This window comes from Streptomyces sp. NBC_00370 (assembly GCF_036084755.1).
GTDB lineage: Bacteria > Actinomycetota > Actinomycetes > Streptomycetales > Streptomycetaceae > Streptomyces.
The window spans coordinates 1436049-1551391 of the sequence record NZ_CP107968.1 but is presented as its reverse complement, the minus strand read 5'-3'; the positions used below and the strand labels follow the sequence as shown (position 1 = coordinate 1551391).

57 protein-coding genes and 1 pseudogene (2 of these 58 cut by a window edge) are annotated in these 115343 nt (G+C 70.5%); 37 read left to right on the top strand and 21 right to left on the bottom strand.

What is annotated here, in order from left to right; genetic code table 11:
* Both OHS57_RS06455 and OHS57_RS06450 read left to right on the top strand, forming a co-directional pair.
* A protein-coding gene (locus tag OHS57_RS06455) for a glycoside hydrolase family 31 protein (RefSeq protein WP_328581336.1) crosses the window boundary here: on the top strand, window positions 1-633 show its 3' portion. The gene continues 1389 nt to the left of window position 1, outside the view; 633 of the gene's 2022 nt are visible here — the last part of the coding sequence; its start codon lies beyond the left edge, outside the window; it ends in the stop codon at window positions 631-633.
* An 89-nt stretch (window positions 634-722) separates the two neighbouring features.
* The gene (locus OHS57_RS06450; RefSeq protein ID WP_328581335.1) at window positions 723-2120 is read left to right on the top strand and encodes a beta-xylosidase; all 1398 of its coding nucleotides are present in this window, start codon (window positions 723-725) and stop codon (window positions 2118-2120) included.
* Window positions 2121-2179: 59 nt separating this feature from the next.
* Here OHS57_RS06450 and OHS57_RS06445 read toward each other — a convergent pair whose 3' ends face one another.
* Together OHS57_RS06445 and OHS57_RS06440 are read right to left on the bottom strand one after the other, a co-directional pair.
* On the bottom strand, window positions 2180-3052 hold the full coding sequence (locus OHS57_RS06445; protein ID WP_328581334.1) for an alpha/beta fold hydrolase: 873 nt from the start codon (window positions 3050-3052) through the stop codon (window positions 2180-2182).
* 83 nt (window positions 3053-3135) lie between these two features.
* Window positions 3136-3360, bottom strand: a complete 225-nt coding sequence (locus OHS57_RS06440; protein ID WP_328581333.1) for a hypothetical protein — start codon at window positions 3358-3360, stop codon at window positions 3136-3138.
* Window positions 3361-3494: 134 nt separating this feature from the next.
* Between OHS57_RS06440 and OHS57_RS06435 the strand changes: the two genes are divergently transcribed.
* Together OHS57_RS06435 and OHS57_RS06430 are read left to right on the top strand one after the other, a co-directional pair.
* Window positions 3495-4355 (top strand): DUF427 domain-containing protein, encoded by an 861-nt coding sequence (locus tag OHS57_RS06435; RefSeq protein WP_328581332.1) that lies wholly within the window; start codon window positions 3495-3497, stop codon window positions 4353-4355.
* A 37-nt stretch (window positions 4356-4392) separates the two neighbouring features.
* On the top strand, window positions 4393-5109 hold the full coding sequence (locus tag OHS57_RS06430) for an SDR family oxidoreductase (RefSeq protein WP_328581331.1): 717 nt from the start codon (window positions 4393-4395) through the stop codon (window positions 5107-5109).
* 13 nt (window positions 5110-5122) lie between these two features.
* On the opposite strand, the gene OHS57_RS06425 is transcribed toward OHS57_RS06430, so the two are convergent.
* Window positions 5123-5647 carry a CGNR zinc finger domain-containing protein gene (locus OHS57_RS06425; protein ID WP_328581330.1) on the bottom strand — a complete coding sequence of 175 codons (525 nt, stop codon included), beginning with the start codon at window positions 5645-5647 and terminating at the stop codon, window positions 5123-5125.
* A gap of 61 nt (window positions 5648-5708) precedes the next feature.
* On the bottom strand, window positions 5709-6320 hold the full coding sequence (locus OHS57_RS06420; protein WP_328581329.1) for a CGNR zinc finger domain-containing protein: 612 nt from the start codon (window positions 6318-6320) through the stop codon (window positions 5709-5711).
* 324 nt (window positions 6321-6644) lie between these two features.
* Between OHS57_RS06420 and OHS57_RS06415 the strand changes: the two genes are divergently transcribed.
* From OHS57_RS06415 to OHS57_RS06360, 12 genes are all read left to right on the top strand, one after another.
* Window positions 6645-10727 carry a discoidin domain-containing protein gene (locus OHS57_RS06415; RefSeq protein WP_328581328.1) on the top strand — a complete coding sequence of 1361 codons (4083 nt, stop codon included), beginning with the start codon at window positions 6645-6647 and terminating at the stop codon, window positions 10725-10727.
* A gap of 390 nt (window positions 10728-11117) precedes the next feature.
* Entirely contained in the window at window positions 11118-13244 is a 2127-nt protein-coding gene (locus OHS57_RS06410; RefSeq protein ID WP_328585009.1) for a glycoside hydrolase family 27 protein, read from the top strand.
* Window positions 13245-13352: 108 nt separating this feature from the next.
* Window positions 13353-14645, top strand: a complete 1293-nt coding sequence (locus OHS57_RS06405) for an ABC transporter substrate-binding protein (RefSeq protein WP_041991883.1) — start codon at window positions 13353-13355, stop codon at window positions 14643-14645.
* A gap of 1 nt (window position 14646) precedes the next feature.
* Entirely contained in the window at window positions 14647-15555 is a 909-nt protein-coding gene (locus tag OHS57_RS06400; RefSeq protein ID WP_041991885.1) for a carbohydrate ABC transporter permease, read from the top strand.
* Complete coding sequence (locus tag OHS57_RS06395) at window positions 15555-16469, top strand: carbohydrate ABC transporter permease (RefSeq protein WP_328581327.1); 915 nt, start codon at window positions 15555-15557, stop codon at window positions 16467-16469. Before OHS57_RS06400 ends, OHS57_RS06395 begins: the two co-directional genes overlap by 1 nt.
* Complete coding sequence (locus OHS57_RS06390) at window positions 16466-18568, top strand: alpha-galactosidase (protein WP_328581326.1); 2103 nt, start codon at window positions 16466-16468, stop codon at window positions 18566-18568. The genes OHS57_RS06395 and OHS57_RS06390 overlap by 4 nt, the downstream gene beginning before the upstream one ends.
* A 91-nt stretch (window positions 18569-18659) precedes the next feature.
* The gene (locus OHS57_RS06385) at window positions 18660-19418 is read left to right on the top strand and encodes an SDR family NAD(P)-dependent oxidoreductase (protein WP_328581325.1); all 759 of its coding nucleotides are present in this window, start codon (window positions 18660-18662) and stop codon (window positions 19416-19418) included.
* A gap of 44 nt (window positions 19419-19462) precedes the next feature.
* A complete protein-coding gene (locus tag OHS57_RS06380) occupies window positions 19463-20206 on the top strand; it encodes a FadR/GntR family transcriptional regulator (protein WP_041991891.1) in 744 nt (247 codons plus the stop codon).
* A complete protein-coding gene (gene dgoD / locus OHS57_RS06375; RefSeq protein ID WP_041991893.1) occupies window positions 20203-21348 on the top strand; it encodes a galactonate dehydratase in 1146 nt (381 codons plus the stop codon). Before OHS57_RS06380 ends, dgoD begins: the two co-directional genes overlap by 4 nt.
* Window positions 21342-22157 carry a hypothetical protein gene (locus tag OHS57_RS06370; RefSeq protein WP_328581324.1) on the top strand — a complete coding sequence of 272 codons (816 nt, stop codon included), beginning with the start codon at window positions 21342-21344 and terminating at the stop codon, window positions 22155-22157. Before dgoD ends, OHS57_RS06370 begins: the two co-directional genes overlap by 7 nt.
* A gap of 13 nt (window positions 22158-22170) precedes the next feature.
* Window positions 22171-22821 carry a bifunctional 4-hydroxy-2-oxoglutarate aldolase/2-dehydro-3-deoxy-phosphogluconate aldolase gene (locus OHS57_RS06365; protein WP_328581323.1) on the top strand — a complete coding sequence of 217 codons (651 nt, stop codon included), beginning with the start codon at window positions 22171-22173 and terminating at the stop codon, window positions 22819-22821.
* Complete coding sequence (locus OHS57_RS06360; protein WP_328581322.1) at window positions 22818-23792, top strand: sugar kinase; 975 nt, start codon at window positions 22818-22820, stop codon at window positions 23790-23792. The genes OHS57_RS06365 and OHS57_RS06360 overlap by 4 nt, the downstream gene beginning before the upstream one ends.
* On the opposite strand, the gene OHS57_RS06355 is transcribed toward OHS57_RS06360, so the two are convergent.
* The 3 genes from OHS57_RS06355 to OHS57_RS06345 form a co-directional block, all read right to left on the bottom strand.
* On the bottom strand, window positions 23789-24586 hold the full coding sequence (locus OHS57_RS06355) for a family 1 encapsulin nanocompartment shell protein (RefSeq protein WP_328581321.1): 798 nt from the start codon (window positions 24584-24586) through the stop codon (window positions 23789-23791). The two genes, OHS57_RS06360 and OHS57_RS06355, sit on opposite strands and share 4 nt — an antisense overlap.
* Window positions 24583-25608, bottom strand: a complete 1026-nt coding sequence (locus OHS57_RS06350) for a Dyp-type peroxidase (RefSeq protein ID WP_328581320.1) — start codon at window positions 25606-25608, stop codon at window positions 24583-24585. The genes OHS57_RS06355 and OHS57_RS06350 overlap by 4 nt, the downstream gene beginning before the upstream one ends.
* 106 nt (window positions 25609-25714) lie before the next feature.
* Complete coding sequence (locus tag OHS57_RS06345) at window positions 25715-26518, bottom strand: SDR family NAD(P)-dependent oxidoreductase (protein ID WP_328581319.1); 804 nt, start codon at window positions 26516-26518, stop codon at window positions 25715-25717.
* 131 nt (window positions 26519-26649) lie between these two features.
* Here OHS57_RS06345 and OHS57_RS06340 point away from each other — a divergent pair, with 131 nt between their 5' ends.
* The 3 genes from OHS57_RS06340 to OHS57_RS06330 all read left to right on the top strand — a co-directional run bounded on the left by OHS57_RS06340 (window position 26650) and on the right by OHS57_RS06330 (window position 29524).
* Complete coding sequence (locus OHS57_RS06340) at window positions 26650-27558, top strand: LysR family transcriptional regulator (protein ID WP_328581318.1); 909 nt, start codon at window positions 26650-26652, stop codon at window positions 27556-27558.
* A gap of 267 nt (window positions 27559-27825) precedes the next feature.
* A complete protein-coding gene (locus OHS57_RS06335; protein ID WP_328581317.1) occupies window positions 27826-28506 on the top strand; it encodes a DUF1275 family protein in 681 nt (226 codons plus the stop codon).
* A gap of 238 nt (window positions 28507-28744) precedes the next feature.
* On the top strand, window positions 28745-29524 hold the full coding sequence (locus OHS57_RS06330) for an SDR family oxidoreductase (RefSeq protein WP_041991905.1): 780 nt from the start codon (window positions 28745-28747) through the stop codon (window positions 29522-29524).
* Between the two features lie 62 nt (window positions 29525-29586).
* On the opposite strand, the gene OHS57_RS06325 is transcribed toward OHS57_RS06330, so the two are convergent.
* The 3 genes from OHS57_RS06325 to OHS57_RS06315 form a co-directional block, all read right to left on the bottom strand.
* Window positions 29587-29958: a hypothetical protein gene (locus tag OHS57_RS06325; RefSeq protein WP_328581316.1), complete on the bottom strand. Its 372-nt coding sequence runs from the start codon at window positions 29956-29958 to the stop codon at window positions 29587-29589.
* A gap of 84 nt (window positions 29959-30042) precedes the next feature.
* Window positions 30043-30978, bottom strand: a complete 936-nt coding sequence (locus OHS57_RS06320; protein WP_328581315.1) for an alpha/beta hydrolase family protein — start codon at window positions 30976-30978, stop codon at window positions 30043-30045.
* A gap of 132 nt (window positions 30979-31110) precedes the next feature.
* Window positions 31111-32799, bottom strand: coding sequence for a nickel/cobalt transporter (locus OHS57_RS06315; protein ID WP_328581314.1), 1689 nt, complete (start codon window positions 32797-32799; stop codon window positions 31111-31113).
* A gap of 349 nt (window positions 32800-33148) precedes the next feature.
* Here OHS57_RS06315 and OHS57_RS06310 point away from each other — a divergent pair, with 349 nt between their 5' ends.
* The 5 genes from OHS57_RS06310 (at window position 33149) to OHS57_RS06290 (ending at window position 38882) form a co-directional block, all read left to right on the top strand.
* On the top strand, window positions 33149-34810 hold the full coding sequence (locus tag OHS57_RS06310; protein ID WP_328581313.1) for a DUF4331 domain-containing protein: 1662 nt from the start codon (window positions 33149-33151) through the stop codon (window positions 34808-34810).
* Window positions 34807-35499: a class F sortase gene (locus tag OHS57_RS06305; protein WP_328581312.1), complete on the top strand. Its 693-nt coding sequence runs from the start codon at window positions 34807-34809 to the stop codon at window positions 35497-35499. Before OHS57_RS06310 ends, OHS57_RS06305 begins: the two co-directional genes overlap by 4 nt.
* 35 nt (window positions 35500-35534) lie before the next feature.
* A complete protein-coding gene (locus OHS57_RS06300; RefSeq protein WP_328581311.1) occupies window positions 35535-36896 on the top strand; it encodes a tetratricopeptide repeat protein in 1362 nt (453 codons plus the stop codon).
* Window positions 36897-37189: 293 nt separating this feature from the next.
* Window positions 37190-37498, top strand: a complete 309-nt coding sequence (locus tag OHS57_RS06295; RefSeq protein ID WP_041991916.1) for a chaplin family protein — start codon at window positions 37190-37192, stop codon at window positions 37496-37498.
* Entirely contained in the window at window positions 37491-38882 is a 1392-nt protein-coding gene (locus OHS57_RS06290; protein WP_328581310.1) for a hypothetical protein, read from the top strand. Before OHS57_RS06295 ends, OHS57_RS06290 begins: the two co-directional genes overlap by 8 nt.
* On the opposite strand, the gene OHS57_RS06285 is transcribed toward OHS57_RS06290, so the two are convergent.
* The 3 genes from OHS57_RS06285 to OHS57_RS06275 are packed head-to-tail and all read right to left on the bottom strand — an operon-like array spanning window position 38779 to window position 40939.
* Complete coding sequence (locus OHS57_RS06285; protein WP_078863740.1) at window positions 38779-39099, bottom strand: hypothetical protein; 321 nt, start codon at window positions 39097-39099, stop codon at window positions 38779-38781. The two genes, OHS57_RS06290 and OHS57_RS06285, sit on opposite strands and share 104 nt — an antisense overlap.
* Window positions 39099-40490: a hypothetical protein gene (locus OHS57_RS06280; protein WP_328581309.1), complete on the bottom strand. Its 1392-nt coding sequence runs from the start codon at window positions 40488-40490 to the stop codon at window positions 39099-39101. Before OHS57_RS06280 ends, OHS57_RS06285 begins: the two co-directional genes overlap by 1 nt.
* Complete coding sequence (locus OHS57_RS06275) at window positions 40487-40939, bottom strand: hypothetical protein (RefSeq protein ID WP_328581308.1); 453 nt, start codon at window positions 40937-40939, stop codon at window positions 40487-40489. The genes OHS57_RS06280 and OHS57_RS06275 overlap by 4 nt, the downstream gene beginning before the upstream one ends.
* 158 nt (window positions 40940-41097) lie before the next feature.
* On the opposite strand from OHS57_RS06275, the gene OHS57_RS06270 reads away from it, so the two are divergent.
* On the top strand, window positions 41098-41748 hold the full coding sequence (locus OHS57_RS06270; RefSeq protein ID WP_241778658.1) for a TetR/AcrR family transcriptional regulator: 651 nt from the start codon (window positions 41098-41100) through the stop codon (window positions 41746-41748).
* Window positions 41749-41877: 129 nt separating this feature from the next.
* The gene (locus OHS57_RS06265) at window positions 41878-44490 is read left to right on the top strand and encodes a PA14 domain-containing protein (protein ID WP_328581307.1); all 2613 of its coding nucleotides are present in this window, start codon (window positions 41878-41880) and stop codon (window positions 44488-44490) included.
* Between the two features lie 543 nt (window positions 44491-45033).
* Here OHS57_RS06265 and OHS57_RS06260 read toward each other — a convergent pair.
* Both OHS57_RS06260 and OHS57_RS06255 read right to left on the bottom strand, forming a co-directional pair.
* A complete protein-coding gene (locus OHS57_RS06260; RefSeq protein WP_443042844.1) occupies window positions 45034-45846 on the bottom strand; it encodes a M15 family metallopeptidase in 813 nt (270 codons plus the stop codon).
* 49 nt (window positions 45847-45895) lie between these two features.
* On the bottom strand, window positions 45896-46462 hold the full coding sequence (locus OHS57_RS06255) for an SMI1/KNR4 family protein (protein WP_328581306.1): 567 nt from the start codon (window positions 46460-46462) through the stop codon (window positions 45896-45898).
* Here OHS57_RS06255 and OHS57_RS06250 point away from each other — a divergent pair.
* Window positions 46461-46880, top strand: a pseudogene (locus OHS57_RS06250) (glycoside hydrolase family 97 C-terminal domain-containing protein); the annotation flags it as partial. The gene OHS57_RS06255 and the pseudogene OHS57_RS06250 overlap by 2 nt on opposite strands.
* 584 nt (window positions 46881-47464) lie before the next feature.
* On the top strand, window positions 47465-49150 hold the full coding sequence (locus OHS57_RS06245; protein WP_328581305.1) for an MDR family MFS transporter: 1686 nt from the start codon (window positions 47465-47467) through the stop codon (window positions 49148-49150).
* 58 nt (window positions 49151-49208) lie between these two features.
* On the opposite strand, the gene OHS57_RS06240 is transcribed toward OHS57_RS06245, so the two are convergent.
* Entirely contained in the window at window positions 49209-50708 is a 1500-nt protein-coding gene (locus OHS57_RS06240) for a sensor histidine kinase (protein WP_328581304.1), read from the bottom strand.
* Window positions 50709-50725: 17 nt separating this feature from the next.
* Window positions 50726-51475, bottom strand: coding sequence for a response regulator transcription factor (locus tag OHS57_RS06235; RefSeq protein WP_328581303.1), 750 nt, complete (start codon window positions 51473-51475; stop codon window positions 50726-50728).
* A gap of 227 nt (window positions 51476-51702) precedes the next feature.
* On the opposite strand from OHS57_RS06235, the gene OHS57_RS06230 reads away from it, so the two are divergent.
* From OHS57_RS06230 to OHS57_RS06220, 3 genes are all read left to right on the top strand, one after another.
* Window positions 51703-52620 carry an ABC transporter ATP-binding protein gene (locus tag OHS57_RS06230; RefSeq protein ID WP_328581302.1) on the top strand — a complete coding sequence of 306 codons (918 nt, stop codon included), beginning with the start codon at window positions 51703-51705 and terminating at the stop codon, window positions 52618-52620.
* Window positions 52617-53462 (top strand): ABC transporter permease subunit, encoded by an 846-nt coding sequence (locus OHS57_RS06225; RefSeq protein WP_328581301.1) that lies wholly within the window; start codon window positions 52617-52619, stop codon window positions 53460-53462. Before OHS57_RS06230 ends, OHS57_RS06225 begins: the two co-directional genes overlap by 4 nt.
* Before the next feature lie 133 nt (window positions 53463-53595).
* On the top strand, window positions 53596-54453 hold the full coding sequence (locus OHS57_RS06220; RefSeq protein WP_328581300.1) for a hypothetical protein: 858 nt from the start codon (window positions 53596-53598) through the stop codon (window positions 54451-54453).
* A 59-nt stretch (window positions 54454-54512) separates the two neighbouring features.
* On the opposite strand, the gene OHS57_RS06215 is transcribed toward OHS57_RS06220, so the two are convergent.
* Window positions 54513-57251: an AAA family ATPase gene (locus OHS57_RS06215; protein ID WP_328581299.1), complete on the bottom strand. Its 2739-nt coding sequence runs from the start codon at window positions 57249-57251 to the stop codon at window positions 54513-54515.
* 679 nt (window positions 57252-57930) lie between these two features.
* Here OHS57_RS06215 and OHS57_RS06210 point away from each other — a divergent pair.
* The 6 genes from OHS57_RS06210 (at window position 57931) to OHS57_RS06190 (ending at window position 107402) form a co-directional block, all read left to right on the top strand.
* The gene (locus OHS57_RS06210; protein WP_328581298.1) at window positions 57931-58698 is read left to right on the top strand and encodes a thioesterase II family protein; all 768 of its coding nucleotides are present in this window, start codon (window positions 57931-57933) and stop codon (window positions 58696-58698) included.
* Window positions 58699-58818: 120 nt separating this feature from the next.
* Entirely contained in the window at window positions 58819-59088 is a 270-nt protein-coding gene (locus OHS57_RS37760) for a DUF5988 family protein (protein WP_443042843.1), read from the top strand.
* A gap of 133 nt (window positions 59089-59221) precedes the next feature.
* Entirely contained in the window at window positions 59222-85636 is a 26415-nt protein-coding gene (locus tag OHS57_RS06205) for an SDR family NAD(P)-dependent oxidoreductase (RefSeq protein ID WP_328581297.1), read from the top strand.
* A 31-nt stretch (window positions 85637-85667) separates the two neighbouring features.
* Window positions 85668-96851: a type I polyketide synthase gene (locus OHS57_RS06200; RefSeq protein WP_328581296.1), complete on the top strand. Its 11184-nt coding sequence runs from the start codon at window positions 85668-85670 to the stop codon at window positions 96849-96851.
* A gap of 68 nt (window positions 96852-96919) precedes the next feature.
* A complete protein-coding gene (locus tag OHS57_RS06195) occupies window positions 96920-106711 on the top strand; it encodes a type I polyketide synthase (RefSeq protein ID WP_443043058.1) in 9792 nt (3263 codons plus the stop codon).
* Between the two features lie 85 nt (window positions 106712-106796).
* A complete protein-coding gene (locus tag OHS57_RS06190; protein ID WP_041991943.1) occupies window positions 106797-107402 on the top strand; it encodes a response regulator transcription factor in 606 nt (201 codons plus the stop codon).
* A 401-nt stretch (window positions 107403-107803) separates the two neighbouring features.
* Here the strand turns inward: OHS57_RS06190 and OHS57_RS06185 are convergent, their stop codons facing one another.
* The 3 genes from OHS57_RS06185 to OHS57_RS06175 all read right to left on the bottom strand — a co-directional run.
* Window positions 107804-111088 (bottom strand): non-ribosomal peptide synthetase, encoded by a 3285-nt coding sequence (locus OHS57_RS06185; protein ID WP_328581294.1) that lies wholly within the window; start codon window positions 111086-111088, stop codon window positions 107804-107806.
* A gap of 2 nt (window positions 111089-111090) precedes the next feature.
* A complete protein-coding gene (locus OHS57_RS06180) occupies window positions 111091-111918 on the bottom strand; it encodes a hypothetical protein (RefSeq protein WP_328581293.1) in 828 nt (275 codons plus the stop codon).
* A 70-nt stretch (window positions 111919-111988) separates the two neighbouring features.
* Window positions 111989-115343, bottom strand: the final stretch of a protein-coding gene (locus tag OHS57_RS06175; protein ID WP_328581292.1) for an SDR family NAD(P)-dependent oxidoreductase. The gene runs 26438 nt beyond the window's last position; 3355 of the gene's 29793 nt are visible here — the last part of the coding sequence; its start codon lies off the right edge, out of view; its stop codon occupies window positions 111989-111991.

Here is a 115343-nt window from a genome sequence, read left to right as displayed (position 1 = left end):
TTCGACGCGCTCGCCGCCCAGATACGCGCGGGGCTCAGCGCCGGCCTCAGCGGCATCCCGTGGTGGACCACCGACATCGGCGGCTTCCACGGCGGCGACCCTGACGACGAGGACTACCGCGAACTGGTGCTGCGCTGGTTCCAGTTCGGGGTGTTCTGCCCGCTGCTCCGACTGCACGGACACCGTGAGCCGCGCGGCACCTTCGCCGCGGGGCACTCCGGAGGGCCCAACGAGCTGTGGTCGTACGGCGACAAGGCGTACGCCGTGCTGCGCGACCAACTCGCCCTGCGCGAACGTCTCCAGGACTACCTCCGCGTCCAGATGCGGCGTGCCGCCGACACCGGACTCCCGCCCATGCGGCCCCTGTTCGTCGACTTCCCGGACGACCCGCGGGCCTGGGACGTCGAGGACCAGTTCCTCTGCGGCCCCGACCTGCTGATCGCCCCGGTCACCCGGCTCGGGGAGCGTGAGCGCGAGGTCTACCTGCCGAGCGGCACCTCCTGGACCGACACCAGCACCGGAACGGTCCACGAAGGCGGCCGGACCGTACGGGCGGCCGCACCCGTCGAACGCATCCCCGTCTTCGCCCGCGGCGGCGCAAGCTTCCCCGAGCCGGCCGGAACCCGGGCCTGAACCCGGCTGTCCGGCGGACCGGCCGCCCCCGCAACACCCCCCACAGCGTGCCCGGCAAGGAAGCCGGGCGCCGACAGAAGGAGTACACCGTGCCGCACCTTCCCCCTGGACGGCCTGGACGGCAGCGACGGACCGTCCGCAGCGCCCTGCTGGCCGTCGTCTCCGTCGTGATGGCAGCCGGACTCTTCGCAGCGCCGCCGGCCGGCGCCGCCGACCCGCAGCCCCTCACCGTCGACCTCAACCACACCGTGGGAGCCGTCACCGGTGCGGGCTCCGGGTTCCTCTACGGCCTCACCGAGGACGGCAGCGGCCCCGACGACAGCCTGCTCGGCCCGCTCAAGCCGACCTCCGCGCGCGGCGGCGGCGCCCGGCTCGACGGCGGCGGCTGGGCGGGCGACGGCTACTCCGCGGGCAGCGGGTATCAACGGCGGCTGAACTCCGCCGTCAACCAGGCCCGCCGGATCACCGGCGCACCGTACAACGGCACGTACGACCTGCTCGTCAGCGACATCTGGGGTGCCGACACCACCCAGGCCGCCGACACGGTCTACCCCTGTGCGAACGACGACTGCGCCAACTGGCGCAGCTTCGTACGGCGGCTGGCCGACGACGTGGCGGCCTCCGGTGTCCGGGTGCGCTTCGACATCTGGAACGAACCCACCGGAGCGTTCTTCCCACCGGGCTTCAACACCCCGCAGTACTACGCCATGTGGGACAGCGCGGTCCAGGAACTGCGTGCGCACGACGGCAACAGCGCCATCGTCGGCCCGTCGCTCTGGGACTTCAGCCCCGGCAACATCTCGCCGTTCCTCGACCACACCAAAGCGGCGGGCACACTGCCCACCATCCTGAACTGGCACTTCAGCAACACACCTGTCGCCGACGCGCAGAGCATCCGCGATCTGCTCGCCGCCAAGGGCATCAGCGGGCTGAGCCTCACCATGAACGAATACCTGCACGCCGACGAACAGCACGCCGGATTCCAGGCGTGGTACCTGACCCAGCTCGCGAAGTCCGGCATCGCCTCCGCGTCGCGCGGCATCTGGGACGACTGCTGTGTCGCCGGCACCCTCGACGGCGTACTCGTGCGCGACGGCTCAGGTGCGCTGCGCCGTACCGGTCAGTGGTGGGTCTACCAGGCGTACGCCGACCTGACCGGCAGCCGCGTCAGCTCGGACACGACGGGTTCGGTGGACGCCGTCGCGGCCGTGGACGCCTCCCGGCGCCGGGCGGGTGTGCTCATCGGTGACTCGTCGGGCGGCAGCCCGGCGGTGGACCTGCGGGTGGACGGGCTGACCTCGGCCGCCGTGGCGGGACCCGGCGGTGTGCGCGTCACCGTCCAGCGCATCCCCGATCAGAACCCGCTGGACCAGCCGGTCACCGTCGACACGAGGACGGTGCCCGCGGGGACGACGAGCGTGCACATTCCCGTCACCTGGCAGTCCGCACAGGACGCGTTCCAGGTGACGGTCACGCCTGCGGCCTGACCGTAACGCAGCCCCGGGCTCCGCACGGAGCGTCCGCCGTGCGGGACCCGGGTGCCGCGTCAGGCCGGGAGACCGGCCTTGTCGAGGAAGGAGCCGATCAGCCGGCTCGTCTCGTGGAGGGCGCTTTCGAGGAGGAAGTGGCCGCCGTCGAGCAGATGGACCTGGGCGTCGGGGAGATCGTCGCGGAACGCCGCCGCCCCCGCAGGGCCGAAGATGGGGTCGTTCTTGCCCCAGACGGCCAGCAGTGGGGGCCGGTGCTCGCGGAAGTACGTGTGCACGGCGGGGTAGAGGGGCGAGTTGGTCGCGTAGTCGCGGAACAGCGCCAGCTGGATCTCGTCGTTGCCCGGGCGCGAGACCAGCTGGTGGTCGTGGTGCCAGGTGTCGGGGCTCACCACGCTCTCGTCGGGGACGCCCGTGACGTACTGCCACTTGATGGCGTCGAGTGTGAGCGCGGTACGGATCGCGGCCTCGGTCTCGGGGGTCTGCTCGCGCTGGTAGTCCCACACGGTCGTCCAGAAGCCCTCGACGAATCCGCTGTCGTAGGCGTTGCCGTTCTGGCTGATGACGGCGGTGACCGACGCGGGACTGCCGAGGGCCAGCCGCCAGCCGATGGGCGCACCGTAGTCCTGTACGTAGATCGCGAAGCGGTCGACACCGAGCTGGTCGAGCAGCCCCTTGGTGAGGTCGGTCAGCGCGTCGAACGTGTAGTCGAACCGGTCGGCGGCAGGCGCGTCCGAGAGGCCGAAGCCCAGGTGGTCGGGGGCGATGACGTGGTAACGCTCCGCCAGCTCGGGGACGAGATCGCGGAACATGAACGAACTGGTCGGGAAGCCGTGCAGCAGAACGACCGCCGGGGCATCCGCCGGGCCTGCCTCCCGGTAGAAGAGCCGCTGCCCGTCCACGGTCGCGTAGCGGTGGTGTACGACGCTCATGGCTAACCCCTTTGATTGCCTTTGATGGTTATAGCCAAGCACTCGCCATCTAACCCGTCAAATTCTTCGGATGGGTTAGATGGTCAGGTCAGGGGCTCCCCGCCGTCGACGCGCGGTGTCACCCCGGTCAGGAAGGGGTTCGTCATGGCGTACAGCACCGTGTCGGCGACGTCGTCGACCGTGCCGATGCGGCGGGCCGGGTTGCGGGTCCTGAGACTCTCGAAGTACGCGCGCTTGCCCTCCTCGCCCAGGGAGTCCCAGATCCCGGTGTCGATCACACCGGCTTCGGCCGGCGCTGCGTGGATCATGTCCGAGTAATGCTTAGATGCTGCAACTAACCATTGATGATCGATCGTTCCTGAGCTGTTGCCGACCCTGACCTAATGGTTCTACTGTTGCTTTATGAGTTAGTGAGAGACAGGCATGCGACGAAGGGATCGTCATGGGTCTGGCATGGCAACAAGGCCCCCTCGCGACAGGGGCGGTCGGGCGGTTCCTGACCCCCGAACCGCTGCCCGAGCGCCTGCTCTTCGCCGAACCGCTCCGCCGCAGGATGCGGGTGCGGTTCGGCGGTGAGTGGGTCGCGGACAGCGAGGACGTGGTCCTTCTGCACGAACCCGGCAGGTATCCGGTGGCGTACTTCCCGCTCGGCGACGTGGTTTCCGGTGTCCTGGAATCCGCCGGCCGGACGACGCGCCACGGCGAACTGGGCACCACCGAGTGGTACACGGTCCACGGCGGCGCGAAGGGCGCCGAGCGGGCTGCGTGGCAGCACACCGGACTTCCGCCGTACGCGCGGGAGTTGGCCGACCGGGTCGCCTTCGCCTGGCGCGCCATGGACGCGTTCTACGAGGAGGACGAACGCATCCTCGGCCACGCGGCGGACGCGTATCACCGAATCGACATCCGAGACACGTCACGCGAGTTGGTGGTGCGTGACGGCGAGCGCGTGGTGGCACACACCCAACACCCGTTCGTGCTCTACGAATCGGGCTTCGCCCCGCGCTGGTACGTCCCGCGCGCCGACATCGACGAGACCGCGCTGACGCCCGTCGAGGGACAGACCTTCTGTCCCTACAAGGGGCTGGCCGACTACTACTCGATCGGCGGCGCCAAGGGCGCGGCGTGGTGCTACCGCGACGCGTACGCGCAGGTGCGGCGCATCTCGGACCTGGTCTCCTTCGAGCCGGACGAGATCGCGGTCTTCCTCGACGGCGAACGCCAGACACCGGCACCCGGCCAGACGGTTTTCGCGCACGGAGCGGACCGCGGGCTCAACGCGGACGAAGGACGTACGAGGTAACCGCACAACCCATCAGCAGCGGAATGAGGAGATCGTCATGACAACGACACTGCAGGGCAAGACGGTGCTCGTGATCGGCCGGGGCAGCGGAATCGCCCGCGCCATCGCCTTGGCGGCGCGCGAGGCGGGCGCCGAGGTCGTCGTGGCGGGACGGGACCAGAAGAAGCTCTCGGCCGCCTACGGCGAATCCGGGATCAGTGCGGAGACGGTGGACGTCACCGACGAGCGGTCGATCGCGGCGCTTGCCGAACGGCTCGGCGAGGTCGACCACATCGTGTCGACGGCATCGGCCCGTGCGCGCGGTCTCGTCGGCGACCTCACCCCCGAGACCATCAGGCTGTCCTTCGACACCAAGGTGATCGGGCCGATCATCCTCGCCAAGCACTTCAAGAGCCGTATCCGCGAAGGCGGATCGCTGGTGCTGCTCTCCGGATCGACGGCGGTCAGGCCCGTTCCCGGCATGCTGGCCGTCGCCGCGACCAACGGCGCGGCGGATGTGGCGGCGAAGGCGCTGGCGATCGAACTGGCGCCGGTCCGGGTCAACGCCGTCTCGCCGGGGACCGTCGACACCGGTGCCTACGACGCGTTGGGCGACGAGAAGAAGGCCGCGCTGTTCGCCGAACGTTCGGCGCGCAACCCGGCCCGGCGCATCGGCAGTGCCGAGGACGTCGCCGCCGCCGCGCTGTTCGCCATGACCAACACCTTCGTGACCGGCGCGACGATCCCTGTCGACGGCGGCGAACCGCTGGTCTGACCGGTGCGACCGGTCAGCCGGCGTCGTCCGCGGTGGTGTCCCGCACGCGCGAGTAATGCCTTCGCGCCTTCATGCGGTTCCCGCAGACCGTCATCGAGCACCAGCGGGCCCGGTTCGCCTTGCTCCTGTCCAGCAGGAACAGCCGGCAGTCGGGATTGGCGCACGGGCGCAGCCGGCCGGGCTTCTCCTGCTGGACGTGGCCCCAGGCCAGCACCGCCAGCGCCGCCGTCCTGCGGTCGGCCGGGGCGTCCAGCCGCCAGGTGACACCGTCGTCCCCGACGACGGGCCGACGGCTGACACCGGAGACGAAGGCGGCGAGGGAGCCGGGCTCCGACTCGCCCCTGACCAGGTCCTGGAGCGCGTCGCGCACCGATCGTACGGCGCGCTGTTCCCTGACCGATCCGGTGCCACCGTGCTCCAGCAGCCACCGCCGGGCGGCTTCCGGGCTCGCCAGCAGGTCCTGCTGGACGCCGTCCACGACCGGCGTGGTGTTCAGCAGCGACAGCAGCGTGTCTTCCTGGGCCGTTCCGATCTCCACACGCGCCCTCCCGGCCTCTGACGATGCTCGCTCTTGCAACCTGTAAAAGTAATTGTACGGGTTAGATCTCGGTGGAGGTCCCGGCCGCGTGGCCGCGGGCGTAGTGCCGGGCCACCCGGACCCTGTTCCCGCAGACATTGCTGGAGCACCACTTGCGGCGCTTGTTCTCCGCCAGGAAGAGCATGGAGCAGGCGGGATTCGCGCAGCGGCGCAGCAGCGCCGACCGGGCGGGATCCGCGACGAGTTCGACCGCCTCGGCCGCCACGGCGGCCAGGGCCGCGTTGCCGCCGTACTCGGTGTGCCAGCGCGCCTCGCCCCGAGGGCCATCGCCGGTCATCACGAGCCTCGGGCTCACCGGGGCCGCCGCCGTCGCCGCGTTGATGTCGTCCACCGAAACGGCGGCGGCCGAGCGCTGCTCCAGGTGTGCGTCGAAGACGTCTCTGATCGCCGTGCGGAGCCGGCGTGTGGCGGCGGGCTCGGGCGGCGGGCCGGGCGGCAGCCGGCGAAGCTGTAGCCGCCACCACGTGTCGTGAGCGCCGGGGGCGGCGAGCAGGTCGACCGGTGGGGTGACGGCGGTCATCAGGGTGTCGACGAGGTCGAGGGCGACCGCCGGCTCGCCCCCCATGGGGAACCCCGCCGCCTGCATCTCGTCCACGCTCGGCCCAATGGTCATCTGAAAAGTATAACCATTAGCCGGAGGGTGGGACGGGCCTTCAGGAGCGCCTTGTCCGGGGTCCGAACGGCGACACTCGGCGTGGCGGCTAACGCCTGCACCGCATGGTCAGCAGTTAGCCAACGGGTCCCGGCGCGTACGGCGGCACGGCAGCCCGACGGCCGGCCTGGCCGGTGCTCGGGTGCCCGGCCGGCCGCTACGGGGCGTCATCGCGCCAACTCTTGACAGAAGCTTCGGCGGAATACAGCCTATGGCAACGTTGTCAGGCGGCTGGTGCAGGCCGTCTGTTTTCTTGAGGGCCGCCTGGAATGGATCACGTTGCACATGCCGAACCAGTCATCTCACCCTTCCCGCAGATCCGTTGTCGCAACGGGTTCGACCCTGCTGGCGAGCTTCGGGCTCGCGGCCGCCTTCCCCGGTACGAGCCAGGCCGCCGGGCCCGCGCCGGCCTCCGGTGCCGCGTCCCGAGCTGAACTCGCCGCCTACCGGCCGGTCGAGGTCTCGTCCGTCGACTACGCGCCCGCGCCCGCCGAGTTCGCGGTGGACAAGCTCACCTCCACCGGTGTCCGGGGCAGTGGGTGGCGGGCCGCCGCCGGCGATCCGCAGTGGATATCCGTCGACCTCCAGGCGCAGTGTCAGGTCGAGTCCGTACGGCTGACCTTCGAGGCGACCAAGGACGACCCGGTCTTCGTACCGTCGCCCAGCGGCAGTCCGCGGGACGGCACGACCGGCCAGGAGATCCTGTCCAGCTGCGCGGTGGCCTTCACGATCGAGACGTCGCCGGACCACCACAAGTGGACCACCGTGTACGAGACCACGTCCGGTGCGGGCGGGGTCGCCGAGATCAAGCTGGCCAAGCCCGCCACGGCGCGCTGGGTGCGGATGACCGTCACCAAGCGGTCGAACGCCAACCCGCTCGGCCTCAACGGCTTCGAGGTGTTCGGTACGGCGAAGGGCCACCGGCCCGCCGCCACCGGCTGGACCGACTGGGGCACGCACGACCACAAGGCACCCGCGCTGCAGGTCGCCGACGACGGCACCGTACCGCTGGAGTCCGGCTGGACCCTGACGATGGACGACTGGGCCGACGGCGGCGGCGCGGAGCTGTCTGCCGCCGACGTGGACACCAGCAGCTGGCTGCCCGCGACCGTGCCCGGCACGGTCCTCGGCTCGCTGGTCGACCAGGGCAAACTGCCCGACCCCGTCGCCGGCATGAACAACCTCCATGTCCCCGAGGCCCTTTCCCGGCACGCGTGGTGGTACCGCCGCGGCTTCCGGCTGCCGCGCGGTCTGCGCACCGGCTCAGGACGGCATGTCTGGCTGGAGTTCGACGGCGTCAACCACAAGGCCGACATCTGGCTCAACGGCAAGCAGGTGGGCGGGCTGACGTATCCCTTCGCCCGCTCGTCCCACGACGTGACGTCCCTGCTGGCCTCCGGTGACCGCGAACAGGCCCTCGCCGTACGCATCACGCCCATGCCGTTCCCCGGCAGTCCCACGGACAAGGGTGTGGAGGGGCTGTCGTTCGTGGACGCGGGCGCCAACATGATGAACCGCAACTCGCCCACATACCTGGCGGCTTCGGGCTGGGACTGGATGCCGGCCGTGCGTGACCGGGTCTCCGGCATCTGGAACCACGTACGGCTGCGCTCCACGGGCCACGCCGTCATCGGCGACCCGCGCGTGGACACCGCACTGCCCGGCCTGCCCGACACCGGCACGGCCGAGGTGACGATCGTGGTGCCGGTGCGCAACGCCGACTCCGCCGAGCGCCGGGTGACCGTCACCGCGTCCTTCGACGACGTACGCGTCTCGCGGACCGTCACCCTGCCGGGCGGCGGCAGCGCCGATGTGACCTTCGCGCCCGCCGACTTCGCCCGGCTCACGGTGCGCAAGCCCAAGCTGTGGTGGCCCAACGGGTACGGCGAGGCCGCCCTGCACGACCTCACGCTCGTCGCCACGGTCGGCGGCTCGGAGAGCGACCGGCGCACCACCCGCTTCGGCATCCGGCAGTTCGGCTACGAGTACGACATTCCGCTGCCGTTCGGCAACGGCACCGACGCGTACACGCAGTCGGTAGACCTCGGCGCCAGGAAGGCACGGTACGTACGGGTCAAGTGCCTGACGCGCGCCACCGGCTGGGGTTCGTCGCTGTGGAGCCTCTCGGTCTTCGACAGCGCGTCGCCCGGCACCGACCTGGCCCTGCACAGGACCGCGACCGCCTCGTCCGAGGACGAGACGGACCACGGCGCTGCCAACGTCACCGACGGTGACGCCAACACCCGGTGGGCGTCCGCCTTCGAGGACGACCAGTGGATCCAGGTCGACCTCGGCGCCTCCGCCTCCTTCGACCGGGTCGACCTGCTGTGGGAGCAGGCGTACGCGAAGACGTACGTGGTGCAGGTCTCCGACGACGGCGACAGCTGGACGGACGCCGCGTCCGTCGACAACTCGGCGGTGCCGCTGCCGTTCCAGAGCGCCGACGCGAGCCTGCAGAACCTCGACATCGGCGCCCGCAAGGCCCGTTACGTACGCATCGAGGGCGGGGCGCGCGCCACCAGCTGGGGCAACTCCCTGTGGAGCCTGTCGGTCGTCGACAGCGCCAAGGCCGGCACCGACCTCGCACTGCACAAGACCGCCACCGCCTCCACCGAGGACGGCGACAACAAGGCGGCCAACGCCACCGACGGCAGCTCCAGCACCCGTTGGTCCTCCGCGTACCAGGACGACCAGTGGATCCAGGTCGACCTCGGCGCCTCCGTCGACTTCGACCGGGTGGTCGTCGTGTGGGAGGCCGCCTACCCCAAGACGTTCGTCGTCCGGATCTCGGACGACGGACAGACCTGGACGGATGTGAAGTCCGTCGACAACACCCCGCAGCCGCTGAAGATCAGCGTCAACGGTGTGCGGGTCTTCTGCCGTGGCGGCAACTGGGGCTGGGACGAGCTGCTGCGCCGGATGCCCGCCGAGCGGATGGACACGGCGGTGCGGATGCACCGGGACATGAACTTCACCATGATCCGCAACTGGCTGGGCAGCAGCGACCGCGAGGAGTTCTTCGCCAGCTGTGACCGGTACGGCATCCTGGTGTGGAACGACTTCCCCAACGCCTGGGGCATGGACCCGCCGGACCACGACGCGTTCAACAGCCTGGCCAGGGACACCGTGCTGCGCTACCGCATCCACCCCAGTGTGGTGCTCTGGTGCGGTGCCAACGAGGGCAACCCGCCGGCGGCGATCGACAGCGGGATGCGCGAGGCGGTCCAGTCGCAGGCGCCGGGGATCTTCTACCAGAACAACTCGGCGGGCGGCATCATCACCGGCGGCGGCCCCTACGGCTGGGTCGACCCGGACAGCTACTTCTCCCCGTCCACCTACGGCTCGGGCTCGTTCGGCTTCCACACCGAGATCGGTATGCCCGTGGTGTCCACGGCGGAGAGCATGCGCAGCCTCGTCGGTGACGAGCCGGAGTGGCCGATCGGCGACGCCTGGTACTACCACGACTGGAGCACCCGGGGGAACCAGGCCCCGCAGAACTACCGCGCCGCCATCGAGGCCCGGCTGGACACCGCGAAGGACCTCGACGACTTCACCACCAAGGCCCAGTTCGTCAACTACGAGAACACCAGGGCCATGTTCGAGGCGTGGAACGCCAACCTGTGGAAGGACGCCAGCGGCTTGATGCTCTGGATGTCCCATCCGGCCTGGCACAGCACCGTATGGCAGACCTACGACTACGACTTCGACGTCAACGGCACCTACTACGGGGCGCGCAAGGCGTGCGAGGCCGTCCACGTGCAGGCCGACCCGGTGAAGTGGGCGGTGGAGGCGGTCAACCACACGGCCCAGGCGCTGAAGGGCGCGACGGTCACCGCCCGGCTGTACGACCTGTCGGGCCGTCAGCTCGGCTCGACGCGCCGGACGAAGCTCGACGTCGCGGCCTCGGGCAAGGGCGCTGCCTTCACCGTCGCCTTCGGGGCCGACCTGCCGGGACTGCACCTGCTGCGGCTGGGACTTGAGGACAGCAGGGGCAGGACGCTGTCGCAGAACACCTACTGGCGCTACCGCGACGCGGCCGACATGAAGGCGCTGAACACGACCAAGCCGGTCAAGGTCACCGCTGACCTCGGCCATGTCTCGCGGACGGAGTCGGGAGCGCGCCGCACCATGACGGTGACCTTGCGGAACCGGGGCTCCGCCGTCGCCTCCATGGTGCGGGTCTCGCTGCTCGACGCCGACAACGGCCGGCGGGTGCTGCCGACGCTGTACGGCGACAACTACCTGTGGCTGCTGCCCGGTGAGTCGCAGACCGTCACGGTGTCCTGGCCGGCCGACGCGCTGCGCTCCGGCCGCCCGGCGCTGCGTACGGAGGGATACAACAGCAAGGCGACCGTGACGCGCGCCTGAGTATGCGCTCCGGCGCCTGTCAGGTGGAGATGCCGGGGTACGGCATCTCCACGTGCGACAGGCGCCGGGCGTACCCCAGTTGGAAGCCGAGCGGCTCGGCGTGATCGCGTTCGAACATGCCGATGAACAGGGTCGGCGTGAGGAACGGGTAAGCGCCGAGTTCGAACAGCTCGCACGCCGCGCTCCGCGCCGCCGGACAACCCCTACACGTACACGGACTACGGGAGCGGCAGCACGCACCGTTTTTAAGTTAATTAGTAATTATCATTGACACGATGTGGAGCTGAGGTCACAGTCTTCGTCGTGGCGCCGCCGCCCCCGCTTCCGGGGTACGGCGGTGCCCGCGACCCCAACTCTCGGGAGACATCAGTGACTTCGCATCGTGCAGGGATGGTGCGTGCCCGGCGCGCCGCCGCGGCCGTGGTGGCGGCGGCACTCGCAGGCGTGGCGGCGCCGGCGGCGCACGCCACCGACCACCCGGCGGGACCTGGTCAGGACCAGGGAACACCCGCGTACTACGACAGCGGCCTCGCCCCCACGCCCTACATGGGCTGGAACACCTACTACGGCCTGGGCGCGCCCACCGAGGACCAGGTCAAGAGCGTCGCCGACAAGCTCGTCAGCAGCGGGCTCAAGGACAGCGGCTACAACATCGTCTGGCTGGACGGCGGTTGGCAGGCCGACACTCCGCGTGACGCCGACGGGCGGCTCGCGGCGAACGCGGAGCGGTTCCCCTCCGGCATTCCCGCCCTGGTCAGCTATCTGCACAAGAAGGGCCTCAAGGCCGGGATCTACACCGACGCCGGTACCTACGACGGCGGCAAGAGCTGCGGACTCGGCAGCCGGGGCCACTACGCCGAGGACGCGCGGCAGTTCGCCGGCTGGAAGATCGACGCGGTGAAGGTCGACTTCCTGTGCGGGATCTCGGAGAAGCTCGACCCGGGGCCCGCCTACAAGGAGTTCAGCGACGCCGTCGCGAAGTCCGGCCGGCCGATGCTGCTCAACTTCTGCAACCCGCTCACCGACGACTGGGGTCTGCCGCACACCCCCGCCCAGGACGCGCACAACGCCTACACGTACGGGCCCACGACGGCCGACTCCTGGCGCACCGGCACCGACATCGCGTACGGCACACCGACGGCGGGCGAATGGCCCAACGTCCTGCGCAACATGGACGCCAACGCCTGGCACCCGGAGGCCCAGGGCCCCGGGCACTACAACGACCCCGACTACCTCATCCCGATGCGGACGATGCCGGACGGCTCGTACGAACTCTCGCAGGAGGAGTCGACCACCCAGCTGGTGATGTGGGCGGAGATGGCCTCTCCGCTGATCATCGGTTCCGATCCGCGCACCCTGCCCAAGGCGATGATCGACACACTGACCAACCCGGAGATCGTCGCCGTCGACCAGGACCCGCTGGCCGTCCAGGGCGTCCGGGTCGCCACCGACGCGACAGGCGACGTGTACAGCAAGGTCCTCCAGGGATCGGGCAAGCGCGCCGTGGTCCTGCTCAACCGGTCCGACACCGCGAGCGCCCGCACCGTACGGTTCTCGGACGCCGGGCTGACCGGCCGGGTGTCCGTACGTGACCTGCGGGCCAGGAAGAGCGCGGGCGCCCACACCGGCTCGTACACCGTCACCGTGCCCGCGCACGGCACGGCCTTCCTCGGGCTGTCCGGCACGGACGACGCACCCGGCGTCGCGCTCGGTACGCGCTCAACGGCGACCCCGGCGCTGGTCCGTGACGGGGACAGGCTGAGCGTGTACTCCCGTTCCTCCGACGGATCCCTGCGGCAGCAGACCGGCCGCGACGGCCACTGGTCATCGGCCGGTACGAACCTCGGCGGCCCGACCCACGGCCGGATACTCGGCTCGCCCGCCGCCTACAGCCCGGCCCCCGGCCGTACGGACGTCTTCGTGCGCGGCACGGACGACGCCGCCTACCGGCTCGTCGTCACCGACGGACGTCCGGGCCGGTGGCAGAAGCTCGGCGGCACACTGGGCGACGCGCCGAGTGTCACCTTCCAGGACGAGGACCACTGGACGCTGTTCGCGCACGGCGCGGACGGCAGTGTCATCTCGCGCACCGCGCAGAGCGGTTGGACCTCCGTCGGAGCGCCGTCGGGGCTGACGGTGTACGGCGCGCCCTCGGCCGCCACCGACTCGGCGGGCCGGATCCATGTCGCCGTACGCACCAACGACGACGCCGTGTGGGAGCGGGTGCGGGACACCTCCGGCAGCTGGTCCGACTGGACCTCGCTGGGCGGGACGGTGAGCGGGAGCCCGACGCTCGTCGCCTCGGGGGACACCGTCCATCTGTACGCCCGCGCCGGTGACTACACCCTCTGGCAGCAGGCGTTCACGGTCGGCGGCTGGAGCGGCTGGTCGCAGCGGGCGGGCTTCGCGAGCGCCGTCTTCGACGGTTCCCTCGGCGCGGCGGCGGGAGCGGACGGCAGTGTGCTGACCGCGTTCCGCGGAGTCGCGGACCGTCTTCACCAAGCGGAAATAAATTAGTAATTAATCTTGACGCTGGCCCGATCCCGGGTCAGTCTGTATCCGCCGAACGAGAGCCCACCGTCAGGGGGTCGGGCTCCGTTCGGCGGGCGGATAGGGAGTTCTTCCATGATCAGCACACCAACCGGCCGTCGTGGCTTTCTCGCCGGGGCGGGCGCCGTCGGCGCCGCCGCACTGATGAGCGGCTGCGTCACCGCCAGTTCCTCCGGCGGCAAGAAGCAGTCCGGCAGCGGCCCGGTCACCCTGCAGTCCAACCTCTCCTCGCCGCTGGCCAAGTCCGCCATGCAGGACCTCGTCGCGGCGTTCAACAAGCGCGGGGGCACGAAGACCACCCTCAACACCGTCGCCTCCGAGACGTTCCGCACCCAGCTGCCGACGTATCTCACCTCGGCCAACCCGCCGGACCTGCTGACCTGGTACCCCGGCTCGGTCGCCGACTCGTACGCCAAGAAGGACCTGCTGCTCGACGTCAGCGACATATGGACCAAGCCGGAGTTCGCCGGCTACAGCGCGGCGCAGCAGAAGCTCTGCACCTCGTCCGCCGGCAAGAAGGTCTTCGTGCCGGCCACGTACTACTGGTGGGGCGTCTTCTACCGGAAGTCGAACTTCGCCAAGTGGGGCGTCCAGGAGCCCAAGACCTGGGACGAGTTCCTCGACCTGTGCGACAAGCTCAAGTCCAAGGGCGTCGCACCGATCGGGCTCGGCGCCGGCGGCAACACCGCCTGGGTGGCGTCCTCCTGGTTCGACTACCTCAACATCCGCATCAACGGCGCCCAGTACCACCGTGATCTGCTCGCCGGCAAGCACCGTTTCGACGACCCCGAGGTCCACAAGGTCTTCGACCGGTGGGGCGAGGCACTGCCCTACTTCGACAAGAACGGCACGGCGCTCGCCTTCCAGGACGCCACCACCGCGCTCCTCCAGGGCCGCACCGGGATGATGCTCATCGGTACGTTCTTCGCCGACTCGGCGCCCAAGGCCGAGCTGGACGACATCGACTTCTTCCGCTTCCCCGTCATCGACCCGAAGGTCCCGCTGGCCGAAGAGGGGCCCACCGACGGCTACTTCGCCAGCGCCCGCACCGGCCGCAAGGACGAGGTCAAGGAAATGATGCGCTACCTGGCCACCGCCGAGGCGCAGGAGATCTACCTCAAGGGCTCGTCCGGCACCTCGCTGCCGACCAACCCCAAGGCCAAGGACACCGGCACCCCGCTGGTCAAGAAGGGCCGCGCGCTGATCGAAGGAGCCGCGGACGTCACGCAGTTCTTCAACCGTGACTCCAGCGACGCGCTCCAGCCGTCCGCCGACACCGCGCTCACCCGCTTCCTCGCCAAGCCCAAGGAGATCAACTCGATCCTCACCACCTGGCAGCGGGACGCGCAGAAGATCTGGGGCCAGTGAGATGGCGGTGCTCACTGCCGTACGGAAGCCGCGGCGGATGCGGGGCGCCACCAGGGTCCCGCCCGTGGTGCTCGCCTTCGTGCTCGTCCCGCTGCTGGCCGAGGGCTTCTGGGTGTTCTGGCCCGCCATCCAGGGCTTCTACCTCTCGCTGACCAACTGGGACGGTGTCTCGACCCCGCAGTTCGTCGGGCTCGGCAACTACCGTGAGATGTTCGGGGACAGTGTCTTCCGCACCGCCCTGCTCGACACGGTCCTGTGGCTGGTGCTGTTCGGCGGCCTGTCGGCGATCCTCGGACTCGGCGCCGCGCTGCTGCTCCAACAGGAGCGCAGGGGAGTCGGCTTCTACCGGGCCGCGCTGTTCCTGCCCGTGGTGTTCTCGCTGACCGCCACCGCCCTGGTGTGGCAGGCGATGTACCAGCCGGACGGGCTGATCAACAAAACACTCGAAGGGGTCGGCCTCGGCAGCCTCACCCACGCCTGGCTCGCCGACCAGAACACCGCCCTGTACGCCGTGATCGTGCCCGCCCTGTGGCGGCAGATCGGCTACGTGATGGTGCTCTACCTGGCCGGACTCAAGGGCATCGACCCGGTGCTCTACGAGGCGGCGAAGGTCGACGGGGCCTCCCGCTGGCAGCAGTTCCGGCACATCACCATCCCGCAGCTCAGCAGTGTCAACGCGGTGGTGCTGTCCGTCATCGTCATCGACTCGCTGCGCTCCTTCGACGTCATCTGGGCGCTCACCCGAGGCGGCCCGTACCACTCGTCGGAACTGCTCAGCACCTACATGTACTCCACCGCCTTCCAGTCGCTGCGGCTGGGATACGGATCCGCCCTCGCCGTCGTGATCTTCGTGCTGGCCTTCGGGGTCATCGTGTCGTATCTCGTCCGCGCCTTCCGGGAGGCCGACTGATGGCCGTCACCCAAGCCTCCGCCACCGTGCCCGTGGGCGAGGAGCGGGAACCCGCCGTGCGCGAGCGCCCGCCGGGCAACCGCCGCAGCCGGGGCCGCGCCTGGCGGACCGTCAGCTTTCATGTCAGCGCGAGCGCGCTGTCGCTGCTGTGGCTCGTGCCGATCGCGCTCGTGCTCGTCACCAGCACCCGGTCCTTCGACGACATCGCCGCCCACGGTCTCGGCAGCCTGCCGCACTCCTTCACCCTGAGCGGTTTCAGCCAGGCGTGGGTGGACGGCGGCCAGGGCCGCGCGCTGATCAACAGCCTGATCGTCACGATCCCCACCGTGCTGCTCTCGCTCGGGCTCGCCTCGACGGCCGCGTTCGCGCTGAGCCGCTACGACCTGCCGCTGCGCCGCACATTGCTGCTGCTGATGCTCGGCGGCAACCTGTTGCCGCCGCAGATCCTGCTCATCCCGGTCTCCAAGATCAGTGAGTCGCTGGGGCTCTACGACAGCCTCTACGCGCTGATCGGGGTGCAGGTCGGCTTCGGCGTCGGCTTCTACGTCTTCGTCCTGCACGGCTTCATGCGGTCCATACCGCCGGAGATCCAGCAGGCCGCGGTCATCGACGGGGCGGGGCCCTGGCAGATCTACCGGCGCATCATCATGCCGCTGACCACGCCCGCGCTCGCCGCGCTCAGCGCGCTGTCCTTCACCTGGATCTTCAACGACCTGCTCTGGGCCATCACCGTGCTGCGGACCGACACGAAGATGCCCATCACCGCGTCGCTGATCGGACTCCAGGGCCAGTACGTGTCGATGTGGAACGTCATCGCCGCCGGGTCCGTCATCGCAGCGGCGCCGACCGTGATCGTGTTTCTCCGTTTCCAGCGCCACTTCGTCGCCGGACTCAATCTGGGAGCAGTCAAGTGACCGCGCGGGAAAGCTGGTTGTTGCGCACCGAGCACACCGTCTACGAGGTCGCCCTCGCGGACACCGGACAGTGGGCCGAACTGGTGGCCTGGGGCCCGCACGGGGTGGAGAGCGGCCCCTCGCCGCTCGACTGGTCACGCCGTACGCACTTCATCACCCCCGCCGACCTGGCGCCCGCCGAGTACATCCCGTACGGGCTGCGGCCGTTCAACGGCGCCGACCTGGTCGCCCAGCGCCCCGGTGCGGAACGAGGCGTCTACTGGCGGTTCACCGAAGCGAGCGCCGACGCCGACCGGGCGCTGCGGCTCGTCTTCACCGACGACACCCTCGGCCTGCGGGCCGCGCTCTGCTACGAGACCGTCGCCGGCACGGACGTCATCCTCCGCTGGACCGAGCTGACCTGCGTCGGCGACGACGAACTGCGGCTGGAACGCTTCGACTCGGCGGCCGTCAACATCCCCGCGGCCGACGCCGCCCGGCTCACCTACCTCAGCGGGCAGTGGTCGCGGGAGTTCCAGCGCACCCAGCTCGAACTGACCCGCGGGCGCTTCGAGATGGGCTCCACCCAGGCCGTCCCCGGCCACGCGTACGCGCCGTGGCTCGCCGTCCAGGACGCCGCCGCACCGGCCGAAGGCGCGACGCCCACCTACGGCATCGCGCTGGAGTGGTCGGGCAACTGGCACATCACCGCCGACGCCGAGCCCGGCGGCGCCCTCCGCGTGCGTGCCGGACGGGTGCCGCACGAAGGCGCCGTCCGGCTCGCCCCCGGCGCCACCCTCACCACCCCGCGCCTGGCCTGCGCCTTCAGCCCGGACGGACTGGAAGGGCTGGCCCGCGTCTGGCACCGCTACGAGCGCGGACTCACCGGCGACCGGATGAACCGCCCCCGCAAGGTGCTCTACAACTCCTGGGAAGCCACCGGATTCGCGGTCGAGGCGGCGAGCCAGCTCGAACTCGCCTCGCTCGCCGCCGACATGGGCGCCGAACTGTTCGTCGTCGACGACGGCTGGTTCCCCGGCCGTGCCGACGACACCGGCGGCCTCGGCGACTGGACCCCCGACCCGAAGGCGTTCCCCGCAGGCTTCGACGACTTCATCGGCCAGGTGCGCGCGCTGGGCATGGACTTCGGCCTCTGGGTCGAGCCGGAGGCGATCAGCCCCGCTTCGGAGCTGTACGCCCGGCACCCCGAATGGGTCTACCGCGTCGAAGGCCGCCCCGCCACCCTCGTCCGCAACCAGCTCCTCCTCGACCTCGGCCGCACCGACGTGCAGGACTTCGTCCTCGCCACCCTCGACCGGCTCCTCGGCGACCACCCGATCAGCTACCTCAAGTGGGACATGAACCGGCCGCCCACCGAGCGCGGCAGGCCGGGCGGCGGCCCCGCCGAACAACAGGACCTCGACGCCGCGCACGTCGCCGGCTACCTGCGGGTTCTCGACCATCTGCGCGCCCACCACCCCGACGTCACCGTCGAAGGCTGCGCGGGCGGCGGCGCCCGGATCGAACACGCCACCATCGCCCGTACGGACGTCGTCTGGCCGAGTGACAACACGGCCCCGCTGGACCGGCTCTCCATCCAGTACGGCTACCTGCACGCGCACGCCCCGCACACCATGAGCTCCTGGGTCACCGACTCGCCCGGCGTCTTCGACCCGCGCCCGCGCTCCCTCGGCTTCCGCTTCGTCAACGCGATGGCGGGCGTGCTCGGCATCGGCGCCGACATCCGCACCTGGACGCCCGAGCAACGCACCGAGGCCGCCGGGTGGGTGGCCCGCTACAAGGACATCAGGGACGTCATCCACCACGGCGAGATCAGGCTGCTCAACACACCGGCCGACGCCACCTGCGGTGTGCAGTACGACGAGCCGGGCGGCGCCCGCGTCGTCGTCACCGCGTGGAACACCGGCCGGCTCGACGGCGCGCCGCTCGTACCGGGACGCGCGTCCCGGCTGCGGCTGCGCGGCCTCGATCCGCGGGCGCGGTACGCCGACACGGCGACCGGCACCGTCCTCAGCGGGGCCCATCTGCTGCACTCAGGGCTGCCGTTCACCTGGAGCGCGCACTACGACGCGGAACTGGTGGTACTGACCAGACAGTGACCCTGCGCTGTCCGTACCGCATCCCCGCAGTCACTAAAGTCGCCCAGGACGCCACGAAGCGTCCACCAACACCGAGGAGTGGACCCGCCTCATGAACTCTGCCGCCCGCTTCACCGACCGCGTCGCCGTGGTCACCGGAGCCGCCTCGGGCATCGGCGCCGCAGCGGCGCGACGCCTCGCGGCCGAAGGCGCAGCCGTCGTCCTCGCCGACATCACGGCGGAGCGCGGCGAGACCACCGCCGCACGCATACGCGACGACGGCGGACGCGCCGTCTTCGTCAGGGCGGACGTCGCCGAACAGGACGGCTGGGACCGGATCGTCGCCGCCGCGCACACCTACGGACCCGTCGGTGTGCTCGTCAGCAACGCCTACACCGTGGACGTCACCCCCGCCCACGAGATGTCCCTCGCCTCCTGGGAGCGGCAGCTCGCCGTCAACCTCACCGGCGGCTTCCTCGGCTTCAAGGCCTGCCTGCCCGATCTGCGGGACAACGCCGGATCCGTCGTCCTCGTCTCGTCGGTCCACGCGCACAAGGGCATCCCCGGCCACCCCGCGTACGCGGCGACCAAGGGCGCCCTGCTCTCGCTCTGCTCCCAACTCGCCGTCGAGTACGGGCCCGACGTGCGGGTCAACGCCGTGCTGCCGGGACCGATCCTCACCGCGGCCTGGGACCGGGTCGGGGAGGCCGACCGGGAACGCAGCGTCGCCGAGACCGCTGCCCGCCGGTTCGGGACACCCGAGGAGGCGGCCGCCGCCATCACCTTCCTCGCCGCAGGGGAAGCCTCCTACATCACCGGAACGAGCCTGGTCGTCGACGGCGGCTGGAGCGTGCTCAAGGCATCGGCCTGACCGCCCGCCGTACCCCCTACCGACCAGCAGAAAGGCAGAACGACATGACGCCATACGCGCGCCGCGGAGTGCACGGCCAGACCGTGGAGACTCTCGCGCGCCGGGTGCTCAGCGGTGAGATCCCCGAGGGAGCGACACTCGACCTCCCCGCACTGCAGAGCGAGTTGGACGTCAGTCTGACCGCCCTGCGGGAATCGCTGAAGGTGCTGGCGGCCAAGGGCATGGTCGACGCGCGGCAGAAGCGCGGCACCTTCGTCAGGGCGCGGGCCGACTGGAACCTGCTCGACGCCGACGTGCTGCGCTGGCAGTTCGCCGAAGGCACCAGCTCCGGCGCCGACCTCGGACTGCTGCGCCACCTCGGTGAGGTGCGCGGCATCATCGAGCCGGCCGCCGTCAGGCTCGCCGCCGAACGCCGCACCGACGACGACCTCCAGGCACTGGAAGCGGCACTGACCGCCATGGCCACCGTCGAGGGAACAGGCGGCCCCGGCCACGCCGTCGAGGCCGACCTCGCCTTCCACCGGGCGCTGCTCGCAGCGACCCACAACGAACTCCTCGAACGGATGGAGATGGTCATCGAGTCGGGCCTCGCCCACCGCGACGAGATCGTGCACAGCTCGCCGCACGGTGAGGACCCCGTACCGAGCCACCGGGCCGTGCTCGACGCGGTACGGGCGCAGGACCAGGACGCCGCTGAACGCGCCATGCGCGCCCTGCTCGACCAGGCGGTACGCGACCTCGACAAGGTCCACGGCACCCCCCGTACGAAAGGCACCGAGCCGAAGTGAAGATCGTTCGCGTCGAGACGTTCCTGGTGGCGCCCCGCTGGCTGTTCTGCCGGATCGAGACCGACGACGGGGTGGTCGGCTGGGGCGAGCCGGTGGTGGAGGGCCGGGCCGAAGTGGTGCGCGCCGCCGTCGACGTACTCGCCGAACACCTCGTGGGCCAGGACCCGTTGCGGATCCAGGACCACTGGCAGGTGATGACCAAGGGCGGCTTCTACCGGGGCGGGCCCGTGCTCTCCAGCGCCGTCGCCGGCCTCGACCAGGCCCTGTGGGACATCGCGGGCAAGACGTACGGAGCGCCGGTGCACGCGCTGCTCGGCGGCCCGGTCAGGGACTCCGTACGGGTCTACGCCTGGGTCGGCGGGGACGAACCCGGCCAGCTCACCGAGGATGTCACCGAGCAGGTCGAAGCGGGCTTCACCGCCGTCAAGATGAACGCGGCGGGCCGTACGTCACCGCTGTCCACACCGGCCGAGACGGCGGCCGTGGTGGCACGGGTGGCGGCCGTCAGGGAGGTGCTGGGCCCTGAGCGGGACGTGGCGGTGGACTTCCACGGCCGGTTCAGCCCGGCCGGCGCGCGCCGGGTGCTGCATGAAATAGCCCCGCTGCAGCCGCTGTTCGCCGAGGAGCCGCTGCTGCCCGAGCACAACCACCTGCTGGCGGGTCTGGTGGCGGCCGTGAACGTGCCGATCGCGACCGGTGAACGGCTCTACGGGCGCTCGGAGTTCCTGCCCGCCCTGACCGCCGGGATAGCGGTGGCCCAGCCGGACCTGTCGCACGCCGGCGGTATATCCGAGGTCCACCGGATCGCGTCGCTCGCCGAGACGTACGGGGCGCTGCTGGCCCCGCACTGCCCGCTCGGCCCGATCGCGCTCGCCGCCAGTCTGCAAATCGCCTTCTGCACACCCAACTTCCTCATCCAGGAGCAGAGCAGGGGCATCCACTACAACAAGGAGGCCGACCTGCTGTCGTACCTCGTCGACACCGAGCCCTTCCGGTTCGTGGCCGGGCAGGCGCACCGCACGGAGCTGCCGGGGCTCGGCATCACCGTGGACGAGGCGGCGGTACGGGCGGCGGACCGGTCAGGACACGCCTGGCGCAACCCGGTCTGGCGGCACGAGGACGGATCGTTCGCCGAATGGTGAGCGACGCGACGAGTGGTGCGGTGACCGGCCCGCAGGTCGTCACGGATGCCGCGCACGGCGGGCGTTGGACCTCCCTGCGCGCGGACGGCGGCCGGGAGTGGCTGTGGCACCGGGACGAGCCGCGCAGGGACGGCGTACGGCCGGGGGACGCCTTCGCGGACGCCGGCGGCCTTGAGGAGTGTGTTCCGACGGTACGCGGCACCCCGGACCACGGCGTGGCCTGGAGCAGGCCCTGGGTGCGCGTGGGCGCGGGCGAAGAGGCCGTGGACTGCCCGGACTTCCGGCTCGTCCGCCGTATCCGTACGCGGCCGGGGCGCACGGCCGTCGACTACCGGCTGACCGCCGAGCCGGGCTACCGCTTCCTCTGGGCGGCGCACGCGCTGCTGGACGTCTCCGAGGCGGCCACGGTCGAACTGCGTGACAGGGCAGGGCTTTCGCTGTACCCGGACGGCGGCTCGGACACCGTCCGCGGGCAGTGGCCGCGCGTCGGCGGCGTACGGCTGGACCGGCTCGGACCCGACGACGGCACGGCGCTCGGAGCCGTGATCAACACACCGGAGGCGGCCGTCCACGACGGTCCCGACACACTGACACTCGCGCTGGAGGCCCCGGGACAACCCGTCTCGATCGCCCTCTGGCGCAACCTCGGCGGCTTTCCCGACGACGCGCCGTACCGGTCCGTCGGTGTGGAGCCCATGCTCGGCCGCGTCTTCGACCTGGCGGCGGCGGGGGAGGAGGACGCGGCCCGCGTCCCGGCGGCGGGCGAGGTCCGCTGGCGCCTGACCATGACAACGACACACCGCAGGTGAAAGGAACCACCCCATGGATCTGCTCGGCGCGCTGCACGCGCACCGTCTGGTCGCCATCGTGCGCGGCGACGACCCGGACGCCGCGCTGAAGACCGTACTGACCCTCGTCGAGGAGGGCGTCGCCCTGGTCGAGGTCTCGCTGAGCGGCAGGGACGCGCTCACGGTGATCAACCGGGCCAGGGCCGCACTGGGGCCTGACGCACCCCTCGGCGCGGGTACGGTGCTGAGCGCCGACGACGCGCGCGCGGCGCACGGAGCGGGAGCCGATTTCGTCGTGACACCCGCCGTCGGCGACGGAGTCACGGCGGCCAGGGAACTCGGACTGCCGGTGCTCGCCGGGGTGATGACGCCCACGGACATCCTGTCGGCGCTGCGGCTCGGCGCCGAGGCGCTCAAGATATTCCCGGCGGCGCAGGCGGGCGGCCCCGCCTATCTGCGGGCGCTGCGCGGCCCGTTCCCCGGGCTGCCGTTCGTGCCGGTCGGGGGAGTGGACGCGACTGCAGCGGCCGAGTATCTGGCGGCCGGTGCGACGGCTGTGGGCGTCGGGTCCCCACTGATCGGTGACGCGGCGGACGGCGGAGACCTGGAGGCGCTGCGGGCGCGGACGAGGACGTTCCTCGATGTCGTACGCACCGGGGTACCGGCCGCCGAAGGCCCGGCATGAGCGGCCCTGTTGTCTGCGTCGGCGAGACGATGGCGGCTCTCGCACCGGACCCGGTCACCCCACTCGACACCGCCGACCTGCTGCGGATCGACATCGCGGGCGCCGAGTCGAACGTGGCGATGTATCTCGCCGACCACGGTGTGCCCGCCCGCTGGGTGTCCGCGCTGGGCGCCGATCCGTTCGGGCGCCGGATACGGGAGCGCGTCGCCGCTTCCGGCGTCGATGTCTCCGGCGTACGCACCGACCCGGAGCGCCCCACCGGGCTGCTGATCAAGGACCCGGGGCGGGACGCCACCCGCGTCCACTACTACCGGCGCGGTTCGGCGGCCGCCGCACTGGGGCCCGAACTCCTGCGGGACGGCGGCCTGTCCGACGCCGGACTCGTCCATGTCACGGGCATCACCCCGGCACTGTCCGCCAGTTGCCACGCGCTGGTGGAGGCGGTCCTCGCCCCCGACCGGCCGTACCGGGTCAGCTTCGACGTCAACCACCGCCCCGCACTGTGGTCCGGCACCCCGGCAGGGACGGCCGCCACAACGCTGCGGGCACTGGCCGGACGCGCCGACATCGTCTTCGTCGGGCTGGACGAGGCCCAGGCGCTGTGGGGCGCGGACCTGAAGGACCCGGAGGCGGTACGCGCGTTGCTGCCCGGGCCGGGGACCCTGGTCGTCAAGGACGGCTCCCGCTCCGCCACGGCCTTCGTCGGCCCGGAGTCGTACACGGTGCCCGCGCTCACCACGGACGTGGCCGAACCGGTCGGCGCGGGCGACGCGTTCGCGGCCGGCTTCCTGGCGGGCACGCGCCAGGGCGGCGGCCCGGTCGCCGCCCTGCGGCTCGGCCATCTCACAGCGGTGTCGGCGCTCCGGGTCACCGCCGACCACGGCCCGCTGCTGCCTGCGGCGCGCACGGCCCCACTCCTCGCGGCCACCGACGAGGAGTGGGCCACAGCGGTCCTCGCCCCCGGCCTTTAGGGCGTGAGCGCGACGACGGCCTCGCTGGTGTGCACCAGGAACGTCAGCGTCTCCTGGAAGTACAGCTGCACACTCGTCGCGTCATGGCTGAGATAACCGATGGACACGTCCTGCCCCAGGCGCAGTTCGAAGTCCCCGCCCCGGGCCGACAGCAGGAACGCGCCGTCGATGGCCGGGGCCCAGATGATGTCGCCGTCGAGGAGACGCGCGATGTGTTCGTGGATGGGATAGCCGTGGTCCGACGTCTCGTTCACCGCGGTGTACGCGTCGGCGCTCAGCGCCAGGGTGTACGGGCCCTCGACACCGGCCAGCCGCAGCGCGGTGATGGCACGGCTCACGGCGTTCGGGTACTCGCGCACATCGGCGGGGAGCGGCACCGCCGGGTTGGACGAGCCGGCGCGGATGCCCTCGATACCCGCCTCCGGATACCCCTCGAAGACGGCCCGGTCCTCGGCGAAGGCCAGCCGCCGCGCGGCGTCCTTCACCGGCTGCCAGTCGGCGTCCTGGGCGCCCCGCTCCACGTCGTCCACCTGCTGCCGGTCCACGGTGAACGGGACGCGCAGCTCCACGACGGGCTGCGAGTGGCGGGTGTGCGCCAGGACGCCCTCGGCGGGCGCGGCGACCGGGTCGAGATGCCCGGTGGCCACGGCGGCCAGCTCAGGCCCCCCGGGCTCGGGCACGTCCACGATCCGGCGGGCGGCCACATTGCGCTTGAAGGTGCGCTGCGCCTCGGCCTCCAGATCGGCCCAGGCGGCAGCGGAGACGGGGGCGAGATCGCGGTGCAGATTGTTCACCGGGCGGTGCTCCTGTTCAGGTCGCCGATCCCCAGGCTGCCGTCGGCGGGCGTGACCGCGGGCCGGGGTACGGAGGTGGTGGCCGAAGCCGAGTCGGGAAGGCCGTCGAGGAAGTCCACGGACGGGGCGAAGAAGAGGGTGCCGGTCACGGCGGTCGAGAAGTCCAGGATGCGGTCGTGGCTCGCGTTCGGCGCGCCGAGGAACATGTTGCGCAGCATCTGTTCCGTGACGTCCGGCGTGCGCGAATAGCCGATGAAGTACGTACCGAACTCGCCGCGACCCGGGCTGCCGAAGGGCATGTTGTCCCGCAGGATCTGCTGCTCGTCACCGTCGGGACCCACGATGGTCGTCAGCGCGACGTGCGAGGCGTCCTCGTCCAGCTCGACGTTGTTGAGCTTCTTACGGCCGATGATCTTCTCCTGCGCCTCGACGGGCAGGGTGTTCCAGGCATCCAGGTCGTGCAGGTACTTCTGCACGATCACATAGCTGCCGCCGGTGTGGGCGGGGTCCTCGTCGCCGACCAGGACCGCCGTACGGGCGGCGCCGCCGACCGGGTTCTCGGTGCCGTCGACGAAACCCATCAGGTCACGGGTGTCCAGGTACTTGAACCCCTGGACCTCGTCCCGCACGGTGACCGCGCCGCGCAGCCGGTCCATGATCTCGGTCGCCAGCGCGAAGCACAGGTCAGGCCGGGTGGCCCGGATGTGGAAGAGCAGGTCGCCCGGGGTGGCGACCGCGCGGTGCCGGGCCCCGACCAGCTCCTTGAAGGGATGCAGCCCCACCGGCCTGGGCAGCTCGAACAGCCGGTCCCACAGGCCGGCGCCGATCCCGGCGACACAGCTCAGCGCGCCGTCGGGCGCCCCGAACCCGAAGGCGCGTTCGAGGCCGGACAGATCGGCCAGCAGGTCCTGCACCGTCTCCTCGCCCCCGGCGTCGACCGTGACCACCAGGAAGATCGCACCGGTGGTCAGCGGGCTGAGCACCGATTGCGGCTCGGGCCCCGGAAAAGATTCGACCGTCAACCGGCTCTCCAGTCTCGTTCGTACCGGCGCCGAACGATCTCCGGCGCCGATTGGCCGTCCGTCGCACCAGCAGTGCGATCAAGCAGTGCGTAGTCAGCCTACGACGTCAGCCGAACGCCGCCACGGAGACCGGCTGCCAATCGCGCCAGGTCCGCAGCCGCTCCTCGTACAGCTCGGCCACAGCGGGAAAGGACTTGCCGAGGAAGACCCGCAGCGGTGGCTCAGGCGCGTCGACGATCCGCAGGATCGCCTCGCGTGTGGCGCGCGGGTCGCCGACCTCGAACTCCGGCGCCGTCGTCTCGCGGACCCCGGCGTAGTCGGGATGCGACGCGCTGCGGCGCGCTCCCCGGTCGAGCCAGTCGGTCGCGTAGGGGCCGGGCTCCACACTGGTGACGTGGATGCCGAACGGCGCCACCTCCTGCGCCAGCGACTCGGACAGTCCCTCCAGGGCCCACTTCGACGCGTGGTACGCGCCGATCCCGGGGTACGCCCGCACCCCGCCCTCGCTGGTCACTTGGAGGATGTGCCCACGGCGCTGCTCCCGCATGAGGGGAAGGGCGGCCTGGGTGACCCACACGGCGCCGAAGAAGTTCGTCTCCAGCTGCGCGCGCAGCTCGCTCTCGGTCACCTCCTCGACCATGCCGAAGTGGCCGTAGCCCGCGTTGTTGACGACGACGTCCAGCGAGCCGAAGTGGTCGTACGCCTTGCGCACCGCCGCACCCACCGCCGCGCGGTCGGTGACGTCCAGCTGGATCGGCAGCACCGCGTCCCCGTAGCGGTCGGCCAGTTCGGCGGGCCTGCTCAGGTCGCGGGCGGTCGCCGCCACCCGGTCACCGCGCTCCAGCGCGGCCCGTGCCCACTCGTTGCCGAATCCCCGTGATGTTCCGGTGATGAACCATGTCTTCGTCATAACTGGTGCCTCCTGTGTGAGCTGTCGCTCTCCGACACCTCCACACTGCGCCGCCCCGAGTCATTCCACCAGCGATGATCAAGCACAGGAGCTATGCGTGTTGCGCATGGCCGGCGACTAGGGTGGAGGTCATGAGCGAGTTCACGATCAACGGTCTCCGGGTCGTTTCCGCCGTGGTCGACACCGGATCGTTCACGGCGGCGGCCGACGCGCTCGGGTACACGCAGTCGGCCGTGTCCCGCCAGGTCGCCGCCATGGAGACCGCCGCCGGCGCCGCGCTGTTCGTACGGGGCGCCCGTGGGGTGAGCCCGTCGCCGGCCGGACGGCTCCTGGCCCGGCGGGCGGCGACGGTACTGCACGAGATCGACGGCGCCGACCGGGACATCGCGGGACTGCGGGACCATGTCACCGGGCGCGTGACCGTCGCCGCCTTCCCCGCCGCCGCGGCCGTGCTCGTACCCCGCGCGATGGCACGGCTCGGACGGGAGCACCCGGGGCTGGAGGTGGACCTCGCGGAGGGCTCCTCGCCCACACAGCTACGGCAGTTGCGGGCGCATCGGATCGAAGTCGCCGTGATCGGCGTCGGATCCGACCTGCCCGCCTACGATCTCGACGGCCTGCGGAGCGAGTTGCTGCTGGAGGGCGGTCTGCTCGTCGCCCTGCCCGCCGCCCACCGGTTCGCGGGCCGTGACAGCGTCGCCGTCGCCGAACTCGCCACGGAACCGTGGATCGTGGGAAAGGGCCTGCGTGACGATCCCCAGTTCGGCGCGTGGCCGACCCTGGAGCACCCCCGGATCGCCCACGCGGCCCGGGAGTGGCCCACCCGCCTCGGGCTTGTCGCCGCCGGGCTCGGCATCACCGTACTGCCCCGGCTGGCAGCGGCATCCGTACCGGCGGGCGTGCGCACCGTCGCGGTGGAGGACCCGTCATGGTTCGGCCGGTCCGCCGTAGCGGTCACCGCGGACCCGCCCACGGCCGAAGTGGCCGTGGTGGTCGGCGCGTTGCGCGAGGAGGCGGCGCTTCTCGACGGGCCGCAGTGACGCGGTGGGGCGGCGGCGAGGCGTGGCCGCTCCACGGGGGTCACTCGAACGCGTCAGGGGCGGTGAGGTCGATGGGGATAGTGGGCATATAGGACGAACCTATGACATGAAAGGTTCCCCATGCCCGCACTGTCGCCGGAGTCCCCCTTCACCCCGGCCGACCCGCTCGTCGTCGCTCGCAAGAACCCGACCGCCCCCGCGAAGACAGCCTGAGCCACGCCTGTGCCCTCCGTATCCGCGCCCTCCGGGAGAGGGCGCCTGGCCACCGTGTCGGCGCTGATGTCGTACGCGGCGGGCGCCGGCGACGCCTTCGCCTTCGCGCAGCTCGGCGGGGTGTTCACCGCGAACATGACCGGCAGCCTCGTGCTGGCCGGGCTCACCGCCCAGCCGGCGTACGGCGACCTCGTGACCGGAGCGGCCACCGCACTGGCCGCCTTCCTGCTCGCGGTGTACGCCGCGTCCCTGGCCACACCGGTACGGCCGGACGGTCAGCGGCGCGCGATCCGCCGGGTGCTGTGGAGCGTGGTGGGGCTCAACGCCGCCCTGCTCGCCGCGATCGCCGCCAGTTCGGGAAACGGCTCCGGCTCAGGACCCGGGCCTGGATCCGCGCTGCGGCTGGGGCTGCTCGCCGTGTCGGCGGCGGCCATGGGCGCCCAGACCGCAGCGGCCAAGCGGTACGAGCGCTCGTCCGGGGTGACCACGACGTTCGTCACCGGCACCCTGACCAGCCTGGCGCAAGACGCCGCCGACGGCAGCGGTAAGCACGCGCCCATCCGCGTCGTCGTGGTCGTCATGCTCGTCCTGGGCTCGCTGACGGCCTCCGGCGCCATGACCCTCGACCTGCGCCTCGGCCCCGCGGTGGCGGCCGTCGCGACCGCGGTGGCGGCCTTGGTCTTCCCCTCGGACCACGCCGTGGACGAAGCGCCGGACGGAGACCAGCGCGCATGACGACGATCCAGGCGCTGCCGTGTCGGCGCGGCGGCTCGGACTCTCCTGCACCGCGCGGTGCCGACGCCGCCCTGCTCACCGACCAGGTGACCAGCTGAGAATCCCTGGGCATGCGGTCGGTCCGATCGCGGTATAGCGTCGTTTTCCCAAGGGGAACACACGTCGTCCCGTGGTGTGCGGCGATCCTGTCGACCCGAACAGCTCTCGTGCTCGCTTCTCGGGTGAGGAGGAGACCGACATGACGTCCGTGCTCATCACCGGCGCCTCCAGAGGTATCGGCCGCGCCATCGCCGTCGAACTCGCCCGCCGGGGCCACCGGGTCGTCGCCACGGCCCGCAGGACCGACGACCTCGACGACCTCCCCGTCGACCAGCGGCTACGGCTCGACGTCACCGACCAGGGAAGTGTGGACGAGGCCGTCCGGGCGGCCGGTGAGATCGACGTACTGGTCAGCAACGCGGGCGCGACGGTCCGCGCGCCCTTGGAGAGCGTGCCGGTCTCCGAGGTCGAAGCCCTCTTCCAGCTCAACACCTTCGGTCCGCTGCGGGTGGTGCAGGGTCTGCTGCCCGCGATGCGTGAGCGCGGCGCGGGCCGGCTTGTCTTCGTCTCCAGCATCCAGGGCCGGCTGGTCGTGCCGATCATCGGCCCGTATGCCGCCAGCAAGTGGGCACTTGAGGCGTTCGCCGAGACACTGGCGGTCGAGGCGGGCCACTTCGGCGTCAAGGTGAGCATCCTCCAGCCGGGCACGGTCTCCTCGGGCGGAGCCGAGCGGGCCAAGTCCTTCTTCAAGGAGAACGACCCGTACACGCCCCTGTTCGCACAGTTCGGCCCGCTGCGTGGCACGTCCATCTTCGAGCCGGTCACCCCCGAGGACGTGGCCGTGGCGGTGGCGGACACGATCGAACACCCGGACCCGCCGCTCCGTGTCCCGGTCGGCGAGCCGGCGGAAACAGCCTTGCGGGCCCGCAAGACAGCACCGGAGGACGCCCCGTTCGTACCGGTCACCCTGGACTGGTAGCCGCACGGAGACCACCCCGGCGCGTCGCGGACCGCGCCGGGATGGTGGCTGTCTGCCGGGTGTCAGGACGCCGGGTACAGGCTGAGCTTTGCCTTGTGGCCGGAGATCGAATTCACATAGATGTCCAGGTTGTTGAGCCTGACCAGGCCGCCGGCGCCGGCGCTGCCGCCGAGGTGGGCGCCGCCGCCCGTGACGGCGGCCGACACCTTCACCACGTCGGGGCCGGTGTGTGTGACCTTCAGGTTCGCGAAGCCGAAGCGGTTGCTGTTGACCTTGATCGTCCTGGGCTTCGAGACCGTGATGTCACACCGGCCGTCGTAGCAGGGCCCCTGGCCGGCGCCGTACGCCGCCGTTGTCACACCGAGCCCCAGCGCGACCGCCATCGACACCGTCAGCGCAGCCGTCGCCGTGCGTGAGCGCATACCCGTACTCATCAGTTGGACCTCCTGGTTCGAGGGGATTCCCCGCACCGGATCCAACCCGTCCGCGCCGGGACCCCTCCCGGCGCGGAAGCCGACCTACTTGGACTCGATCCGTCCGAGCGCGTCGGGACCGCCGGTCAGCGCGGCGCGTGCGTCCTGCCAGGCGGTGTCTCCGGGGTACAGCTCGCTGCGGAGATACGCCGAGGTCAGCCGCGCGACCGCGGCCACCCGCCCGGGGTTCTCGTCGGTGGTCTCGGCGACGTCGTAACCGGAGACCCCGCCGAAGCCGTGTTCCGCTCCGAAGACGGTGAGCAGGGACTTGGGGCCGGGGGCGAGGAGGTACGGATCGGCATGCCAGTCCGGGCCGTTGACCGTCAGATGGGTGGAGGTGTCCTTGTCGCCGGCGACCACGAGCGTGGGCGTCGTCATCGCGGAAAAGTCCGTGGTCAGGAAGACGGGGTAGTTCGTAGCCGCGATCTCGCTGAGGGCGTCGCCACCCCTGCCGGGCGCGCCGAGCAGGACCCCCGCCTTGATCCGCGGCTCGGCCATGTTCACCTCCACGCCGTCGTCCGGGTCGGTGAGCCGGGCGCCGAGCAGCAGGCTCGCGGTGTGGCCGCCCATGGAGTGGCCCGCCACCGCGACCCTGTTCCGGTCCAGGCGCCCGACGAGCTGCGGTACGGCGGCCTCGACCGCGTCGAGCTGGTCGAGGACCGCCCGCATGTCCTCGGCGCGCGAGCGCCAGAACAGCGGCGCCCCGGGAGTGGCGGGATCCAGGCTCAGCGACCTGGAACTCAGATGGGTGGGCTGGATGACGACGAAGCCCTGCGCCGCCCAGAACTGGGCGAGGGGCGCGTAGCCGTTCAGCGAGGAGAGGTGGTTGGAGAAACCCTGGCCGTGCGAGAGCAGGATCACCGGCAGGTCGCTGCCGGTCACGGGCGCGGAGACGCGTATCTCCAGGTCCACGGCGCGGCCGGGAGCCGGCAGCACGACGGGTGCGACGGACAGGACGGGGGTGGCGGAAGGTTCACTCATGCTGGGGATCCATTCAGCGGTCAGCGACGCCTGGTTCGGACGGCGCTGAAATCGGAACGTCGTTCCGTTTAATTTACGGAACCGTGTTCCGTTTTGTCAAAGGCCACCGTCCGCCTCACGACACCGTCCGCCTCACAGCACCGGCGGCAGACTGCGGATCATCAGTCCGAGGCCCACGACAAGGACGAGCGCGGCCGTCAGCAGCGCGGTGCTGGGCGCGAGGCGCCGGAGGAACGCGAACAGCGGTCGGTCCGTGAGCGTGCCGAGCCTGTCTCCGAGGCGGACAAGGATCAGGCCGACGGCCGTCAAGGTGGCGGCCATGCCGAGGCCGTACGCGAGTACGAGCCCGGCTCCGAAGACGGTTCTGCCCAGGGCGATCGAGCCCAGCAGGACGACCAGGGCGGACGGGCTCGGTACGAGTCCGCCGGCGACGCCGAGGCCGATCAGCCCGCGCCTGGTGTACGGCCGGTCGGCGTCCGTGGCGGACGGCGAGTGGCTGTGGTGGTGGTGTCCGAACAGCCCGTGCCGGTGCGGCTTTTCATGCGGGTGATGGTGATTCCGATGGTGCCCGTCCGCAGGTCCGTGCCCGTGCCCGAGCCCGTGCTGAGGCCCGTGCCCATGCCCTGCGTCATGCGTGTGACCGTGCGCGATCTCCGCAGCCGTGTCGGCGGCGCCCGCCGCGCCCACCAGCGCCGGCTCCCGAGCGCCCGGCGGCACCGCGCCGATCGTGGCGGCGTCGAGACGCCTGCGGCGCGCCCCGCGCACCGCGTCGAGCAGCAGGGCCGCGCCGACCGCTGCCACCAGCGCGCCGCTCACCACGCCCAGCCAGTTCAGCACGGTGTCACCGGCGAGTGCGGAGAAGGTGGTGAGACAGAGGCCGACGACCAGCACCCCCGCGGTGTGGGTGGCGGTCACCGTCGCGCCTACGGTCAGCGCGTCCCGGGTGCTGCCCCGCTTGCCGGCGAGATAGGCGGCCATGACGGTCTTGCCGTGGCCGGGCAGCAGCGCGTGCCCCGCGCCCAGCACGACGGACAGCAGGACCGCGAGCACCCCGACCGGGACGGTGAGCGTCCGCGTGCCGGTGAGCGACGTCAGTCTCTGGGAGAGCGCTTCGACGCCTCCGGTGAGTCCGCCCACAGCCCCGGCCCGGGACGTCCCTTCCGTACCGCTCGAAGCGGCGGCGCCGGGGACGGCGGTGAACCGCGCCGTGGTGTCGCCCAGCGGAGTGGCGAGCAAGTCGCGCGGATAGTGCCGGAGTTCACCGGTCGATGACGACGCGGGCACCGTGGAGTCCCGCAGATGCGTACCCGCACCCTTCGCTGTGATCTCGTTCCAGCCGACCCGGGCCCTGTCGGCGCCCGTGTCGATCCGTAGCGTCTGCGGCCCGTCCGTCAGCTCCAGCGGAGCCCGGAGGCGGCAGTCGAGCCGGCTGGTGCGCAGTCCGCTCTGTCCCGACCGGTAGGCGAAAGTGGCGGAGCTGACCTTCCAGGTCAGGCGCCGGGGCGCGGTCACGGCGAGCTTCCCCGCCGTCTCGGCGCAGCGGGCGGTGGCCCATGCGGCGCGTTCGGCGGCGCTCGGCGTGCCGTCGCCGTCCGTGTCGACGCGCGGTGCGGCCTGGAGGGTGGGAATCTCCGCGGTGTCGGTGACCGCCAGGACGTCCACGCGGTCGGGACGCACGGTGAATCCGGTGTAGTGGTTCACCGAGAAGTTGCCGAGCGGGTGGGCCTGGGCCGCCTGGGCCGCCGGTGCGGCAGTCCCGAGCAGCCACAGCAGACCGCCCGCCACCACTGCGGCGCGCCGCCCGAGCTGGCGGTGGGTCATGGATGCCTCCAGGGCGCCGGGTCGGGTCTCGCACTGCTACCCGGTCGGCCGGCGCGCGCGTCGCGGCGGGCGGTGCGGTCACCCGAACGGCCGGGCAGGGTCGTCGGACCGGCCCAGGGGGCGACGGGCGGCGCTCGCCTCATTCGGCTCACGGGCATTGCGAGCGCCGTATGCGCATGGTGATTTGGTGGGAGCTTTAAGTCACATTGCTGGCCTTTTGCCACACGGCTCATGCCGATCGGGGCACTGCCGGAGGGTCTGTGTGGGGCTTCGAGCGTCCACCGATCTCAGCCGTACCCACCGCCCGGTCCCCGCGAGGTACGGCGCTCACACCGGAAATGGATGGCCCATGCAGTCCTCCCGCCTGTCACGCCGAAGAATTCCGGGACGCCCGGCAGAACGCGCGCTTGCCTCTGCCGGCGCCCTCGCTCTGCTGGCCGCCGCCGCTGTCACCGGCCTCGCGCCGGGCACCAGCGCCGCCTCCAGCCACCGCGAGGCGCCGCTGACGGGTGGTGACCCCAGGGCCGACAACACGGACGTCTACGCCTTCACCAGCCCCGACAAGCCGGACACGGTCACGCTGGTGGCGAACTGGATCCCGTTCGAGGAGCCCAACGGCGGCCCGAACTTCTACCCGTTCGCCGACGACGCGCACTACAACATCAAGATCGACGGGAACGGCGACGGCAAGCCCGACACCACGTACACCTGGTCGTTCACCAACCACGTCCGGGACGACGCCAACCAGTTCCTCTACAACACCGGCGTCGTGAAGTCCCTGGACGACGAGACGCTGAACTTCCGCCAGACGTACTCCCTGACGGCCACCGACGGCGGCGGCAACACCAAGACACTGCTCAAGGACGCCCCTGCGGCGCCGTCCAACGTCGGCAAGGCGTCGATGCCGGACTACGCGGCGCTGCGCGAGCAGGCCACCGTGTCCCTGCCGAACGGCGGCCAGACGTACGCGGGCCAGGCGTCCGACCCGTTCTTCCTGGATCTGCGGATCTTCGACCTCCTCTACGGGGGCAACCTCAAGGAGACCGGTCACAACACGCTCGCCGGGTACAACGTCAACACCATCGCCATCCAGGTGCCCAAGAAGGACCTGGCACTCAACGGCGACGCCAAGCGCAACCCCGTGGTCGGCGTGTGGTCCACCACCGACCGGCAGGGCGCCGTCGTCACCGGCAAGGGCAGCGAGAACGCGGAGCCGGCGGCTGACGGCAAGGGCGGTCCCGGTACGCCCGACAAGGGCGGCGAAGGCGGCTGGCACCAGGTCTCCCGCCTCGGCAACCCGCTGGTCAACGAGGTGGTCGTACCCCTCAAGTACAAGGACGCCTTCAACGCGCTGCCGCCGGAGAAGGACCACACGGTCACCCCGGTCGTGAACGCGGTCAAGGACCCGATCGTGCCCAAGCTCATCCAGAACATCTACAACGTTCCGGCGCCCGCCACCCCCCGTAACGACCTGGTCGAGATCTTCCTGACCGGGCTCTGCAAGGCGTGCGGTCCGGTCAAGGCGGACCTCAACTCGCAGCTGCTCAACGCGGACGCCGACAAGAAGGCGTTCCTCCCGGCGGAGGAACTGCGCCTCAACATGTCGGTGCCGGTCTCGGCCAACCCGAACCGGCTCGGTGTCATCGGCGGCGACCTGGGCGGCTTCCCCAACGGACGCCGGCTCAACGACGATGTCGTCGACATCGAACTGCAGGCACTCGAAGGCGCCGCGCAGACCGGCAAGATCGTGCCAGCGCTGGCCGCGGGTGACGCGGTCGACGCCCCGTACCGTCAGCCCGGTGACACGTTCCCGTACGTGGCGCTGCCCAACACCGCCGCGGTCAACCAGGCCGACTCCCTGCACCCGGACGGCGGCGTCGGCGCCGGTTTCGGCGGCAGCGCCTTCGGCGGGGACTTCCCCGTCGCCTCCGCGGCAGCCATCGGCGGCGGTGCGCTCCTGGCCTGCGCCGGAGTCCTGGCCCTGCGCCGGCGGCGCGCGGGACAGGCGTGAGCGGCCCCGCCACAGCCGGACGCCCGCCCTCCGCACCGGAGGGCGGGCGTCCGCCGCGCCGCCGAAGGGCAGCCGCGCTCGCGGCGCTCGCGGCCGGCGTCGTGCTGGCCGTCACCGGCACCGTCGCCCTCGTCACCGACCGGTCCCCGGCGCCCGAGCAGGTGGACAGAGGCGCACTTCCCCTGCCGCACGGCACGGACGGCCACACCGCCACGCAGCACCCGCGCGCGGCGCCGCCGATGCGCATACGAATATCCGCGATCGGCCTCGACCACGCGCTCATCGGTCTGCGGGTGCAACAGGACGGCCACCTCGGCGTACCGCAGCGTCCCGACCAGATCGGCTGGTGGAGCGACGGCCCGCGGCCCGGTGATCCGGGCGCCGCCGTCATCGTCGGGCACGTCGACTCGGCCACCGGCCCCGCCGCCTTCTACGGCCTGTCCTCGCTCCACCCGGGCGACACCATCAGCGTCGAACGCGGTGACCACACCAAGGCCGACTTCACCGTCCGGGCGCTGCGCCAGTACGAGAAGGACGCCTTCCCCGACGACCAGGTCTACGTCACGGCAGGTCCTCCCGTGCTGCGGCTGATCACCTGCGGCGGCAGCTACGACCGCGAGCGCGGCGGCTACCGGGACAACGTCGTCGTCTACGCGACGCTCAAGCCTCCGGCGTCGAAGCACTCCTAGTTCGCCCGTCCAACCACCCCTCACCGGAGCGGGAATTGACGCACTACCTCCGCCGGCGCGCAGCGCGCCGACGCACTCTGCCGGCCGCCGCCGTGACCGTGGCGCTCGGCGTGGGACTTTTCGTCGCCGGAGGCATCGGCCTCGCGCCACGCGACGCGGGGCGCCACGGCAGTGGCATCTCCCCGCGCACCGAGGCGGCCGGGCCCGCGACCGGGGCCGACCCGCTGTCCGCCGGCATCACCACGCTCCAGAACCACCTGCGCCACACCCCGACGGACGCCGTCGGCCTGGCGACCCTGGGGCTGGACTACGTCCAGCAGGCCAAGACCACGGCCGACCCGACGTACTACCCCAAGGCCGAAGCAGCGCTCAAGCGCTCACTGAAACTGGCGCCCGCTGACAACTTCACCGCGATGGGCGGCATGGGCGCCCTGGAAGCGGGCCGCCACCGCTTCAGCCAGGCACTCGACTGGGCCCGCCGCGCCGTCGCCGTCAACCCGTACAACTCCTCCCTGTACGGCACACTCGCCGACGCCTACACCCAGCTCGGCCGCTATTCCGAAGCGGCCGACGCCGTACAGAAGATGGTCGACCTCAAACCCGGGGCACCGTCCTTGTCGCGTGCTTCCTACGTCGCTGAGCTGCGCGGCGACACGAAGACCGCCCGTACCGACATGCGGCGCGCCCTCCAGGACGCGGCAGGCCCCGCCGACCAGGCTTTCGCCCGCTACTACCTCAGCGAACTCGCCTTCAACCAGGGCGACCCGGCCACCGCACTCGACGAAGCCGAGGCCGGACTGCGCGCCGCGCCTTCCTACACCCCGCTGCTCCAGGCGCGGGCCAGGGCCGAGGCCGCGCTCGGCAGGACCAAGGCGGCCGTCGCCGACCTCGGCCGCGCCGTGCAGCGTGTACCGCTGCCCGAATACGTGCTCCAGCTCGGCGAGTTGCACCAGTCGCTCGGCCATCCGCGGGAGGCCGCACAGCAGTTCCAGGTCTTCCGCGCCGAACAGAAGCTCCTCACCGACAACGGCGTCGCCCTCGACGCGGACGCCGCGCTCTTCGAAGCCGACCACGGAAACCCCGGCCGGGCCCTGACCATCGCCCGGCAGGGCCTCAAGAGCCGGCCGTTCCTCGACTCCCACGACGCCCTGGCCTGGGCGCTGCACGTCAACGGCCAGGACGACGAAGCCCTCGCCGAGTCCGACCGGGCGCTCACCCTCGGCACCCGCAACGCCCTGTTCCACTACCACCGCGCGATGATCCAGCGGGCCCTCGGCAACACCTCCGCCGCGCGGGACGGGCTGAAGCAGGCTCTCGCCGTCAATCCCCACTTCAGCCCGCTCCACGCGCCGAAGGCGCACGCGGCCCTCACCGCCCTGACGGCTACCCGAAGGTGAAGGAGTACGCCTGGTCGGTTTCCCGTCGACGAGGACCTTCACCGGACCTTCGCCCGCGAGGACCGGACAGGCGGCGACCTTGTCGTCGACCAGCGGGTCACCGAAGTAGCCGGCGATCCGCAGGGTGCCGAGACAGGTCTCAGGCGTGCGGTCCTCGGTCAGGTCCGTGTCGCTCTGCCCGGTCCTGACACCCGGCCGGGGGTGACCTGGGGTTTCGCGTGTCGTGAGCCGGGTTCCGTCGTTGGTGGAGGTGCGGCCCGGATCGGTCAGGGCCCGGACGAAGGAGGAACCTGATGGGTGTCGAGACGCGGGGTACGGGCGGCAGCGCGGGGCGCATGGGCGCGCGGGCCGCGATGCTGGGCGCGGTGGCCGGGGTGGCGCTGCTCCCGGCCGGCGCCGCCCAGGCGAACGTCGTCGGGGTCGGCAACGCGGCGTTCGGCAACACCTGCGCCAGTCATGACGATGCGCGGGCCGAGGGCGCGACGGTGACCGGCAGCGGACTCGCGAACGGCAACCAGACCGGCTTGCCGCTGAGCCTGCCGCGTAACCACTGCGGCAACAGCGGCATCATCTGCACCGCCGTGTTCATGTCCAGTGTGTGAGCAGGACGGCGAGCAGCGGATGACCGGCGGGACGGCGCTGAGTGGTGGGACGGCGGCGGACGCGCCGGTGGCGGAGCGGGCGGTGGAGGCGCTGCTCTCCCTGAGCGGGCGGACGCTGCCTCTGCTGCGTGAGTGGGTGGGCTCGGACCCGGACTGCGGTGTGGCGCGGGCGCTGCTCGCCCTGGCAGCGGGCGGGCACTGGGACGAGACGGTGCTCAAGGAGCAACTGGTGATCGCGCACCGGGACGCGCGGGCCGCGGGGGAGCGGGAAGCGAGCCTGGTCCACGGGGTGTTCCTCCATACCCACCGGCAGTACCGGCTGACGGCCGACCACTTGGCGGGGCACTTCGACCGCTGGCCCGCCGACGAGCAGGCCGGGATCATGCTGGGTGCCTTCTCCGCCTGCGAGGACGCCGACTACCGCGCGCGGGGCACCCTGCTGATGGAGCATCAGGCCGCGCACGCCGGTTCGGACAGCTGGCCCTGGGTGAGCTGGCTGGCCTCGACCCGGGCCGAGCAGGGCCGGGTACGCGAGGCCCACGCGCTGGCGGAGCAGGCCCTGGTCCGCCATCCCCGCTCGGGCGTGGCCGCGCACGCCCTGGCGCACGCGGAGCACGAGTTGGGCACAGGCCCCGCCGGCAGCGGCTTCCTCGACGACTGGCTCGCCACCGACCCCCACGCGCTCCAGGCGCGGCACTTGAACTGGCACGCCGCCCTGCAGTCCATCGCCTGCGGCGACTTCGCCGACGCGCGCCGACGGGCCGACACGGCCCTGGCACGTACGGACGTCGGCATGCGGGCCGCGACGAACTGGCGCCTGCTGCTGGCCGGTCAGTCACCGGCGGGCCGCAGCGACCCGGACCACATCCGGGAACTGCTCGCCGCGCCGGGCGGTACGGCGGAGGTCTTCCACACCTTCAACCTCGCCCTGGCGCTCGCTGTGGAGGGCGCGACCGACGACCTGCACCAGCTCTCCCGCCGGGCGTCGGCCGACGAACGCGCCGACTACCGCGAGGTCCTGGCGCCCGTGGTCGAGGCGCTGGCGGAGGTCACGGCGGGGCGCCCCCGCGCTGCGGCGGACCTGTTGAGCGGCCTGGGTGAGAAGGCCGAGCGGATCGGGGGAGTACGGGTGGAGCGCGAGATCATCCAGGACACCCTCGCCCGTGCACTCATGGACGCGGGCGAACCCGCCCGCGCGGCGGAGCTGCTGCACCACCGCACCGGCACCCGCCGTCACCACACCTACGAAACCCTGCTCCTCACTCCCCAACGGCTCCCCGTCACCCCGTCGTCGCCCATCGGACCGCCGCCACGACACCCAGCACCACCGGCGGCGCCAGCCACCAGCGACCCATCGTGCGCCGCACCGAGGGCGCGAGTGTGATCAGCAGGGCCAGACCGCTTGCCACGAGGGTGAGCAGGCACGACAGCACGATCCCGGCGCGTGCGTCGTCGTCCCAACTGCCCCCCGGTTCAATGGTCAGCGCCGTGTAGCAGAACCAGGCCGCCACGAGGTGGAGGAGCACGAGCGGAACGGCCAGCACCCACCGCAGGCAGCCCTGGTCCTCGGTCGTCCGGGTGGCTTCGGTGCGGTCAAGCATCAGCGCAGTGCTTCCCTTGCGTGGTCGAGGTCGCGGTCGAAGTTGTGGCCGTACGTCTGGGCCTTGCCCGACTCCCAGTACGGTCCGCCGTTGTACCGGGCGGCGAGTTCCTGGTACTGGGCGGACGTCATCTCCTGCGGCGGTACGTCGGCGAACTCGCTCTCCGCCTTGAGCTGGGCCAGATACCCGGAGGCGATGAAGATGTTCTGGCCCGGGTCCTGGAGGGACTCCTCCACGACCGACCGCTGGAGGTCGGTGAGATTGTCCGGATCGTAGCCGAGCACCTCGGCGCCCCGCCGTACCTGGATCGCGATCGGGCCGAAGGACGTCTCGTCCGGGGTCCCGCCGAGACGCCACGGCAGATTCTCCGGCGAGACGGGGCTCAACCCCCAAGGCGCGTCGGCCTGTTCGCGGATGGTGTCGGTGATGTCGTCCAGGAATCCCGGCTGGCCCGCGATCTCCTGCCACGCGATGCCCGCGACCATGTCCGCCGGCAGTCCGGAGTTCGTTGCCGCGGCCTGGATGATCTCCTTGTTCGCTGCGATCCAGGCCGCCTTCTCCTTGTCCGTGGACGGGGGGTTCCAGTAGGCGTCCTTCGCGTCCGGCAGATGGGCCAGCCGGGTCCGGATGTCGCTCAGCGTCGGTGAGACGGGACTGGACCCGGTTGCTGCGACGTAGTCGTGCTTGGGGCCGCTGCCGGGCAGATGCGTGAGGGGGTTGTCGCTCGCCTCCTGGGCCTCCCTGCGCATCGCTGCGATGGCCGAGACGATGTCCACCCGGTCGATGAAACCCATCCGGAACTCGGGCAGCAGATCGTAGGCCTGCTTCATTCCGTGGACGCAGATGTCGCGGGCTTCCTTCTCCGTGGTCTTCGCGAGATGGAAGCAGCCGCCCGCTGCGTCATGCAACTGGTTCGCCGCGTCCTTGATGTCGTCGACGTCCATGGTGAGTTCGGCGAAGAAGTCGAGGACACCCGTCGTCGCCCGCATGTCCTCCCACTGCCGCATGGGCTCCGCGTCCTGCGCCTTACGGGTGACCGCCGTGCCTTTGGTACCGATGAGATCGGCCAGGGCCTGTTCGTTCTCCTTTCCCGCCGAGTAGTAGCCCTTCGCGCTCTCCAGCGCCCAGGCGTACGCGCGCAGGGTGCTGCTCGCCTGGCCGTACCCCTCCGCCATGCTCGTCAGCAGTTTGCGCGCCTCCGCGACGCGCGCTTCGTAATGCTGACTGCCCTCACTTTTCCAGTGCGTTCGCTTCTCCGCCCGCTCGGCGGGCTCGTCGACTTCCGCCAGCATGTCGCGTAACCGCTGGAACTCGTCGGCATTCCGCTCCACGAGCGCCGGATTGCAGCCTTCCAGGAATTCGACGTCCTTGCGGTGGCTCAGCCCGCTCACTTCGCCTCCGGTGCCACGTACTGACCGTCGCTCAGGACCAGTCCGAGGAATCGCCCGACGTTGTCGTCGTCCACGGTCACGAAATCCGTCCCGGTGGTCTTCAGGCGGGTGGCGAGAGCGGCGAAGAGCGCCACCGTGTCCTGGAACTGGTCGTCGGCGAACCTGCCGAAGCGCTCCACCTGGGCCGCGACGTCATGATGCACCCTCGGCTCCCTGGCCAGGGTGCACAGGTCGCCGTCCGGCCTGCCTTCGTAGAGAAAGCCGGCGATTTCGATGAGCAGATTCGCATTCCCGTTGATGGAATCCGTGTTGTAATCCAGGGTTCCACCGGAAGGAGTTCCTCCGGGACCGGAACTCGGAGTAGGCTCCAGGTGATTGAGCCGCATGGCGTCCGAGCGCCGGTCAAGCGCATCGGCCTTGGACGCGGCCCATTCTTCTTCGAACGACACAAATCCCCCCGTCGTCGCCCCGGGATCCGCCGTCCCGGAGGGCCATGAATTTTATCAGCAGGCAACCGGGCCGCGCCAAGCCATTTCAAGCCGCGGCGGCGACGTTGCGGCCTCGCGTTGTGAGCCCCGCCGAGGCCCCCGCCGATACGATGCGTGACATGACCGACGAGCCGAACCGCGCAGCGCCCTACCGGCAGCCCCGGCAGGCGCGCAGCGCCGCGACGCTGGCTCGCGTCCTGCGGGCGGCCGAGGACATCGCCTCCTCGTCCGGCCTGGAGGAGATGACGATGACCGGCGTCGCGGAGCGCGCCGGCGTCGCCGTCGGCTCGATCTACCGCCGCTTCGAGGGCAAGGAGCAGTTGATCGCCGCCCTCACCGAGCGGATGCTGGAGCGGCGCGAGGAGTACGTGGCGGAGCGGTTGCGCACGGCCGAGCCGTCACTTGCCGGCGTCATGGACGCCTACGCCCACGCGCTGTTGCAGTCCTTCGCCGACCACAGCACCCTCTTCCCCGAACTGCTGCGGACGCGGGGAGCCGGCGCGCTGGACCGCGGTGCCCGCACGATCAGCGAGATCCACCGTCTCCTGCTCGAAGCGGCGGCTCCTCACACCCACGAGATCCGGCGCCCGGACCCGGCGGCAGCCCTGGACACCGTGGCCCGCGCCGTCCTCGGCGCCTGCTTCCACAACTCCGTACGCCCCGATCCCGTCACCGGCGAGGTGGCCCGGCGTCAGTACGCCGACGAGCTCAGCGACATGGCGCTCGCCTACCTGCTCACCCCCGGCCGTCGCCGCACCGCGCACAGCTGAACCGGCGGCAATGCCCGCGCACGACTCTGGACAGCCCGGCCGGTGGCATGTTGTCATGCAACGGCCACTGTTTCCAACGTTGTAGTGACTGTAAGTAATCGAGTGCCGTATCTCAGTCAAGGAGAATTCGTGCGCACCAAACGACTCAGAGGCAAACTGGCCATGCTTCTGGCCGCCGGGCTCGGCCTCGCCGTCCTGACCGTGCCGCCGTCGGCCGGGGCAGCCGGAGCCGCCGAGGACCCCGCAGGAGCACACGGCCTCAAGGGCGAGTACTTCACCCAGTCCGCCCCGGGCGCCTTCGACTTCGGTGAGCTGAAGGCCACCGGCTTCGACCCGAACATCGACTTCAACAGCCTCGACTCGCGGCTGCAGACCGCCACCGGCCAGGCCGACGACGCCAGTGTGCGCTGGACGGGCGAGGTCGTGCCCGAGGAGACCGGTGCGACGACCTTCTCCGTCATCGGCGACAACGGCTTCCGGCTCTGGGTCGACGGCAAGCTGACCATCGACCACTGGGTCGACGACTGGGAGAAGGAACAGACCTCCCAGCCCGTCGAGTTGACGGCCGGTAAGGCCTACGACATCAAGGTCGAGTACTTCGAGCACACCGGCGGCTCCAACCTCCATCTGCGCTGGACCGAACCCGGCCAGGAGAAGGAAGCCATCCCCTCCTCCGCGTTCCGCCTCCCCGCCGACTGGGACTACGACGGGGCCATCTCGACCACCGTCCTCAAGGACGGCCGCAGCCTCAGACTCGACTTCGCACAGCCCCTCGCGGCGCTCCCGAGCGGCCTCGCCGACCACCTCCAGGCCGTCATCGGCGGCGCGAAATGGCCGCTCGGCACGGTCAAGGCCGACCCCGCCGACCCGCGCTCCCTCGTCGTCGGACTCAAGGAACCGGTCGTCGGCAAGAAGGGCGGCGGCGCCAGTGGCCAGGCCGACCTCACGTACGACGGCAACGGCGGCCTGACCGGCTCGGACGGCGCCGCCGTCGGACAGTTCTGGAGCAGCGGGCCGAACAACTCGGAGTACGAGCTGCGCACCAAATGGGCCGACGAGGTGGGCCCGAAGAACGCCCATCCCGAGTACCCGCGGCCCCAACTCACCCGCGACGACTGGCAGAACCTCAACGGCCAGTGGCAGTTCGCCGCCGCACAGCCGGGCGACAAGCCCCCGGTCGGCAAGCAGCTCGCCGAGAAGATCCTCGTGCCGTACCCGGTCGAGTCCCAGCTCTCCGGCATCGAACGCCACGAGGACCGGATGTGGTACCGCCGCACCTTCACCGTTCCCAAGGACTGGAAGGTCGGCAAGAGCAAGCATCTCCAGCTCAACTTCGGAGCTGTCGACTGGCAGGCCGACGTGTACGTCAACGGCAAGGCGGTCGCCCAGCACAAGGGCGGCTACGACAAGTTCAGCGCCGACATCACCGGCGCGCTGAAGCCCGGCCGTACCCAGGAGCTGATCGTCGGCGTCTACGACCCGACCGACGCGGCGGACGGCGAGAACCCGCCGGTCGGGAAGCAGCGCCTCGACCCCAGCGGCATCTGGTACACCCCGTCGTCCGGTATCTGGCAGACGGTGTGGATGGAGCCGGTGGCCGCCACCCACGCCGCCGACCTCAAGATCACCCCGGACGTCACGGCGGGCCGGGCCACCGTCGAGGTCAAGGGCGTACCGGACGGTGTCCCGGTCACGGCGACGGCCTACGACGGCAAGCGGAAGATCGCGACCGCCGCGGGACGCACCGGCGCACCGGTCAGCCTGAAGATCAACAAGGCGCATCTGTGGTCCCCGGACGACCCGTTCCTCTACCAGCTCAAGGTGCGCGTCGGGCAGGACCAGGTGGGCAGTTACTTCGGGATGCGCTCCATCGCCGTCGAAAACGTGAACGGCACGCCGCGTACCGTACTCAACGGCAAGCCCGTCTTCATGATGGCCACGCTCGACCAGGGCTTCTGGCCGGACGGCCTGCACACCGCGCCGACCGACGAGGCGCTGGCCTACGACCTGAAGACGCACAAGCAGATGGGCTTCAACTCGGTCCGCAAGCACATCAAGGTGGAACCCGACCGCTGGTTCTACTGGGCGGACAAGCTGGGCCTGCTGGTCTGGCAGGACATGCCGGCGATGAGCGCGGAGCCGGACACGGCCGCGCGCGCCGAGTACGAGCGTGAGCTGAAGACCATGATCGACCAGCACAGCAGCCACCCCTCGGTGGTCATGTGGGTCACCTTCAACGAGGGCTGGGGCCAGTACGACGTGGGCCGCATAGCCGAACAGGCCAAGGCCTGGGACCCGACGCGGCTGGTCAACAACATGTCGGGGCTCAATCTGGGGGCGGACGGCGGGACCGGCGACATCATGGACGAGCACGGTTATCCGAGTCCCGCCCTGCCGCCCAACCCCGACGGCAAGCGCGCCCTGGTCAGCGGCGAGTACGGCGGACTCGGACTCGCGGTGCCCGGACACGCCTGGGCGGTGCAGCAGTCGTACGTGGACGTCGATCCGGCGGCCTACACGGACGACTACCTGGCGCGGCTCGCCGAGGTCCACCAGTTGGCGTGCCAGGGCAGCAACGGCGCTGTGTACACGCAGATATCGGACGTCGAGGGTGAACTCAACGGCCTGATGACGTACGACCGCAAGGTCGTCAAGCCCGATGTGAAACGGCTGAAGGCGGCGCAGGACGCGCTGATCCGCGACGCTTCACAGGCGACCGTGGCCGGCTGCTCGGGCAGCTGACCCGTCAGGCGCACCGGCCCCCTCCCCGGTCAGAACCACGGGGAGGGGGCCGGTGCGGTGCCGGGGGCAGGTGCTCATGCCCAGCCGGGGCGCCGGGCCGGTCAGCAGGTGTCGTCTCCGGAGGTGACACACCGGCGGGCTTCGAGCCGGCCCGCGTAGCGGTCCGCGCGGTTCCGGGCCCGGTTCATGTCCCCCGACTCCCTTTTGGCCGCACGCCCGTTGGGCCCCGAGCAGCAGGTCTCACCGAACCAGGAGTACACCCACCGGCAGTGTGTGTCCGGCTCCTCCCGCGTCGGGTTCGGCGGCAGGTCGCACGAGCCGTGACGGTGGTCATGAGCCGGACGAGGACGGTGCTCGGCGCAGCGCACCCACAACGGTTTGGTCTTGTCCGTACGGGACATCTCGTTCCTTCCGGAACCCGCCGCCCGTGCCCCCGGAACCTCCGGGCGGGCGGCTAGGTCGACCACGTCATGGGGCACGCTCCTTCGTCTGTCTGTGGCGCTCCGTTCCAGGGTGCCACGGGGCAGCTCGCGGGGACCGGCATTAATTGCTCAGCGAGTCCCGGGACACCGGGAAGTCGAAGTAGTCCGAGGGGAAAGTTTCCGGCGAATAGGTGAAATGCCACCATTCCTCGGCGAGATTGACGAATCCGAGGGATTCCAGGGCGTTCTTCAGCTGCAGCCGGTTGGCCCGTTGCGTGCCGACGATACGGGGATCAAGCGTGTGGGCCAGGGTGTCGAAGCAGTCGTATCCCGTCCCCATGTCGATGGAGTTGTCCGGGAATCTCTTCTTGGCCGGCGCGTAACAGGGGGCAAGGGGCTCGCCCGGCACGTACGGGCGGGTGGTGGCCGCGGGCAGCTTCACCAGGGTGAGGTCCACCGTACTTCCCCGGCTGTGACCGGACTTGGCCGCGATGTACCCGTCGGTGAAGAGGTCCGTCTTCTCCACCCGTGGATAGAACTCGCCCTTCATCAGCTCGTCGTCCAGATCCTCGGCCCAGGTCACGAAGCTGTCGACGGCGCGCTGCGGCCGGTAGCAGTCGTACACCTTGAGGGTGTAGCCCTGCGCGAGGAACGTCCGCTCCGCCTTCGCCAGCGCCTGGGCCGCCGGGGCGGTGAGGATGCACAGCGGCTCTTCGTAACCGTTGATCCTGCTGCCCGTGAAGTTGTGCGGGGTGTTGTACCGGATCTCCTGCAGAATGGACGGTGCCACGTCGTGCAGGGCGACGAATTCGGGCGGGGCGGTATCTCCGGTAGCGGCCTGGGCCGTTACGGGTGCGCTCACCGCCGTGGTGAACACGGCCGAGAGGATGGCTAATACGGTCGTGAGGCGCCGGAAGGCGCGGTTGGTGATCACGGCTCAACACTGAACATCATGCGGTGACAGAAGACAACGCGATCCCTTGTCATATCTGGTCCTTGCTCTCGTGGAACAGTTCCGCGAAGCTCGGATACTCCTCGACCGTCCCGTACTTGGGCGTGAACTCGTAGGCGGTCCACTCACCGTCCGGCTGGGTCTCGGTGGGATCGAGCAGCCACAGATCCTCGCCGGCGGCGACCAGCAGGGCGCGCCGGAACAAGTCGGCGAGGCTGATGGTGTCGTCCTCGGGGTCTTCCCCTTCGGCGTAGAGATGAATGAAGCTGTCACCCGGCCCGGTGTTCCGCATCCAGTCGATCTCGGCGCACGGGCTGATCCGGTCGATCCATCCGCCGATCCCCTGCCAGCCGTCGGTGACCGTCAGGAACGCCCGCAGGCTGGGCGGGAATTGGATGCCCAGACGCTGCTCCTGGGCCGCTATGGTCTGCTCACCCGCAGGCTCGGCGCCGAGCCAGTGGCTCTCGATCTGCTCGGCCGTCAGGGACGAGTACTCCTCGTCCTCGTTGGCCTCCACGTACTCCTTGCCGTACTCGGCCAGGTAGCCGCGCCATTCCTCGACGGTTCGCGGCGCGCCTTCGAGTGGCAGGTCTGTCATGTCAACACTCCTGTTCGGCAGGGAAGTTCCGTGCGTCATTCTGGACCATGGACGGGAGCAGCCGCGCGGAACCAGCGTTGTCATGCCCCTTACAGACAGCCCTGAAGTGCGTGTGAAATCGTGTTCGATGGACTTCACCCCGATGGACCTCCAGACCGGCAAGATCCCGGTGTCCGACGCCGCGGAGCCGGCGCTCTCGGTGGTCTACGAGTCCGGCTTCCAGAACTTCGCCGGCTCGCTCGACGAGTACCGCAAGCGCCCGGAGCTGGAGAGGTTCCTCGCGGACGTGCCCACGGCCTGGGACGAGACGCGGCTGGTGTCCGGCGACCCGGGCAAGGAGACCACCATCGCCCGCCGCGACGGCGACCGGTGGTTCCTGGGCAGTGTCACCGCGGGCGACGCCCGCACCGAAGAGGTGCCGCTCACGTTCCTGGGGGACGGCACGTACACCGTCGACGTGGTCAGGGACGGGCCCGGACGGGCTGGTGCGGGAGAGCCACGAGGTGACGGCCCAGGACACCCTGACGGTGGACATCCCGGCCGACGGCGGCTTCGCGGCCGTCGCCCACAAGGCCTGAGATCTCCCGGACCGCCGCGGCGGCGGCGGCCAGGACCACGGGCGAGCCACGGCCCTCTTCGTCGCCGTGATGCCGCCGCAATAGGGGGGTTTAAGGGGTTACTCCACGCTGACCGCGCGTGTCAGCCTACGGGCGGTACGGCCGGGCGCCCGCAAGGCGCCTCGCCGGCCGCTGAGCCGCACCGTCCGCCTGGACCCCCGTTCCGAGCGGACGGTGCGCTGTCCACGAGACCCCGCCGTTCCCCGGCCCCGCCGCCTGCCTGTGACACCCGTCGTGGCACACCGGTGACAAACGTCGTGGGCGCGGCAGGGGCCCCGCGGGCAGGCTGAGAGCAAGCTCGCCGCGGTAGCGCGCGGCGGGTGCGGGAGGGCCGGTACTGCCGGTCGACGGAGCAGCCGGGCAGCACGCTTGAAGGGGAAGAACCATGTCGGAGACGGGAACCGTGGAGTTGGGGAAGGGGCCGTCCGGTACGGGCGGCGCAGACGACGTCGTACTCGCGCGCTTCTTCTGGCTCGGCATCGGCGGGCTGATGCTCGGCATGTTCCTCGCCATGCTCGACAGCCTGATCATCGCCACCTCGCTGCCCACGATCGTCGGTGACCTGGGCGGCCTCGACCATCTCTCCTGGGTGGTCACCGCCTACCTGCTGGCGACGGCCGCGACCACGGCGATCTGGGGAAAGCTCGGCGACCTCTACGGCCGCAAGCGCGTCTTCCTGCTGTCGATCGTGCTCTTCCTCGCGGGCTCCGTCCTGTCTGGACTGGCCCAGGACATGGGCCAGCTCATCGGCTTCCGCGCGCTGCAAGGACTCGGCGGCGGCGGACTGATGGTCGGCGCGCAGGCGATCATCGGTGAACTGGTGCCGCCGCGCAAGAGCGGCAGGATCCAGGCCATGATGGCCGTCATGATGCCGACCGCCTTCGTGGGCGGCCCGCTCGTCGGCGGCTTCCTCACCGACAACTTCGGCTGGCGCTGGGTGTTCTACGTCAACATCCCGATCGGCGCCCTGGCGCTGCTGGCCACCGGCCTGTTCATCCACACCGCGGCGCCGACCGTCCGCGCGAAGATCGACTACCTGGGCACCGGACTCCTGACGGCCGGCATCGTCGCCCTCACCCTGCTGACGAGCTGGGCCGGCTCGGAGTACGGCTGGGCCTCGGCGCAGATCATCGGTCTCGCCGTCGTCTCCGTGGCCGCCCTGATCGCCTTCGGCTACGTCCAACGGCGGGTGGCGGAACCGCTCATGCCGCCGCGCATGTTCCGCGACCGCAACTTCATCATCGCCCAGGCGCTGTCGTTCTTCGGCGGCGCGGCCATGTTCACCGCGACCAACTTCCTTCCCCAGTACACCCAGTACGCCCGCGGCGTCTCGTCGACCACCGGCGGTCTGCTGCTCATCCCGATGATGCTGGGCATGGTCGACATGATGGTCGTCGCCGCCATCCTGGTCACCAAGACCGGCAAGTACCGGATCTACCCGATCCTCGGCGGTGCGCTGGTCACCGTCGGCATGCTGCTCCTGCTGGTGCTCGACGCAGGCACCAACACCCTCGTCGGCTCGCTGCTCACCGCGGTGATCGGCCTCGGTGTGGGCTGTCTCGTCCAGAACACCGTGGTGATCACCATGAACAGTGTGGAGATCCGGGACATGGGGGCGGGCACCGGCGCGAACACCCTCGCCCGTCTCATCGGCGGCTCGCTCGGCGTGGCGCTGCTGGGTTCCCTGTTCAGCAACCGCCTGGAGGACACCCTCGCCGACCGGCTCGGACCCGGCGGTACGGGCAAGGGCGGCGGCGCGTCCGGGGACCTGACGCCGGAGCTGCTGCGCAAGCTGCCGCAGACGGTCCAGGACGCCTTCGGCGACGCGGTGACCAACGGGCTGCATGTCGTCGCGATCGGCGGCGCCGTGGTGGGAGTCCTGACCTTCGCTGTGGCGTGGTTCATCCGCGAGGTGCCGCTGCGCGACACCAACGAGACGTCGGCGAAGGACGCCGGTGGCCCGGACGCCGCTCCGGACACGGACACACGTACGGATACGGATACGGACACGGTCACGGATGCCGACGCGCGTGCCGGCTCGGCGCCGGACACCGACTCGGCCCGCGCCTAGGGCGGGAGGAGCGCGGCGTCAGGCCCCCTGGTGCACCTCGCCCGGGGGTCCTGCCGTGTCAGGGCCCTTCCTCGGCGAACGGCAGCCGGATCCGGAAGGTCGCTCCCTCCCCGGGCGTACTGCGCAGGGTCAGGCAACCCCCGTGCGCCGACACGAGCGAGTGGGCGATGGCGAGTCCGAGGCCCGCTCCCGACGTCGTACGCGCCTCGGACCTGTTGCGCGCACCGTCGGCCCGGTAGAACCGCCGGAAGATACGCTTCGCGTGCTCGTCGGTGATGCCGGGCCCCCGGTCGGCGACCTCCAGGACGCTCGCCGTCCCACCTGCCCCCGTGACGCTGCCGACGCCGATCCTGACCGGCGAGCCCGGCGGCGTGTGGGCGACGGCGTTCCCCACGAGGTTGGTCACGACCTGTCGTAGCCGCGCCTCGTCCCCCAGCACCGGCGCCGGGCCCACGGACGTCCCGTCAGGGCCGGTGAGCGTCACCTCGCGCGCCGGATCCAGCGCGCGCAGGTCGAGCAGGGCGTCCACGGCGACCGCCCGCAGATCCATCGGAGCGCTGCGCAGGACCGGGGTCCCGGCGACCGCGTGCTCGTCCAACTGCGCCAGCAGCAGGAGGTCTTCCGCGAGACGTGTCAGGCGCGCGGCCTCACGCTCGATGCGGTCCATGGTGCGGTCCACGTCGGCCCGCTCCGGCAGCGCGCCCATCCGGTACAGCTCGGCGTACCCGCTGATGCCGGCGAGCGGTGTCCGCAGCTCGTGGCCGGCGTCGGCGACGAATCTGCGCATCCTGGCCTCCGAGTCGATACGGGCGAGTGCGGCGGACTCGATGCGCTCCAGCATGCCGTTGAGCGCCGTGCTCAATCTGCCGACCTCGGTCTTCTCCGACGCGGACCCGGGGACCCGGCGGGACAGATCGCCGCCGACGATGGCCGCGGCGGTCTCCTCGATCCTGTGCAGGGGGCGCAGACCCGCGCGGATCGCGACCAGTGCCACGAGAGCCAGGGCGATCAGCAAGGCGCTGCCGAGGGCGACGCTGTTGCCCCGTACGTCCTCGACGGTCGCGTTCACATTGTCCAGCGATCCGGCGAGCACCATGTCCCCGCCCTCGGCCGTGGGCAGGACGAGCACCCGCCAGTCACCGTCGCCGGCGGTGCCGTCGGTGGTTCCGCCGGTGGTGAACGGCTTCAGGCGCCGCTCCCGCAGAGCGGTCGCGTCGAGCTTCGGGAGCCGGGGCGTCGCGGTGGCTCCGGTCGGCGCTTGCGTCCCGCCGATACGTTCGGTGCGGCCGTCGGGCAGCACCCGCGCCGGATAGAGGTCGCCGAGGAGATCGGCGCCCGGCTCCGCCGCGCCATCCGTGGTGAGCGCGAGGGTCGCCGCGAGCGACGGTGGGAGTTGGGCCATGAGCAGGCCCGTGGTGCGCAGTTGACCGTCCGCTCGCTTCATCAGCGCGGGCTTCAGCGAGTTCAGCAGCAGAATGTTGCTGAGCAGCAGTCCCACGGCGAGCAGCGCCGTCGTGATGAGCAGGAGCCGGGTCCTCAGCGAGAGCCCTGCTGTCACGCGCCCGCGCGGCAGGCTCATGACCGGGGACTGCGCAGGACGTAGCCGATGCCGCGCACCGTGTGGATCAGTTTGGGTTCGACACACTCCACCTTGCGGCGCAGATAGCTGATGTACGACTCCACGATGCTCGGGTCGCCGTCGAAGTCGTAGTGCCAGACGTCCTCGAGGATCCGCGCCTTGGACAGGGTGCGGTCGGCGTGCTCCATCAGGTAGCGGAGCAGTTTGAACTCGGTGGGGGACAGGTCGACCGGTGCGCCGGCCCGGGTGACCCGGTGGGTCGCGGGGTCCAGCGTGAGGTCCGCGACAGTCAGTACGCCCCCGGCGGGCCCGCCACGGGTCCTGCGCAGGATGGACCTGATTCTGGCGATCAGCTCCTCCAGCCGGAACGGCTTGGTGACGTAGTCGTCCGCGCCGATCCCGAGCCCGTTGACGGTGTCCTCCGGGTCGTCGCGGGCCGTCAGGAAGACGACCGGCACCTGCTCGGCCGCCCGGCTGTCGGCGGCCCCGCGCAGCCTGCGCACCACGTCGAAGCCGTCGAGGCCCGGGAGCATCACGTCGAGCACGACCAGGTCCGGCCGTTCGGCGGCCACCGCGCTCAGCGCCTCTTCGCCGGTCGCCACCGAGACGACCCGGAAGCCCACGAAGCGCAGCGAAGCGGCGAGCAGTTCGCGGAGCGTGGGCTCGTCCTCGACGACCAGCAGAACCCCCTCGCCGTCGCCTTCGCGCGGCACGGGTCCCCGCCCGGCCGATGTCACCGCTGCCATACGTTCCCCCCGTGGTACGGATCGGCCTGCCTCCGACCATATGCCCCGCCGACCGGCGGGTTGACGGTTTGTCACCGACTCCCAGGAACCACTCAGGAAGCTCGCAGGAGCCGTACACCTGGGGCGGGCAGGATGTACGACATGAACTCTTCACCCACGCGTCAGGCCACCGCGGAGGCCGCCTACGGCGCCGCCGGAACCGGGCGTCCGGCCCGGGGGGCCCTCCGGTGATCGAAGCGCGAGGTCTCACGAAGCGCTACGGGAACAGGCTGGCCGTCGACGGGCTCTCCTTCCGCATCGGCAAGGGACTGGTCACCGGTTTCCTCGGCCCCAACGGTGCGGGCAAGACCACGACGATGCGGCTCATCCTCGGTCTGGACGCGCCCACTTCCGGCACGGTGACGGTCGCAGGCCTGCCCTTCGCCCGGCTTCCCTCGCCGATGCGCACGGTGGGCGCCCTGCTCGAAGCGAAGGCGGTGCACCCGCAGCGCAGCGCCCGTGACCATCTGCTGTGCCAGGCGCTGAGCAACGGGATCCCGCGGCGGCGTGTCGACGAGGTACTGGCGCTCGTCGGTCTGGAGAAGGCGGGCCGACGCAAGGCGGGCCGGTTCTCCCTCGGCATGGGCCAGCGGCTCGGCATCGCCACCGCCCTGCTGGGTGACCCGGACGTCCTGATCTTCGACGAACCCGTCAACGGCCTCGACCCGGAAGGCGTCCTGTGGATGCGGCATCTCATGCGGGAGCTGGCGGCCGAGGGGCGCACCGTCCTCGTCTCCAGTCACCTCATGAGTGAAATGGCCCTGACCGCCGACCACTTGCTCATCATCGGGCGGGGCAGGCTGATTGCCGACGTCGCCATGGAGGAGTTCATCGAGGAACAGTCCCGGCAGACGGTCTTCGTGCGCACCGCGCGTGCGGACGACTTCGGCCGGCGGCTGACGGACGCGGGGGCCACGGTCCGGCCGGACGGCACCGGGGCGCTCGTCGTCTCGGGTCTGGACAGCGCCGTCATCGGCGAGCTGGCCGCCGCCGACGCCGTACCCCTCGTCGAACTGACCCCGCAGAAGACCTCGTTGGAAGAGGCATTCATGGCGCTCACCCACAGCAGTGTCGAGTACACGGCCCGCGAGGGGGACCTGGGATGACCACGATCACGGAGAACGGGTCGCAGAGCCGTCCGCCGCGCGAACGTCCCGCACCGGGGCGGCAGATGACGGTGGGACAACTGCTGCTGTCCGAGTGGGCCAAGCTGTTCACCGTCCGCTCCACCACGTTCACCCTGCTGCTGGCGCTCGTGCTCGGTGTCGGCTTCGGCCTGCTCTTCACGGCGGCCGGGGCGCGCGACTACCTGGACGCCTCCGCCGCCGTACAGCGGGACTTCGACCCGGTGGCGACCAGCACCGGCAGCTACATCTTCGCCCAACTCGCCCTCGGCTCCGTGGGCGTCAGTGTGTTCGCTTCCGAGTACGCGACGGGAACCATCCGCACCAGCCTGACCTCGGTGCCCAGGCGCGGCCGGCTGCTGGCGGCGAAGACGGTGGCCTTCACGGCTGTGGCTGTCGTGGCCGGGCAGGTGATCGCGTTCCTCACGTTCTTCGCCGGCCAGGCCGTCCTGTCGGCCCGTCAGGTGCCGTACGTCTCCCTCGGCGACTCGGACGTGCCCCGTGCCGTGATCGGCTGCGGCCTCTACCTCGCCGCTGTCGGCGTGCTCGGCCTGGCCTTCGGCGCTCTCGTACGCTCGACGACGATCGGCCTTGTCCTGGTCACCGGAGCGACCCTCGTCGTGCCTGCGGTGACCAGCGCCCTGCCCGAGGTGTGGCGGGACAGAACGCAGAAGTGGTGGCCCCCCAGCGCCGCGGAACACGTGATGGAGATCAACCCCTCGGGCGGCTCACTCGGTCCCGGGGCCGGCCTCGGACTGCTGGTGCTGTCCGTCGTGGTGCTCCTGGTCGCCGCCTTCGGTGTCTTCCGCACACGCGACGCCTGACCGCCTTCGCGAGCCGCCCCGCATCGTACGCAATAGGGGGGAGCTAGGGGTTACCGGCCGGAGAACAGGACCGTAATCTCACAATCGAGGCGTCAGGAGCCGATTGTCATACCGTACGCGGAAGGACACTCCCATGGCGAATGGTCCCGAGCGGTGGGAAGAAATCAGGTCCACCCGTTCCGGCGAGCTGGTACTCGCGATCGGATGGCCGTCGGCCGAGCAGGGCGGCCCGCACTTCGCCGATCTCATTCCCTTGTTGGGCAGCCGATATCCGGTGTGGCGCATCGCCGGGCAGAGCGGGCCTACGGACTGGGACACCAGCATCGAGAAATACGCCGGGCCCTGGGTCCAGGAAATACGCGACAGTGTGTCGACGGTTCGCGCGGTTCTCGCGCACGGACTGGGCGGCATTCTCGCGGCGGTCATTTCGGAGATGGTCGGCCAGTGGCAGGGGTACTTCCCCGAAGTACTGCTCATCGATCCGGAACTCGTCGACACCGACCTCGTGTACGACGAATTCCTGTCCCTGCTCCCCGACGTCCCGGCCACAGCCGCCGGTTCGGCCGACGCGGCCGACGCGGTCGGCGCCGAGGTGAAGCGGCTCCGCGAAAGGGGCGCCGAGCTGACGGCGGCCTCCGGCGGTGACGCCGCGGCGCTCGCCGCGGACCTGTACGCGTTGCTGCGGGACGCGGGCGCCCGGATCCGGACACCGGAACCCGGCGTACCGGCGGCCGAAAACGCACTGGCACGGGCCGAGTCGCGACTGTCGGAACTGGCCATCGCCGACCGCGCCGACGTCATCCGGCTGTGGGACAGGGGAACCGCCCTGTGCTCGTCCAGCAGGGAACGAGGCCTCAGCCGTACCCGCGCCGCACTGCTGCTGCCCGAAGCGGCGCTGGTCGGGCGGGAGATCACCTTCGACATCGATCACGAGGGCATTCTCAAGGACGCCGCGGTCGCCCGTACCGTCTACGAACTGATCGGCGCCTAGGTCCTGTCCGGCAGGACAGGACCCGGACGCCGATCAGTTCGCGATGCCTCACCCGCGCGTCATCGCGCGCTGGCCTCCAGCGAGTTGAGTTCGAGGATCGCCGGAAGGTCCTGACGGCGGCTGATGTTCAGCTTGCGGTAGACCCGTGTGAGGTGCTGTTCCACCGTGCTCACCGTGATGTGGAGCATCCCCGAGATCTCGCGGTTGGTGTACTTGAGCGCGGCGAGCGCCGCGACCCGCTGCTCCGAATCGCTGAGCGCGATCCCCAGGTCAGGCCCCCTGACATCCAGCGGAGCCGCCGCCAGGGTGCGCGGGGCGGAGGCCGACAGGGTGCCGCGCAGGATCCGCTCGTGCAGCGCGGCGGCCTTGCAGTCGGCGGCCAGCGCGAGCGCCTCCTGCCCCATCATGGTCGACAGCGGATCGCCGAGCGTGACCAGCGTCTCGCTCAAATCCGCCATCGCCCTGGCCAGTTGGACGCGGTCCCCGGACTTGCGCAGCTCGGTGATCGCCTGCTGGAGCAGCGGGGGACGCTTCTTGGGCTCGCTGGTTGCCGCGCGAAGACGCAGCGACGTGCCACGCACCCAGGGGTTGCGGGCGTCGACCATGGACAACTGACGGAGCACCAGCCGCTCGGCACGTTGCGGCTGCCCCATCTCGAACAGCACCTCAGCCGCCTCCGAACGCCAGGGAAGCATCATCGGACGGTCGATGCCCCACTGCTTCACCAGCCGGCCCGCCTCGTACAAGTCGCTTAACGCGGCCTGGAACTGGCGGGTGGCCAAGTAGTAGCGGGCCCGAGCACGTGCGTACGCGAGACCGTGCACCGACTGGTGCAGAGAGTCCGGTACCGGCTGGTCGACCAGGGCCGCCGCCTCCACGTACTTGCCCATCTCGGTCCGTGCGCGCAGCAGCGTGGCGATCACCGAGTACGCGAAATTGCTCCCCCGCGGATCGGGCAACCGCCCCAAGGCGTCCAACGCGTACTCCTCGGCGCCTTCCAGGTCCCCGAGCCGCAGCAGCCCCTGCGCCTTCATCCCCAGGAACAGCGCCTGCCAGCCCGGAGCGGACCGACGCGGTGACTGATCGAGGAACACCTGGGACCAGTGCACGCTCAAGGACGGCTGCTCCGAACAGGTCAGACCGATGAGCGCCTGCACGATCGGCGGAATCGTCGCCGTGCTCAGCGTCGTCGCCCGGAGGAACCGTTCGATGTCCGTGGTGTTGGCGTCCAGCGACACGTACGAGTGTGCCTCGACCAGTTCGGAGAGCTGGGCCGAGTTGTCGGACTGCTCGGACTGCTCGGACTGCGACGTGACCGGCGACGCCGGTGCCGGCTCGGCGGCCGCGCCCCACGCGGACGACGCGCGACCGGCGACGGGCACGGCGGCCGACAGCCGTTCCCGCATCTCGGCGGCGTCCGCGATCCGGCCCTGGGCCGTGAGCAGATGAAGCAGGGGCAGGATCTGCGTGGCCGACACCGGAGCCGTCCGTACCGCCTCCGTCGCCTCCCAGAGGTAGCGCTCGGACAGACCCGGGTCGAGGCGCCACGCGATCGTCGACAGCCGGAGCTTGATCGTCACCCGCTTCCGCGTGTCGGCGCACGTGTCGTGCGCCAGCTCCAGCAGCGCGGTCGCACGGCAGACGTCGTCGGCCTTCACCGCGGCTTCCGCCGCCGCGCGCAACACGCCCTCCGCCCACTGCGGAGCGTCCCGCAGCGGCCCGTAGGAGTGCGAGTCGAGGAGATGCTGGGCCACCACGTCCGCCTCGGTCCCGCGCTCGTACAGAAGCTCGGCCGCGCACCGGTGCATCGTGGCGAGGGTGCCGGGCGCCAGATGATCCACGACGGTCGTCATGACGACCGGATGGCGCAGCCCCTGGCCGTGCAGCAGCCCCGAGGCCTCCAGCGCCGACATGCCCTGCGTCGCCTCGGTCGAGGTGATGCCCGCCATCTGCGCGACCAGGCCGGGTGTGGTGAGCCGGCCGAGCACGATGGTCGCGGCGGCCAGCTTCAGGATGTTCTGCCCGCAGCTCTGCAGGCAGGTGACCACGGCCCTGGCGAACGCGCCGCCCGGGCGGGGCCGTACGCCTGCCCCTTCAGGCGCCGCCGTGGGCTGCAGCTGGGTGTGCTCCGATGCCAGGGCGCGCAGCAGCAGCGGATTGCCGCCACTGAGCCGGTACAGGTCCTCTGTGAGCTGGTCCCGGTCGGCGAGACCCGGGAACCGCGAGGCCGCGGTGCCCATCTGATCAAGCGTCAGCGGCCGTAGCTGGATCCGTACCAGCCCCGGGCGGCGCATCAGTTCGGTGGTGAACTCGGCGTCGAGCGGACTGTAGTTCTGCGTCTGCGTCGCCACCAGCAGGATCCCGCTCGACCGGCTGTGCCGCGCCATGTACTGCAGGAACCGCTGCGAGGCCGCGTCCACGTACTGCAGGTCGTCGACGCAACAGACGACGGGCCTGCTCTCCGCGATGCCGCACATCTTCATGTGCAGCTCCCGCATGGCCTCGACCTTTAGGGCGTCGGAGTCCTGGTCCGGCAGTTCCGGCAGCTCCGGCCGTTCGGGTGCGGGCAATCTGTCGAGAAGCTGTCTGAGGACACCCAGCGGTACGCCACGCTCGGTGGCCGAGCCGGCGGCGAAGAGCACCATCGCGCCCTGGGCCGTGACCCGGTCCGCGAACGTCTCGACGAGCTCACTCTTGCCGCAGCCGGCCGCCCCCTCGACGAGCACGATCCGGCCCCTGGCCGATCGGCAGTCCGCCAGCGCGGACCCAAGTGCGTTGAGTTCGGACTCCTGGTTCATGATTTGCACGACTTCCCCCGTAATGTGCGGTGTCCATGTGCAAGTCCACGAGACCCCATTCTCGTGGCCCGAAAGATGCTCCTGAGCTATCAAGCGGCTGAGCCGCTGATGCGCAGACGAGCCAGTTTCGAATGCTCGGACGCTGGCGAGTCTAGGCACGCTCAAGTCTGGATTGAGTGGCAACAAGCTGCATGGCAGGAAGTTGCAGTTCGTTATTCCGTTTCACATGAATGAGTCAAGAGTCATTCAAGATTTTTGGCGAACTGTGGTTCTGTGGTACTGCTGACGTCCACCTGTACGTCGACGTGGCTGTGTCGGCCGTCACGTACAAGCGGTGCGGAGCAGGCTCGGGAGCGGGATAGGGGCCCCTAGGGGAGCCCTCGAAAGACTCTTTAGGGGTGGGTTCCCGGTAGCCATGAACCGGCCCCGGGTGTCGAATGAAGTCCGGACGGCGGCACGCTCCGAGTTTATTTTCGCCATAGTGCCTTCGATGTCGAACGGCGTATCACCGGACCGATGAATCGTCACGAGCGAAAAAGAATTCGTCCGTCGCTGAATTGCCCGGATCGCAGGTCCGGTGGATCGACAAGCGGGTCCCGGCGGACGACACGACGTGACCGTATCCGACGTAGCCGGACCAGCCCTCCGCGCACCCGAAACGAAGGAACGTCGAGTCGACATGACAGGAACGACCACAGGCAACGGCGCATGGGTGCGGCGCTTCCACACCGCGTCCGCTCCCGGCCCCCGTCTCGTCTGCTTCCCGCACGCGGGCGGAGCCGCCTCGTTCTTCTTCCCCGTATCGAAGCAACTCTCCCCGGCACTCGACGTCCTGGCGATCCAGTACCCGGGCCGACAGGACCGCCGGCGCGAACCCTGCGTGGAGGACATCGCCACTCTCGCCGACCGGCTCACCGCGGAGCTGCTCCCACTCACGGACCAGCCTCTCGCATTCTTCGGCCACAGCATGGGCGCCGTGGTCGCCTTCGAGGTCACCAGGAGGCTGGAGAAGGCCGGGACTTCGCCGATCGTCCTCTTCGCTTCCGGCAGGCGCGCACCGTCGTCCCTGCGGCAGGAGTCCGTGCATCGCGCCGGCGACCGCGCCATGATCGCGGAACTCCAGCGACTGGACGGAACCGACGCACGGATGCTGGACGACCCCGAACTCCTCCGGATGATCCTGCCCACGCTGCGCAGTGACTACAAGGCGGTGGAGACCTACCGCTGCGAACCGCCGGAAGCCACCGTCAGCTGTCCTGTCGTGACGCTGATCGGTGACACCGACCCGCATGTGACGCGCGAGGAATGCCTGCGCTGGAAAACACACACCAGCGGCCAGTTCGACATGCACGTCTTCAACGGTGGCCACTTCTACCTGAACGCCCATGCCGCATCGGTCATGGAGATCATCGTCGAGCGGATCGGGGAGATCTCCCCGGTGAAATAGCCCCCTGAAGCCCCCCTGAAGGTCCTTGGTGGATCAGGGGTGCCGATAGGGGGAGCCGGGTCAGGGGTACCACCGCACCGGATTCCACGGAAGAATACAGACGAGCAGAGAGGCGAGTCCATGGGGGACACGTTGAGCACGGACTCTTCCGGATCGATCAGGGGACTCGTAAGGCTCGAAGGAGGACCCGCACAAATCTGCGGAACGGTCAATCTGCGGGATTTGGGGCACGCTCTCATTTCCCAGGAGAAGATCAAGATTCGTCACCTCGACGGATACGAACACTATGAACCCGTCGTGACGGCCGGCGCTCTCGGTGAATCCGAGGCATCCGGGGAATCCGCGCTTTCGGTCTTCCGCTGGTCCGGACGCACAAAGATCGCGGAGTGAATTCAACCGTCGAGTAGTACTTTTCGGCGATCGCCACAGCGAATCGACGCTGTGGCGATCACCGTAGTTTGCCCTGCGCCGACACACACGCTCATCCACCCATATCCCGGTACCGCGAGGAGCACGAGGCAGAATGGCTGAGAACGCCCCCAAACTCATCGAAGCCCTGCGCGCCTCTCTGAAGGAGACGGAGCGTCTGCGCGAGCAGAACCGTCAACTCGCCGGGGCCGCGCGCGAGCCGATCGCGATTGTGGGGATGGCGTGCCGGTATCCGGGTGGGGTGGTGTCGCCGGAGGGTTTGTGGGATCTGGTGGCGGGTGCTCGGGATGGTGTGGGGGAGTTTCCGGCTGACCGTGGCTGGGATGTGGAGAAGCTGTACGACCCGGATCCGGAGAGCCGGGGGACGTCGTATGCCCGGCATGGCGGATTCCTGTATGGGGCCGGGGAGTTCGATCCTGGGTTTTTCGGGATTTCGCCGCGTGAGGCGTTGGCGATGGATCCGCAGCAGCGGTTGTTGTTGGAGACGTCGTGGGAGGCGATCGAGCGGGCGGGGATCGACGCGACCGGGCTGCGGGGCAGTCGGACGGGGGTCTTCGCGGGTGTCATGTACCACGACTACGGCTCGCAGGCGGGCGAGGCTCCGCCGGAGCTGGAAGGTCTGATCGGTACCGGTAACTCGGGCAGTGTGGCGTCGGGGCGGGTGTCGTACACCTTCGGTTTCGAGGGTCCTGCGGTGACGGTGGACACGGCGTGCTCGTCGTCGCTGGTGGCGTTGCACTGGGCGGTGCAGGCGCTGCGCTCGGGTGAGTGCGACATGGCGCTGGCCGGCGGTGTGACGGTGATGGCCACGCCGGGGACGTTCATCGAGTTCTCCCGGCAGCGGGGATTGTCGGTGGACGGCCGGTGCAAGGCGTTCTCGGCGTCGGCGGACGGTACCGGGTGGGCCGAGGGCGTGGGGATGCTCCTGGTGGAGCGGCTGTCGGACGCACGGCGGAACGGTCATCCGGTGCTGGCGGTGGTGCGCGGGTCGGCGATCAACCAGGACGGTGCGAGTAATGGTCTGACGGCGCCGAACGGTCCTTCGCAGCAGCGGGTGATCCGGCAGGCGCTGGCGAATGCCGGTCTTGCCGCTGGTGAGGTGGATGCGGTTGAGGCGCACGGTACGGGGACGACGCTGGGTGACCCGATCGAGGCGCAGGCGCTGATCGCGACGTACGGGCAGGACCGGTCGGAGGACCGGCCGCTGTGGCTGGGGTCGTTGAAGTCCAACATCGGTCACACTCAGGCGGCTGCGGGTGTGGGCGGCATCATCAAGATGGTCATGGCGATGCGGCACGGTGTGCTGCCGCAGACGCTGCATGTCGACGCGCCGTCGCCGCACGTGGACTGGTCGGCGGGCGCGGTCGAGCTGCTGACGGAGGCGCAGCCGTGGCCGGAGGTCTCGCGGGCTCGGCGGGCGGGAATCTCGTCGTTCGGCGTGAGCGGCACGAACGCCCATGTGGTCATTGAACAGGGTGAGTTGACTGGCTCGACGGCGGAGGCTGAGGGTGCGGCTGACGGGCCGGAGCTGCCGCTGGTGCCGTGGATGATCTCTGCCCGAAACGTGGAGGCGCTGCGGGGGCAGGCGGCCCGTCTGCGGGAGTGGGCGGAGGACGCTCCTGAGGCGGATGTCGCTGCGGTGGGTCGGGCGCTGGTCTCGTCGCGGACGGTGCTGGACGAGCGGGCGGTCGTGGTCGGCGCGGACCGGGGCGAGCTGCTGGCAGGTCTGGAGGCGCTGGCGTCTGGGGCGTCTGCTGCTGGTGTGGTGAGCGGTAGTGGTACGGGCCGGAAGCTGGCGCTGTTGTTCGCCGGGCAGGGTAGCCAGCGGCTGGGTATGGGTCGCGAACTCGCCTCCTCGTTGCCGGTGTTCGCCGCCGCCTGGGATGAGGTGTGCGCGGTTCTGGATCCGCTGCTGGCACACCCGGTACGGGACGTCGCTCACGCGGAGCCAGGTTCGGAGCTGGCTGGGCTGCTCAACGAAACCGGCATGACGCAGCCGGCGTTGTTCGCTTTCGAGGTGGCGCTGTACCGGTTGCTTGTCTCGTACGGGGTTGCGGCGGACGTGCTGGCGGGGCATTCGATCGGTGAGTTGGCGGCCGCGTATGTGGCGGGGGTGTTCTCTCTGGAGGATGCGTGCCGTCTGGTGGCGGCGCGTGCCCGGTTGATGCAGGCGCTGCCGAGTGGTGGTGCGATGCTCGCCGTCGCCGCTTCTGAGCCTGAGGTGCTGGCGCTGCTGGAGGGGCGCGAGCGCGAGGTGAGCGTCGCGGCCGTGAACGGGCCTGCCGCTGTGGTGATCTCCGGTGTGGAGTCCGCCGTTGAGGAAATCGGTCAGCTGCTGGCGGGACGGGGGATTCGGACGCGCAGGCTGCGGGTCTCGCACGCGTTCCATTCGCCGTTGATGGAACCGATGTTGGAGGACTTCCGGCAGGTGGCGGACGGTCTGACCTATGCCGAGCCGACGATCCCGCTGATCTCCAACGTCACCGGGCAGCTCGCCGAACAAGGCCAGCTCGCCACCCCCGACTACTGGGTGCGGCACGTCCGTGAGGCGGTCCGCTTCGCGGACGGCGTGACGGCGGCTCGTGCGGCCGGTGCCAGCCTTTTCGTCGAGGTCGGCCCCGACGGTGTCCTCACCGGCCTCGCCCAGCAGACCCTCGACGGCGAAGAGGACGTTGCTCTCGTCCCGGTCGTCCGCAAGAACCGCGACGAGACACGTGCTGTGGTCGAGGCCCTGGCTGCTCTCCACACCCGTGGCGTTCGCGTCGACTGGGCAACATACTTCGAGCCCACCCCCCTTCGTCACATCGAACTGCCCACCTACGCCTTCCAGCACCAGCACCTCTGGCTTGAGTCAGGTTCAGCCGGCGGTGATGTGGGTTCGGTTGGTTTGGGTGTGGTGGATCATCCGTTGTTGGGTGCGGCGACGGAGGTTGCGGGTGGTGGGTCGGTGGTGTTCAGTGGTCGGCTGTCGTTGGTGGGGTTGCCGTGGCTGGCTGATCATGTGGTGAATGGTGTGGTGGTGGTTCCGGGTGCGGTGTTGGTTGAGGCTGCGGTGCGGGTGGGTGATGAGACGGGCGTTCCGGTGTTGGAGGAGCTGGCTTTGCAGGCTCCGCTGGTTCTGTCGGCGTCTGGTGGTGTGCGGTTGCAGTTGGTGGTTGCGGCGCCGGACGGGTCGGGGCGTCGTGGGGTGTCGATTCATTCCCGTGCGGAGGGTGAGTCGGGTGGGGGTGGTTGGGTTCAGCATGCGGAGGGTGTGCTGTCTGCGGAGGTGGGTGTGGCGGGCTTTGATCTGGTGCAGTGGCCGCCGCGGGGTGCTGAGCAGATCGATGTGGGTTCTCTTTACGGTGATCTGGCGGGGTTGGGTCTTGAGTACGGTGAGGTGTTCCGTGGGGTGAGGGCTGCTTGGCGGAGTGGTGGTGAGGTGTTCGCCGAGGTGGCGCTGGCCGAGTGCGCGTTGGGTGATGTGGGGCGTTTCGGTTTGCATCCGGCTCTGTTGGATGCTGCGTTGCATGGTTTGGCGTTTGGTGGGTTTTTGCCGGAGGTGGAGGCGGGGCGCCCGTATCTGCCGTTTGTGTGGAACCGGGTGGCGTTGTATGCGACGGGTGCGACGACGTTGCGGGTGCGGTTGAGCGCTGCGGATGATGGTGGTGTGTCTTTGGCGGTGGCGGATGCCACCGGGGCGCCCGTCGCCGCGATCAACTCCCTCATACTGCGACCGCTTTCCACGGATGCGCTGGCCGCGCCGGGTGGCGGGCTCCGTGACGCGCTCTTCCACCTTGAGTGGACAAGTGTCCAGCTCGACGAAAATCGGGACGGGCAGCGCTGGGCGGTACTGGGGGCCGACCACTTCGGCACCGGGGCCGAGGTCTATCCCAGCCTGGCCGCACTGGCCACAGCGCCCAATCTGGACGACCCCGACGCCCTGCCGCGCTGGGCCCTCGCCACCTGCCCCACCACCAGCCTCGACGCTCCCGACGCCGCACGCGCGGCCACCCATGGCGTCCTCCAGCTCGTGCAGGGCTGGCTCAACCAGCCCCACCTCACCACCACCCAGCTGGTCGTCGTCACCCATCACGCCATCAGTGACACCGACACCTTCATCGACCCGGCGCAGGCGGCGGTGTGGGGGCTCGTGCGGGCCGCGCAGGCCGAACATCCCGGGCGGTTCGTCCTGCTCGACCTCGACGGCGACGCCGCCTCCGTGGACGCGATCAGTCAGGCCGTGACGACCGGTGAGCCCCAACTGGCCGTACGCGCAGGTGAAGTGCGCGTGCCGAGGCTGGCACGGACCGCCGTCTCCGCCACGGACGAGCCGGCGCCGGTCTTCGCACCGGAGGGCACGGTACTGATCACCGGCGGGACGGGTGGCCTGGGCGCGCTCGTCGCTCGTCACCTGGTGGTCGAGCACGGCGTACGTCATCTGCTGCTCGCCAGCCGCCGCGGACCGAACGCCCCCGGCGCCGAGGAACTGGTGGCCGAACTCGCGGGCCACGGCGCCGAAGTGGTCGTCGAGGCTTGCGACGTCACGGACCGTGCCGCCCTCGCCCGCCTGATACGTGACGTGCCCGACAGCCGGCCGCTGACCGGCGTGATCCACACTGCGGGCGTCCTGGACGACGCCACCATCCCGGCGCTCACCACCGTCCGCATGGACACCGTCCTCCGGCCGAAGGCGGACGCGGCCTGGCACCTTCATGAACTCACCCGCGATCTGAACCTGACGGCGTTCGTGCTGTTCTCCTCGGCGGCCGGCGTGCTGGGCACGGCAGGGCAGGGGAACTACGCGGCGGCGAACGCGTTCCTGGACGCGCTGGCGGAGCACAGACTCACCCAGGGCCTGCCCGCCATTTCGCTGGCCTGGGGCCTCTGGGAGACCGGCGGCATGGCCGGTGACCTGGACGAGTCCGTCATCCGCCGCCTGGAGCGCAGCGGTGTCAGGCCCCTGTCCGACGGCGACGGGCTGGCCCTGTTCGACGCGGCACTGCGCCAGGACCGGGCCGCCGTGGTTCCGGTGCGGCTCGACCTGAAGACGCTGAGCGCGGCGGGGGACTACCTGCCCGCGATGCTCCGAGGGCTGGCGCCCGCACCTACGCGCCGGGCGGCTGTCACCGAGGCGGGGACGGCCGGCCTGATCGAGCGCCTGGCGGCCCTCACGACAGACGAACGGGCGTCGGCTCTGCTGGAGTTGGTACGGGGGCAGGTCGCCGTCGTACTCGGATTCGCCGACGGATCGGCGATCGAGCCTCAGCGCCAGTTCCAGGACATCGGGTTCGACTCGCTCACCGCAGTGGAATTCCGTAACCGGATCAACACGACGACCGGACTCCGACTGCCCACCACGCTGGTCTTCGACTACCCCACGCCGGCAGCACTTGCCGAGCACCTGAGCGCCGAACTCCTCGGCACCACGACCGGTGCTCCGGCCGCCGTGGCGACCAGAGCCGTTGACGATGATCCGATCGCGATTGTGGGGATGGCGTGCCGGTATCCGGGTGGGGTGGTGTCGCCGGAGGGTTTGTGGGATCTGGTGGCGGGGGCTCGGGATGGTGTGGGTGAGTTTCCGGCTGACCGTGGCTGGGATGTGGAGAAGCTGTACGACCCGGATCCGGAGAGCCGGGGGACGTCGTATGCCCGGCATGGCGGATTCCTGTATGGGGCCGGGGAGTTCGATCCTGGGTTCTTCGGGATCTCGCCGCGTGAAGCTCTCGCCATGGATCCGCAGCAGCGACTGCTGCTGGAGACCTCCTGGGAGGCGATCGAGCGGGCCGGGATCAACGCGACCGAGCTGCGCGGCAGCCGGACGGGTGTCTTCGCCGGCGTCATGTACCACGACTACGCGACCCAGCTCGGCTCTGTGCCAGGTGAGTTGGAGGGGCTGATCGGTACCGGTAACTCGGGCAGTGTGGCGTCGGGTCGGGTGTCGTACACCTTCGGTTTCGAGGGTCCTGCGGTGACGGTGGACACGGCGTGCTCGTCGTCGCTGGTGGCGTTGCACTGGGCGGTGCAGGCGCTGCGCTCGGGTGAGTGCGACATGGCCCTCGCCGGCGGTGTGACGGTGATGGCCACGCCGGGGACGTTTGTGGAGTTCTCGCGCCAGCGGGGGCTCTCGGTTGACGGCCGCTGCAAGGCGTTTGCCGCAGGTGCCGATGGCACCGGCTGGGGTGAGGGCGTCGGCATGCTGCTCGTGGAGCGGCTGTCGGACGCACGGCGGAACGGTCATCCGGTCCTGGCGGTGGTGCGCGGGTCGGCGATCAACCAGGACGGTGCGAGTAATGGTCTGACGGCGCCGAACGGCCCCTCGCAGCAGCGGGTGATCCGCCAGGCGTTGGCGAATGCGGGCCTGACGACGGCCGATGTCGACGCGGTCGAGGGGCACGGTACGGGGACGACGCTGGGTGACCCGATCGAGGCGCAGGCGCTGCTGGCGACGTACGGGCAGGGGCGATCGGAGGACCGGCCGCTGTGGCTAGGGTCGTTGAAGTCGAACATCGGTCATACCCAGGCGGCTGCGGGTGTGGGCGGCATCATCAAGATGGTGATGGCGATGCGGCACGGTGTGCTGCCGCAGACGCTGCACGTGGACGCGCCGTCGCCGCACGTGGACTGGTCGGCGGGTGCCGTCGAGCTGCTGACTGAGTCCCGGGATTGGGAAGCGTCGGAGCGTCCGCGACGCGCCGGAATCTCGTCGTTCGGTGTGAGCGGCACAAACGCCCATGTGGTCATTGAGCAGGGCGAGTTGGCTGACTCAGCTGTGGAGGCTGAGGGTACGGCTGACGGGCTGGCCCTGTCGCTGGTGCCGTGGGTGATGTCGGCGCGGAACCCGGAGGCGCTGCGTGGCCAGGCGGCCCGTCTGCGGGAGTGGGCGGAGGATGCTCCGGAAGCGGATGTCGCAGCGGTGGGCCGCGCGTTGGTGTCTTCGCGGACGGTGCTGGACGAGCGGGCGGTAGTGGTCGGCGCCGGCCGGGACGAGCTGCTGGCAGGTTTGGCGGCGCTGGCGTCCGGGGCGTCGGCTGCTGGTGTGGTGACCGGCAGTGGTGCGGGCGGGAAGCTGGCGCTGCTGTTCGCCGGGCAGGGGAGTCAGCGGCTGGGCATGGGTCGCGAACTGGCCTCCTCGTTCCCGGTGTTCGCTGCCGCCTGGGATGAGGTGTGTGGGGTTCTGGATCCGCTGCTGGCGCACCCGGTACGGGACGTCGTCCACGCGGAGCCTGGCTCTGAGCTGGCCGGTCTGCTGGACGAGACCGGGATGACGCAGCCTTCACTGTTCGCTTTCGAAGTGGCCCTGTACCGGCTTCTCAGTTCGTACGGCATCACAGCGGACGTACTGGCCGGACACTCCATCGGTGAGTTGGCAGCCGCACATGCGGCCGGGGTGTTCTCGTTGGAGGACGCCAGCCGCCTGGTCGCGGCGCGTGCCCGACTGATGCAGGCACTGCCGAGCGGCGGTGCCATGCTCGCCGTCGCCGCACCCGAGACGGACATTCTCCCGCTGCTGGAGGGCCGCGAGCACGAGGTGAGCATCGCGGCCGTCAACGGTCCTGCCGCCGTGGTGATCTCCGGTGCGGAGTCGGCGGTCGAGGAGATCGGTCAGGTACTGGCCGGTCGCGAGATCCGGACGCGCAGATTGCGTGTCTCGCACGCGTTCCACTCCTCTCTGATGGACCCCATGCTGGACGACTTCCGGCAGGTCGCCGAGAGCCTGACCTACGCCGAGCCGGCGATCCCGGTGATCTCCAACGTCACCGGGCAGCTAGCCGAGGAGGGGCAGCTCAGCACCCCCGACTACTGGGTGCGGCACGTCCGTGAGGCAGTTCGCTTCGCCGACGGGGTGACAGCTGCTCGTGCGACCGGCGCCAGGCTCTTCGTCGAGGTCGGCCCTGACGGTGTTCTGACCGGCCTCGCCCAGCAGACCCTCGACGGTGACGAGAACACCGCCTTCGTTCCCGCTGTCCGCAAAGACCGCGACGAGACACGCGCCGTGGTCGAAGCCCTCGCCACCCTCCACACCCGTGGCGTTCGCGTCGACTGGGCAACGTACTTCGCCCGCACCCCCCTCCGCCACCTCGAACTCCCCACCTACGCCTTCCAGCACCAGCACTACTGGTTGAAGTCCGCCATCACGACCGGCGACGTGACAACCGCCGGCCAGAACGCCATCGACCATCCCCTCCTCACCGCCGCTGTGCCCTCCCCGGACGGCGACCACCTCACCCTCACCGGACGGCTCGCGCTGTCCACCCACCCCTGGCTCGCCGACCACAACGTCCTCGGAAACGTTCTGCTCCCGGGCACCGGGCTGTTGGAGCTGGCGGTTCGGGCCGGGCAGGAGGCCGGGTGCACGGTGCTGGAGGAACTGACCTTGCAGGCACCGCTGATGGTGCCGGCCGCAGGAGGTCTCCAGCTCCAGGTCGTTGTCGGTGGCGCCGATGCCTCCGGCGGCAGGCCCGTGGCGATTCACTCGCGGGAAGAGAGCGACGCGGCCGGGCCGTGGACCCAGCATGCCGAAGGTGTACTGACCAGTGCGGTGCCGCAGTCCGCTGCGGACCTGGAGCAGTGGCCGCCCGCCGGAGCGACCGCGGTCGACGTGACCGGCGCGTACGACTCGCTGCTGGACAGGGGCTACGAGTACGGACCCGTCTTCCAGGGACTGAAGGCCGTGTGGCGGCGTCAGGGCGACGTGTTCGCCGAGGTTGAACTGCCGGAGCAGGCGTTGGCCGATGCCGCGCGCTTTGGGCTGCACCCGGCGCTCCTCGACGCCGCCATGCACTCGCTGCTGCTCGACGGCGGCGACGACCGGAACGGGGACGCGCGCACGGTCCTGCCGTTCTCCTGGGCCGGCGTGAGTCTGCATGCCGCAGGGCCGACCGCCGTACGCGTACACATCTCGGAGTCGCAGGGGAACTCCGTGGCGATGACGATCGCCGACACTACCGGGGCACCGGTCCTGTCGGTCGGATCGCTCGCCACACGGCCGGTGTCCGCCGACCAGCTCGCCGCGGCCAAGGGGCGGACCGACACGCTCTTCCGGATGGACTGGGCCGTGCTCCAGTCGGCGGACGCCGTGACAGCGCACGACCTTGCCGATCTGGAGACGGTGAAGGCGGCGGTCGGCGCGGGCGAGGCCGCGCCCGAAGCCGCGCTGTATGTGGTCGAGTCCGTCGATGCCGATTCGGCTGTTCCGGCGGCGCTGCGCGGGGCCACGTACGGGGTACTGGCGGCGGTGCAGGAGTGGTTGGTGGACGAGCGGTTCGCTTCCTCCCGCCTGGTGGTGGTCACCCGGGGCGCGGTGGCCGTGGACGCGGCCGGGGACGCCGATCCGGTACAGGCCGCGGTATGGGGTCTCGTACGGGCCGCAGAGGCCGAGAATCCGGGCCGCTTCGTGCTCGTGGACGCGGACGTGGACGGCGGCGAGGAGTCCCAGCGGCAACTGCTGTCCGCCGTAGTGGCATCGGGGGAGCCGGAAGCAGCCGTACGCGGTGGCGAGGTGCGGGTGCCACGGCTGTCCCGGGCCGTTGTCTCCGGTGAACGGGATGTGGTGTTCACATCGGAAGAGACGGTGCTGGTGACCGGTGGTACGGGTGGTCTGGGCGCGTTGGTGGCTCGTCGTCTGGTGGTTGAGCATGGTGTGCGTCATCTGGTGTTGGCGAGTCGGCGTGGTGCGGATGCTCCTGGTGCGGGGGAGTTGATCGCGGAGCTGGCCGAGTACGGCACCGAGGTGGCTGTGGTCGCGTGTGATGTGACCGATCGGGAGGCTCTGGCAGGGCTGGTTGGCGGGATGTCCGCTGATCATCCGCTGGCGGCCGTCGTGCATGCGGCGGGTGTGGGTGACAACGGGCTGGTGGGTTCGTTGACGCCGGAGCGGTTGGACGGTGTGTTCGGTCCGAAGGCGGACGCGGCCTGGCATCTTCATGAGTTGACGCGTGAGCTGGACCTCAAGGCGTTCGTGCTGTTCTCGTCCGCCGGCGGGCTGGTCCTCGCGGCAGGACAGGGCAACTACGCGGCGGCGAACGTCTTCCTCGACGCGCTCGCCCAGCACCGCCGGGCGCACGGGCTCGCGGCCACGTCCCTCGCGTACGGCCTCTGGCAGGCTCCCACGGGCATGGCCCAGTTCCTGACCGACGCCGATCTGGAGCGGATGCGCCGCCAGGGTCTGCCGGCGCTGTCCGTGGACGAGGGCCTGGCGGCCTTTGACGCCGGGCTGCGCGCGGACACGGCGACGCTGGTCCCGATACGGGTCGACGCGGTGGCCCTGCGAGCGCGGGGCGACGCCGTACCGACACTGCTGCGCGGGCTGGTGCGCGGTCGCGTACGACAGGCCGCGCGAGCAGGCACCGCACGGGGAGGTTCCTCGGCGCTCGCACAGCGTCTGGTAGGCCTGGATGCAGCCGAACGCACTCGGCTGGTGAGGGACTTGGTACGGGAGAAGGCCGCGTCCGTACTCGGGCACGGCTCGCTGGACGAGGTCCCAGGAGACCGGGCCTTCCGAGACCTCGGCTTCGACTCACTGACCGCCGTGGAACTGCGCAACGAACTCAACGCGGCAAGCGGGCTGCGGCTGCCGGCCACGCTGGTCTTCGATTACCCCACGTCCCATGCCGTGGCCGAGCACATCGCCGCCGAACTCGCCGGAACCGCACCAGGATCCGCATCAACGACGGTGGCCACACGCCTGGCGGACGACGAGCCGATCGCCATCGTCGGAATGGCCTGCCGGTACCCGGGCGGGGTCGCCTCGCCCGATGACCTCTGGCAATTGGTCGTGGACGGCCGCGACGCCGTGTCGGACTTCCCGACCGACCGAGGCTGGGACATCGGGAAGCTCTACGACCCGGAGCCGGGCACACCCGGCAGGACGTACACCCGGCGTGGTGGATTCCTCTACGACGCAGGGGAGTTCGACCCGGGCTTCTTCGGGATCTCGCCGCGCGAGGCACAGACGATGGACCCGCAGCAACGGTTGCTGCTGGAGACCTCGTGGGAGGCGTTCGAGCGGGCCGGTATCGATCCCGGGTCGGCACGTGGCAGCCGTACGGGTGTGTTCGCGGGGTTGATGTACCACGACTACGGACTCGGCGTCGCCCAGGGATCCACCAGCGGCGGAAGCCTCGTGTCGGGCCGGGTGTCGTACACCTTCGGTTTCGAAGGTCCCGCGGTGACGGTGGACACGGCGTGCTCGTCGTCGCTGGTGGCACTGCACCTTGCGGTGCAGGCGCTGCGGTCCGGCGAATGTGACATGGCGCTGGCCGGCGGTGTGACGGTGATGGCGACACCGGGCATGTTCGTGGAGTTCTCCCGGCAGCGCGGTCTCGCTGTCGACGGCCGCTGCAAGGCGTTCTCCGCTTCGGCGGACGGCGCGGGCTGGGCCGAGGGTGCGGGCATGCTGCTCGTGGAGCGGCTGTCGGACGCTCGGCGGAGCGGTCACCCTGTGCTGGCCGTGGTGCGCGGCTCGGCGGTCAACCAGGACGGTGCGAGTAATGGTCTGACGGCGCCGAACGGTCCGTCGCAGCAGCGCGTGATCCGGCAGGCGCTGGCCAACGCCGGTTTGACGACGGCCGATGTCGATGCCGTGGAGGCGCACGGTACGGGTACGACGCTGGGTGACCCGATCGAGGCGCAGGCCCTGATCGCGACATACGGGCAGGACCGCCCGGAGGACCGGCCGCTGTGGCTCGGCTCGGTGAAGTCGAACATGGGACATGCGCAGGCAGCCGCCGGCGTGGGCGGGGTCATCAAGATGGTGATGGCGATACGCCACGGACTGCTGCCCAAGACCCTGCACGTCGACGAGGCATCGCCGCACGTGGACTGGTCGGCAGGGGCGGTCGAACTCCTCACCGAGGCACGGGAATGGCCGCAGAACGGCCACCCGCGTCGCGCGGGCGTCTCGTCGTTCGGCATCAGCGGGACGAACGTCCACGTCATCGTGGAACAGCCAGCTCCCGTCGGTGAGTTGGAGAGCGCGGACGTCCCGGAGACGTCACCGGACCTCTCCCTTGTGCCGTGGACGGTCTCGGCCAACGATCTCGACGCGCTGCGCGACCAGGCGGACCGGCTCCACACCTGGGTGGCGGCCCGTCCTGAGCTTGCACCGGCGGATATCGCCCGGACGCTTGCCACGGGGCGCGCGCTGCTTGACGAGCGGGCGGTTGTGGTCGGTGCCGACCGGGACGAGCTGCTGGCGGGTTTGGCGGCGGTGGCGTCCGGGGCGTCTGCTGCTGGTGTGGTGACGGGCAACGGTACGGGTGGGAAGCTCGCGCTGCTGTTCGCCGGGCAGGGGAGTCAGCGGCTGGGCATGGGCCGCGAACTGGCCTCGTCGTTCCCGGTGTTCGCTGCCGCCTGGGACGAGGTGTGTGCGGTTCTGGATCCGCTGCTGGCACACCCGATACGGGACGTCGTCCACGCGGAGCCTGGCTCTGAGCTGGCAGGTCTGCTGGACGAGACCGGGATGACGCAGCCGGCCCTGTTCGCCTTCGAGGTGGCGCTGTACCGACTGCTTGTCTCGTACGGCATCACCGCCGACGTACTGGCCGGGCATTCCATCGGTGAGCTGGCAGCCGCACATGTGGCCGGGGTGTTCTCCCTGGAGGACGCCTGCCGCCTGGTCGCGGCGCGTGCCCGGCTGATGCAGGCGCTGCCGAGCGGTGGTGCGATGCTCGCCGTCGCCGCACCCGAGGCAGAGGTGCTGCCGCTGCTGGAAGGCCGCGAGCATGAAGTGAGCGTCGCGGCCGTCAACGGGCCTGCCGCCGTCGTCATCTCCGGCACTGAATCGGCCATGGACGACATTGGCCAGGTGCTGGCCAATCGGGACGTCCGTACCCGCAGGCTGCGTGTCTCGCACGCGTTCCACTCGCCGTTGATGGCCCCGATGCTGGAGGACTTCCGGCAGGTCGCCGAGAGTCTGACCTACGCCGAGCCGGCGATTCCGCTGATCTCGAACGTCACCGGTCAGCTCGCCGAGCTCGGCCAACTCACCACCCCCGACTACTGGGTGCGGCACGTGCGTGAGGCCGTTCGTTTCGCGGACGGCATCACCGCAGCTCGTACGGCCGGCGCCACATTGTTTGTCGAGGTCGGTCCGGACGGTGTTCTCACCGGCTTGGCCCAGCAGTCCCTCGACGGTGACGAGAGTGCGGCGTTCGTTCCCGCCGTCCGTAAGGACCGTGACGAGACACGGGCCGTGGTCGAGGCCCTGGCCACCCTGCACACCCGCGGCGTACGCGTCGACTGGACGCCCCACTTCGCGGCCGCCCGGCACCGTCCTGTTGAGCTGCCGACCTACGCCTTCCAGAGGCGGCGCTACTGGGTCGAGTCCGGTGTGGTCAGCGGCGACGTCGCGACGGTCGGGCTCAGCGCGATCGAGCACCCGTTCCTCGGCGCGGCGACGGAACTGCCGGGTTCGGCGGGGTTCTTGTTCACCGGGCGGCTGTCGTTGGCGGCGCAACCGTGGTTGGCGGACCACGCAGTCAACGGAACGGTCATCGTGCCGGGCGCCGCGCTCGTGGAGTTGGCGGTACGGGTCGGCGACGAGATCGGCTACCCGGTGCTGGACGAACTGACCCTCCAGGCTCCGCTCGTCGTGCCCAAAGGTGAGAGCGTCCAGCTCCAGTTGGCGGTCACTGCGGCCGAGTCCGACCGGCACGAGGTGACGATCCACTCGCGTGCCGAAGGCAGTTCGGGCGAGGAGAGCTGGACCCGGCACGCCACGGGAGTGCTCGCCGAGGTCGCTCCCGCGCGCCCCTTCGACATGGTGCAGTGGCCCCCGAAGGACGCGCAGCCGGTCGACGTGGCGGACCTGTACGACACCCTTGCCGGACTGGGCCTGGAGTACGGGAAGACCTTCCAAGGGCTGACGGCCGCCTGGCGCGACGCCGAGGTGGTCTTCGCCGAGATCACTCTGCCCGAACAAGCACACGCGGATGCCGAGCACTTCGGCATTCACCCCGCCCTCCTGGACGCGGCCTTGCACAGCATGGCGCTCGGCGACTTCCTGCCGGAGGTCGAGGCCGGACGACCGTATCTGCCGTTCGCCTGGAACCGGGTCGCGCTGTACGCGGCGGGCGCGACCGCGCTCCGCGTACGGATCGCCCCCGCCGGCACGCACGGCGAGGTCGAGCTGGCCATCGCCGATGCGGCGGGTGCGCCGGTCGCCGAGATCGGCTCCCTCGCCATGCGACCGGTGTCGCTGGATCAACTCGGCACCACCGGTGCCCACCATGACGTCCTCTACCAACTGGACTGGAAGCCGGCGCCGGTTGCTGCTTCTGCGGCGGACGTGCGATGGGCCGTCGTAGGCACGGACGGTTTCGGCACCGGAGCACCTGTCCATGCGGATCTGGTGGCGCTGGCAGAAGCCGCCGAGGTTCCGGAGTATGTGCTGCTGACGCTGCCGGCCACGGTTGGTGACGTCCCGGAGGCGCTGCGCGAGGCCACGCACGGCGTACTGGCGGCGGTGCAGCAGTGGTTGGTGGACGAGCGGTTCGCGTCCTCTCGCCTGGTGCTGGTGACGCGTGGTGCGATGGCGGTGGACGCGACCGGGGACGCCGATCCGGTACAGGCCGCCGTGTGGGGTCTCGTACGGGCGGCGCAGGCGGAGCAGCCGGACCGGTTCGTGCTGCTGGATCTGGACGACACCCCCGCGTCCGTCGATGCGATCAGTGACGCCCTGGCAACCGGCGAGTCCCAACTGGCCTTGTCCGGCGGTGAGGTGCGCGTACCGCGTCTGGCACGGGCTGCTGCTCCCGGGACGCACGACCTGGCGCCGGTCTTCACACCGGAAGAGACGGTGCTGGTCACCGGTGGTACGGGTGGTTTGGGCGCGTTGGTGGCTCGGCGTCTGGTGGTTGAGCATGGTGTGCGTCATCTGGTGTTGGCGAGTCGGCGTGGTGCGGATGCTTCTGGTGCGGGGGAGTTGATCGCGGAGCTGGCCGAGTACGGCGCTCAGGTGGGTGCGGTCGCGTGTGATGTGACCGACCGTGAGGCTCTGGCGGGGCTGGTTGGCAGTGTTTCCGCTGATCATCCGCTGGTGGGTGTGGTGCATGCGGCGGGTGTGGGTGACAACGGGCTGGTGGGTTCGTTGACGCCGGAGCGGTTGGACGGTGTGTTCGGTCCGAAGGCGGACGCGGCCTGGCATCTTCATGAGTTGACGCGTGAGCTGGACCTCAAGGCGTTCGTGCTGTTCTCGTCCGCCGGCGGGCTGGTCCTTGCCGCCGGTCAGGCACCGTACGCTGCGGCGAACGTCTTCCTCGACGCGCTCGCTCAGCACCGCCGGGCACACGGGCTCACGGCCACGTCCCTCGCGTACGGCCTCTGGGACACGGACACCGGTCTCAGCCAGTGGCTGACCAAGGTCGACCTTGAGCGCATGCGGCGCCAGGGGCTGCCGATGCTGTCCGTGGACGAGGGCCTGGCGGCCTTCGACGCCGGGCTGCGTGCCGACACAGCGACGCTGGTGCCGATACGGGTCGACGCCGACGCCCTGCGGGCGCGGGGCGACGGCGTACCGACACTGTTGCGCGGGCTGGTGCGCGGTCGCGTACGGAAGGCGGCAAAGCCGGGAGCGGAGACGGGCGCCGGCAGCTCGGTGCTGGCGCAGCGCCTTGCCGGGCTGGACGCCGAGGAACGTGCTCGGACCCTGTCGCACCTGGTGCGCGAGGAGATCGCCGCCGTACTGGGCCACGACTCGGTGGACGCCGTGCAGCCGGACCGGGCGTTCCAGGAGCTGGGATTCGACTCGCTGACCGCCGTCGAACTGCGGAACCGGCTGAACGCCCTGTCGGGGCTGCGGCTCCCGGCGACACTGGTCTTCGACTATCCGACGTCGCGTGCCGTGGCGGACCACCTCGACCAGGAGCTGGGCGGAACAGCCGCCGATGCCGGGCCCGTTGCCTCGGCCACGACATCGGTGGACGACGAGCCGATCGCGATCGTGGGGATGGCCTGCCGCTACCCGGGCGGGGTGGTGTCGCCCGAGGATCTGTGGGACCTGGTGGTCCAGGGCAAGGACGCGATCGGCGACTTCCCGACCGACCGTGGCTGGGACTTGGAGAAGCTGTACGACCCGGACCCGGCGAGCCGGGGAACGACGTACACCAAGCGCGGTGGATTCCTCTACGAGGCGGGCGAGTTCGACCCGGGCTTCTTCGGGATCAGCCCGCGTGAGGCGCTGGCGATGGACCCGCAGCAGCGGCTGCTGCTGGAGACGTCCTGGGAGGCGATGGAGCGGGCGGGTCTCGACCCGGCGGGACTGCGGGGCAGCCGTACCGGCGTCTTCGCCGGCGTGATGTACCACGACTACGCCTCGCATCTCACCTCCGTGCCCGCGGAGTTGGAGGGTCTGATCGGTACCGGAAACTCAGGCAGTGTGGCGTCGGGCCGGGTGTCGTACACCTTCGGTTTCGAGGGTCCCGCGGTGACGGTGGACACGGCGTGCTCGTCGTCGCTGGTAGCACTGCACCTCGCGGCGCAGGCGCTGCGGTCCGGCGAGTGTGACATGGCGCTGGCCGGCGGGGTCACCGTGATGGCGAGGCCAGGCACCTTCGTGGAGTTCTCGCGGCAGCGAGGGTTGTCGGTCGACGGCCGCTGCAAGGCGTTTGCCGCAGGTGCCGACGGCACCGGCTGGGGCGAGGGCGTCGGCATGCTGCTCGTGGAGCGCCTGTCGGACGCCCGGAAGAACGGTCATCAGGTGCTCGCGGTCGTCCGTGGGACCGCGGTCAACCAGGACGGCGCGAGCAACGGCCTCACGGCGCCGAACGGTCCGTCGCAGCAGCGGGTGATCCGGCAGGCGCTGGCCAACGCCGGTCTGACGACGGCCGATGTCGACGCCGTGGAGGCGCACGGTACGGGCACGGCGCTGGGTGACCCGATCGAGGCACAGGCGCTGCTGGCGACGTACGGGCAGGACCGTCCGGAGGACCGGCCGCTGTGGCTGGGCTCGGTGAAGTCCAACGTCGGCCACACCCAGGCCGCGGCCGGCGCTGCGGGCATCATCAAAATGGTGATGGCGATGCGGCACGGTGTGCTGCCGCAGACGCTGCATGTGGACGCGCCGTCGCCGCACGTGGACTGGACGGCGGGCGCGGTCGAACTCCTCACCGAGACAAGGGAATGGCCGGACGCAGCACGGGCACGCCGGGCCGCCGTCTCATCGTTCGGGGTCAGCGGTACGAACGCGCATGTGGTGCTGGAAGAGGCTCCTGCGGAGGCTTCCGGAGTGGTGGTTCCCGCGGAGCCGATTGCTGTTGGCGGTGTGGTGCCGTGGGTGATGTCGGGTCGTTCCGCTGGTGGGTTGCGCGGACAGGCCCGGCGGCTGGGCGGGTTGGTGGGTGTGGAGTCCGTGGTGGATGTGGGGCACTCGTTGGCCGTGTCGCGTGGGGTGTTCGAGCATCGCGCGGTGGTTGTGGGCGGCGGGGATGCGGAGTTGCGTGACGGTGTGGCTGCGCTGGCTGAGGGTGTGCCGTTCCCTGGTGTGGTGGAGGGAGTGGCCGGCTCGGCTGGGCGTGTGGTGTTCGTCTTCCCTGGCCAGGGGTCTCAATGGGCAGGCATGGCCGTGGAGTTGCTGGACTCCAACGAGGTGTTTGCCGCGCGGCTGAGTGAGTGCGAGCGGGCGCTGAGTCTTTACGTGGACTGGTCGTTGACCAGGGTGTTGCGTGGCGACGTAGATGCGCCGGGGCTGGACCGGGTGGACGTCGTGCAGCCGGTGTTGTGGGCGGTGATGGTGTCGCTGGCCGCGGTGTGGGCTTCGGTGGGTGTGGTGCCGGACGCGGTGGTGGGTCATTCGCAGGGCGAGATCGCTGCTGCCGTTGTGGCGGGTGGGTTGTCGTTGGAGGACGGTGCGCGGGTGGTGGCTCTGCGCAGCCGGGCGCTGGTCGGACTGTCAGGGCGTGGGGGCATGGTGTCGGTCCCGCTTCCGGCGGACGCGGTGGAAGAGCGCCTGGCATTGCTGGGCGGGGCCGTGTCGGTGGCGGCGGTGAACGGCCCGTCGTCGACGGTCGTGTCCGGTGACGCGGGACTGCTGGACACGCTGGTCGCCGACTACGAGGCGGAAGGCGTACGGGCACGTCGTATCGAGGTGGACTACGCCTCGCATTCCGCTCACGTGGAGACGATTGAGGCGGAGCTGCTTGACGTACTGGGCCCGGTCAGGCCGCAGGCCGTTTCGGTGCCGTGGTATTCGACGGTGCGGCAGGAGTGGCTGAGCGGCGAGGAAGCGGATGCCGCGTACTGGTACCGGAACCTGCGGGGCACGGTGCAGTTCGGTCCGGCGATCGAGGCGCTGGCCCGTGAGGGTTTCCGGTTCTTCGTGGAGTCCAGCGCGCATCCGGTGGTGAAGATCGGCGTCCAGGAGAGCCTGGAGCGCGCGGGCGCCGGTGACGCGGTGGTGGTGGGGACACTGCGCCGGCAGGAAGGCGGCATGGCCCGCTTCCTGACGTCGGCGGCCGAGCTGTGGGTACGTGGCGCCGAGGTGGACTGGAAGGCGTTCTTCGCCCCGGCCCGGCCCCGGATCGTAGACCTGCCCACGTACGCCTTCCAGCACGAGCGCTACTGGCTCCAGTCACCCGTCGGCGGTGGCGACGTGGCGAGCTTCGGCCTGCGGGCCACCGGGCACCCCCTGATCGGCGCGGCAACCGGACTGGCCGGCGGCGAGACACTGGTGCTCACCGGCCGGCTGTCGCTGAAGGCACAGCCGTGGCTCACGGATCACCGGGTCAACGGAACCGTCCTGCTCCCGGGAGCTGGTCTGGTCGAGCTGGCGATCCGCGCGGGTGACGAGGTGGACTGCGGGACGCTGGAAGAGCTGACCCTCCAGTCCCCGCTTGTCGTGCCGGAGAGCGCGGAGGTCCAGCTCCAGCTGACCGTCGGCGCGCCTGACCGGGACGGGCGGCGCGAGCTCGCCATCTACTCCCGCACGGACGAAAGCGCCGCCGGAGCGGCGGCGGACGCGCCGTGGACCCAGCACGCCGCCGGCATCCTGAGCGATACGGCCATCAGCGCACCCGCAGCGCCCGCCGTCTGGCCGCCGGAGGATGCGGAGGCCGTGGCGCTGGACGGGCTCTACGACGATTTCGCCGAGCTGGGACTCGGCTACGGCCCGGCCTTCCGGGGGCTCCGGACCGCTTGGCGCAAGGGTGGCGAGGTCTTCGCCGAGGTGGCACTCCCCGAGGAGGGAGCAGCCGAAGCGGCCCGGTTCGGACTCCACCCGGCGCTCTTCGACGCGGCCCTGCACGCGATCAGCCTCGGCGGCTACGTCGAGGACGCCGAGCCGGGACGCCCGTACCTGCCGTTCGCCTGGGGCGAGGTCGCCCTCCAGGCGGCAGGCGCAACGAAGCTGCGGATCCATGTCTCTCCGACCGGATCCGGCGCGGTGTCGTTGACCATGACGGACACCGAGGGCCAGCCGCTGGCAACCGTGGGCTCGCTCGCGGTACGCCCGGTGGCGACCGGGGAGCTGGGCGCGGCAAGCGCCGCCGGGCACCACAGCAAGCTTTTCCAGTTGAACTGGTCGGTGGCGGATGCGGCACCGGGCACCACGGTGGCTCCGGCGTATACGGAGCTGTCGGATCTCTCGGAACTGGCAGTTGGTGATGTTCCGGACTATGTGCTGCTGAGGCTGCCTGAGCCGACATCCGCAGGGGTGCCGGACGCGGCCCGCGCGCTGACGCATCACGTGCTGGGTGCCGTACAAGAGTGTTTGGTGGACGGGCGGTTCGCCGCATCGCGTCTGGTGGTGGTCACTCAGGGTGCGGTGGCCGTTGATGCGGCCGGGGATGCTGATCCGGTACAGGCCGCGGTGTGGGGTCTGGTACGGGCCGCGCAGGCGGAGCAGCCGGACCGGTTCGTACTGCTGGATCTGGACGAGGATCCTGAGTCTCTTGGTGCGGTCGGTTACGCGCTGGCGACCGGTGAGCCACAGCTCGCGATCCGTGCGGGCGGGATACAGGTGCCTCGGCTGACCCGGGCCGTCGTGCCCAGCTCGGACGCGACGGTGTTCAGGCCGGACGGCACGGTGCTGGTCACCGGTGGTACGGGCGGTCTGGGTGCGCTGGTGGCCCGGCATGTGGTGGTGGAGCATGGTGTGCGCCATCTGCTGTTGGCGAGCCGCCGTGGAGCGGATGCGCCTGGTGCCGGCGAGCTGATCGCGGAACTGACCAAGTACGGCGCCGAGGTTGATGCGGTTGCCTGCGACGTCACCGACCGCGACGCCGTCGCTCACCTCATCGCCTCCGTACCCGCCGACCATCCGCTGACCGGTGTGATCCACACCGCCGGCGTCCTGGACGACGCCACGATCCCGTCCCTCACCCCCGACCGGATGGATACGGTCCTGCGGCCCAAGGCGGACGCCGCCTGGCACCTCCACGAACTCACCCGCGACCTCAACCTCACCGCCTTCGTGCTGTTCTCGTCCATGGCAGGCGTCTGGGGCAGTGCCGGACAGGCCAACTACGCCGCCGCGAACGCCTTCCTCGACGCACTCGCCCACCACCGTCACACCCAGGACCTGCCCGCCACCTCACTGGCCTGGGGCCTGTGGGCGGGCGGCGGCATGGTGAGCGAGCTGGACGAGGCCGATCTGCGACGACTGGAGCGCTCGGGAGTTCAGCCGCTGTCGCCGGCGGACGGCCTCGCGCTGTTCGACGCCTCCCTCCGGTCCGCCCACTCCACGCTCGTCCCGGTGGGGCTGAATCTGAAGACCCTGGGTGCACGCCCTGAGCTTCTTCCGCCGCTGCTGCGCGGGCTGGTGGGCCGTTCCGCCAGGCGCATGGCAGCGAGTGGTGCCGAGGGCGAGGCCACACTGAAGAGGCGGCTCACCGCGCTGGACGCCGGCGCGCGGAAGTCCCTGCTGGACGAGCTTGCGCGCGGCCAGGTCGCCGCCGTCCTCGGCTACAAGGACGCCTCGGCCGTCGAAGCCACCCTGTCCTTCCAGGAGTTGGGATTCGACTCGCTGATGGCAGTGGAATTCCGCAACCGCCTCAACGAGGCGACCGGGCTGCGGCTCCCGGCCACGCTCATCTTCGACTACCCGACGCCGCTGGCGCTCGTCGATCTCCTGACCGAGGAACTGCTCGGTACGCAGGACGCGGCACCGGTGCCCACCCTGCGACCGGCGTCACATGACGAGCCGGTCGCGATCGTCGGCATCGGCTGCCGCTTCCCGGGTGGGGTGATGTCGCCCGAGGGGCTGTGGGACCTGGTTTCCCAAGCCAAGGACGCGGTGGGCGAGTTCCCGACCGACCGTGGCTGGGACCTGGAGAAGCTGTACGATCCGGACCCGGCGAGCCGGGGCACGACCTACGCCCGGCACGGCGGATTCCTTTACGACGCGGGCGAGTTCGACCCGGCATTCTTCGGGATCAGCCCGCGCGAGGCCTTGGCGATGGACCCGCAGCAGCGCTTGCTGCTGGAGACCTCCTGGGAGGCCATCGAACGCGCGGGACTGGACCCGGTCGACCTGCGCGGCAGCCGGACCGGTGTCTTCGCGGGTGTGATGTACCACGACTACGTCTCCCAGGCGGGCGAGCTGCCCCCGGAGCTGGAAGGTCTGATCGGCACCGGCAACTCGGGCAGTGTGGCCTCGGGCAGGGTGTCGTACACCCTCGGGCTGGAAGGTCCCGCGGTCACCGTCGACACGGCCTGCTCCTCCTCGCTCGTCGCCCTGCACCTCGCGGTGCAGGCGCTGCGGTCGGGTGAGTGCGACATGGCACTGGCCGGCGGGGCGACCGTCATGGCCACCCCGTGGACGTTCATCGAGTTCGCGCGGCAACGCAACCTCTCCGTGGACGGCCGCTGCAAGGCGTTCGCGACGGAGGACGGCGGAGTCGGTCTGTCGGAGGGCGCGGGCATGCTGCTCGTCGAACGGCTCTCCGACGCCGAGCGCAACGGGCACAGCATCCTGGCGGTCGTGCGCGGGTCGGCCGTCAACCAGGACGGTGCGAGCAACGGTCTGACGGCGCCGAACGGTCCTTCGCAGCAGCGCGTCATCCGGCAGGCTCTTGCCGACGCCGGTCTGGCCGCGTCGGACGTGGACACGGTGGAGGCGCACGGGACGGGTACGGTGCTCGGCGACCCGATCGAGGCACAGGCCCTCATCGCGACGTACGGGCAGGACCGGCCGGACGATCAGCCGCTGTGGCTGGGCTCGGTGAAGTCCAACCTCGGTCACACGCAGGCCGCCGCAGGTGTCGCGGGCATCATCAAGATGGTGATGGCGATGCGGCACGGTGTGCTGCCGCAGACGCTGCATGTGGACGCGCCGTCGCCGCACGTGGACTGGGCAGCCGGCGCGGTGGAACTCCTCACCGAGGCACGCGAGTGGGGCGGTCAGGACCGTCAGCGCCGGGCCGGGGTCTCCTCCTTCGGGATCAGCGGGACGAACGCGCACGTGATCATCGAGCGGGCCCCGGCATCGGAGCCGGGCACAGCACCCGAAGGCCGTACGGAACTGCCGCTGGTGCCCTGGATGGTCTCGGCCCGGGACGGCGAGGCACTCCGCGATCAGGCCGCCCGACTTCGTGACTGGTTCGCGGAGCACCCGGAGGCGCACATCGCGGACGTCGGCGCCGAACTCGTCTCTTCCCGCTCTCTGTTGGAGCGGCGCGCGGTCGTCGTGGGCGCGGATCGTACGGAACTGCTCGCCGCCTTGTCGGCCTTCGCCGACGGGCAGGCCAGTCCTTCGGTGATCGAAGGCGGGTCGGAGCGGCCCAGGGGCGGGAAGTTGGCGCTGCTGTTCGCGGGACAAGGGAGTCAGCAGCTGGGTATGGGGCGCGAACTGGCTTCGTCGTTCCCGGTGTTCGCTGCCGCGCTCGATGAGGTGTGTGGGGTTCTGGATCCGTTGCTGGCACATCCGCTGCGGGATGTGGTTCACGCGGAGCCGGGTTCGGAGTTGGCTGGGCTGTTGGATGAGACGGGGATGACGCAGCCGGCGTTGTTCGCTTTCGAGGTGGCGCTGTACCGGTTGCTGGTCTCGTACGGGGTTGCGGCTGACGTGCTGGCGGGGCATTCGATCGGTGAGTTGGCGGCCGCGTATGTGGCGGGGGTGTTCTCGTTGGAGGATGCGTGCCGTCTGGTGGCGGCTCGTGCCCGGTTGATGCAGGCGCTGCCGAGTGGTGGTGCGATGCTCGCCGTGGCCGCTTCTGAGGCTGAGGTGCTGCCGTTGCTGGAGGGGCGCGAGCACGAGGTGAGTGTCGCGGCCGTGAACGGTCCTGCCGCTGTGGTGATCTCCGGAGTGGAGTCTGCGGTCGGGGAGATCGGGCAGCTGCTGGCGGGTCGGGGGATCCGGACGCGCAGGCTGCGTGTCTCGCACGCGTTCCATTCGCCGTTGATGGACCCGATGCTGGACGACTTCCGGCAGATCGCCCAGGCCCTCACCTACCACGAGCCGACGATCCCGCTGATCTCGAACGTCACCGGGCAACTGGCCGAGGAGGGGCAGCTCAGCACTCCCGACTACTGGGTGCGGCATGTGCGTGAGGCGGTTCGTTTCGCGGACGGCATCACCGCAGCTCGCACGGCGGGCGCCACGCTGTTTGTCGAGGTCGGTCCGGACGGTGTTCTCACCGGCCTGGCCCAGCAGACCCTCGACGCTGACGAGACTGCGGCGTTCGTACCCGCCGTCCGCAAGGACCGTGACGAGACACGAGCTGTGGTCGAGGCACTGGCCACGCTCCACACCCACGGTGCACACGTCGACTGGACGACGTACTTCGCCGGCGTCCACCCCCAGCACCTTGAACTCCCCACCTATCCTTTCCAGCGGCAGCGGTACTGGCTGAAGTCCAGGGCTGCGGCCGGTGATATGGGTTCGGTTGGGTTGGGTGTGGTGGATCATCCGTTGTTGGGTGCGGCGACGGAGGTTGCGGGTGGTGGGTCGGTGGTGTTCAGTGGTCGGCTGTCGTTGGCGGGGTTGCCGTGGCTGGCTGATCATGTGGTGAATGGTGTGGTGGTGGTTCCGGGTGCGGTGTTGGTTGAGGCTGCGGTGCGGGTGGGTGATGAGACGGGCGTTCCGGTGTTGGAGGAGCTGGCTTTGCAGGCTCCGCTGGTTCTGTCGGAGTCTGGTGGTGGTGTGCAGTTGCAGTTGGTGGTTGCGGCGCCGGACGCATCGGGGCGTCGTGGGGTGTCGATTCATTCCCGTCCCGAGGGCGAGCAGGATGGGGGCGGTTGGGTTCAGCATGCGGCGGGTGTGCTGTCCGGGGAGGAGAGTGTGCCGGGCTTTGATCTGGTGCAGTGGCCGCCGCGGGGTGCTGAGCAGATCGATGTGGGTTCTCTTTACGGTGATCTGGCGGGGTTGGGTCTTGAGTACGGTGAGGTGTTCCGTGGGGTGAGGGCTGCTTGGCGGAGTGGTGGTGAGGTGTTCGCCGAGGTGGCGCTGGCCGAGCCGGCGTTGGGTGATGTGGGGCGTTTCGGTTTGCATCCGGCTCTGTTGGATGCTGCGTTGCATGGTTTGGCGTTTGGTGGGTTTTTGCCGGAGGTGGAGGCGGGGCGCCCGTATCTGCCGTTTGTGTGGAACCGGGTGGCGTTGTATGCGACGGGTGCGACGACGTTGCGGGTGCGGTTGAGTGCTGCGGATGATGGTGGTGTGTCTTTGGCCGTGGCGGATGCCACCGGGGCACCCGTCGCCGCGATCAACTCCCTCATACTGCGCCCCTTGGCAGCAGATCAACTCGCCGCAGCTGGAGGTGGGTTGCGTGACGCTCTCTTCCAGTTGGACTGGCTGGTGGCGGATGCCGCACCGGGTAGCGCGGTCGCTCCGGCATACGCGGAGCTGCCGGACCTGTCGGAGGCGGGTGACGTACCGGACTATGTGCTGCTGAGGCTGTCTGAGCCGACATCCGCAGGGGTGCCGGAAGCGGCCCGCGCGCTGACGCATCACGTGCTGGGTGCCGTGCAAAAGTGGTTGGTGGATGAGCGGTTCGCCGCTTCCCGTCTGGTGGTCGTCACTGAGGGCGGGGTGGCCGTGGACCTGTCCGGGGATGCTGATCCGGTACAGGCCGCCGTGTGGGGTCTCGTACGGGCCGCGCAGGCCGAGCAGCCGGACCGGTTCGTACTGCTGGATCTGGACCACGACCCCGCATCCACCAACGCCATCGGCAGCGCACTGGCGACCGGTGAGCCGCAGCTCGCAATCCGTGCGGGCGGGATACGGGTACCCCGCCTCACCCGGGCCGTCGTGCCCAGCCCGGAAGGGACGGTCTTCACGCCGGACGGCACCGTCCTGGTCACCGGTGGCACCGGCGGACTCGGTGCCCTGGTCGCCCGCCGTCTCGTCACCGAACACGGCGTACGCCACCTGCTCCTCGCCAGCCGGCGCGGACCCGACGCCCCCGGCGCCGACGACCTCCTGGCCGATCTCACCGCGCACGGGGCCCAGGTCACCGCCACCGCGTGCGACGTCACCGACCGCGCCGCCCTCGCCGCACTCATCGCCTCCATACCCGCCGACCACCCACTGACCGGAGTCATCCACACCGCCGGTGTCCTGGACGACGCCACGATCCCGTCCCTCACCCCCGACCGGATGGACATCGTCCTGCGGCCCAAGGCGGATGCCGCCTGGCACCTCCACGAACTCACCCGCCACCTCGACCTCACCGCCTTCGTGCTCTTCTCCTCCGTCTCCGGCACCCTCGGCGGCGCCGGACAGGCCAACTACGCCGCCGCCAACGCCTTCCTCGACGCACTCGCCACCCACCGACACACCGAGGGTCTGCCCGCCACCTCACTCGCCTGGGGACTGTGGGAAACCGGCGGCATGACCGGCCAACTCGCCGACACCGACCTCCGTCGTCTGGAGCGCACCGGCATCAGCCCGCTCACACCCGACGACGGCCTCACCCTTTTCGACAGCACGATCGCAGGGGATCGAGCCGTCCTCGTACCGGTCCGGCTCAATCTCAGGACCCTGGGCGCGGCAGCGGATCGGCTGCCGGCGGTGTTCGGCGCACTCGTCCGCAAGCCCGCCAAGCGGGCGACGGCCGGCGGGGCGGAAGCCGCGGGGCTGGCCGATCGGCTCGCCGCTCTGGATCCGGGCGAGCGGCAGTCGGCGGTGTCGGACCTGGTACGGGGCCAAGTGGCCGCCGTACTCGGCTTCGCCGACGCATCCGCGATCGAGTCCCAGCGGCAGTTCCAGGAACTCGGCTTCGACTCGCTCACCGCGGTGGAGTTCCGTAACCGGATCAACACGGCCACCGGACTCTCCCTCCCGGCGACGCTCATCTTCGACTATCCGACCCCGATCGAGCTGATCGACCACCTGGTGGGTCACTTCGACGGAGCCGAGGACGAAGAGGCCGGCATCCTCCGGATCTTCGCCGAACTGGACCGGATCGAAAGCTCGATGGCCGGTCTCACGCAGGAAAGCGCAGCACGCACTCGGCTCGCCGCACGTCTCAAGACGGTCCTGTCGAGCCTCAACGACAACGGAGAGCAGTCCGGCAAAGCAACGGTGGCCGACCAGATCGACTCGGCCACGGACGACGAGATGTTCGCCTTCATCGACAACGAGCTTGAAATCTCTTGACGTGTGCACTGGCTGAGAAGGGTTACGTTCGATGGCAAACGAAGACAAGCTCCGGGACTACCTGAAGCGCGTCACGGCCGACCTTCATCAAACTCGCCAGGAGCTGCGAGAGATGGAGGGCAAGGAGCACGAGCCGATCGCGATCGTCGGAATGAGCTGCCGCTATCCGGGTGGCATCTCGTCGCCCGAGGAACTGTGGCGGCTGGTCTCCGAAGGCGGCGACGCCATCTCCGAATTCCCCACCGACCGCGGCTGGGGGGAAGAGCTGTACCACCCGGACCCGGACCATCCGGAGACCTCGTACACACGGCAGGGCGGATTCCTTTACGACGCGGGGGACTTCGACGCCGGGTTCTTCTCCATATCCCCGCGCGAGGCAATCGCGACCGACCCGCAGCAGCGGCTGTTCCTGGAGGCCTCCTGGGAGGCCCTGGAGCGAGCGGGTATCGATCCCACCTCGATGCGCGGCAGCCGCACGGGAGTGTTCGTCGGCGCGATGTACCACGACTACTTCCGCAGCGAGGCGCTCGGCAGTGTCATTTCGGGGCGTGTGTCGTACGCGCTTGATCTGGAGGGCCCCGCCGTCTCGATCGACACGGCATGCTCGTCCTCGCTGGTGGCGCTCCACCTCGCGGTGCACGCGCTGCGCCGGGGTGAGTGCTCGATGGCGCTGGCCGGTGGTGTGACGGTGATGGCGACCCCCGGGACCTTCATCGAGTTCTCCCGGCAACGCGGGCTGTCCGCCGACGGCCGCTGCAAGTCCTTCGCCGGTGCGGCGGACGGCACCGGCTGGAGCGAGGGCGTCGGTGTGCTGCTGGTCGAAAGGCTGTCGGACGCCCGGCGCAACGGCCACCACGTCCTGGCCGTCGTCCGCGGCAGCGCGGTCAACCAGGACGGCGCCAGCAACGGCCTCTCCGCGCCGAACGGCCCCTCCCAGATCAGAGTGATCAGGGAAGCCCTCACCAACGCGGGACTGTCGGCCTCGCAGATCGACACGGTGGAGGCACACGGCACAGGTACGGTGCTGGGCGATCCGATCGAGGCGCAGGCGCTGTTGGCGACGTACGGGCAGGACCGGCCGGACAACCGGCCGCTGTGGCTCGGCTCCTTGAAGTCCAACATCGGCCACACCCAGGCCGCCGCAGGTGTCGGTGGCGTCATCAAAATGGTGATGGCGATGCGGAACGGCGTCATGCCGAAGACGCTGCACGTGGACGAGCCCTCGCCGCACGTAGATTGGTCGACGGGCGAGGTCGAACTGCTCACCGAGCCCCGGCCCTGGGAACACGACGAGGCGCCCCGACGCGCTGCGGTCTCCGCCTTCGGCTTCAGCGGAACGAACGCTCATCTGATCCTGGAGGAAGCGCCGGCCGAAGAGTCACTGTCGGACGACCCCGAGAGGTCGGCTCTCCCGTCGGTGCCGCTGGTGCCGTGGATGATGTCGGCGCGGAACCCGGAGTCGCTGGCCGTCCAGGCTGCTCGTCTGCGGGAGTGGGTGATGGATGCTCCGGAGGCTGATGTCGCTGCGGTGGGCCGGGCGCTTGCCACGGGGCGCGCGCTGCTTGATGAGCGGGCGGTCGTGGTCGGTGAGGACCGGGAGGAGCTGCTGGCGGGTCTGGAGGCCCTGGCGTCCGGGGCGCCGGCTGCGGGTGTCGTGAGCGGCAGTGGTACGGGCGGGAAGCTCGCGCTGCTGTTCGCCGGGCAGGGCAGTCAGCGGCTGGGCATGGGCCGCGAACTGGCCTCCTCGTTCCCGGTGTTCGCTGCCGCCTGGGATGAGGTCTGTGGGGTTCTGGATCCGCTGCTGGCGCACCCGGTACGGGACGTCGTCCACGCGGAGCCGGGTTCGGAGCTGGCCGGGCTGCTGGACGAGACCGGCATGACGCAGCCGGCGTTGTTCGCCTTCGAGGTGGCGCTATACCGGCTCCTCAGTTCGTACGGCATCACAGCGGACGTACTGGCCGGGCACTCCATCGGCGAGCTGGCAGCCGCGTATGTCGCGGGGGTGTTCTCTCTGGAGGACGCGTGCCAGCTGGTCGCGGCGCGTGCCCGGCTGATGCAGGCGCTGCCCACCGGCGGTGCGATGCTCGCCGTCGCCGCCCCCGAGGCTGAGGTGCTGGCGCTGCTGGCAGGCCGCGAGCACGAGGCGAGCATCGCGGCCGTCAACGGACCTGCCGCCGTCGTCATCTCCGGTGCGGAGTCCGCCGTTGAGGAGATCGGGCAGCTGCTGGCCGATCGGGAGGTTCGGACGCGCAGGCTGCGGGTCTCGCACGCCTTCCACTCGCCGCTGATGGACCCGATGCTGGACGACTTCAGGCAGGTCGCCCAGAGCCTCGACTACCACGAGCCCGCGATCCCGATCGTCTCCAACCTGACCGGACAGCTCGCCGAAAGCGGCCAACTCACCACCCCCGACTACTGGGTACGGCACGTCCGTGAGGCGGTCCGATTCGCGGACGGCGTCACCGCAGCCCACACAGCAGGCGCCACCCTCTTCGTCGAGGTCGGCCCTGACGGTGTCCTGACCGGCCTTGCCGACACCGACGTCATCCCGACCGTCCGCAAGAACCGCGACGAGACACGCTCCGTACTCGAAGCCCTCGCCACCCTCCACACCCGTGGCGTCCGCATCGACTGGACGACGCACTTCGCGCGGACCCCCTCCTCCTACGTCGACCTGCCCACGTACGCCTTCCAGCACCAGCGTTTCTGGCACCGGCCCGAGACGGTCGAGGCTGTGCCGGCGGCGCAGTTCGCCGACCCGGGGGACGCCAAGTTCTGGGCGGCCGTTGAGCGTGAGGACCTGGCCGGTCTCGCCGACACCCTGGACATCGAGGACGGCTCTCCGCTGGCCGCCGTCCTGCCGAAGCTGTCGTCGTGGCGTCGGCGTCGGCAGGACCGGGCGGTGCTCGACTCCTGGCGTTACCGGATCACCTGGCAGCCGCTGACCGCCGTGGGCACCACTGCGCCCGCCCTGTCCGGTACTTGGTGGGTCGCGGTCCCTGCTGCCCAGGGCGCCGATGACGCGGCGACCTCGGTCGTCGATGCCCTCGAACGGCATGGCGCCCGCACCCGAGTGATCGAACTGGCCGAAGACCCTGATCGCAAGCGCCTCGCCGACCTGCTACGGGAACTGGCCGCGGACGGGGCGCCGACCGGTGTGCTGTCCCTGTCGGCGGGTGTGTCCGATGCGGGTCCGGTGGCTGCCGCCGGACAGCTACTCACGCTGATGCAGACCTTGGGCGACGCGGACGTTGACGCACCGCTCTGGATCGCCACGTCCGGTGCCGAGAGCGTCAGCCGGATCGATCCTCTTCGGCACCCCGAGCAGGCCGCCGTGTGGGGGCTCGGGCGGGTCTTCGGCCTTGAGCACAGCGCGCGTTGGGGCGGTCTCGTCGATCTGCCCGAAGCGCTCGACACGCGCGCCCTGACCCGGCTCGTCGCCGTGCTCGCGGGTACCGGGGACGTCGCAGGCGAGGACCAGCTCGCCGTCCGGGCGTCAGCCGTGTTCGCCCGCCGATTGACGCGCGCGCCCCGAACGCCCCGTACGCCGTCGGATTCGGCGGCGAAGTGGCAGGCGCGGGGGACCGTCCTTGTCACCGGTGGCACCGGCGGCCTGGGCGCGCAGGTGGCGCGCCGGCTGGCGGGCGACGGGGCCGAACATCTCGTACTCACCAGTCGGCGCGGCGCGAACGCGCCGGGCGCCACGGAACTCGTCGCCGAACTGGAAGAGTTGGGCGCACGCGTGACCGTGGCCGCATGTGACGTCGCCGACCGCGACGCGCTCACCGAACTCGTACGCGGTGTCGAGGCCGCCGGTGACACGATCAGGTCGGTCTTCCACACCGCAGGTGTCGCACATATTCAGCCGCTGGCCGATCTGGACCGGCGGGAACTCGTCGAAGCCACTCGGGCCAAGACAGTCGGGGCCGCCAACCTGCACCAGCTGTTCGCCGAGGACGCGCGCGACACCCTCGACGCCTTCGTGCTGTTCTCGTCAGGGGCGGGAGCCTGGGGCGGCGGCCACAACGGGGCGTACGCCGCAGGCAACGCCTTCCTCGACGCGCTCGCGGCTCACCGCCGGGGCCGTGGACTGACCGCGACGGCAATCGCGTGGGGCTTCTGGCACTCGGCGGGCGGTGGCATGACCACCCTGCTCAACGAGGACGACGCCAACCGCGGCGGCTTGCCGTTCATGGACCCGCAGTTGGCCCTGGACGGTCTGCGACAGGCACTGGACGACGACGAGACCAACCTCGTGATCGCGGACATCGACTGGGCGCGGTTCGCCCCGCTGTTCACCGCCGCGCGGCGCCGTCCGCTCCTGAAGGGCGTACCCGAAGCGCTTCAAGCCTTCGAACCCGACGCCGAGTTGATACCCGAGGGGACGGGGACGGCCTCGCCGCTGCGCGAGCGACTGCTGCGGCTCAACCCGGCGGACCAAGAGCGTCTTCTGGTGGACCAGGTCCGCGAACAGGTCGCACTGGTGCTCGGCCACGCCGACCCGGCGGACGTCGAGGCGGACCGGGCCTTCCGGGACCTCGGCTTCGACTCCGTCACGGCCGTGGAACTGCGCGGCAGGCTCAATGCCGCCACTGGGGTGCGGCTGCCGTCGACCGTTGTCTTCGACTACCCGAGCGTGACGGCTCTCGCCCGACTGGTCCGTACCGAACTCCTGGGCGAGGAGACGTCTGCCGACCAGGCCGCCGTCCGCTCGCGCGGCACGGACACCGGCGACGACGATCCCGTCGTGATCGTCGGAATGAGCTGCCGCATGCCCGGCGGTGTGAACAGCCCTGACGACCTCTGGCGCCTCGTCGCCGACGGCAGGGACGCGATCGCCGCGCTCCCGGAGAACCGGGGCTGGGACACCGAAGGCCTGTACGACCCGGACCCTGAGCGCCCCGACACCTCGTATGTCCGCGAAGGCGGATTCGTGGACGGGGCAGGGGGGTTCGACCCCGAGTTCTTCGGGATCAGCCCGCGCGAGGCCCTTGCCATGGACCCGCAGCAGCGGCTGTTGCTCGAAGCTTCGTGGGAGGCGATCGAGAGCGGCCGGATCGCCCCGCACTCCCTGCGCGGCAGCCGGACCGGTGTGTTCGCCGGGGCGGCCTACGAGGAGTACGGACGCGACTCGGACCAGGTTCCGCCGGAGTCCGTGGGACACCTTGTCACGGGCACCCTGAGCAGCATCGTGTCCGGCCGGGTCGCGTACGCACTGGGCCTCGAAGGGCCCGCGGTGACGGTGGACACGGCGTGCTCGTCGTCGCTGGTCGCGCTGCACCTCGCGGTGCAGGCGCTGCGTAACGGCGACTGCGATCTGGCCCTGGCCGGTGGCGTCACCGTCATGTCCTCCCCGATCGGATTCATCGGCTTCAGCCGCCAAGGCGCTCTCTCACGCGACGGCCGGTGCAAGTCCTTCGCCGACGCCGCCGACGGTTTCGGGCTGTCCGAGGGCGTGGGCATGCTGCTCGTGGAGCGGCTGTCGGACGCCCGGCGGAACGGTCATCCGGTGCTGGCGGTGGTGCGCGGGTCGGCGATCAACCAGGACGGTGCGAGCAACGGCCTGACAGCCCCGAACGGTCCGTCGCAGCAGCGCGTCATCCGGCAGGCGCTGGCCAATGCCGGACTGACGACAGCAGACGTCGATGTCGTGGAGGCGCATGGGACCGGTACGACGCTGGGTGACCCGATCGAGGCGCAGGCGCTGATCGCGACGTACGGGCAGGGACGGTCGGAGGACCGACCGCTGTGGCTGGGCTCGCTGAAGTCCAACATCGGCCACACCCAGTCGGCCGCCGGCGTGGCCGGCGTCATCAAGATGGTGATGGCCCTGCGGAACGGTGTGCTGCCGCAGACGCTGCATGTGGACGCGCCGTCGCCGCACGTGGACTGGACGGCCGGTGCGGTCGAACTCCTCACCGAGGCACAGCCGTGGCAGGAGACGGGGCGCGAACGCCGTGCTGCCGTCTCGTCGTTCGGAATCAGCGGTACGAACGCGCATGTGGTGTTGGAGGAGGCTCCTGGGGTGGTTCCGGTGGAGCCGGCGGGTGTGGATGTGGTTGCTGGTGGTGTGGTGCCGTGGGTGTTGTCCGCGCGGAGTGCTGGTGGGTTGCGGGGGCAGGCGGGGCGGTTGGGCGAGTTGGTGGGCGCGGGGTCGGTAGCTGATGTGGGCTATTCGTTGGTGGTGTCGCGTGGGGTGTTTGAGCATCGCGCGGTGGTTGTGGGCGGTGGGGGTGCGGAGTTGGCTGATGGTGTGGGAGCGCTGGCTGAGGGTGTGCCGTTCCCTGGTGTGGTGGAGGGGGTGGCCGGTTCGGCTGGGCGTGTGGTGTTCGTGTTCCCTGGTCAGGGGTCGCAGTGGGTGGGTATGGCGGTGGAGTTGTTGGACTCCAATGAGGTGTTTGCGGCGCGGTTGAGTGAGTGTGAGCGGGCGCTGGGGTTGTACGTGGATTGGTCGTTGACCGGGGTGTTGCGTGGTGAGGTAGGGGCGCCGGGGTTGGACCGGGTGGATGTGGTGCAGCCGGTGTTGTGGGCGGTGATGGTGTCGCTGGCCGCGGTGTGGGCTTCGGTGGGTGTGGTGCCGGACGCGGTGGTGGGTCATTCCCAGGGCGAGATCGCTGCCGCTGTTGTGGCGGGTGGGTTGTCGTTGGAGGACGGTGCGCGGGTGGTGGCCCTGCGCAGTCGGGCGCTGGTCGGACTGTCAGGGCGTGGGGGCATGGTGTCGGTCCCGCTTCCGGCGGACGCCGTGGAGGAGCGCCTTCGCGAACTGGGCGGAGGGGTTTGCGTAGCGGCCGTGAACGGTCCGTCGTCGACGGTGGTCTCCGGTGACGCCGGGCTGCTGGACACGCTGGTCGCCGGGTACGAAGCGGCAGGGGTACGGGCACGTCGTATCGAGGTCGATTACGCGTCCCACTCGGCCCATGTGGAATCGATCGAAGCGGAGCTGCTGGACGTACTCGGTTCGATCACGCCGCGCAGCGGTGACGTGCCGTTCTTCTCGACAGTGACATCCGACTGGTTCGACACGACGGGGCTGGATGCCGGCTACTGGTACCGGAACCTGCGGGGGACCGTGCGGCTGGAGCCTTCGATCCGTTCGTTGTTGGGCGCGGGCCATGGCGTGTTTGTGGAGGTGAGCGCGCATCCGGTGCTGTTGACGGCCGTTCAGGCGACGGCGGAGGACGCGGGCAGCGAGGTGGTGGCGGTCGGCACGCTCCGCCGCGACGAGGGCGGCATGGCCCGGTTCCTGACCTCCGCTGCGGAGTTGTGGGTGCGGGGCGGGGACGTCGACTGGGCAGCGTTCTTCGCCCAGGCCGGGCAGCCCGGTCCCGGTGTCGTGGACCTGCCGACCTACGCCTTCCAGCACCAGCACTACTGGCTGGAGAGTTCAGGACAGCGCGCCGGTGATGTCGCTGCGGCCGGCCTCGGTTCGGTGGGTCACCCCTTGCTCGGTGCGACGGTTGCGCTCGCCGACAGTGAAGGCGCGCTCCTCACCGGGCGGTTGTCGCTCAGGTCGCATCCGTGGCTGGCGGACCACACGGTCAACGGAAGCGTTCTGTTGCCAGGTACGGGTTTTGTGGAACTGGCGATCCGGGCCGGTGACGAGGTCGGCTGTGACCTCGTGGAGGAGTTGACACTCCAGGCGCCGCTCATAGTTCCCGAACGGGGCGCGGTGCAGCTTCAGCTGGCTGTCGGCGCCCCGGAGAGTGACGGGCGCAGGGCACTTGCTGTCCACGGCCGGTCCGCCGGTGCCGCAGCGGACGAACCCTGGACCTGCCACGCCACCGGCTTCCTCACCACCGACACCGCCCCCCAGCCGTTGCCGGAAGGACCGGTCTGGCCCCCCGAGGGGGCGGAGTCGGTCGACACGACAGGTTTCTACGCCTGGCTCGACGAGGCAGGTCTGAACTACGGGCCGGTCTTCCGCGGTCTGAAGGCCGTATGGCGCAGGGGCCAGGAGCTGTTCGCCGAGGTCGCGCTGCCGGAAGACGTACGAGGAGACGCGGGCGCGGCGTTCGGACTGCACCCCGCGCTGCTGGACTCCGCCCTGCACGCCGTCGCCCTGGGCGGTGTCACCGAGGACGGCTCGTCCGGGCCGCTGCTGCCCTTCGCCTGGTCCGGCGTACGCCTCTACGCGACGGGCGCCACCGCCCTGCGGGTCCGGCTCACGCCCGGAGAGGCCGGCCGGGTGGCACTCACGGTCTCCGACCCGGCCGGTGCGCCGGTCGCCCGCGTCGACTCCCTGGTGATGCGTCCGGTGCCGGCCGAGCTGCCCTCGGCCGGCGCGCAGGTCCGTAACGACTCCCTCTTCACCGTCGAGTGGACCGCCGTGCCGGTCGACGGAGCCGAGGAGCAGCCGGGCACGACGCGGTGGGCGGTCATCGACGACAACCACATCGCCGCCGCGGCGGAACTGGCACGCGCCGGCATCAGCGCCGAGGGCCACGACAGCCTTGACGCTCTTGTCGCCTCGGCCACGGTCCCGGACCGGTTGGTCGTCACCTGGGGACGGGCGACACCTCAGGGCTCGGGCGGTGTCGGCGGCCTGGCCGAGGAGGTCCACGAGACGACGTCCCGCGTGCTGGCATTCCTCCAGGCGTGGCTCGCCGAGGAACGCTTCGCGTCCACATCACTGGTCGTCATCACCCACGGGGCCGTCGCGGCCGCCGGCGACGAGCGAGTAGCCGATCTGGCGCACGCGGCGGCCTGGGGCCTGATCCGGTCCGCGCAGTCGGAGAACCCGGAGCGGATCGTCCTGCTCGACATCGACGCGAACGACGCCTCGTACCGGATCCTGCCCGCTGCGCTCGCGCGCGGTGAGGACCAACTCGCCCTCCGCGAAGGGGCGATGTACACACCGCGGCTCGCCAGGGCCGGTGCGGTCCCCGGCAGTTCGCTGGTACCGCCCGCCGGAGCCCCGAACTGGCGGCTCGACGTGACCAGTCGCGGCACGGTCGACAACCTGGCCCTCCTCGCCCAGGGCATCGCGCCGCTCGGTCCCGGTGAGGTGCGGGTCGCGCTGCACGCCATGGGCCTGAACTTCCGCGATGTGCTGATCGCCCTGGACATGTACCCCGGCGACGCGCCAATGGGCGGCGAGGGCGCGGGAGTTGTCGTCGAGGTCGCTGACGACGTGACCGAGCTGGCGCCGGGGGACCGGGTGATGGGCATCCTGGAAGGCGGCTTCGCGCGGCACGTGGTCACGGACCGGCGCATGCTCGTCCGTATCCCCGAAGGCTGGTCCTTCCCGCAGGCCGCTTCGGTGCCGGTCGCCTTCACCACCGCGTACCACGCCCTGGTCGACCTCGCCGGGCTCACCGCCGGTGAGTCCCTGCTGGTGCACGCGGCCGCCGGCGGAGTCGGCATGGCCGCAGTGCAGCTCGCCCGCCACCTGGGGGCCGAGGTCTACGGGACGGCCAGTCCGGCCAAGTGGGACGCGCTGTACGGCCTGGGGCTGTCCGGTGAACGGGTCGCCTCCTCCCGCACGCTGGAGTTCGAGGAGACGTTCAAGGCCGCGACCGGCGGCCGGGGCATGGACGTCGTACTCAACTCCCTGGCGGGCGAGTTCGTCGACGCCTCGTTGCGACTGCTGCCGCGCGGCGGCCGGTTCGTCGAGATGGGCAAGACGGACGTGCGCGGCGAGGAGGAGCTGGCCACGGCCCACCCGGGCGTCGACTACGGCGCGTTCGACCTCACCGCGCTCGACGCCGCACGCGTGGGGCAGATCCTCACCGAGATCGTCGCCCTCTTCGAGCAGGGCTCGTTGCGGCCGATGCCCGTCCGCAGCTGGGACGTCCGCCGTGCGCCCGAGGCGTTCCGGTACGTCGCCCAGGCCCAGCACATCGGCAAGGTCGTCCTGACCGCGCCGCCCGCACTCGACCCGGACGGCACCGTGCTCGTCACCGGAGGCACCGGAGCGCTCGGCGCGCTCGCGGCGCGCCACCTCGTCACCCGGTACGGCGTACGGCACCTGGTTCTGGCCGGCCGGCGCGGCATCGCCGCCACCGGCGCGGTGGAACTGGAGCGGGAGCTGACGGCGCTGGGAGCCTTCGTACGGATCGCCGCCTGCGACGCGGCCGACCGTGACGCGCTGGCCGCGCTGCTCGCGGAACTGCCCGCTGAACACCCGCTCACCGGCGTCGTCCACACCGCCGGCGTCCTCGACGACGGGGTCGTCGGATCGCTGAATCCGGAGCGCCTGGCCGCGGTACTGCGGCCGAAGGTCGACGCGGCGGTCAACCTGCACGAGCTCACCGCGCATCTCGACCTCGCGGAGTTCGTCCTCTACTCGGGCGCCGCCGGGGTGTTCGGCAACGCGGGGCAGGGCAACTACGCCGCCGCCAACACGTTCCTTGACGCCCTCGCCCGGCACCGCCGCTCCGAAGGGCTGCCGGCCACCTCCCTCGCCTGGGGCCTGTGGTCGCAGCTCGACGGCAGCGGAATGACGGGCCATCTGGACGAGGCCGATCTGAGCAGGCTCGCCCGCTCCGGAATGCTGGCGCTCACTCCCGAGCAGGGACTCGAACTCCTCGACCAGGCGATGGAATTGGACGAGCCGGCGCTCGTCCCGATGCGGGTCGACCTGACGGCGCTGCGCGCGGGCGCCGCCAAGGGCTTCGGGCATCCGCTCTTCCGCGGACTGGTGCGGATACCGACCCGCCGGGTGCTGGAGGCGGACGCGCGCCAGGACGAGTCGCTCACCGAGCGGCTCGCCTCGCTGCCCGAAGCCGAACGGCTGCCCGCGATCGTGGAGTTGGTACGGGGCCACGTGTCCGCCGTGCTCGGGTTCGCCGGAGCGGGGGCCGTCGATCCCGGACGCGCCTTCAACGAGATCGGCTTCGACTCGCTCACCGCGGTCGAGTTCCGCAACCGGCTCAAGGCCGCCACCGGGCTGAAACTGCCCGCGACCCTCGTCTTCGACTACCCCACACCGACCGTGCTCGCCGGGCATCTCCTCACGGAGATCGCACCGCCCGCCCACAGCGCTGGACTGCTGGTGCTGGCCGAACTCGACAAGATCGAGGCCACACTCGCCTCCGCCGCAGCCGACTGCGAGAGCCCGCAGGACATCACGGCCCGGCTCGAACTCCTTTTGGCCGCCTGGAAGGAGAAGCAGCCGGGCTCCGATCTGGCCGGTGAGGACATGGGCGACCGGCTCGAGTCGGCGACCGCGGACGAAGTCCTCAGCTTCATTGACAACGAGCTCGGGCTCGCCTGAGCGAGCGACAGCTAGGAAGGCAGAAGCAGATGGCGAGTGAAGCGCAGCTGGTCGACTACCTGAAGCGCGTGACGGCCGAGCTCCACGACAGCAAGAGGCGGCTCCAGGCGGCGGACGAGAAGGACCACGAGCCGATCGCGATCATCGGCATGGGCTGCCGCTACCCGGGCGGGGCCAACAGCCCCGAGGACCTGTGGCGGCTCGTGGCCGAGGGGACGGACGCCATATCCCGCTTCCCCGAGGGCCGGGGCTGGGACCTGGAGACGCTGTACGACCCGGACCCCGACACACCCGGCACGTCGTACGTCCGTGAGGGCGGGTTCGTCCACGACGTCACCGAGTTCGACCCGGCCTTCTTCGGCATCAGCCCGCGTGAGGCGACGGCGATGGACCCGCAGCAGCGACTGCTGCTGGAGACGTCGTGGGAGGCGATCGAGCGGGCGGGCATCGTCCCGGCCACGTTGCACGGCAGCAGGACCGGTGTGTTCGTCGGCGCGAACAGCGGCGAGTTCCTCACCTTCATGGAAAAGGCCCCGCCTGAGCTTCAGGGTTATCTGATGACCGGCGTCGCCACGAGCGTCGTGTCGGGCCGCATCTCCTACAGCCTGGGCCTCGAAGGCCCCGCCGTCACGATCGACACCGCATGCTCGTCGTCACTGGTCGCGCTGCACCTGGCGGTGCGGGCACTGCGTAACGGCGACTGCGACCTGGCGCTGACCGGAGCGGTGGCCGTGCTGTCCTCGCCCGGCACGTTCATCGGCTTCAGCCGCCAGCGGGGGCTCGCCAAGGACGGACGGTGCAAGGCGTTCGCCTCCGACGCCGACGGCATGGCGCTCGCCGAGGGTGCGGGCGTGTTCCTCGTGGAGCGGCTGTCGGACGCACGGCGGAACGGCCATCCGGTACTGGCGGTGGTGCGTGGTTCGGCGATCAACCAGGACGGTGCGAGCAACGGTCTGACAGCCCCGAACGGTCCTTCGCAGCAGCGCGTCATCCGGCAGGCGCTGGCCGACGCCCGGATAGCGCCTGCGCAGATCGACGCGGTCGAGGCGCACGGTACGGGTACGCCGCTGGGCGACCCGATCGAGGCGCAGGCCCTGATGGCGACGTACGGCCAGGGCCGTCCGGAGGACCGGCCGCTGTGGCTGGGTTCGGTGAAGTCCAACATCGGCCACACCCAGGCCGCCGCGGGCGCCGCGGGCATCATCAAGATGGTGATGGCCCTGCGCAACGGCATCCTGCCGCGCACCCTCCACGCCGAGGAGCGGTCGCCGCACATCGACTGGTCCGAAGGCGCCGTCGAACTCCTCACCGAGCCGCGCCCGTGGCCCGCCTCGGACGAACCGCGCCGCGTGGGCGTTTCCTCCTTCGGCATGAGCGGCACGAACGCGCATGTGGTGTTGGAGGAGGCTCCTGGGGTGGTTCCGGTGGAGCCGGCGGGTGTGGATGTGGTTGCTGGTGGTGTGGTGCCGTGGGTGTTGTCTGCGCGGAGTGCTGGTGGGTTGCGCGGGCAGGCGGGGCGGTTGGGCGGGTTGGTGGGCGCGGGGTCGGTAGCTGATGTGGGCTATTCGTTGGTGGTGTCGCGTGAGGTGTTTGAGCATCGCGCGGTGGTTGTGGGCGGTGCGGGTGTCGAGCTGGGTGATGGTCTGGCTGCGTTGGCCGAGGGTGTGCCGTTCCCTGGTGTGGTGGAGGGAGTGGCCGGCTCGGCTGGCCGTGTGGTGTTCGTGTTCCCTGGTCAGGGTTCCCAGTGGGCGGGTATGGCGGTGGAGCTGCTGGACTCCGACGAGGTGTTCGCTGCGCGGTTGAGTGAGTGCGAGCGGGCGCTGGGGTTGTACGTGGACTGGTCGTTGACCGGGGTGTTGCGTGGTGAGGTAGGGGCGCCGGGACTTGACCGGGTGGACGTCGTGCAGCCGGTGTTGTGGGCCGTGATGGTGTCGCTGGCCGCGATGTGGTCTTCGGTGGGTGTGGTGCCGGACGCGGTGGTGGGTCATTCCCAGGGTGAGATCGCTGCCGCTGTTGTGGCGGGTGGGTTGTCGTTGGAGGACGGTGCGCGGGTGGTGGCTCTGCGCAGCCGGGCGCTGGTCGGACTGTCCGGGCGTGGGGGCATGGTGTCGGTCCCGCTCCCGGCGGACGCGGTGGAGGAACGCCTTCGCGAACTGGGCGGAAGTGTCTGTGTCGCGGCGGTGAACGGTCCGTCGTCGACGGTGGTCTCCGGTGACGCCGGGCTGCTGGACACGCTGGTCGCCGGGTACGAAGCGGCAGGGGTACGGGCACGTCGTATCGAGGTCGATTACGCCTCGCATTCGGCTCATGTGGAGGCGATCGAGGCGGAGCTGTTGGAGGTTCTGGGCCCCATCACGCCGCGCAGCGGTGACGTGCCGTTCTTCTCGACAGTGACATCCGACTGGTTCGACACGACAGGGCTGGATGCCGGCTACTGGTACCGCAACTTGCGGGAGACGGTCCGGTTCGGTCCGGCGGTTGAGGCGCTGGCCGGAGAGGGCTTCCGGTTCTTCGTGGAGTCCAGTGCGCATCCGGTGGTGCGGATCGGGGTCCAGGAGAGTCTGGAGCGTGCGGGCGCCGCCGATGCGGTGGTGGTGGGCACGCTGCGCCGGCAGGAGGGCGGCATGGCCCGGTTCCTGGCCTCCGCCGCGGAGTTGTGGGTGCGCGGTGGCGAGGTCGACTGGGCAGCGTTCTTCGCCCCGGCCCACCCGCGCGTCGTGGAGCTGCCGACCTATGCCTTTCAGCACCAGCCCTACTGGCCGAAGTCCGTCACGTCCAGCGGTGACGCCTCCCATCTGGGTCTGGGCGTCGCGGGCCATCCCTTGCTCGGCGCGACAGTGGCGCTCGCCGACTCGGAAGGTGTGCTGCTGACGGGGCGGTTGTCGCTCGCGTCCCATCCGTGGCTGGCGGACCACACGGTCAACGGAAGCGTTCTGCTGCCGGGTACGGGTTTTGTGGAGCTGGCGATCCGGGCCGGTGACGAGGTCGGTTGTGACCTCGTGGAGGAGCTGACGCTTCAGGCGCCGCTGGTCGTCCCTGAACGGGGCGCGGTGCAACTTCAGTTGGCTGTCGGCGCCCCGGAGGATGACGGGCGCAGAGCACTGGCTGTCCACGGCCGGTCCGCCGATGCCGCAGCTGACGACCCCTGGACCTGCCACGCCACCGGCTTCCTCACCACCGACACCGCGTCCACGCACTTCCCGGAGGAGTCGTGGCCGCCGGCCGGTGCGACGGCGCTGCGGCCGGACGACGTGTACGAATCGATGGCGGCCGTCGGTGTCGACTACGGCCCCGCCTTCCGCGGCCTGAAGGCCCTCTGGCGCCGCGACGACGAGCTGTTCGCCGAAGTGGCCCTGCCGGACGAGGCGTCCGACGAAGCTGACGCGTTCGGGCTGCATCCCGCGCTTCTCGACGCCGCGCTGCAACCGCTGGCGCTCGGGGGCTTCTTCGAAGGGGCGTCCGCCGACGGGCCGCTGCTGCCGTTCGCCTGGACCGGGGTACGACTGGCGGCCACGGGCGCCACCGCGCTGCGGGTACGGCTCTCCTCTGCGGGCCGCAACGCGGTCCGGGTAGAGGTCGCCGACAGCGCCGGCGTGCCGGTCGCCTCCGCTGACTCGCTTGTCGTACGTCCCCTCGCCGTCGGTGACCTCACGGGCGGCGCCGACCCGCTGCGGGACGCCTTGTTCCGGCTCGACTGGGTGCCCGCCCCCGACACCGCCGCCCCGGCGACGGGCGGTGTCCGCTGCCAGTTGCGGGGCGACGACGTACCGGAGCTGCGCGCCGTACTGGAGAGGGCCGGCGCTCAAGTCGACCTCTTCCCGTCGGAAGCGGACCCGGACACCGAACTGCCCGTACCCCAGGTGGCATTCGTGGTGTGCGAGCCCATGTCACGGGGCGTCGTCGAGGACACGGCGGCCCAGGTGCGTACCGCGACCGCCGCAGCGCTCGCGGCGGCGCAGGCATGGCTGGCCGCCGACCGGTACGCCGACGTGCCGCTGGTGTTCGTCACCCGCGACGCCGTACCGGCCGGGGGGTCTGCGGCCGACGATCTGCCGAACGCCGCCGTATGGGGGCTTATCCGCTCGGCCCAGTCCGAGAACCCGGGCCGCTTCGTCCTCCTGGACATCGACGGTGCGGAGGAGTCGTGGCAGGCGCTGCCCGCCGCCGTACTGTCCGGCGAACCGCAGGCCGCCCTGCGCGCCGGCGCCACCCTCGTACCGCGACTCGCCCGTCACAGCGCCGAAGAGGTCCCCGCGCCCGCGTGGGACGCCGAAGGCACCGTACTGATCACCGGAGGCACCGGAACGCTCGGCGGCGTCGTCGCCCGGCATCTGGTCGCCGGGCACGGGGTGCGCCATCTGGTGCTCGCCGGCCGCAGCGGCCCCGCCGCCGATGGCGCCGACCGGCTGCGGGACGAACTGACCGGGCTGGGCGCCGAGGTGACCGTCGTCGCCTGCGACGCGGCCGACCGGCAAGCCCTGGCCGACGTGCTGGCCGGTGTCCCGGCGGAGCACCCCCTCACTGCCGTGGTCCACGCGGCGGGTTCGCTGGACGACGGCGTCGTCACCTCACTGACCCCCGAGCGGTTCGACACGGTGCTGCGGTCCAAGGCCGACGCCGTGCTCAACCTGCACGAACTGACCAGGGAACTGCCGCTCACCGCTTTTGTGGTCTTCTCCTCGGCGGCGGGCGTCTTCGGCGGCCCGGGGCAGGGCAACTACGCCTCGGCCAACGCCTTCGTGGACGCCCTGGCCGGACACCGGCGCCAACTCGGCCTGTCCGCCCTGTCCCTGGCATGGGGCTTGTGGGAGCAGGACAGCGGACTGACCGGGGGACTGGACGACACCGACCGGGCCCGGCTGGCCCGTACAGGCGTCGCGCCGTTGTCGACCGAGGACGGTCTTGCCCTGTTCGACGCGGCCCGCACGGCGGACCTGGCGACCCTGGTGCCCATCCGCCTGGAGTTCGGCGCGCTGCGCGCCGCCGCCCGCTTCGGCGCGGTGCCCACGGTGCTGCGCGGTCTGGTCGCCACGTCGAAGCGGCGCACGGTGGGCGCCGACCCGGCGGCGGCTTCGGCTCTGCGTGAGCGCCTGGCCCGTATGCCCGAGGCCGAACACCTCGGCGCCCTGCTGGACGTGGTGCTCGGTCAGGCTGCTGCCGTGCTCGGTCACCCGGACCCCAACGACCTAGACCCGGAAGGGCCGTTCAACGAGAACGGCTTCGACTCGCTGACCGCCGTCGAGTTCCGCAACCGGATGAACACGGCCACCGGCCTCCGGCTGCCCGCCACGCTGATCTTCGACTGCCCCACCCCCACGAGCCTGGCCGCGTATCTGCGCACCGAACTGCTGGACGACGGGCCGGCCGCAGGGCCCGCCACGGCTGCCGGCAGCGACGACGAGCCGATCGCCATCGTGGGCATGAGCTGCCGGCTGCCCGGCGGCGTCACCGACCCGGACGGTCTGTGGCGGCTGGTGGCCGAGGGCGGGGACGCCATGTCGATGTTCCCCGCCGACCGCAACTGGAACCTGGCCGAGCTGTACCACCCCGACCCCGAGCACCCCGGCACCACATACACACGCGAGGGCGGATTCGTCTACGACGCAACCGAGTTCGACCCGGCGTTCTTCGGCATCTCGCCGCGCGAGGCCGTCGCGATGGACCCGCAGCAGCGGATGCTCCTGGAAAGTTCGTGGGAGGCGCTGGAATACGCCGGTATCGACCCGGCGAAGGTCCGCGGCAGCCAGACCGGTGTGTTCGTCGGTCTGATGTACCACGACTACGGGATGCACCTGCAGCACCTGCCGAGCGGCAGCGAGGGCTTCGTCGGCACGGGCACGTCCGGCGGTGTGGCGTCGGGGCGGATCTCGTACACCTTCGGTTTCGAAGGGCCCTCCGTCACCCTCGACACGGCCTGCTCCTCGTCCCTGGTGGCCCTGCACTGGGCGATCCAGGCACTGAGGTCCGGTGACTGCTCCCTCGCCCTGGCCGGTGGGGTCACCGTCCTGTCCACCCCCAACGTGTTCGTCGACTTCAGCAGGCAGCGCGGGCTCGCGCCCGACGGCCGCTGCAAGTCCTTCGCCGACGCGGCGGACGGCACCGGCTGGAGCGAGGGCGTCGGCATGCTGCTCGTCGAGCGGCTCTCCGACGCCCGCCGCAACGGCCATCAGGTGCTCGCCGTGGTCCGCGGATCAGCCATCAACCAGGACGGTGCCAGCAACGGTCTCACCGCCCCCAACGGCCCCTCCCAGCAGCGGGTCATCCGGCAGGCCCTCGCCGACGCACGGCTCACGCCTTCCGAGGTGGACGCCGTCGAGGCGCACGGCACGGGCACCACCCTCGGCGACCCGATCGAGGCGCAGGCCCTGCTCGCGACGTACGGGCAGGACCGGCCCGAGGACCGGCCGCTGTGGCTGGGCTCGGTGAAGTCCAACATCGGTCACACCCAGGCCGCGGCGGGAGTCGCCGGCGTCATCAAGATGGTGATGGCCATGCGCAACGGCGTCCTGCCGTGCACCCTCCATGTGGACCGGCCCTCGCGGCACGTCGCATGGGAGTCGGGCTCGGTACGGGTGCTCACCGAACGGACGGACTGGCCCGACTCCGACCGGCCGCGCCGGGCCGGAGTGTCCTCCTTCGGCATCAGCGGCACCAACGCGCACGTCATCCTCGAACAGCCCGCGCCCGAACGGGAGGTGCCACGGCCCGAACAGCCCACCGTGGCAAGCCCGGTGACCGCGTGGACACTGTCGGCGAAGAGTCCCGAAGCGCTGCGCGCCCAGACCCAGCGGCTGCGCGCCCACGTGGAGGACCGGCCCGAGCAGACGCCCGCCGAGATCTCCCACTCGCTGGCCACCACGCGCAGCGCACTCAAACACCGGCTGGTCGTCCTCGGCGCCTCCCGCGCCGAACTCACCGAAGGGCTGGACGCGGCATCGCTGGGGACGCCCGGCGCGCAGGTGATCAGCGGCACCGCCGCGCGCGGCAAGACGGCCTTCCTCTTCACCGGTCAGGGCAGTCAACGGCTCGCCATGGGACAGGAGTTGTACGACACGTACCCGGTGTACGCCGCCGCCTTCGACGAGGTGTGCGCACGATTCGACGAGCACATCCAACCGCCGGTACGTGACGTCCTGCGCGACGACGCCGAGCTGCTTCAGCAGACGCGGTACACCCAGGCCGCGCTCTTCGCGGTCGAGGTGGCCCTGTTCCGCACCCTCGAACAGTGGGGTGTACGGCCCGACTTCCTGGCGGGCCACTCCATCGGCGAACTCGTCGCCGCCCATGTCGCCGGCGTGCTCTCGCTGGACGACGCGGTACGACTCGTCGCCGCGCGCGGCAGGCTGATGCAGGCGCTGCCGCCGGGCGGGGCCATGGTGTCGGTGCGCGCGGCCGAGGAGGACGTACTGCCCCTGCTCGCCGCCTCCCCGGACCTGGTGAGCGTCGCCGCCGTCAACGGGCCCGCGTCCGTGGTGATTTCAGGCGACGAGACGGCCACCCTCGCCCTGGCCGCACGCCTTGCCGAACAAGGGCACAAGACCCGACGGCTGGCCGTCAGCCACGCCTTCCACTCACCCCTCATGGAGCCCGCGCTGGCGGAATTCCGGCGCGTCGCCGAAGAGATGACGTACCGGCCGCCGACAATCCCCGTCGTCTCCAACGTCACAGGAGAGCTGGCCACCGACGCCGAACTCACCTCGCCCGCCTACTGGGTGCGCCACCTCCGCGAAGCCGTACGGTTCAGCGACGGCGTACGCGCCCTGCGGGCGCAGGGAGTGACCAGGTTCCTGGAAGTCGGCCCCGACGCCGTGCTGTCGGCGATGGCGCAAGAATGCCTCGTCGACTGGACGGGGACCAACGTGCCGGCGCTGCGCCGCGACCGGCCGGAGGCACGCACACTGGCCGAGGCGCTCGCCCACCTCTACGTCCACGGGCTGCCCGTCGACTGGGCCGCCGTCGTCGGCGGGGCGTCCCCGCGTACCGTCTCCCTCCCCACGTACCCCTTCCAGCGTCAGCGCTACTGGCCGGACGCGACCGGGCGGCGCCGGGAGTCCGGGACCCGCGACGCGGAGCGGGCGGACCAGGGCCTCTGGGACGCCGTCGAGCGCCAGGACCTCGACGCGCTGCTCGCCGCGCTCGGCCTGGGCGCCGGGCACCAGCTCGGCGACCTGCTGCCAGCGCTGGCGAAACTGCGCGGCACACGGGCCACGGACACCACAGGGCGGCTGCGGTACCGCACCACCTGGAAACCCCTGACGGACGTACCCGCACCCGCCCTGGCCGGACCGTGGCTGGTGTTCGTGCCCGAGGACGAGACGGTCTCGGAGCACGCCCAGGCGGTCGTGGCCGGCCTCGCGGCCCACGGCGCGCAGGTACGGGCGCTCCCCGTGGCCCGCAGCTCCGACGCCGACAAGCTCGCCCGCCGGATCCGGGAGACCGCCGACGAACGGACCGCCGGCATCGCGTGCCTGCTCACCGACGGCGAGCAGGGCGACGGGAGCGGCACGACCCGCTTCGCCGAGTCCCTGGTCGCAGCGGTGACCGAAGCCCAGCCTGCGGCGCCCGTGTGGTTCCTGACCCGGGGCGCGGTCCAGGTGACCCCGTCGGACGCCCCGACCACGCCCGGCTCGGCACCGGCCTGGGGCGTCGGACGGGCCGCGGCCCACGCGTACACGGCGCTCAGCGGCGGCCAGATCGACCTGCCCGAGCAGATCAACGAGCAGGCCGTACGCCGGCTGTGCGGGATGCTGACCGGGCTCACGGGCGAGGACGAGATCGCCGTACGCGCCGCCGGTGTCTTCGGCCGCAGACTCCAGCAGGCCCCGGCGGGCCGGGTGGCGCTCGGCACCGACTGGCAGCCGACGGGTACGGTCCTGATCGCCGGTGAACTCGACGCGCAGACAGTCGAGTTGACCCGGTGGGTGGCGCGCGCCGGCGCCGCCGGAGTCGTCCTGACCCAGCCGGCAGCCGCACTCGCCACCGAACCCGGTGTCGTGGTGCACGCCTGCGACCCGGCCGACCCGGCGACTCTCGACGCCCTGCTGGACCGTATCGACCCGCCCCTGACCGCCGTCGTGTGCACCGCCGGCGACGGCATGACGACCGATGCGACGGCCGGCATGGCGACCGGTGCGACGACCGCTACGACAGGGACGCCGGCCGCCGTCGCCCACGCCCTGCACGAACGCACCCGGTCCCTGGACCTGTCCGCCTTCGTCCTCGTCTCCCCGGCGGAAGCGGCCTGGGGCACCGCGGGGCAGGCCGCCACCGCCGCGCACCTGTCCTTCGACGCCCTCGCGGGACTGCGAGCCGCCCAGGGGCTGCCGGCCATCTCCGTGGCCGTCGGCCTGACCGACCCAGCTGCGGTGGTACCCGCCGTCCGGCAGGCCCTCGCCCAGGGCGACACGACCCTGCTGCTCACCGACACAGAACCGGCCGACATCGGCGCTCTCCTGTCGGCCCGCCGCCCGTCCCGGCTGCTCGACGAACTCCCGGAAACGGCGGGGGACAAGGACGGTCAGGGCGCGGACAGCGCCGAAACGGGCGACAGCGTCGCCGCGTTCCGGCAGCGGCTCGCGGACGGTACGCCCGACGAGCACCGCGGCATCGTGCTCGACCTGGTACGCGGCGCGGCGGCGGAGATCCTGCGCTTCCCCTCCGCCGAAGCGGTCGAACACGACGCCGACTTCTTCGACCTCGGGTTCTCCTCGATGGCCGCGATCGAACTGCGCAACCGGATCGTCGAACTCACCGGACTGGAACTGGAGGCCGACGCCGTCTACGACTGCCCGACCCCCGCGGACCTCGCCGAGCACCTGCTCGCCGAACTGGCCGGGGCCCCGGCACCCGAGGCCGGCTGACACGCCGTCACTGCCCGGGACGGCACCAACGTCCCGGGCAGTACGCTGAGTCCGCCCGTACAGAACGTCGGAGGAGCACACACACTTGATCAGGGTTCTGCTCGCCGACGATCAGGCGCTGGTGCGCGGCGCACTCGCCTCGATGCTCCGCCTGGAGCAGGACATCGAGGTCGTCGCCGAGGTCGGCAACGGGGACGATGTTCTGCCCGCCGCGCTGCGTACCCTCCCGGACGTGGCGCTGATGGACGTCCAGATGCCGGGCAAGGACGGTCTGAGCGCCGCGGCCGAACTCGGCCGGCGGCTGCCGTCCTGCAAGGTCGTCATCTGCACGACGTTCGGCAGGCCCGGATATCTGACCCGGGCCATGGCGGCGGGCGCCGTCGGCTTCGTCGTCAAGGACGCGCCCCCCGAACACCTCGTCGACGCGGTGCGCAGGGCTGCGGCCGGGCTGCGGGTCATAGACCCCGGCCTCGCGTCGGAAGCCCTCCACTCGGGCACCAGCCCCCTCACGGTGCGGGAGCGGCAGGTGCTCGCCCAGGCACTCGACGGCGGTACGGTCACCGACATCGCCCGGGCGCTGCACCTGTCGGAGGGGACCGTGCGCAACCACGTCTCGTCCGCCATGGCCAAAACCACCGCGAGGACCCGCGCGGAGGCTGCCCGTATCGCGGAGGACCGCGGCTGGCTCTGACGGGCCCTCCCCGGGGTCCCCGTCGCCTCGTACCCCCCGCCCTTACACCGTAGGCGCGGCCGGCACAACCATGACACCTATCAGGGGTCCGCCATGACAGACGTCGTGGGCGACCACCGTCCGACGGCCGCACACTGGACCAGCAGGAAAGAGAAAGCGGTCCGAGGCGCACGGCGACATCCCCGCACCATCCCCGGACCGCTTTCCGCAACACCGCCTCCGACTCCGGAGGAGACGCGAAGCGCGCGTGCCGGACGACCCCTCCGGAAACCCCCGTTCCGGTGTCCGGCAACGCGCGCCGCGCCTCTCCGGCCCCGGCCGCGGGACTTCCCACCCGTGGAGTCCCGCGGCCTAACGGGGTGGCGCGGCGCGGTGGCCGGCTGCCGCCGCCGTAGGATCACTCAGCCATTCGAACCCGCCGCCGCATCCGCCGTCGACTCCGCTTCCGCTTCCGCACCCGCCGCCGCGCGCGCCGCACGCGTCTTCCGGGCCAGCCCCGCAGGAGTCGGGTCGTCGAAGAGGTCCTTGAGCTTGAGCCGTACCTCCGTCGCCGTCTGAACCTCCTGCAACAGCCGTACGCCGAGCAGCGAATGACCCCCGTGCGCGAAGAAGTTGCTCTCCGCGTCCAGATCGCCGCGCCCCAGCAGGCTGTTCCACAGTGCCACCAGCACCCCCACCAACTCGTCACCGCCGCCGGCGGAATCCTGGCCCGCGCCCCGCGGACCGGCGGGCGGCACGTCGGCAGCCGTCCTGCGCTGCTCCAACGCCCGCCGGGTGAGCGCCGGGTAGTCCACCTTGTCGTTGCCCGTCATCGGGAAGGCGTCCACCGCCACGAACTCCTGAGGCGTCGCCGAAGCGGGCAGCGAACCGTGCGCGTGCTCCCACAGCTCCGCGACCACCTCGGGCCGCCCCGGAGCGACCACGAACGCGCACAGAAGCGCGTCGGCGCTCGGGTCACCCGCGATCACCACCGCGGCGGCGAGCACATCCGGATGGGACAGCAACACGGCCTCGATCTCGCCGAGTTCGATCCGGTTGCCCCGCAGTTTGACCTGGCGATCCATCCGTCCGAGGATCTCCAGCCTGCCGTCGCCGGTCCACTTCGCCAGATCCCCGGTGCGGTAGAACCGGCCGTACCGCGGATGGTCACCGAAGCGCAGCGCCGTCAGCTCCGGACGGTCGTGGTAGCCGGCAGCGACGCCCGTCCCCGCGATACACAGTTCACCGCGCACCCCGACCGGCAGTTCACGGCCGTACGGATCCGCCACGTACACCTGGGTGTTGGCGATCGGGCGGCCCACATCCACCCGGCCGTCGGCGGTCGCCCGGTCGAGCCGGCCCGCGGTGGACCAGATGGTGGTCTCCGTGGGGCCGTAGACGTTGTACAGGTCGCACCCGGTCGCGCTCAGCCGCCGGGCCAGCGCGGCGGGCAGCGGCTCACCGCCGCTGAGCACCCGGCGGCCGGCCAGCTGCCCCGCCACCTCGTCGGCGACCAGACGCCAGGTCGTCGGGGTGGCCTGCACCACCGACACGTCGTGCTTCCGCAACACCTCCGCCAGGGGTGCCCCCTCGGTACGCGCCTCGTCGGGCGCGACCGCGAGACGCCCGCCCGACACCAGCGGCAGGAAGAGTTCCAGAGCCGAAATGTCGAAGCTGAACGTCGTCAGCCACAGGACGGTGTCCTCGGGGCCCACCGCGAGCTGGTCCGCGAAGTGTGCCACCAGATTGGCGAGGGCGCGGTGGTCGAGCAGCGTGCCCTTCGGCAGCCCCGTCGAACCCGAGGTGTAGATCAGATACGCGCAGTCCTCCGGCGCCACCAGGTCGGCGGCGAGCACACTCCCCGTCACCGGCCGCACCGAGTCGGTGTCCACCAGCGGCAGGACCGTACGGTCACCGGGAACCACGACCCCGGGGCCGGCCAGGACCGCGGCGGCGCCCGAGTCGTCGAGCTGATACGCGATGCGCTGCTCGGGATGGTACGGATCGAGCGGCAGGTACGCGGCCCCGGCCAGCCATACGCCGATGGCCGCGGCGGCCAGCTCGGGCCCCCGGGCGGCCAGCAGGGCGACCACGTCCCCCTTGCCGACCCCGGCCTCCGCCAACCGGTCACGGGTCGCCTCGGCCGCTGCCCACAGCCGGCGGATCCCGATCCGGCGCTCACCGTCGAGGACCGTCTCGGCGTCCGGCCCCGAGTCTGGCCCTGTCTCCGACTCCCGCCCCGAATCCGACTCCGACTTCGGCCCCGAATCCGACTCCGCAGCGCCGGAGGCCGAGACCCGCCGCGCGATCGATTCCAGCACGGTCGCGGGTTTCACGGGCCGGTCCGTGGCGTTCGCGGCCCCGATCACCTCCGTGTCCCGGCCGCTCCACACCTGTATCTCCGCGAGAGGCTCGTCCGGCCGGCGCGCGAGCGTCACCAGCAGATCGTCGTACCGGGCCAGCAGCAGCTCCACATCCGCCCGGTCCAGCACGTCGACGTAGAACGCCGCCCGCACCTTGATGTCCTCCGGGGTGGAGGTCACGAAGAACTCCAGGTCGAACTTGCTGGAACTGTTCTCCACCACCACGGCCGTGGCCGGCTGCCCGTCCAGGACGAACTCCCCGTCCATCGCGGCCGGGACGTAGTTGAACGTGTGCCGGAAGAGATTGTTCCGCCACGACGAGGCGTCCCGCTCCACGGCCTCCAGCAGATCGTCCACCGGGTAGTCCGCGTGCGCCATCGCCTCCATGAACGTACGGCGCGTCAGCCGGACGAACTTCCGGAAGCTCTCCTCCCGGTCCACCGGTGTCCGCAGGGTGAGTACGTTGATGTGGTAGCCGATCGTCTGCGCTGCCTCCGGTGTGCGCACACTGACGGGCGAACCGATCGTGAGATCGGGCCCGGCGCCGTGCGCCGCCAGCAGGACCCCGTACGCCGCCAGCAGGACCACCGACTCGGGCGCCCGCAACTCCCGCCGCATCAGCCGCACCGCGTCACGCGCGGCCGGCGAGAGAACATGATTGATCACATCACCGGCGAGCGTCGTCTCCGCCGCATCCGGCTTCTGGCACCACAGATCCAGCTCGGTGGCCCGGAACCCGGCCAGCTTCCCGCGCCAGAACTCCGCACTGGCCGGGTTCGGCGCAGGCTCCCGCCAGGCAGGCACGACGGCCACGGCCGCCGGCTCCGGCACCGCCCCCGAGGCAAGCGTGCCGTACAGGGACACGAACTCGCCGAGCAGCAGCGCGGACGACAGGCCGTCGAAGACGGCGTGGTGGACCGCCAGGCAGAAGACCTCGCCGGACCCCTCAGGCACAACCGCCGCACGCACCAGCGGCCGGCCGTCCGGCCCGAACGGCTCAGCCACGAAGCGGGTCAGCCACGTCCGCGCCCCGCCGTCGTCCGGCTCACCCTCCACGATCCGCAACGCGGTCTGCTCAGGCGACAGGGTCTCCCGCGTCAACCCCTCGGCGCCGGCCCGGAAGACCGTACGCAACACCTCGTGGCGGCGCAGCAGCAGCGTCAGCGTCTCCAGCAGCACGGGCCGCCGCAGCCGCCCCTCCACACGGAACGCCACACTGAGGTTGTTCACACCCGTGCCGGGCACGAACTCCTCCAGAAGCCACAGCGCTTCCTCCTTGTGCGTGGCCCGCTGCCGGGCCACCGCGGAGCGGGCGACCTCGCCGGATACCTGGTTGGTCGTCACAGTCACCTCTCCAGAAGCTTGCCGACGGCCTGCGCGACGCCGTCGGAACGCAGCAGCTCACCATGGCCGGCGTCGAACCTGATCTCCCGCGCCACCAGCTCGCCCGCACCGAACTCACCTGTCCTGCGCAGCCGGTTGAGGCCGTTGTACTCGCCGGACGAACTCAGCGCGGTGGACTCCAGCCAGCGGTCGCGCGGATCCAGCCGGTCGGCGAAGCTCAGGTAGGAGAGGAACGCACTGAACAGCGCCCACATCTCGGTGCCGTACTCCTGATCGAGCCCGGCCCGCTCGAACGCGCGCTCACCGACCTGGCGGAACGTCGTGTACAGCTCCGACGCGTAAGTCCCCACCGTCATGCCGTCGACCTGGATCAGGCGCTCGACCTCGCCCTGCGTCTCCGCGACGTCCTCCTCGGTGAGGATCGACGACAGCATGCCGAAGACATTGCCGAACTGGTAGCGGATGGTCTCCATGCTGGTCGGCTCAGGATCGAACAGTACGACCTGGGGCGCCTGCGCCTGCGACCCGGCCAACTCGTCGGCCAGCGCGGCCGCGTACACGGCGCCCACGCAGTACCCGAAGACGGCGCGCACGGTCAGCCCTTGCTCGCGCACCGGTTCCAGCCAGGACTGTACGTACTCCTTCACGTCCGTCCCGGTGCCGGGAGCGACGACCGGCGGATTGACGTGCCAGAACGTGGCGTCATGGCCGAGCTGTGCCACCAGGTCGGGAAACCCGGCCTCCGGGCGGCCCGTCGTGTGGAAGTCGGCACAGAGGATGAGCTCGTCCGAGCCCGAACGAAGAGTGTTCCAGGTGGTGTTGAGGTTCATCGGCACTTCTTTCGAATCTCGGCGTCACCGTGGTGACGGGCCGGTCGGTGATTGGGGGGCAGTGGAGGCCCTAGGAGTCCCCGCCCTCCATGGCCAGTTGGATCAGGTTGTCCACGTCCATGCTGTCGATCGCCTCGTCGGCGTCCTCCGCCCTTTCGAGGTCGTCCGGACCCTGCGCGTCGGCCAGCTCCAGCAGCGCGTCCAACAGCCCCGACTCGCGCAGTTTCGCCACCGGGATCGCCGTCAGAAGCCCGCGCACCTCGGCATCGCCGCGCTGCGCCGTCACGACAGTCGCCGCCTCCGGGAAGAACTGCTCCAGGACGAATGCAGTCAGGGCGCGAGGCGTCGGGTAGTCGAAGATGAGCGTGGTGGGCAACTGCAGCCGGGTGGCCGCCGTCAGATAATTGCGAAGCTCCACCGCGGTCAGGGAGTCGAAGCCGAGATCCTGGAACTGCCGGTCCGGCTCGATCGCCGACCCGTCGGCGATGCCCAGCACAGCCGCCACCTGGCCGCGTACCAGCCCCGACATCACCGACTGCCGCTCCTCGGCACCCAGCGGCGCCAGCCGCTGCGCCAACGCGTCCGCCCGCACCTCGGCCGAGGCTGCCGAACGCCGCGCCGTGCCCCGCACCAGCCCGCGCAGCATGCCTGGCACCTGGCCGACCGCCGCACCGAGGGCCTTGAGGTCGAACTGGGCCGGGACGAAGGTGGGTTGGCTGGAGCTGAGTGTGGCGTCGAAGAGGGTGAGGCCGTCGTCGGGTGAGAGGGCACTGATGCCGGTGCGCTCCAGGCGGCGGAGGTCGGTGTCGGCGAGTTGGCCGGTCATGCCGCCGGTCTCCCACAGTCCCCAGGCGAGTGAGGTGGCGGGGAGGTGGTGGGTGTGGCGGTGGGTGGCGAGGGCGTCGAGGAAGGCGTTGGCGGCGGCGTAGTTGGCCTGTCCGGCGCCGCCGAGGGTGCCGGAGAGGGAGGAGAAGAGCACGAAGGCGGTGAGGTCGAGGTGGCGGGTGAGTTCGTGGAGGTGCCAGGCGGCGTCCGCCTTGGGCCGCAGGACCGTGTCCATACGGTCGGGGGTGAGGGACGGGATCGTGGCGTCGTCGAGGACACCGGCGGTGTGGATGACTCCGGTCAGTGGGTGGTCGGCGGGTATGGAGGCGATGAGTGCGGCGAGGGCGTCGCGGTCGGTGACGTCGCACGCGGTGGCGGTGACCTGGGCCCCGTGCGCGGTGAGTTCGGCCAGGAGGCCGTCGGTGCCGGGGGCGTCGGGTCCGCGCCGGCTGGCGAGGAGCAGGTGGCGTACGCCGTGTTCGGTGACGAGACGGCGGGCGACCAGGGCACCGAGACCACCGGTGCCACCGGTGACCAGGACGGTGCCGTCCGGCGTGAAGACCGTCCCTTCCGGGCTGGGCACGACGGCCCGGGTCAGCCGAGCCACCCGTATCCCGCCCGCACGGATCGCGAGCTGTGGCTCACCGGTCGCGAGTGCGCTGCCGATCGCGTTGGCGGATACGGGGTGGTCGTCCAGATCCAGCAGCACGAACCGGTCCGGCTGCTCCGCCTGCGCCGCCCGTACGAGACCCCACACGGCGGCCTGTACCGGATCAGCATCCCCGGACAGGTCCACGGCCACCCCGCCCTCAGTGACCACCACCAGACGGGAAGCGGCGAACCGCCCGTCCACCAACCACTGTTGCACGGCACCCAGCACGTGATGCGTCAACGCGCGGACCGCTTCCGGCACCCCCGCGGATATCGGCTCAGGCAGCCTCAGCAGCACATACTCCGGCACATCACCAACTGCCAGCTCGGAGAGATCCGACAGCTCCGTATACGCCGGAGCCACCGTGGTGCCCGGCGCCGCATCCGCCGCCACCCAGTCCAACTGGAAGAGAGCGTCGCGGGGCTGGCCGAAGGACAGTCCGCTCAAGGAGACGGGCCGCAGGGTGAGGGAGGCGATGTCGGCGACCGGTTCGCCGGTGCCGTCCGCCATCGCGAGAGCTATCGCGCCGCCGACGGCCGTGATGCGGACACGGAGCTGAGTGGCGCCGGTCGCGTGCAGGGTCATCTGGTTCCAGGCGAAGGGCAAATGGGGTCGGCCGGCTTTGTCGGCCGGCAGGAAGTCGCCCAGGGCGATGGCGTGCAGGGCGCCGTCGAGGAGAGCGGGGTGGATGCCGAAGTGCGCCGCGTCCGCGTGGGCCTGCTCGGGGAGGGTGATGTCGGCGTAGACCTCGTCCCCGTCGCGCCATGCGGCGGTCAGGGTCCGGAAGACATCGCCGTACTCCAGTCCCAGATCAGCCAGGTCGTCGTAGAGGACGTCCACTGCCAGCGGCTCAGCGTCCTTCGGGGGCCACTGGAGCAGGTCGAAGTGCGGTGCCTCTGCGGTGGCGGCCAGCAGTCCCTGTGCGTGTGGGGTCCAGGGCGCTGTCAGGTCGCTGTCCTCGGTACGGGAGTACACGGTCAACGACCGCCTGCCGGTGGCGTCGGCCGCTCCGAGAACGAGTTGGAGCTGACTGCTGCCGTGCGGGGGCAGGACGAGTGGGGCCTGGAGAGCAAGTTCTTCAAGTACGGGGGTGCCGGCTTCGTCGCCTGCACGGATGGCGAGTTCGGCCAGTGCGGCGCCCGGGAGGATGACCGTGCCGTTGACGGCGTGGTCGGCCAGCCAGGGGTGGGTGGTGAGGGAGAGCCTTCCGGTCACGGTGAGTTGGCCGCTTTCCGGCGAGGGAATGGCGGCGGTGAGGAGCGGATGGTTGACGGCAGCCTGACCGGCGGTCGTGACGTCACCGGCCGCTGCCGTGGACTTCAGCCAGTAGTGCTGGTGTTGGAAGGCGTAGGTGGGCAGTTCCACGTGCTGGCGGCGCGCGTTGACGAAGTACGTCGTCCAGTCGACGCGTACGCCACGGGTGTGGAGGGTGGCGAGGGCTTCGAGCAGGGCGCGTGTCTCGTCACGGTCCTTGCGGACGGCCGGGATGAGGGTGGTGTTCTCGTCGCCGTCGAGGGTCTGCTGGGCAAGACCGGTGAGAACACCGTCCGGACCGACTTCGACGAAGAGGGTGGCACCGGTCGCACGAGCCGCCGTCACGCCGTCTGCGAAGCGGACTGCTTCGCGGACGTGCTGTACCCAGTAGTCGGGGCTGGTGAGTTGGCCGTGTTCGGCGAGCTGGCCGGTGACGTTGGAGATGAGCGGGATGGTCGGCTCGTGGTAGGTGAGGCTCTGGGCGATCTGCCGGAACTCCGCCAGCATGGGGTCCATCAACGGCGAATGGAAGGCGTGCGAGACGCGCAGCCTGCGGGTACGGATCTCCCGACCGGCCAGCGCCTTGCCGATCTCCTCGACCGCCGACTCCGCACCGGAGATCACCACAGCGGCGGGTCCGTTGACAGCTGCGATGCTCACTTCATGCTCGCGGCCCTCCAGCAGTGGCAGAATG

Bases quoted from the DNA above. Each gene is read 5' to 3' on its own strand.
- OHS57_RS06420 (WP_328581329.1), bottom strand. From the start codon at position 6,320: ATGACCATTGGGCCGAGCGTGGACGAGATGCAGGCGGCGGGGTTCCCC.
- OHS57_RS06330 (WP_041991905.1), top strand. From the start codon at position 28,745: ATGACGTCCGTGCTCATCACCGGCGCCTCCAGAGGTATCGGCCGCGCC.
- OHS57_RS06210 (WP_328581298.1), top strand. From the start codon at position 57,931: ATGACAGGAACGACCACAGGCAACGGCGCATGGGTGCGGCGCTTCCAC.
- OHS57_RS06200 (WP_328581296.1), top strand. From the start codon at position 85,668: ATGGCAAACGAAGACAAGCTCCGGGACTACCTGAAGCGCGTCACGGCC.
- OHS57_RS06405 (WP_041991883.1), top strand. From the start codon at position 13,353: ATGATCAGCACACCAACCGGCCGTCGTGGCTTTCTCGCCGGGGCGGGC.
- OHS57_RS06215 (WP_328581299.1), bottom strand. From the start codon at position 57,251: ATGAACCAGGAGTCCGAACTCAACGCACTTGGGTCCGCGCTGGCGGAC.
- OHS57_RS06285 (WP_078863740.1), bottom strand. From the start codon at position 39,099: ATGCTTGACCGCACCGAAGCCACCCGGACGACCGAGGACCAGGGCTGC.
- OHS57_RS06345 (WP_328581319.1), bottom strand. From the start codon at position 26,518: ATGACGAAGACATGGTTCATCACCGGAACATCACGGGGATTCGGCAAC.
- OHS57_RS06395 (WP_328581327.1), top strand. From the start codon at position 15,555: ATGGCCGTCACCCAAGCCTCCGCCACCGTGCCCGTGGGCGAGGAGCGG.
- OHS57_RS06180 (WP_328581293.1), bottom strand. From the start codon at position 111,918: ATGAACCTCAACACCACCTGGAACACTCTTCGTTCGGGCTCGGACGAG.
- OHS57_RS06360 (WP_328581322.1), top strand. From the start codon at position 22,818: ATGAGCGGCCCTGTTGTCTGCGTCGGCGAGACGATGGCGGCTCTCGCA.
- OHS57_RS06400 (WP_041991885.1), top strand. From the start codon at position 14,647: ATGGCGGTGCTCACTGCCGTACGGAAGCCGCGGCGGATGCGGGGCGCC.
- OHS57_RS06340 (WP_328581318.1), top strand. From the start codon at position 26,650: ATGAGCGAGTTCACGATCAACGGTCTCCGGGTCGTTTCCGCCGTGGTC.
- OHS57_RS06370 (WP_328581324.1), top strand. From the start codon at position 21,342: ATGGTGAGCGACGCGACGAGTGGTGCGGTGACCGGCCCGCAGGTCGTC.
- OHS57_RS06430 (WP_328581331.1), top strand. From the start codon at position 4,393: ATGACAACGACACTGCAGGGCAAGACGGTGCTCGTGATCGGCCGGGGC.
- OHS57_RS06310 (WP_328581313.1), top strand. From the start codon at position 33,149: ATGCAGTCCTCCCGCCTGTCACGCCGAAGAATTCCGGGACGCCCGGCA.
- OHS57_RS06320 (WP_328581315.1), bottom strand. From the start codon at position 30,978: ATGAGTGAACCTTCCGCCACCCCCGTCCTGTCCGTCGCACCCGTCGTG.
- OHS57_RS06445 (WP_328581334.1), bottom strand. From the start codon at position 3,052: ATGAGCGTCGTACACCACCGCTACGCGACCGTGGACGGGCAGCGGCTC.
- OHS57_RS37760 (WP_443042843.1), top strand. From the start codon at position 58,819: ATGGGGGACACGTTGAGCACGGACTCTTCCGGATCGATCAGGGGACTC.
- OHS57_RS06255 (WP_328581306.1), bottom strand. From the start codon at position 46,462: ATGACAGACCTGCCACTCGAAGGCGCGCCGCGAACCGTCGAGGAATGG.
- OHS57_RS06245 (WP_328581305.1), top strand. From the start codon at position 47,465: ATGTCGGAGACGGGAACCGTGGAGTTGGGGAAGGGGCCGTCCGGTACG.
- OHS57_RS06205 (WP_328581297.1), top strand. From the start codon at position 59,222: ATGGCTGAGAACGCCCCCAAACTCATCGAAGCCCTGCGCGCCTCTCTG.
- OHS57_RS06410 (WP_328585009.1), top strand. From the start codon at position 11,118: ATGGTGCGTGCCCGGCGCGCCGCCGCGGCCGTGGTGGCGGCGGCACTC.
- OHS57_RS06380 (WP_041991891.1), top strand. From the start codon at position 19,463: ATGACGCCATACGCGCGCCGCGGAGTGCACGGCCAGACCGTGGAGACT.
- OHS57_RS06385 (WP_328581325.1), top strand. From the start codon at position 18,660: ATGAACTCTGCCGCCCGCTTCACCGACCGCGTCGCCGTGGTCACCGGA.
- OHS57_RS06295 (WP_041991916.1), top strand. From the start codon at position 37,190: ATGGGTGTCGAGACGCGGGGTACGGGCGGCAGCGCGGGGCGCATGGGC.
- OHS57_RS06325 (WP_328581316.1), bottom strand. From the start codon at position 29,958: ATGAGTACGGGTATGCGCTCACGCACGGCGACGGCTGCGCTGACGGTG.
- OHS57_RS06365 (WP_328581323.1), top strand. From the start codon at position 22,171: ATGGATCTGCTCGGCGCGCTGCACGCGCACCGTCTGGTCGCCATCGTG.
- OHS57_RS06270 (WP_241778658.1), top strand. From the start codon at position 41,098: ATGACCGACGAGCCGAACCGCGCAGCGCCCTACCGGCAGCCCCGGCAG.
- OHS57_RS06440 (WP_328581333.1), bottom strand. From the start codon at position 3,360: ATGATCCACGCAGCGCCGGCCGAAGCCGGTGTGATCGACACCGGGATC.
- OHS57_RS06225 (WP_328581301.1), top strand. From the start codon at position 52,617: ATGACCACGATCACGGAGAACGGGTCGCAGAGCCGTCCGCCGCGCGAA.
- OHS57_RS06235 (WP_328581303.1), bottom strand. From the start codon at position 51,475: ATGGCAGCGGTGACATCGGCCGGGCGGGGACCCGTGCCGCGCGAAGGC.
- OHS57_RS06415 (WP_328581328.1), top strand. From the start codon at position 6,645: ATGCCGAACCAGTCATCTCACCCTTCCCGCAGATCCGTTGTCGCAACG.
- OHS57_RS06435 (WP_328581332.1), top strand. From the start codon at position 3,495: ATGGGTCTGGCATGGCAACAAGGCCCCCTCGCGACAGGGGCGGTCGGG.
- OHS57_RS06315 (WP_328581314.1), bottom strand. From the start codon at position 32,799: ATGACCCACCGCCAGCTCGGGCGGCGCGCCGCAGTGGTGGCGGGCGGT.
- OHS57_RS06220 (WP_328581300.1), top strand. From the start codon at position 53,596: ATGGCGAATGGTCCCGAGCGGTGGGAAGAAATCAGGTCCACCCGTTCC.